83 protein-coding genes and 3 tRNA genes are annotated in these 104311 nt (G+C 47.3%); 15 read left to right on the top strand and 71 right to left on the bottom strand.

The window, feature by feature from the left end:
- The first annotated feature begins 219 nt into the window (after positions 1-219).
- Both OXN25_17350 and OXN25_17345 read left to right on the top strand, forming a co-directional pair.
- Positions 220-1851: a pyridoxal-dependent decarboxylase gene (locus OXN25_17350; GenBank protein ID MDE0426618.1), complete on the top strand. Its 1632-nt coding sequence runs from the start codon at positions 220-222 to the stop codon at positions 1849-1851.
- A gap of 221 nt (positions 1852-2072) precedes the next feature.
- The gene (locus OXN25_17345) at positions 2073-2615 is read left to right on the top strand and encodes a transposase (protein ID MDE0426617.1); all 543 of its coding nucleotides are present in this window, start codon (positions 2073-2075) and stop codon (positions 2613-2615) included.
- A gap of 667 nt (positions 2616-3282) precedes the next feature.
- On the opposite strand, the gene cas6 (OXN25_17340) is transcribed toward OXN25_17345, so the two are convergent.
- The 19 genes from cas6 (OXN25_17340) to OXN25_17250 all read right to left on the bottom strand — a co-directional run bounded on the left by cas6 (OXN25_17340) (position 3283) and on the right by OXN25_17250 (position 26999).
- Entirely contained in the window at positions 3283-4239 is a 957-nt protein-coding gene (gene cas6, locus OXN25_17340) for a CRISPR system precrRNA processing endoribonuclease RAMP protein Cas6 (GenBank protein ID MDE0426616.1), read from the bottom strand.
- Between the two features lie 17 nt (positions 4240-4256).
- Positions 4257-5882 carry a hypothetical protein gene (locus tag OXN25_17335; protein ID MDE0426615.1) on the bottom strand — a complete coding sequence of 542 codons (1626 nt, stop codon included), beginning with the start codon at positions 5880-5882 and terminating at the stop codon, positions 4257-4259.
- An 18-nt stretch (positions 5883-5900) separates the two neighbouring features.
- A complete protein-coding gene (csm5, locus tag OXN25_17330; GenBank protein MDE0426614.1) occupies positions 5901-7406 on the bottom strand; it encodes a type III-A CRISPR-associated RAMP protein Csm5 in 1506 nt (501 codons plus the stop codon).
- Complete coding sequence (gene csm4 / locus OXN25_17325) at positions 7318-8403, bottom strand: type III-A CRISPR-associated RAMP protein Csm4 (protein MDE0426613.1); 1086 nt, start codon at positions 8401-8403, stop codon at positions 7318-7320. The genes csm5 and csm4 overlap by 89 nt, the downstream gene beginning before the upstream one ends.
- Positions 8373-9209, bottom strand: a complete 837-nt coding sequence (csm3, locus tag OXN25_17320) for a type III-A CRISPR-associated RAMP protein Csm3 (GenBank protein ID MDE0426612.1) — start codon at positions 9207-9209, stop codon at positions 8373-8375. The genes csm4 and csm3 overlap by 31 nt, the downstream gene beginning before the upstream one ends.
- A 25-nt stretch (positions 9210-9234) precedes the next feature.
- Positions 9235-9645 carry a type III-A CRISPR-associated protein Csm2 gene (gene csm2 / locus OXN25_17315; protein MDE0426611.1) on the bottom strand — a complete coding sequence of 137 codons (411 nt, stop codon included), beginning with the start codon at positions 9643-9645 and terminating at the stop codon, positions 9235-9237.
- Positions 9646-9662: 17 nt separating this feature from the next.
- Positions 9663-11945: a type III-A CRISPR-associated protein Cas10/Csm1 gene (gene cas10, locus OXN25_17310; protein ID MDE0426610.1), complete on the bottom strand. Its 2283-nt coding sequence runs from the start codon at positions 11943-11945 to the stop codon at positions 9663-9665.
- Positions 11946-12286: 341 nt separating this feature from the next.
- Entirely contained in the window at positions 12287-13939 is a 1653-nt protein-coding gene (locus tag OXN25_17305; protein ID MDE0426609.1) for an AAA-like domain-containing protein, read from the bottom strand.
- A gap of 52 nt (positions 13940-13991) precedes the next feature.
- Complete coding sequence (gene cas6 / locus OXN25_17300; protein ID MDE0426608.1) at positions 13992-14966, bottom strand: CRISPR system precrRNA processing endoribonuclease RAMP protein Cas6; 975 nt, start codon at positions 14964-14966, stop codon at positions 13992-13994.
- A 7-nt stretch (positions 14967-14973) separates the two neighbouring features.
- Positions 14974-16071, bottom strand: a complete 1098-nt coding sequence (locus tag OXN25_17295) for a hypothetical protein (protein ID MDE0426607.1) — start codon at positions 16069-16071, stop codon at positions 14974-14976.
- Between the two features lie 153 nt (positions 16072-16224).
- Positions 16225-17514 carry a type III-B CRISPR module RAMP protein Cmr6 gene (cmr6, locus tag OXN25_17290; protein ID MDE0426606.1) on the bottom strand — a complete coding sequence of 430 codons (1290 nt, stop codon included), beginning with the start codon at positions 17512-17514 and terminating at the stop codon, positions 16225-16227.
- A 13-nt stretch (positions 17515-17527) separates the two neighbouring features.
- Positions 17528-17932: a type III-B CRISPR module-associated protein Cmr5 gene (gene cmr5, locus OXN25_17285; GenBank protein MDE0426605.1), complete on the bottom strand. Its 405-nt coding sequence runs from the start codon at positions 17930-17932 to the stop codon at positions 17528-17530.
- A complete protein-coding gene (cmr4, locus tag OXN25_17280) occupies positions 17898-18989 on the bottom strand; it encodes a type III-B CRISPR module RAMP protein Cmr4 (GenBank protein MDE0426604.1) in 1092 nt (363 codons plus the stop codon). The genes cmr5 and cmr4 overlap by 35 nt, the downstream gene beginning before the upstream one ends.
- Positions 18990-19012: 23 nt before the next feature.
- Entirely contained in the window at positions 19013-20248 is a 1236-nt protein-coding gene (locus tag OXN25_17275) for a hypothetical protein (protein MDE0426603.1), read from the bottom strand.
- A complete protein-coding gene (gene cmr3 / locus OXN25_17270) occupies positions 20245-21480 on the bottom strand; it encodes a type III-B CRISPR module-associated protein Cmr3 (protein ID MDE0426602.1) in 1236 nt (411 codons plus the stop codon). Before cmr3 ends, OXN25_17275 begins: the two co-directional genes overlap by 4 nt.
- Entirely contained in the window at positions 21402-23273 is a 1872-nt protein-coding gene (cas10, locus tag OXN25_17265) for a type III-B CRISPR-associated protein Cas10/Cmr2 (protein MDE0426601.1), read from the bottom strand. Before cas10 (OXN25_17265) ends, cmr3 begins: the two co-directional genes overlap by 79 nt.
- A 10-nt stretch (positions 23274-23283) precedes the next feature.
- Positions 23284-24138 carry a type III-B CRISPR module RAMP protein Cmr1 gene (gene cmr1 / locus OXN25_17260; protein ID MDE0426600.1) on the bottom strand — a complete coding sequence of 285 codons (855 nt, stop codon included), beginning with the start codon at positions 24136-24138 and terminating at the stop codon, positions 23284-23286.
- Positions 24139-24224: 86 nt separating this feature from the next.
- The gene (gene csx2 / locus OXN25_17255) at positions 24225-26021 is read right to left on the bottom strand and encodes a TIGR02221 family CRISPR-associated protein (GenBank protein ID MDE0426599.1); all 1797 of its coding nucleotides are present in this window, start codon (positions 26019-26021) and stop codon (positions 24225-24227) included.
- Between the two features lie 240 nt (positions 26022-26261).
- Positions 26262-26999, bottom strand: coding sequence for a Uma2 family endonuclease (locus OXN25_17250; GenBank protein MDE0426598.1), 738 nt, complete (start codon positions 26997-26999; stop codon positions 26262-26264).
- Between the two features lie 278 nt (positions 27000-27277).
- Between OXN25_17250 and OXN25_17245 the strand changes: the two genes are divergently transcribed.
- Positions 27278-28078 (top strand): phytanoyl-CoA dioxygenase family protein, encoded by an 801-nt coding sequence (locus tag OXN25_17245; GenBank protein ID MDE0426597.1) that lies wholly within the window; start codon positions 27278-27280, stop codon positions 28076-28078.
- On the opposite strand, the gene OXN25_17240 is transcribed toward OXN25_17245, so the two are convergent.
- The 14 genes from OXN25_17240 to OXN25_17175 form a co-directional block, all read right to left on the bottom strand.
- Positions 28075-28518, bottom strand: a complete 444-nt coding sequence (locus OXN25_17240; GenBank protein MDE0426596.1) for a Rieske (2Fe-2S) protein — start codon at positions 28516-28518, stop codon at positions 28075-28077. The two genes, OXN25_17245 and OXN25_17240, sit on opposite strands and share 4 nt — an antisense overlap.
- A 114-nt stretch (positions 28519-28632) precedes the next feature.
- Positions 28633-29709 carry an amidohydrolase family protein gene (locus tag OXN25_17235; protein MDE0426595.1) on the bottom strand — a complete coding sequence of 359 codons (1077 nt, stop codon included), beginning with the start codon at positions 29707-29709 and terminating at the stop codon, positions 28633-28635.
- A 12-nt stretch (positions 29710-29721) separates the two neighbouring features.
- Entirely contained in the window at positions 29722-30807 is a 1086-nt protein-coding gene (locus OXN25_17230; protein ID MDE0426594.1) for an amidohydrolase family protein, read from the bottom strand.
- A 25-nt stretch (positions 30808-30832) separates the two neighbouring features.
- Positions 30833-30905, bottom strand: a tRNA-Val gene (locus OXN25_17225).
- Between the two features lie 11 nt (positions 30906-30916).
- A tRNA-Ile gene (locus OXN25_17220) sits at positions 30917-30989 on the bottom strand.
- A 152-nt stretch (positions 30990-31141) separates the two neighbouring features.
- Positions 31142-32665, bottom strand: a complete 1524-nt coding sequence (gene rpoD / locus OXN25_17215; protein ID MDE0426593.1) for an RNA polymerase sigma factor RpoD — start codon at positions 32663-32665, stop codon at positions 31142-31144.
- An 18-nt stretch (positions 32666-32683) separates the two neighbouring features.
- Positions 32684-34480, bottom strand: coding sequence for a DNA primase (gene dnaG, locus OXN25_17210; protein ID MDE0426592.1), 1797 nt, complete (start codon positions 34478-34480; stop codon positions 32684-32686).
- A gap of 88 nt (positions 34481-34568) precedes the next feature.
- Positions 34569-36983, bottom strand: coding sequence for an endonuclease MutS2 (locus OXN25_17205; GenBank protein ID MDE0426591.1), 2415 nt, complete (start codon positions 36981-36983; stop codon positions 34569-34571).
- Between the two features lie 156 nt (positions 36984-37139).
- Positions 37140-38165: a hypothetical protein gene (locus OXN25_17200; protein MDE0426590.1), complete on the bottom strand. Its 1026-nt coding sequence runs from the start codon at positions 38163-38165 to the stop codon at positions 37140-37142.
- Between the two features lie 23 nt (positions 38166-38188).
- Positions 38189-39292 carry a tetratricopeptide repeat protein gene (locus tag OXN25_17195; GenBank protein ID MDE0426589.1) on the bottom strand — a complete coding sequence of 368 codons (1104 nt, stop codon included), beginning with the start codon at positions 39290-39292 and terminating at the stop codon, positions 38189-38191.
- A 143-nt stretch (positions 39293-39435) separates the two neighbouring features.
- Positions 39436-39507: transfer RNA gene (locus OXN25_17190), tRNA-Gly, on the bottom strand.
- 330 nt (positions 39508-39837) lie between these two features.
- Positions 39838-40305: a redoxin domain-containing protein gene (locus tag OXN25_17185; GenBank protein MDE0426588.1), complete on the bottom strand. Its 468-nt coding sequence runs from the start codon at positions 40303-40305 to the stop codon at positions 39838-39840.
- Positions 40306-40359: 54 nt separating this feature from the next.
- Positions 40360-41067, bottom strand: a complete 708-nt coding sequence (locus tag OXN25_17180) for a DUF1080 domain-containing protein (protein MDE0426587.1) — start codon at positions 41065-41067, stop codon at positions 40360-40362.
- 101 nt (positions 41068-41168) lie between these two features.
- Entirely contained in the window at positions 41169-41933 is a 765-nt protein-coding gene (locus tag OXN25_17175; protein MDE0426586.1) for a hypothetical protein, read from the bottom strand.
- Positions 41934-42622: 689 nt separating this feature from the next.
- Here OXN25_17175 and OXN25_17170 point away from each other — a divergent pair.
- The 6 genes from OXN25_17170 to OXN25_17145 all read left to right on the top strand — a co-directional run bounded on the left by OXN25_17170 (position 42623) and on the right by OXN25_17145 (position 52478).
- The gene (locus OXN25_17170) at positions 42623-45352 is read left to right on the top strand and encodes a hypothetical protein (GenBank protein MDE0426585.1); all 2730 of its coding nucleotides are present in this window, start codon (positions 42623-42625) and stop codon (positions 45350-45352) included.
- Positions 45352-46815 (top strand): asparagine synthetase B, encoded by a 1464-nt coding sequence (locus OXN25_17165; protein MDE0426584.1) that lies wholly within the window; start codon positions 45352-45354, stop codon positions 46813-46815. Before OXN25_17170 ends, OXN25_17165 begins: the two co-directional genes overlap by 1 nt.
- 174 nt (positions 46816-46989) lie before the next feature.
- Positions 46990-48012: a hypothetical protein gene (locus OXN25_17160; GenBank protein ID MDE0426583.1), complete on the top strand. Its 1023-nt coding sequence runs from the start codon at positions 46990-46992 to the stop codon at positions 48010-48012.
- Between the two features lie 4 nt (positions 48013-48016).
- On the top strand, positions 48017-50128 hold the full coding sequence (gene nadE, locus OXN25_17155; GenBank protein ID MDE0426582.1) for an NAD(+) synthase: 2112 nt from the start codon (positions 48017-48019) through the stop codon (positions 50126-50128).
- 10 nt (positions 50129-50138) lie between these two features.
- On the top strand, positions 50139-51719 hold the full coding sequence (locus tag OXN25_17150) for a hypothetical protein (GenBank protein ID MDE0426581.1): 1581 nt from the start codon (positions 50139-50141) through the stop codon (positions 51717-51719).
- A gap of 84 nt (positions 51720-51803) precedes the next feature.
- Positions 51804-52478, top strand: coding sequence for a transglycosylase SLT domain-containing protein (locus OXN25_17145; protein ID MDE0426580.1), 675 nt, complete (start codon positions 51804-51806; stop codon positions 52476-52478).
- Here OXN25_17145 and OXN25_17140 read toward each other — a convergent pair.
- The 6 genes from OXN25_17140 to OXN25_17115 form a co-directional block, all read right to left on the bottom strand.
- Positions 52464-52931, bottom strand: coding sequence for an SRPBCC family protein (locus OXN25_17140; protein ID MDE0426579.1), 468 nt, complete (start codon positions 52929-52931; stop codon positions 52464-52466). The two genes, OXN25_17145 and OXN25_17140, sit on opposite strands and share 15 nt — an antisense overlap.
- Positions 52931-53269 (bottom strand): CcmD family protein, encoded by a 339-nt coding sequence (locus OXN25_17135; protein ID MDE0426578.1) that lies wholly within the window; start codon positions 53267-53269, stop codon positions 52931-52933. Before OXN25_17135 ends, OXN25_17140 begins: the two co-directional genes overlap by 1 nt.
- Positions 53266-53946, bottom strand: a complete 681-nt coding sequence (gene ccsA / locus OXN25_17130; GenBank protein MDE0426577.1) for a cytochrome c biogenesis protein CcsA — start codon at positions 53944-53946, stop codon at positions 53266-53268. The genes OXN25_17135 and ccsA overlap by 4 nt, the downstream gene beginning before the upstream one ends.
- Positions 53934-54719 carry a type I methionyl aminopeptidase gene (gene map, locus OXN25_17125; GenBank protein MDE0426576.1) on the bottom strand — a complete coding sequence of 262 codons (786 nt, stop codon included), beginning with the start codon at positions 54717-54719 and terminating at the stop codon, positions 53934-53936. The genes ccsA and map overlap by 13 nt, the downstream gene beginning before the upstream one ends.
- An 89-nt stretch (positions 54720-54808) precedes the next feature.
- Positions 54809-56233 (bottom strand): tRNA (N6-isopentenyl adenosine(37)-C2)-methylthiotransferase MiaB, encoded by a 1425-nt coding sequence (gene miaB / locus OXN25_17120; GenBank protein ID MDE0426575.1) that lies wholly within the window; start codon positions 56231-56233, stop codon positions 54809-54811.
- Positions 56234-56315: 82 nt separating this feature from the next.
- Entirely contained in the window at positions 56316-57077 is a 762-nt protein-coding gene (locus tag OXN25_17115; GenBank protein MDE0426574.1) for a PmoA family protein, read from the bottom strand.
- A 287-nt stretch (positions 57078-57364) separates the two neighbouring features.
- Here OXN25_17115 and OXN25_17110 point away from each other — a divergent pair, with 287 nt between their 5' ends.
- Entirely contained in the window at positions 57365-58057 is a 693-nt protein-coding gene (locus OXN25_17110; GenBank protein ID MDE0426573.1) for a gamma-glutamyl-gamma-aminobutyrate hydrolase family protein, read from the top strand.
- Here OXN25_17110 and OXN25_17105 read toward each other — a convergent pair.
- The 3 genes from OXN25_17105 to OXN25_17095 all read right to left on the bottom strand — a co-directional run bounded on the left by OXN25_17105 (position 58054) and on the right by OXN25_17095 (position 65458).
- Entirely contained in the window at positions 58054-59028 is a 975-nt protein-coding gene (locus OXN25_17105) for a PorV/PorQ family protein (protein ID MDE0426572.1), read from the bottom strand. The two genes, OXN25_17110 and OXN25_17105, sit on opposite strands and share 4 nt — an antisense overlap.
- 100 nt (positions 59029-59128) lie before the next feature.
- A complete protein-coding gene (locus OXN25_17100; GenBank protein MDE0426571.1) occupies positions 59129-61120 on the bottom strand; it encodes a T9SS type A sorting domain-containing protein in 1992 nt (663 codons plus the stop codon).
- Positions 61121-61219: 99 nt separating this feature from the next.
- A complete protein-coding gene (locus OXN25_17095) occupies positions 61220-65458 on the bottom strand; it encodes a T9SS type A sorting domain-containing protein (protein MDE0426570.1) in 4239 nt (1412 codons plus the stop codon).
- Between the two features lie 129 nt (positions 65459-65587).
- On the opposite strand from OXN25_17095, the gene OXN25_17090 reads away from it, so the two are divergent.
- On the top strand, positions 65588-65758 hold the full coding sequence (locus tag OXN25_17090; GenBank protein MDE0426569.1) for a hypothetical protein: 171 nt from the start codon (positions 65588-65590) through the stop codon (positions 65756-65758).
- Between the two features lie 147 nt (positions 65759-65905).
- Here the strand turns inward: OXN25_17090 and OXN25_17085 are convergent, their stop codons facing one another.
- From OXN25_17085 to OXN25_17070, 4 genes are read right to left on the bottom strand one after another with little or no spacing between them, the layout of a single operon-like run.
- Complete coding sequence (locus OXN25_17085; GenBank protein ID MDE0426568.1) at positions 65906-66742, bottom strand: 2OG-Fe(II) oxygenase; 837 nt, start codon at positions 66740-66742, stop codon at positions 65906-65908.
- Between the two features lie 20 nt (positions 66743-66762).
- The gene (locus OXN25_17080; protein ID MDE0426567.1) at positions 66763-67602 is read right to left on the bottom strand and encodes a phytanoyl-CoA dioxygenase family protein; all 840 of its coding nucleotides are present in this window, start codon (positions 67600-67602) and stop codon (positions 66763-66765) included.
- A 12-nt stretch (positions 67603-67614) separates the two neighbouring features.
- The gene (locus OXN25_17075) at positions 67615-68967 is read right to left on the bottom strand and encodes an aspartate kinase (GenBank protein MDE0426566.1); all 1353 of its coding nucleotides are present in this window, start codon (positions 68965-68967) and stop codon (positions 67615-67617) included.
- Positions 68968-68999: 32 nt separating this feature from the next.
- A complete protein-coding gene (locus tag OXN25_17070; GenBank protein ID MDE0426565.1) occupies positions 69000-69719 on the bottom strand; it encodes a phytanoyl-CoA dioxygenase family protein in 720 nt (239 codons plus the stop codon).
- Between the two features lie 251 nt (positions 69720-69970).
- Between OXN25_17070 and OXN25_17065 the strand changes: the two genes are divergently transcribed.
- Complete coding sequence (locus OXN25_17065; GenBank protein ID MDE0426564.1) at positions 69971-70906, top strand: ThuA domain-containing protein; 936 nt, start codon at positions 69971-69973, stop codon at positions 70904-70906.
- 125 nt (positions 70907-71031) lie between these two features.
- Here the strand turns inward: OXN25_17065 and OXN25_17060 are convergent, their stop codons facing one another.
- Positions 71032-73314, bottom strand: coding sequence for a hypothetical protein (locus tag OXN25_17060; GenBank protein MDE0426563.1), 2283 nt, complete (start codon positions 73312-73314; stop codon positions 71032-71034).
- A gap of 118 nt (positions 73315-73432) precedes the next feature.
- Here OXN25_17060 and OXN25_17055 point away from each other — a divergent pair, with 118 nt between their 5' ends.
- Both OXN25_17055 and OXN25_17050 read left to right on the top strand, forming a co-directional pair.
- Positions 73433-73858, top strand: a complete 426-nt coding sequence (locus OXN25_17055) for a transposase (protein MDE0426562.1) — start codon at positions 73433-73435, stop codon at positions 73856-73858.
- Positions 73855-74304, top strand: a complete 450-nt coding sequence (locus OXN25_17050; GenBank protein ID MDE0426561.1) for a transposase — start codon at positions 73855-73857, stop codon at positions 74302-74304. Before OXN25_17055 ends, OXN25_17050 begins: the two co-directional genes overlap by 4 nt.
- Positions 74305-74441: 137 nt before the next feature.
- Here OXN25_17050 and OXN25_17045 read toward each other — a convergent pair whose 3' ends face one another.
- The 18 genes from OXN25_17045 to OXN25_16960 form a co-directional block, all read right to left on the bottom strand.
- Positions 74442-78269, bottom strand: coding sequence for a YCF48-related protein (locus OXN25_17045; protein MDE0426560.1), 3828 nt, complete (start codon positions 78267-78269; stop codon positions 74442-74444).
- A gap of 90 nt (positions 78270-78359) precedes the next feature.
- Positions 78360-79619, bottom strand: a complete 1260-nt coding sequence (locus OXN25_17040; GenBank protein MDE0426559.1) for a hypothetical protein — start codon at positions 79617-79619, stop codon at positions 78360-78362.
- Positions 79620-79980: 361 nt separating this feature from the next.
- Positions 79981-80745, bottom strand: coding sequence for an SDR family oxidoreductase (locus tag OXN25_17035; protein ID MDE0426558.1), 765 nt, complete (start codon positions 80743-80745; stop codon positions 79981-79983).
- A gap of 170 nt (positions 80746-80915) precedes the next feature.
- On the bottom strand, positions 80916-81329 hold the full coding sequence (locus OXN25_17030; protein MDE0426557.1) for a hypothetical protein: 414 nt from the start codon (positions 81327-81329) through the stop codon (positions 80916-80918).
- A gap of 207 nt (positions 81330-81536) precedes the next feature.
- Complete coding sequence (locus OXN25_17025; GenBank protein ID MDE0426556.1) at positions 81537-81941, bottom strand: hypothetical protein; 405 nt, start codon at positions 81939-81941, stop codon at positions 81537-81539.
- 79 nt (positions 81942-82020) lie between these two features.
- The gene (locus OXN25_17020; protein MDE0426555.1) at positions 82021-82386 is read right to left on the bottom strand and encodes a hypothetical protein; all 366 of its coding nucleotides are present in this window, start codon (positions 82384-82386) and stop codon (positions 82021-82023) included.
- A gap of 291 nt (positions 82387-82677) precedes the next feature.
- Positions 82678-83013, bottom strand: coding sequence for a helix-turn-helix transcriptional regulator (locus tag OXN25_17015; protein ID MDE0426554.1), 336 nt, complete (start codon positions 83011-83013; stop codon positions 82678-82680).
- On the bottom strand, positions 82994-83356 hold the full coding sequence (locus OXN25_17010; GenBank protein MDE0426553.1) for a type II toxin-antitoxin system RelE/ParE family toxin: 363 nt from the start codon (positions 83354-83356) through the stop codon (positions 82994-82996). The genes OXN25_17015 and OXN25_17010 overlap by 20 nt, the downstream gene beginning before the upstream one ends.
- Positions 83357-83438: 82 nt before the next feature.
- A complete protein-coding gene (locus OXN25_17005; GenBank protein MDE0426552.1) occupies positions 83439-84248 on the bottom strand; it encodes a dienelactone hydrolase family protein in 810 nt (269 codons plus the stop codon).
- A gap of 10 nt (positions 84249-84258) precedes the next feature.
- A complete protein-coding gene (locus OXN25_17000; protein ID MDE0426551.1) occupies positions 84259-85353 on the bottom strand; it encodes a hypothetical protein in 1095 nt (364 codons plus the stop codon).
- A gap of 32 nt (positions 85354-85385) precedes the next feature.
- Entirely contained in the window at positions 85386-86135 is a 750-nt protein-coding gene (locus OXN25_16995) for a zf-HC2 domain-containing protein (protein ID MDE0426550.1), read from the bottom strand.
- A 34-nt stretch (positions 86136-86169) separates the two neighbouring features.
- On the bottom strand, positions 86170-86793 hold the full coding sequence (locus OXN25_16990; protein MDE0426549.1) for a sigma-70 family RNA polymerase sigma factor: 624 nt from the start codon (positions 86791-86793) through the stop codon (positions 86170-86172).
- A gap of 151 nt (positions 86794-86944) precedes the next feature.
- On the bottom strand, positions 86945-89395 hold the full coding sequence (locus OXN25_16985; GenBank protein ID MDE0426548.1) for a CotH kinase family protein: 2451 nt from the start codon (positions 89393-89395) through the stop codon (positions 86945-86947).
- A gap of 68 nt (positions 89396-89463) precedes the next feature.
- On the bottom strand, positions 89464-90123 hold the full coding sequence (locus OXN25_16980) for a DUF4956 domain-containing protein (protein ID MDE0426547.1): 660 nt from the start codon (positions 90121-90123) through the stop codon (positions 89464-89466).
- 89 nt (positions 90124-90212) lie between these two features.
- Entirely contained in the window at positions 90213-90653 is a 441-nt protein-coding gene (locus OXN25_16975) for a hypothetical protein (GenBank protein ID MDE0426546.1), read from the bottom strand.
- A gap of 28 nt (positions 90654-90681) precedes the next feature.
- Entirely contained in the window at positions 90682-92280 is a 1599-nt protein-coding gene (locus OXN25_16970) for an iron ABC transporter permease (protein MDE0426545.1), read from the bottom strand.
- A gap of 35 nt (positions 92281-92315) precedes the next feature.
- Positions 92316-93341: an iron ABC transporter substrate-binding protein gene (locus OXN25_16965; GenBank protein ID MDE0426544.1), complete on the bottom strand. Its 1026-nt coding sequence runs from the start codon at positions 93339-93341 to the stop codon at positions 92316-92318.
- 106 nt (positions 93342-93447) lie between these two features.
- Complete coding sequence (locus OXN25_16960; GenBank protein ID MDE0426543.1) at positions 93448-94545, bottom strand: multicopper oxidase domain-containing protein; 1098 nt, start codon at positions 94543-94545, stop codon at positions 93448-93450.
- 134 nt (positions 94546-94679) lie between these two features.
- Here OXN25_16960 and OXN25_16955 point away from each other — a divergent pair, with 134 nt between their 5' ends.
- Positions 94680-94910: a hypothetical protein gene (locus OXN25_16955; GenBank protein MDE0426542.1), complete on the top strand. Its 231-nt coding sequence runs from the start codon at positions 94680-94682 to the stop codon at positions 94908-94910.
- A gap of 86 nt (positions 94911-94996) precedes the next feature.
- Here the strand turns inward: OXN25_16955 and OXN25_16950 are convergent, their stop codons facing one another.
- The 6 genes from OXN25_16950 to OXN25_16925 all read right to left on the bottom strand — a co-directional run bounded on the left by OXN25_16950 (position 94997) and on the right by OXN25_16925 (position 104099).
- Entirely contained in the window at positions 94997-96214 is a 1218-nt protein-coding gene (locus OXN25_16950) for a Gfo/Idh/MocA family oxidoreductase (GenBank protein MDE0426541.1), read from the bottom strand.
- Between the two features lie 5 nt (positions 96215-96219).
- Positions 96220-97446 carry a phytanoyl-CoA dioxygenase family protein gene (locus OXN25_16945; GenBank protein MDE0426540.1) on the bottom strand — a complete coding sequence of 409 codons (1227 nt, stop codon included), beginning with the start codon at positions 97444-97446 and terminating at the stop codon, positions 96220-96222.
- A 46-nt stretch (positions 97447-97492) separates the two neighbouring features.
- Positions 97493-98527, bottom strand: a complete 1035-nt coding sequence (locus tag OXN25_16940; protein ID MDE0426539.1) for a Gfo/Idh/MocA family oxidoreductase — start codon at positions 98525-98527, stop codon at positions 97493-97495.
- 13 nt (positions 98528-98540) lie between these two features.
- Positions 98541-99743 carry a phytanoyl-CoA dioxygenase family protein gene (locus tag OXN25_16935; protein MDE0426538.1) on the bottom strand — a complete coding sequence of 401 codons (1203 nt, stop codon included), beginning with the start codon at positions 99741-99743 and terminating at the stop codon, positions 98541-98543.
- A gap of 123 nt (positions 99744-99866) precedes the next feature.
- Positions 99867-100688 carry a Uma2 family endonuclease gene (locus OXN25_16930; protein MDE0426537.1) on the bottom strand — a complete coding sequence of 274 codons (822 nt, stop codon included), beginning with the start codon at positions 100686-100688 and terminating at the stop codon, positions 99867-99869.
- Between the two features lie 216 nt (positions 100689-100904).
- Positions 100905-104099, bottom strand: coding sequence for a DUF5050 domain-containing protein (locus OXN25_16925; GenBank protein MDE0426536.1), 3195 nt, complete (start codon positions 104097-104099; stop codon positions 100905-100907).
- Positions 104100-104311 lie beyond the last annotated feature (212 nt).

Here is a 104311-nt window from a genome sequence, read left to right as displayed (position 1 = left end):
ATGAATTGCCCTACTACAAACAAGTTGGTTCGTAGTAGTGCGATTTATCGCACGTCCAAAAGTTCATAACGGGCAATGAATTGCCCTACTACAAACAAGTTGGTTCGTAGTAGTGCGATTTATCGCACGTTGAGAAATTACCGATTTAAATTCTTAATTTCCATAAAATTTGTGCTACAACAATTACCATTAAACCTCACGATTGGAGAGCAAAAGGACGTGACCTATCGCGATATCTTAAAAGACATTCGACTGGCTTTTCCGCAACCTGTAGCAGACCCCATCCATAATTCCTACTTCGTGCATTCTATCATGCGCGCCTTGGACCAGGTCGATGAACTCAAAACGCACCTGCCAATGCTCGGCAGTATTATCCCCGCTGACTTTGAAGAAGCACGACAAGCAGCCTTACCCGAAACGATGTCCTCCATTGAGGATGTCACCACCGACCTCGTGGGCTATCTCCGAGGTATGACCATCTTCGGACACCCCCGTACGCAACAGAACGTTGTTGCGCCACCGACGATTCCAAGTCTGATCGGTGTGCTCCTCGCTTCTCTGTACAATCCGAACCTCGCTTGGGATGAATATAGCCGTCTCGTGGCACTGGCTGAAGTTGAAGTCATCGGGATGCTCTCAAAAATGATTGGATACGATCCGGAAAGGTCAGGCGGCGCGTTCACTTTTGGCGGTACCGGAACAACCTTCTACGGTGTGAAGCTTGGCTTGGAAAAAGCCGACCCAGGGACCGTCGAGAACGGCACCTCTGAAGATGTGGTTGTGTTTGTGTCGGATACGGGGCATTATTGCGCCACGAACATTGTCGGTTGGTTGGGCATCGGAACGAAGAATCTCATCACGATTCCAACGACTTATGAAAACGAAATGGATCTTGATGTCCTTGCGCAAGAAACTCGCAAGGCACTCGAAAGTGGAAAAAAGATTGCCGCTATCATTGCGACCTTGGGGACTACGGACTCGTTTGGGTTGGACGATTTGGAAAGCATTGTGAAGTTAAGGGACGGGCTCGTCGATGAATTCAACCTTGATTATCAACCACATATTCACGCCGATGCCGTGATCGGATGGGCGTGGTCGGTGTTTAACGATTACGATGTTGAGGAGAACCCGTTGGATTTTCGTCCACGGACCCTTCGGGCGTTGGCAGGTACGCGCCGGCGTATACAGCATCTATCCCTCGCCGATTCCCTTGGTGTTGACTTTCATAAAACTGGTTTTGCACCCTACATCTCCAGCCTTGTCCTCGTCAAAAACCGATCAGACCTGGATTTAGTGAAACGTCACCCTGAACAGATGCCGTATCTCTATCACCATGGAGATTACCGCCCCGGCATGTACACGCTTGAAACTTCAAGAGCGGGGACTGGGGTGCTTGGGGCACTTGCGAATCTTCGGCTGTTCGGTGAACAGGGGTTGCAAGCGATTCTCGGACATATCGTTGAAATGGCGCAACTCTTGCGCGAACATCTCGGTGGACATGCGGGGACGACTGTGCTGAACCAGGTTAACTTCGGAACCGTCACGCTTTTCCGTGCCTATCCTGATGGTGTGGATACTTTCGCGATTAAAGATCAGGAGTTTAAAGACGCTGATTATCGCGACAGTTTGCGCACACACAACGACTATAACCAAAAGATTTTTGACTATGTACACGCAGAGGCGATGGCAGGTAGAGGGGTCATGATTTCTACGACCGACTGCTACCGACACACAACCTACGGCGAACCGATTGTCGCTTTAAAGTCGTATATCCTGTCTCCGTTTGTCGATGAAACGGATGTTGAGACCGTGGTTTCTAAGGTTCTGGAGGCGCGGGAAAAAGTTAAATAAAGGTTTGTAGTAGTGCGATTCATCGCACGTCCCAAAAGGTTTGTAGTAGTGCGATTCATCGCACGTCCCAAAAGGTTTGTAGTAGTGCGATTCATCGCACGTTCCAAAAGGTTTGTAGTAGTGCGATTCATCGCACGTCCCAAAACAACTCAGATACAAATATGTACAATTATCGTAGACAAACACCGGAACAAAAATCTGAAATTTTGCACCAGAGACAAATGAACCGTTTCCCATTGCATGAACCACCCCACTTCAGTTCCGTCAAAGGCTGGTTTCTCATTACCGCGGCTACTTATGAACATAAACAGTATTTCCATACCGAAGAAAATCAAGCATGGCTTCTTAAAGAATTACACAAAGAACTCCAGATCGCTAAAATCCCCATTAGCAGTTGGGTTGTGTTACCAAATCATTATCATTTATTAGTTCAGTGTCACCCCCTTTCGGTTATCAGTCGTCCTTTGCGGCGGACCCATGCGCGTACAGCACGCGAGTTGAATCGGCGTGACGGACTGACAGGACGAAAAATTTGGCATCTTTTTAGTGATCGACAGATTCGCAATGAACGCCATTACTACACGACTCTGAACTACATACACTACAACCCGACCAAGCACGATTATGTAAAGAAACCCTTAAATTGGTCTTGTTCAAGTGTTCATTGGTACGAAAAACACTTTGGCATTGAATGGCTACGAAATCTTTGGCGAACTTATCCGGTTCGCGACTACGGTAAAGGTTGGGATTGGTTAAGTGGGTGAGACCCTTTAGCAATTAGCGTGTATGAACGGGCAATGAATGGTTTCCCTACTACGAACCAGAACATTTTCTACAAACATAACGGGCAATGAATTGCCCTACTACGAACCCGCGCATTTTCTACAAATATAACGGGCAATGAATTGCCCTACTACGAACCGGCGCAATTTCACAAATGTATGTTTTCTAAATACGGGCAATGAATTGCCCTATTACGAACCCGCGCATTTTTCACAAGGTATCAAAATTATGCCTGAATTACCTGAACTAATCAACTCTCCAATTTTTTTAGCAGTTGCAGCTATATTTGCCATATTTATTGTAATTGGCATTATTAAGCACGCCTGGCGTTTCTTGATCTGGATTGTAATTATCGTTGCGCTTCTCCTTTGGCTCGGTATTACGAATGTACCGCAGCTGCGCGAGTGGTTTGAGAGACTCTTGAAGATGTCTGAACTGTGATTCATGTGATTCAATGATTTATAGGATTCAAGATTTGCTGTGATTGACGGGCAATGAATGGTCTCCCTACTAAAAACGGGGTGGTTCGTAGTAGTGCGATTTATCGCACGTTTGAAAGTTATCGAAATTGACGGGTAATGAATTGCCCTACTACAAACGGGAGATAGGTTCGTAGTAGTGCGATTTATCGCACGTCCGGAACCCACGTTAATTTATACGGTACTGTCCATGTCCAAAAGCCGTATGATGTCCGATGTGTAGATACTCGCCGAGATAGATAAAGGGTAGGAACGGCTCCAACGCACCGGTAAAGCGAATCTTACCGATAAACCCGCCCATCGGAATGGATTTCTCGGTGCGGTAGGAGTAGCGATCTGCCCGAATCCAATGGAAATCGGATACATGCGTTACAGTCTTGGCAGCCTCAATTATCGTCCGCGCATCTACCTCCAAATCCTCGCCACAATGAAAAAAACTCAGGAATCGGATACGACGGAGCAGGTTGCGGATGAGGTGTTCAAACGTCAGGTGGCTTGTCCATTTTCCGCTCACTTTTATACTCGTGGACGTAAGAAATTCCAATTCAATCTCATCAACCCCATTCGGCACGCTACGCATTACGTCGTCCCGTCCAAGAATCACCCCGTCGTCTGTGAGCAATTCGGTTTCTGCCGTGTAAATTGTTCGGATGTCTTGGCTCCCGAGTGCGGGGAGGGTTTCTACTGTGTTGAGATGGCACTGTCCACGTTTGCCACGGATACCGATGCGTCGCTTGCCTATCTCGCGGAAGGTGAACACGCACCACGGTAAGAGGTTGATTGCCTCGCCGATGAGGGTCAATGTGCAGGTGAAAGTATCGCCGGGGGTATAGTCTAATTGCTGCGTGTGTGGTGGTTCAAGAATAAATGGGTGTGGTGCGAAGGGTTGCCCTCGGAGCATCGGACTGTCTTCGGGTACGGGGGTTTCAAAGCATTTAGAATAGACGCACCGGTCTGGGTACTGGCACTGTGTCTGGCACTGCGCTTCACCACCGATGCAGGTGATGTCGCGGAGGAGGTATCCGAACCGGCTGCGGAAGACGTTGCCTTTGTAGTGGGGCATCTTCAGCGGTTCTTGGACGGTGTATGTGAAGCGGTAGCGTGCGAAACGGAAGTTCTGGAGCATGAGTGCAGATTAGAAATTTACTTCTCTTGTGTCACTGAACAGAACCTATGGAGTTCAAGGAGGGTATCAAAAGGCAAACCCTTTTGGCAACAATAGTTGCCTGAAAAGTTTTTAAGAAACTTGCATGCCAGACTTTGTAGGTTTTGGGCGTTTTCCTTCATTTCCTCCCACCCAGGATTACTCTTGACGTGAACGAATTTATTTCGAGCGTCAATAAGTGCTGTTATCTCCCGCGCGTCTGTGTACCCATAATCATTTATATTTAATTTCATATCTTCATTCGCAATACAATAATTATCGTATTTCCACGACTGTCCAAACAAGAAGATTATTAACTTTGATATACTCCATGTTTCGTTCAAACAATCTGCCTCTGATACAGTTCTATGGCCAGGAGAAGTTAATGAGTTATTCATTGCGATTCGATAAATTTGGTAGAGGCAAAGGATTTCAACGACCTGCGTAAAACGGACTATTGCATCATCAAATTTGTCACTGTCTACGCGCCTTATCCCATTTTGGTAGCGATCTACGGCATAATGAATGATTCGTGCATCTTCGGCGAAAAGTGTCTCTTGATCTTCTACTTCACTCAAAATTTTAAGAACATCAATTAAAGCGTGTAAGTTGTAGGTATGCTTAGTATTGTAATCCCATAAATTTCCGTCATTTACTTTGGATTCTTTGGCCTCAACATAGTCAAAGGCATCCCAAAGACTGTAACAATCTGCCATACAAAGATTTTTTTCAATTGCGTCTCGTTCCTTTTCCAAACCGTACTGCTCAGCATAAGTATTAAGATTATCACCAACAATTTCCCACAAACCCGCTGCTGCCTCATAGTTGTGTTTCTCGAAAAGTTTTTCGGCTTCATGGACGCTTTGGACATTGTAGACATTGTAAGGGTTTTCAAGCCGACTCAAGAATTCGTATCCGGGTTTCGGCGAACCACGTCCCGGATCGTACTCAAGTGAATCAACGTAAAACATATCACACTTTGGCGATATGGAATATATTGATCCGGCAGTGAAGCCTCCACCAATCATTGTTTTCTTCCCGCCTGTGAGATCAAGCGCGATGTCTGTTTTCGCTCCAAGATTTTTTTCAACTTCGTGAATGATTGTTTTAATCTGCTTAAAGGTATCAATTGGATCTGAAGGACTTCTTACTTTTAACGCGAAACCCGAATCTTGATCGACAGATTTACTGACAAGATCGCTCAATGTGCTCTTCTGAGGTAGCATAGCCGAAATCCTATTATTAATTTCGTCCAGCATATCTACAGTATCATCTGAGTAGAGAAAGTAAACCTGCTTAAGCGGTTGGATTTCTGCAAGGCTGAGGGCAATCGGAAGGGTACTAAAACCAACCAAGAAAATGCCGACATCGTAGCAGGATAAATAATTATTATTGTCCCCCCGACTGGGGAGTTGATTCTTCTTTCTTTGATAAATGTTATGAGTGTTGAAGACTTCCCGGTATGTTGGTAGAATCCGATGCAACACCGTTTCGTGATTGCCTCCAGGCCTATTTCTCTTTAGATCTTCATACTTAGACATCTCCTGCGTTATTTTAAGGAGTTGGGTCCGCCAATGTCTATTATCTTCCCTCACACAATTCAACCTCTTGTGTATTTCTTGCATGTTGCTTCCTCCGTAAGTTCAAACAAATTCAATCCAACCAAGCGGGTATATGGGTTGCTGATCATCCAAAACAAACCGTCGGGATTTAGGAGCTGGTTTTGGGCGAACGTGGTGTCCACCGGAGATAACTTCATTGCGTAACTTAACCCGTGTCGGTTCATCCAGCAAGAGTGAGAGAGTGGTGCCAAGCATGCCTGTTCCCCATCCAACGCGGAGCGTCGGACGATCTATATTTTTCGCATCAGTGTAAAATTTCTCGATTGCCCTAAGGCTGAGGCTACTGCCACCGGCGTGTGCTTTTAGAAATCGTTGCTCGGCTTTCCATTGTTCTCTTGCGAAATTCTGACAAATGTCGATCAAAGATGTAAGATCTGAAAACGGCGGGGTCGCGCCTGCTCTTTTAAAACTCTCCAAAATATCGTGGTCAATAGAGATTTCGATATCCGTTTCTCCATGGAAGCATTCATAATTGGTATTGCCTTGCATCCTCTTTCGAGCAATTTGATTATGTCTATTCAGTGAAGTAAAAAGGATTTCTTCAGTCTGGACTTCAGAAGAGTCTTCAATAATAGCATCTTTAACCTTAATTGCCTTGAAAATGTCTGTGAATGGACCTCGAGGTTCTTGCTTTCGCTTGTTATTTTGTGTTTTCGAGAAAGCGGGTAGTTTCTCAATTTTAGTATAGGTTGCGATAACTTTTACACCCCTATGTTCTCCAAAAGTGTCAATCTTAATAGTGTCCTTTCCTTTTAGAGTAGTGCGGATATTATCCAAAGGAAGATGAATTTGACCACCATCTAAAGTTTTCACATTGGCACCTGTACTTCCAGGGGCTGTGATTATCTCTCCAAATTGGCTTGGATCAATCCCAGAATCAGTCCAGGGGGCCTCCTGTGGGTGTTTTGACTGAAAGACATCTCTTAAGAGTGCCGTAGCAAAGGATTCCTTGAACTTCTTTTTTTCTCGGTTTCCATGTTTGCTGTGATATGCTGTAATTTGATTTTTAACAAAATCATCTAGGTCAAGTTCCCCGTCGGCTATCCGCTGTGTGACATTGTGGTACAACACTGCCGTTTTGATTGCACCTTTAAGGCTACTCCCGGGGACAAAATACTCGTCTAACGCAGATTGCATAAACGAATTAGTTCGCGGAATACGAACAATGCCTTTGGAAATTCGTTTTATGTTCGACTTGTAATTATAGCCAATCTGATTGAGAATCTGTGTAATATTTGTCTTTGAGTTCGGATTGCTAAATGCTTTTGTATATGTGTTAACAGCTTTCATCCCTCCAAAACGAAATATCTCAGATTGAAGTTTGGGCGTATCAACAACGTACACCGTATTATTCACGCGAATGGTTCCTTCTCCATATCTTAAATTACCTGCTCGAATGTGAATCGGTGAGAGCGTTGATAGTCGATAAATACCTGTCTCAAGATATGTCATCTTTCTCCTCCAAGACTTTAATGGGCAACGAAATTGGGATTCCGTATCGATAAAGTTTATGTGCTGTGAATCCATTATCGGGTGTCACGTCTGCAAGTATACCTTTCGGCTCATTCCAGAAAACAGAACCTTCACTGAACATTGTCACCTTTTTTCGCTTCGTTTGTGTCGCGGTAACCGACGAATAACACCATCCCTGTCGAGGTATCAACTGATATGAAACAGGCTCTAAGCCTTTGAAAGTTTCTGGTAGGTAGAGGGACAGGTTAATGAATCCGTTGAAATCTTCTTGTCCGCGCGAGACAAATAATTCCTCCCAATCATCAGTCAGTTCGCTAACTGTTGCATCAAAAACCCCATTTCCGTGACTACGGCGCCCTCCTAAACCATTTCTTCCTGCCTGGTGGAGGACGGTTTCAAACATCTTCCAATCCAAGAGTGTTTTATCATTTAGTTCAACCAAAAAATACAGACCGGATCCTTCGTGAAAATGGACTAATCCGACATGGTAGATAGAGGCAGCATTAGTTAGGCGGTCTCTTGCATGCTGTGGACGAATATCACGTGTGCAAAAACTCCCAATATTTTGTTCTTTTAGTTTTGGCAGGTGTTCATCTATTTCTTCACCTGCTATCCAATCTCGAAATATATCAATTGGAACTAATTGAGTGTTTCTAATGGACTTACCATATTCCTTTTTTAGTTTGGGGCCCAATGTGGAATCATAAAACGAAGGGTAGCCAACTAGAGGTTTTGGGAGATAATACGTTAAATCATTCCAGCATGTCCGATATGGAAATGCTGATGAAATTTGAAACGGTGGTTCACCGTCCCCAAATGCGGTTAATAGTTCATCAACAGCGTTCGGATTGCCGGAGTGGATTTCAGCATAAGCGTTGATCAAACAACTAAACAAGGTATCGGAGTGAGCGATTAACAAACTATCCTCAAGGCCAATTCCCGATATATTTTTCCCCAAATGAATCGTGGACCTAAAATCAAGTTTAACAACTCTTAGATCGCCCATTTTGAATTGTCCTTTTATATCAGCGAAGGTATTAAGCCTTTGCAAGCACTCAACGATTGACCATTACCGGTTTTGAATCCACAACTCATTGGGTTGTTGTTGATATCATAGCTTTGGAACTTCTCAACGACAAATTCTATACTGCCATATCCTCTGGAGATGTTCCCACCGAGCCCATCCTTTTCAAGGATTTCCATAGCATTCAGCAAGTTTGTGATGTCTACTTTAACGCGCTGAGAATCTATAGTTGGATTCGGGTTTTTGGTAGCTGTTTCAAGTGTTTCGATTCGATAAATAAGTTCAAACGCAAATTGTGCACCAGCAGGGACACGCTCAAACGTTCGAGGGTGTGCTGCTGAGGTCAATCGGTCGATAGCATTTTCCATCTTTGTTTCAATAATAGGCAAGCCGTCTTGCAGCAGATCATCCTTGTTAAAAAGGGTGCTGTCTCTAACTAAAAGTGCCCCAGGATAATTATCGTTTGTTGCGACACTTCCGGTTGCCCCGAAGACACGACAAAGTTGGCATGTTTTCGCATCACCGAAGTCGTCACATTCATGTCTCCACACTTTCCTTTCTCTATCTCCTCCTGGTCGGTTGGCACGCAAAGGTTGGTTATGGGCGGCTGTAACAATTCTCTCAGTAATGCTTCGTAATTTCCCTTTTAGGGAACTGCCCGGAATGTAGGGTTCACCTGTCAAGGGATTCCGAATAACGCTTTTGTCAACACCGCCAATCTGTAGCGTATCTTCGGCACCTCCGATAAAAATGCCGGACTGGCAAGAAAGAATCCCTGAAATTATGATATGACCGTGAAGAAACCGAATTGCATTTCCGTTCTGTAAACTCATCAGTAAATACTCCCATCAGGCAAGCTTACCGCGCGTATGCGACAATAGCCTCAAAGAACTTGACAAATTGAGTTAGATCCGCTTTCGTTTGAAGTGCCTCTGATGTCAGACAAGGATCTAATGCACGACGGAGCAGTTGAATGCTGTCTTTTGTTCGCTGCTTACGTTCTGCATTAGCAAGATGCGGACGTAAAAAAAGTAATTGTGCTAAAAGTTCATCCGGTAATTGTGCATCACGTTTTAGACTCAATGTCCGACGCTCAATTTGCTTGACCGTATCGTAAAATTTGCGAAGTTGATGATTCTTGAGACCATCCTCATTAGATGAAAGCTTTTGTCCAATCTGTTCAGCGGACTCCACTAACGTCTGCGGATCAATACTACCGAACGAACCTTTTTCCAATTGAGGTTTAATTCTTGTTTCAAAAATATTCATTAATTTCCTCCATCTACTTATCGATTCAGATATTCTACCCAGTGCAAGGGAACATGTAATTTCTCCATCTGATCTTGCCGAAAAAGAAGGCCTTTCAAACTCTTCAAAGCCGGCGGCTGTGGTTGTATCCTGTCAATTTGCTGCAGAGTGTGAAACATTATTGGAAGATAAAGCACCCCTTCTTCTTGCCAAATTATAAGCGTTTCAAAGAGCTTGCGGCGGAAGCCGTGTGAGAGGCTTGGATATGTTTTATACATTTGCTTGGTTAGTTGGATGATGTCGTCGTATCCATCCCATTGAGAAGCTACAGCGATTCGATTGAGTTTCTGATGCCAGCCGCTCAGGTTTTCTTCCTTGATGCGATCATTTAGTGACCTGTTACGCCTTTCAAGAGTATCACTATAGAATAGCGCGAGACTATTCTTGGTTTCGCCAGACTGATCTTCGTTTCTTTTTGCGGCTTCTTCTGCTTGCTTCGCTATTCGTGCCATCTGATAGAGCGGAAATTTCGATTTGTGAAGCGTTACACCACCGGAAAGATGGACTTCGGGATTATAACCGGAAAACTCCCTAAAACAGGTGTTAATGTCAAATACTAATTCGGCAACATCATCCCAGGCCCCAACGATAAATAGGTCGTCACCGCCCGCATAGATAATAGATACATCCCGTCCGTTAATTTTAGACTTCTTTTTACCAGTGATGTCAACTGGATGATCCTTCTTTTCCAACTCCCCTAATTTCATACCGCAAATTTGGTTGAGGTATCCTTTAAAAAATAGATTCATGCTACGCGACAGATTCGAAATGGCAGCAATCCCTGAACTCGTCAGTTTATCTGAAAAAAGATCGCCAAAATTGTCAACATCCATTCGTAGACAACCAATGAGGTCTGAACCTTGTGCAGCTTTTGCCAATCCAGAGAAGGAGGCAGTTACACGTTCTGGGCGGGACATCGGTTTTTCATGGTCTCTCAGATACTCCTCCCTTTCTTGTTCTTGTGCTTCATCTGGTAATCCGTCCACCGATCTGACATAACTCCCAAAGAGGAATGGGAAGGTCTTGTTGTCCTTATAATTGGCAAGATTCCAACTGTTAACCACCCATTGTGCATCATGATTGCTGCTAATCTGAGACTGTTGATCTGTTTTATACTCAGCGTATTGACTGTCAAATGTTGGAAAGAGGAGAGTCCCACCTTTAAAGTCATCCGTTAGAGTAGAAGATTTAGGGAGCCTAACAATGCAATCGAACTCTGTCAACCGATCACCCAATGTCCATAAGCGGTAGGCAAATTTGCTGACGCGCCCAACTCCCGGTACCTCTTCTGGTGCCATTTCGCAATCTGGCAAGTCATCCCGATGTGTGATTTGGCAAGCAGATTGGTTCGCCAATTGCTTCGGCATTTCGGGGCGGAATAAATTCTTAAAGTTAGTGGTATCCCAGAATTTTCGCTCCTTCTGTTTATTCATTTTGTCCGCCATAGTTTCCCAGACAATCTTAAACGGATCACCTGTTAGATCTTTCTCACACACAGTTTCACAATGAACAGCGAGGAATAATTGAAAACCAAATTGCTCAAGTATCCACTCATTGATAATGTTTATAAAAGTGTTAATCGATTTTCGATTATCAGTCGTATTTGGAACCAGAAGGCTAAATCCACCACCGCCTGAAAAGATGAGACTGTATCGCCCCGAACTCGTCGCTTGTTGGATTTCATATATGATGTGTTCAGCCAACAACTCTAACATGAATGACCGAGCGCGCAATGTTTTTAAAGCACCGCTTGAGGCGATCGTGTAAATTGTCTCTTGTATACCAGAGAAATCTCCTGAAGCCAGCAAAAATGGCTTATCAGTTTTCCCAGATTCAAGGCAATCATGAATAGCTGCAGCGGATTTGATGACATCATAAAATGAAATATATGGAATTTGTGAGGAAATGGAGAGGAAGGTTCCATACTTCTCAATTAAGGCAAGTGCCAGATTTTCATTCGTGTGAAATCGGTCCCAACCTTGCGGAGGTTCAGGAACGTCTAATACCACTTTAGCGGCATGCTCCACTGGATAGACAATCTGTTCGACATCCAATTCTTGCCAAGGTATCTTTTTCTTAATAACTGATGATGTGGATTCGCCTATCTTTGAAAAGATTGATTCTAATGGTTGAGAATTTATCTGGATCTGACCGGGACTAATACCTACAAGATTTAATGCCTTGGAAACGGTTGAATCCACGGATGTTTCTTGTGGGTGTTGTAAAACTTGTAAAGCCCATTCAAGAACAGGATTGATCATTAGGTATAAACCCTTTGTTAAGTATAGTAGATGTTAGGACTACTTATATGCTTTGCATCGGCACCGTTAGGAAACCGCCTGCACCGGAGACCTTGCGTTTTTGAGTTTGTGTTCTATTAAAATGTCAACATGTTTCTTTATTTACTATAAATGTTCGACTACTGAAAACTAATCAACCAGACCCCAACTGCCTATTTAGGACCCTGCCAAACTGCGACAACGCTTTCGGAAATTTGAAACGCGTTTCCATCCGATGCACAAATCTTGTGTATGAATTATGCGCTGAACATGGAAAAATGTCAAGTTTTTCGTGCAACTGTGCAACTGAGTGTTTGAGTGTTTCATACACCGGTAGGCGTTTCCTGCACAACGGGGATGACATAGCAATGAATTGTCACACCCTCAACGATCGAGGTCTCAATACGGGGTTCCGGTACCTGTCTATGATCGAACACGACGTAGAAACCCTCGGTCACACCCTCTAACTTGAGATATCGCGCCAGCTGCTGCTTCCCTGACTGATAATAGTGTGTGCCTCGCCAAATTTTTGTCTCAACGATGTATTTTCGTTGATTGTGCGTCACAATGAGGTCCATCCGCCCTCGCCCGGTTTGAACTTCAATGTGCATCGTCCCACCGATCTGTCTGACAAACGCGTCAAGATATGCCATCAAAAGATGCTGGCCGACCGATTCCTGGGGTGTATCCGGCACTTGTAGAATCTTGAACCCTGCGCGCGCGATGAAATTCTGGAAGTTATCAAGTAACGACACCATGTCAATCGAATTCCCAGGTGCAAGGTAATCCCGAAAATCGTCACTGGTGTCTTCAGGGAAGTATTCATCCTCCAATCCATTCACGAGGGGTTTGAATGCCTGCAGTATGCAATATAGATAAATCGGATTGAGAATCTCACACATTCCATCAGTTCCCTCTTTGATAACCCCGTAAGTGGCAAGTTCCCCAATAATGTGATTGCGTAGGTTGAAGTCTATCCCTTCATCGCGTGCCATAATTCGCATCAAAATATTTTCAAAACGCGGGTCTTTGCGAATATTGGTTGTTAAATGCTCGATGTTGGTGTTCCGCCCTCGGAGGAGTTGGGTATGTGCAGCCGTAAAGTGCGCCATTGTAATCGTTTCGTTTTTTGGAATGTCTAATTCCTCCGTGAGAATTTGTGCAAATCGGTTGACGAGTACGGGTTGTCCTGCGGTCTGCTTATGAATCGACGCAATAACCTCTGGTGCGACAACCTGTCCGACTTCGTCCGTATATTGCTCGATCAGTTCTTGTACCTGTTCAAGCGTAAAGTTCGGTAAGCGGAATTCGTCTTGGATATTGAATGGAGAGACAGAGCGATCATAATTGAGTTGGTTGATGCTTTTGACCCCGATGATGCCAATGCTGTGCGGACATCGAGGTTCATCGGACAGGTAGATAAGGCGGAGCGCATACAAAAAATCACTCAAAGCACTTTGGGGAATACCATTAAACTCGTCTATCATCAGGAGAATCCGCTGGTTTGGCAGGAGTCTTTGAAGTTCTCTGAAAAAGTCAATCATCGAAATGTGGTTGGTGAGTGTGGTGGCATCTAAAAATTGAGACAGAGAAGGCATACTCCCGTGTTTCTGGAAGACGCTTTCGATTTGGGTACGGATCTCTTTTGATAGGTATGTGTAAAACTCACGGATTGATAAATTGCGACACACTTGGAAATCAAGACGAATGGGGAAATAGGCTGCATCAGATGTGGTAGCAGCAGGGTTCTGCCGGAAGGTTTCGTGAGACGCAACGGATGCTCCCGTTCCTGTCCCTTCGTTGAGTACGTCGATGACGCGTCGGAAGAATGTCGTTTTGCCGGTTTGCCGCGGCGCGAATAAGACAATGTATTTACCTGCTCTGACGCGGTTGATGAAATCGGTAATCTCCCGTGTGCGCGGCACAAAATAGTGTTGTGTGGGCTCGACGCGCCCTTCAGTACCAAATTTTCGCATTTCTTTTTAAATTCCTTCGCGTAACTCAGGGCATCTTCAGCGGATTCATCTTTCAGTTTACTTTGGGGTCGCGGCCGATGCAATACTGTCCGAACCCAAACGCTGTATGATGCCCGATGTGTAGATACTCGCCGAGATGGATAAAGGGTAGGAACGGCTCTACTTGTCTTGTAAAGCGAACCTTCCCGATAAACCCACCCATCGGCACGGATTTCTCAGCGCGGTAGGAGTAGCGATCTGTGCGAATCCAGCGCAAATCGGATACATGCTTTACAGCCTTAGCAGCGTCAATTACCGCCTGGGCATCTACGTCTAAATCTTCACCGCAATGGAAATAACTCAGGAACCGGATCCGACGGAGCAGGTTTCGGGTAAGGTGTTCAAAGGTGAGTCTACTTGTCCACTTCCCATCAACCTTGATACTGGTAGGCGTGAGGAATTCCAACTCAATCGCATTGGCAATCTGAGGCACGCCTTTCAGGACATTATCAAGTCCAAGAATTAGCCCATCGTCTGTGAGGAGTTCGGTCTCTGCCGTGTAAATTGTTGGGATGTCTTGGCTCCCCTGTGCGGGTAGGGCTTCTACTGTGTTGAGATGGCATTGTCCGCGTTTGCCACGGATACCGAGGCTTCGCTTGCCTATCTCGCGGAAGGTGAACACTACCCACGGTAGCAGGTTGATTGCGTCCCCGATAAGCGTTATATTACAAGTAAAGGTGTCACCCGGTGCATAGTCTAATTTCCGAGTGCATGGGGGTTCCAGGATAAACGGATGCGGTGCGAAGGGTTGCCCGCGTAGCATCGGACTGTCATCGGGGACGGGCGTTTCAAAGCATTTAGAATAGACGCACCGGTCTGGGAACTGGCACTGTGTTTTGCACTGTTCTGCACCGCCGATGCACGTGATGTCGCGGAGGAGATATCCGAACCGGCTGCGGAAGACGTTACCTTTGTAGTAGGGCATCTTCAGTGGTTCTTGGACGGTGTATGTGAAGCGGTAGCGTGCGAAACGGAAGTTCTGGAGCATCGTGTGTTCACGCCCAACCGAAGGCAGTGCGTAGGTATTGATGAAATGTTTGCTGGAGGCGATACCATGTATCCCTTCCCCAGATTTCTAAAGACAGGTTTGAATGTCCTGTTGCTTCTTTCAATTCGGCTTGGATCAGCTGCTGCGCCTCTTGCGAAGCACCACACAACACGATGGCGCGTGCCTCAATACCACCGAGTTGCCGCATCCGTAAAATAGCCTCCATCCCTTTTTGCTTCACCCGGGCATGTTCCTTAGCAAGGGTACACGAAACGACAACGATTTGGTAGCCTAATACTGCAACCACGTCAAGCTCAAAAGGTTTCACACTTGCATCTGATGCCTCGGCTCGCCGGACATACACCTTGTGGAAGAGTCTATAGTTGTTCCGATCTGAGCATTGTCGAGAGATGGCTGCCAAGGCATCCTGAAAGGCGGCGTAGGCCCCATACTCAAGGAGTTCTGGTGTCATATACCTCCCACTATTGAGTGTTGCACGGCCCTTCGCCAATTGTGCTTCATTAAACGTTTCAGGAGCGGGACAATTTCTCGTTCGATTGTTACCCAATTCATCCCAGTAGGCATAAGGAAATGGACCGAGTTCAAAACCGTTGAGTTCAGCGATGCGCTCCAGCCAAGGCGCGACTCCCTTGCGAGTATCTGAGATTAAGACATTTCCGTTCCGGTCTATGAGGGTTGCACCTGCATCTGCACGTGGATCCAGGTAGGAGGTTTCTATATCCATATTTTGTGAGGGGAGCAAAGCCTTAATACTTTCTGCCGCAGCGACGGTTTCAACGCACATCACCTTCGTACCCCCCGTATAATGCACGTGAATGCGAGTCGTATTGTCTGGCAAATTGTGTAGGAGGTTCTGGGTTATGTCGTTGCGTACAGTCGCTGGATTTCCCGACACTGTTTCGACCGTATCCATAGTGGATACACCGTGACTGTATTTCAGCAATCGGTCCCGTTCGGGTTGTGTCTCTTTCGTATGCACGAGTCGTACGTGGATCCGGGGTAGCAGTTTCGCTTTCAAATGATGGAGTGCCACCCACACCGGTAGTGGATTGGTGCCGACTGTTAGCATGAGGAGTGTTCCCATACGGGCAATTTCCTCCGTGTTCCTACAAATTTTGTCTGCTGCCGCGGATGTTGCCTTTGTGTTTTGGTATTTTCAGCGGTTCTTGGACGGTGTATGTGAATCTGTAGCGTGCGAAGCGAAAGTTTTGGAGTATGATAGTTGGTGTCTCGGCATTCAACTGTCACCTAAAATTGACTTAATTTCCATCACTTTTCTTCTTTGCTTATTAGAGCCTCCATCCCATTTATTAATGCGCTGCCAATAAGCCTTGAATGCTTGTGCAATTAGCTGCTTTTCATTCCCTTCAAGTGATGGAAGTTCATTGTTGTAAATTTCCACGGCACGCTGTTCATCCACTGGCTTGTCGGTAAGACGATTCAATTCTTCAACAAATTGTTCAATAGGAGAAAGGTTTGCCAATCGTTCAGCTTCTCGTTGCTTTTTAGCCGCTTCTTGTTCTTGTTTGAGTTTGTCAGTGACGTTATCAGTCTTGTCTTTGAAATCCGTGAAATATCCATAACCAACAGATGTTTTTGCACCAATACCTTTTAATTTCAACGCGTCCTCAAACCGATTCTTGAGTTCATCAAGTGGCTCTTGAGTCTTTGCTAAGAAAGCGAATCGGAAAGTAGTCTCTTCAACAGCAAGGAAATTAATAGGCACGGGATTTTGATGGTCAGTTGGCGGTTCGCTGCCACTGTAATATTTAGGATAGTGTGGATTCATGATGTCAGTTGTAAAGCAGACATTTTTAGGATAAGCATCAAGAAACTGTACTTTCCCGCGCTGTTTTTGACTGCCAAAAACAGTCAGAAAATCTGTATCTTCAAGAGCTTTATCTTCGTCAATTTCGCCTTCTTGTAACCACCAATGCCGTAATACACCTTTAACTGCACTCCCAGGAATATACGGGATACCGTAGATGTGGTGAAGCGTCATACTTGTTTCTTGGACATGTTCACTCCCGATGCCTACGACCAATCGCCAATCAACCGTTGCCTCAACGCAGTATAGTTTAACACCTTGTTTAGCAAATTGCACAAGTTGTTGTGTTTGTCGTTCTCTTAGTTGAGCAATAAGGCCTGAATCGGGAGGCTGAATATATCTAGGAAAATCAATCTTATCAATATTATTTGGTGGATCAATTTGCAAAAAATAACTATATTCTAATGCACAGTTTTCAATATTGGGGCGTTTATAAACTTCAAGTTTATTTACATTTCTGAAAATAAAAAGGTTATGTTTCCCATCCATTACCAACCACTTCCCTTCAATACCCCTATTTGGATTATCTCGTATTTTAACCCAGACGTGGGCGTTAGGGGAAAGGCGAAGGCGATTTAGTAAATTTTGCAAGCGAGGTCCGCCAGCATTCAAGTCACTTGCATAACGAGTTTCAAGATTAGAGACGAACTCAAGTTTGACAATCTTTGTGGTATCTGATGGATGATAATTTGCGGGCATTAGTGGGCCTTCCTTAATTTTCAATTAGACCATCAACAAAACGACGCATCCAATTGAGTAATGCAAGGGTTTCAACGGTGGCTTTTCGATAGGCATGCGATTCGAGCTGGATCACCTCTTTGACAAGTTCCTCATCTTTTTCAACCAATCGCTTGACATCCTCAGTTTGTAGCCAGATTCCAATATCTTCGTACAACTGATCGTAAGCGTTTTTAGGTTTTTCCTCGTCTTTTTCGCCCTTACTTTTCAAGAAAGCTAAACTTTGTCCAAGTCCGTTCATTTTTATCTGAACGGGGAGTTTTTTTGCAGCGGATTTGTACTCCTTCTTTAGAGAATCGCTAACCTCCTGTACTACCTTGAAGGCATAAGATGCCCGTCCTTGTTCAATTCCTTTGAGTGTCGTTACTTCCTGTGCCATCGTTTCCTCCTTGGTTTTGATAGACGTGTGTACGGACTATTCCTTTACCGATTGTTGCATTACCGCCAATTTGGATAATATCTGGTAAACCGCCCGCAAAGAAATTCATCACCTTCTCGGATTCAATAAGACTTTTAATCGCTTCGGAACGCTCATTACCATTACCATCGCTGGGCTTAGCATCCGGTGCTTTCTCGATTCGGCTTTCGACCTCCTCGTCGCTGGTATAAAAGATGTTCTTTTTGTCCTTCTCCTTTTCGCGTCTTCTTTCAACATCATCATCTTCTATTTTTATAAATAGCGGTGTTGTCAATGCAAGCGAATAGAGAATCGAATCAGTCGGAAGATATTCCTCGTACCACAACGCACCATCTACAACGGTGCCTTTTTTACTATCAATTTTGGTTCGGGCAATAACTTCCGTCGAGAGCATGACGAAATCTCGGAAATCGTCATCGCTCAACACAACGATATCTTTTTCAATTTTATCACACCAGTAATTATAACTTGGGTCGTTGGTTGGCAATACATTATGAGCGATCCACTTTGCAACAATATCACATCCATCATTATGCGTGACAGTAAATGTGTATTCTTCAAGGACAATTTTCTTGGCATCTCCTTCATCCTTCACGATGAGAGAACTTTCGTTTGGCACCGTATTGGCATCAGGGATATTCTCAACAAAATCAACGCTCGGTTGACAGATGGAGAGATCGTGTTTGAAACGTTCTAAAGCTGCTGGGCATGTTACCCATGCAAACACGCCTTTGACAGATTTCACCGGAAAAAGCAGGAGACGTGCATCGGTGAATCCTAAAGCACCCGCGTGTAAATCACCATCTTCGGGACCAAAGACAAGTTCAACTTTAGGTTTTTCTACTTGTGCCCTAAAAATTTCACGGATACTGCCTTTTAGTCCGGACGCTTCGATTTTTGGGTAGTCCGTGTGTTTCTCGCGTTGAATCGGCAGATCAACGATGCCGAGGTCGCTACCGCTTCCTGCATGGAGCGGTGTTTCTACGATTAGAAATAGGGGTTTAGCTTGTTTGAACATATTCTGGCTTATCCTCGCTAAAATTATGGCTTTATGTCAAATGTATGTGTATTAAAACAAGTTGTAGAATGGTTACATCTCATACGTTTTTTCCATACGTTATATCCCTCGGTTTTCATATGTGTACCTTTGTCGTATATTTTGATTTGAGTGATAGTTCGACTATTAACCTCAAATGTATACATTAAGCGTATTTGAGCAATAGCTGTTGACTTGAAGATAAATATATCATGCCCCTGGACTTGCCCGGTGTGGTTTAAATCGTCGTGGGGTCCCAACTTACGAATTTTATGGTAACACTTCGCAGGATCAAGATATTTTGGAGATAGAACCGAACGTAACCGTCTATAAAGTTCTTGAATTACACCTTCGATCGTTGTGTCTTTTCTAATGTTATTTGCCAAATCAACAATAAAATGGTTTTTCAGATACTGATCCCAGAAAATAACGCCAATTGGTGAAAGACATGCCCCAACATCATTATCTGACCAGATGAAGGCATCTAATTCTTCAACAGCTTGATAATTATCTCTTTTGAAATCTTGCCAATCATCAACCTCAATGCCTGTATCAATTTGCGCCAAAACGTTAGAGTGGTGTTTAATCAAATTCCAATCAATAGCAAGCGGAGCCTGTGGAATTACAATGAGTTCATCACTATCCTCAAAGTTATAATAGAGCGGAACGCGTTCAAGTTGTGCGAAAATTGTCAGATATGGCAAAGTTGCTCCATATCCTCCGGTGATATTGATAGCAAGATTCTGACGGTCTCCAGCCTCCCAGTCTTTAATATAATTGATCCTATGAAACAATTTGGGCATGCCTTCACGTGAAAAGTCCTGGGGGTCTGTAACTTGTAAATCACGAATTACATCAATCTGCCCGGAAGTTGGATCCGCATTGAATGTAGCAGTTATATTGCTCCCTAAAACATTGTTAGGATTATTGATTTGCTCCATTAAAATTTCTGCCGCCAATCGCGAGGCAATTGTATCTGAGGCAAGCAGATGAACTATTATATCACTCCGGAGATGGTTCTGAATTAGTTCTGTGCTCTGGAGCTCCGCTGAAGCGGATGTTATATTTTGGCTGATAAATCCTTCGCTAGCTGTTTTGAGAACCTCGATATATCGAGAATAGTTATCCCATTCAGATTCAGGTTTGTTTTTAAGGTTTTGGAAACGGTCATTAATAGTTTGATTATACACTGAACCATTGGTAAAAAGCGATGTTCCAACAGGCGTGATGACAACGGTCATATCTTGTCTCCTCTAACAGCACCGACGAAGCAGAGCCCAAATCCTTCCGCTGCTTGGTAGTCGCTTATGTTTTTATAGTGAAAGGCGTTAATGATAGTGTTAATGCAAATTTCATCGGATATCTTGAAATAATAGACACTCCCGGCTGGAACTGCCTGACGCGTCGGTTTTGGTGCATTCTTTTTCATATCCCAGCCACCAATAGCGATCGGTTTGCCAACGGCTGCTGTGATCAACTCAAATGACAATGATGAATATTCAACTTTGTGCGTTTCTTTGTCAATCCATTTTGGTAGCCATCCCTGATCAAAGATAGCAGGCGTTGCAAAATAGAGTTTAAAAGCACGAGAACTACAGATTGATACCTTGAGAGCTGTCATATCCTTCTCTGTAGCAAATGGATTGGGGTTATGGCCACTTTGTTTATAAGTGAAACTTTTGCCTTCTCCGCCAAGTTTCAGTAATCCCTTTTCCGGTAGCATTTCCTCACACTGATAATCTACGACAAATCCTAAATCTGATAATGCCTTCCGTTCATTTGGGTTATTGTGGAATTGAGGTTGAAAGCGGGACATATTAATCCTATACAGCATGTTGTCCTTAGAAGCAGATGTATTGTAATCCCGATCAATACCGATTTTGGGTTCAGAGCGAACAAAATCCTCAAGTGACTTGAATATAAACTCTGTTTGTCCACCGAGGAGATATTCTGTTAGATCTATACCTTCTAATCTGCCATCTGTCTCTGACTCAACATCCTCATCATCCGCATCCCATCTCAAGTAGCGATTGAGTGGAGAATTTGAGATAAAGTTAGATTTTTCAGGAGAGCATTCAAGTGCATAGAGTTTCTCTTTCTTTTTGGTTACCAGATCTAAAGGGATTGGGTAATAGATTTCAGATTCTCTATCGGCTAGAAAAACGCCATTGAGGCTTATAGAGCCCAGTGAGTTGGGTGTTCCTATGGTCTCTGCCATTTTTCCTTGATAAAAAGAAATTAAATCGCCCTGCTCGGAAATGTATGCCGTTCTTAACCCGCCGAGTATTGTTGAAGGTAAAGGTGGAAAAATGGAATAGCCCTCTGATTGATCACCCTTTGTAAAGGGGCGACCATCTCGAAAAAAGAAGGTATCATTTGCCTGAAGAAATAGTATCACTTTGACTCCCTTGTAATAAAGACGATTATGTCCAAAAAATTGAGAAATTTCTTGAAAGGCGTGAAGTAACTCCACAATTCAATCGTTTCTGCGATTGTCTGTAGACTTGTCTCGTCAAGTTTTTCGTTTTTCTTCTTATAGGCACGTTCAATAAGACGCATAAATTCTTTATCAATGATGGCGGGTGGTAAACCAGTCATCAGATCACCTTCATCACCTATTAATTTTGTGACTGCGTTCCGAAAGGTGTATATAAAACTTTTAGAAATTTCATTATCTTGTAGAAGTTTGACCAATCTCTGACTGATAGTGAGTACATCCAGATCACTGGGGTTCCACTTTGTCACCATTTCACTGATATTTCCAGAGTGCTTGAACAACGCAATACCCATTGCATCCTTTCCATCTTCTTTTTTCGCTTCCTTTTCCATCCGTCGTGCATGCCGAATCACGTTATTAAGTGGCATCTTATTGTGGGCAATGCACACACCGGCGGAAGCACCCGTAAAGCAAGGGAATTCTTCTCGTAACCTTTTTAACATTGGTAACAGGTCCTTGAGATTCGCAAGGGCAAGTAGGTCATCACCGCCTGCATAAGTCAACTTGCCAAGATATTCCTCTTCAACAATCCGACGCGCTTTTTTTGAGTAGTTAATCAGCTGCCTGCTATTTTCAGCATGCTGATCTTGACTTTCAACTTCCCGATTTATTTCTCCCATATTGTCAGCATCAAGTGCTATAGCGGCATAATATTTCCCTGGCTCACCTTTAAGCACTCCAACAAGATCTTTACGTAATTTCTTACACTGTTCAATTTGATTTTTTTCTGGCAATACATTAATGTTATAGTAACGTTCAAGATAAGAGTCGTTGTACGTTTCCTCGTACAGCCATTCGCCATCAACATTATTCGGTAAGGGACATTTTATCTTTGGCAATGGTTTAATAGTCGGGATAGTTGCCTCTTCGTCATCTGATTGGCGCAGTTCTTTAACTGCATTACAGAGTTTTGTATAGATTTCTAATGCCTCAGGTTTACAGACGATTCGTTGCTTAAAGCTCGCTGTAGCGACCTCCGATGTTGATGGGAATCTCGGTTTGTTGTTCTTAAATTCATTGCTGAATTCTGAGTGGTTTTCAAGGAAATACCTTCCCATCCGTTTTGTCAATGAGACAGCACTGAGAGCCTCTTTTTCTCGGCAATGTATAGGAGTGTTTTTAGCAAAATCTTCCCACCATTTCATTGCTTCATTAACGGTCTGATCTTCTTTTTTATGAAGTATTTCGTGTATACCATCAAGTGAGCATTTTCTTCCAAGCTCGCTGGTCTGTTTAAACGCCCGACAGTTTTTGATTGCGGCGAGGCTGCCAGCGGTCCGGGCATACCATTTGCCATATTCTTCCTCTGTTTCTTCTTCGGTAATCACCCAATAGATGTCAAAGAAATCAGGAATCTGTCTCTTAAAAATATCTTCAATATAAGTCTTACGCCATGTCCCAAATGCTTTATCAAGTACCCGTGTTGCCATTTTGTTAAATTCGTTTCTTACGCTTATTTCTGCTGTTTTTGCGCGTGTAACCAACTCATCTTGGGTAACTTTGTTTCCAATTGCCAAAAAAAGATTCGGAAAGGATGGTGTTGCAAAATCTTGAGACTTCCAAAAATCAAATGGTGATTTGCTTCCAATAGCAGGATAGATTATTTCAATGCCTTCGGTTTGAACCTGTTTCATTGCCGTTGCTATAAGATAAGACAAAATGTAACTGCCCATCCATAAGTCTTCAGTCTTCCGCGATGCTTCAATAAAAGATTGCACGGGACCTATTGTGAACATGAGCATGAGAGGCTTTGAATGATTTGTACTCATGAAAAATTTCCTACGTGATAATTTCAGCAACAAAAGAAATTTGCTTGTGAATATGGCGTGATTCATACCCTGGATAATTCCAGCGAAGTAGTGTTACAACTGGAACGTATTTCTTTCCTACTTTCTGCACACGGACATGAATGGGGGAAGCCAACCGCCTTTGTCCCTTTGCATATCCTAAGGCATCATCTCTGTGAGTATGAGTTGCTTGTCCTATATCTTTTAACAAGCACCCAACATCAGTTGTAGGATTACCAAAACCAATTAATCCAACCACAGGGTATTGTGGCAAAGTATTAGATGGATGTGTCAATTCAATGGCTCCACCTTTATTAATCTCAAATCGCTTGCCGTCCTCAAACTTTGCAACATTATTAAGCGTATCTAAAACTTCTTGCCGTAGGTCTGGAACATCGGCAAAAGACCAACATGTTTCACGAATTGAACCGAATCCGCGTCGTGAACGGTTGCCAACGCCACCCAGCAAAAAACCGAGTTTTGCAATTTGCCTATAAGTCGAAGCATCTGAAGCGTTTTTCGTAATCAAACATAAATTAAATTGTTTACCTACATCGTAGGCATCCATCTTAAAAGTGTTCTTATGCGGCAACGGACTATATTTTAGGGGAACCCCTAAATCCTTTTTTCCTGGAATACGAATTGAAAATGGAGCTTTACCATCTGTACTACCAAACAATTTTGCCTCAGTTTCCCGCAATGAATCTACATTACAATCCTGCACAGCCCGCCACCAGTAGCGAAATAGTGCTTTGAAAGGTGGGGGTCTAAGTTCCACAACTCTGTTATCATAACCATGGAGAAACATTGGTGTCACGGTTTCAAGATTCAATTGCGTACTATTCATTTTTTCATCTCTGTATAAATTAGGTTTTATCGAGCGTCTTTTCTCAGGCATTCACGTAGAGAAAAAATTTGAACGCCTTTTCCGTTTCAGTCAAGCCAGTGAGAGTCACCTTGCACAAACGGGTCACTTTCCTGCTCTTCCGTTGATCGTCGATCAATGAGGGCGAAACGTTTCACTGGACGGTTCAGTTGCTGTGCTTCCTCCACCAATTTTTGTACAATCACGCCCATTAACGTTGTTCCACCTGTGATGTTTGCTCTAACCTCATCAGCATACGACAGATAGCCCTTGGCATGTTGGGCTACTTTTTCGATTTCATTAAAGCCCCCAAGTGGATCATCCAGTTTAATCTGTTCAATAGCCCCTCTAAACCCTGCTTCATCGGCAGCATCACGAGTACTATCAGCTGATGTGTCCGAACAAATTACGAGACAAGTGTCCGGATCAGCAACTTTTAGTGCTGAGAACAATACACCCGGCCGTCTACCTTGTGGTGAAATCAATAATCGCCCTCCCAACGGTGGCAGTTCAATTTCACTTGTTGTCTTCAAACCATCATCCTTCAGTTGATTCCAAAATTTCTGCACGTCCTTTAGAGAAATAGGAACCTCTTCAAGTGCCTCCGAACGCATTGCGTGATGATGTAGGGCGTTACGCAAATTATCTGTCAGTCGATTCCAGAACTCCCTAAATTCTTCCTGATCCTGTGTTAAGATTAATCGAGGTCCCCCACTTTTAGCAGATGCCCCAATAGCACCGAGGATCCGTTCATATCGGGGCCGGACTTTGTTATTATCCAACCACTTCTCAATCTCAACAGTTTTGCTTGATTTCCAGATTGCCCAAGAGATCACCCATTCCCGCATTAAGCCTACTGCAAGTGAAAGTTGATCCCGTTTCAGATACAAATCGATCATATACGCCTGACGCTTTAATTCATTTTCATCCAAAGGGATCTCCTCTTTCCACTTCCCTTTTTTCGCTGGCAGTTTTATAAACGCTGTTTTTTGCGCTGCACTGACAATGCTCTCAGTAAGTTCACCAACAAGAGGCGGTAGACTCTGGCTATCTGTGGCAGGAAGTTTCTCAATTGAAGCAACAAGACCTCTACTAGCTTTTTCTAATTCCAAGGGCAAGGCGGACTCGTAAGCAAAAGCATAATTTTTTAGCGAGTCAACAGCACCTTTGACTTGATTGGATTTTTTATAAAGTTCAATAGCTTCAAGTGGAGGTTTCTTGGCTCCGTTCTGTAATTTGCTTCCTTGTTCACGCAGCTGATTTGCTAATGGTTGGAGAAGACTCGCCATCGGATTTGTTGTTCCTTGATCGCGGAACATCCGGACAGCATGAAACCATTCTGGCAATTCAAGGAGCGGCTGTAGGTCAATGATGGGTTTAGGTTCCTCCTTCGCTATCCCTTCAACCATGCCGTAGTAGGCACCGCGAATATTTACACCACGAAGAGATTTAAGATACAGCACTAAGGCATAGAAGATAAACGGGAAGTGCCGGAGCCCCTGTGTGACATCAAGGGTCAGATCAGCACCTTCTGGCACGCGATTGGCAACAGTCTCAAGAATCTGACGAATTTCGTCAGTGCTGCTTCCGTTAGGAATTTCAACTAACTCAGGACTCAATCTAAGAGTTCTGCAGATTCCTGCACGAAAAATCTGCCATGTTTCACGCTTGGCATCTTGGGTAACTACCGCGACAACACGATTGGGTAACTGGGATTTCTCAAGGAGTTCCACCAACGCCAGTGGGGTGAGGTCGGCCTCGGCTTTTTTCCCGTTCCATAGATATTCTGTTTTAATCGCTCGCATTCCGAGGCTGGTCAGTAAAATATGTTCTTTACCTACGGATGCGTGGCATGTCTTTGCCATGAAAATTGTCCTTATTCTTTTACAGAAATCATATCACAGATTAATTTATTAATCCAACAGTACTTACGCAAACTGGACAAATATCGGACATACAGACGCAAGAAACCGGTATTCTCCATATTTTTAACCCCCTAAATCCCTCAACTCCCCATCCCCTCTTATCAGGGAGGTAGAGGGCCTTTAAGAAGCAGTGCGTAAGTCCTACCTACTTTTTTGTTCTGGTATAAGATCGGCATTCGTTTAGGATTCACTGTAAGTGCGTGCCTGTAAATGGGCAAGTTGTTCTTGAAGGCGTTCGAGTTCTGCTTCTGCTTTCTGTCGTGCGATGGTTTCTTGGGCAGCGCGTGTTTCGGCCTCTTCGGCGCGTGCGGCGTTTTGCTCCGCGGGCGTTTGGAGCCATTGCTCGGTAACCGGATCGTAAACCGCTAAACGCCTCCCGCGTATATGGAAATCTAAACCGAGAACATCTGAATGGATACCACCGTCAACGCCCGGGGATACTGGGACATAGGTCCCCTTTACCAACTGAAATCCCATCAGGGGCGAAGGCAGATAAAGTGCCTCAGCGTCATAGAGGAGGTAGTTCGGTATACCGAGTGCGGCGTAAAGTGCCATCTTGTCTGTGAGGTTGTTTTGATAAGTGGTTTTGCTTGAGAACTCCATCACAAAGTCTGGCACCTTTCCCTCTTCCCAGACTTTGTAAGTGTGTCGTTTCTTTTGCCCGATACCGAAGGCGACGAGAACATCCGGTGCGATGACTGCGCGCGGGTTGCCCTGGGTGTAATATGTGAGAATATCGCCGGAGACATAGACCTCAGGCCTATGAGCAAAATGTGCCTTCAGCGTTTGCAAGAGCCAAATAAGGATTTCAAGGTGGAAGTCGCTTGCTGCCATCGGTTTACCGTCCGTTTCAGGGTAGAGGTCTGCCGCATCTGTCGGTGCGTAAGGTATGTTGATCCCATTTTTGTAGGTATCCATCGGTGTTTCTCCTTGCCGTGTGGTGCGTGAAAAGACAGAGTTAGGGTCTTGGTAAGATTATACCTTTTTAAGGAGGGGACGTCAATCTTTTTTTAGCCTCGGACACGAAAACGCACCTATCAGTTTTAAAGAGCACCTCACCAGAAAAGCGGAGTAGATATTTTGCTTGACACGAATTGATTTCTCATCTATTTTATTAGCAATTAGCAGTCGGCGTTTGGCAGGAACATTTTCCCTAAAAGAAAAGTGCCCCGGACAACTACGGAGGTTGGAGATAGATGGGAATACTCACGAAAGAGCAGCGGAAGCAGTGGAGGGCTGAAGGTTATATCGTCTTGAAGGGGGTGCTCTCTCCGGATGAAGTGCAGGCACTCCTGACAATAGTGGATGCAATGGACAGCGAGTTTCGGAAAGGTGAGAATGTCACAGCAGACTCTGTTTTCGATAAGCGGAATGCAATGGAGGATCATGACATCTTCGTTGACTTAATGGATCATCCGGGGACGTTCCCGATTGTGCGTGAACTGATGGGCGACTTTATCCAGTTGAGTATGTCTGAGGTGATTGTGCGTCCTCCGAACCCGAAAGATCCGGGGTATCTACACACGGATGGTGGGCAGGCGATGCGGACGATTCGGGTCAGCAGATCAAGTTCGCCGCTTCAGGTCAAACTCCATTACTTCTTGACGGACCTTGAGAAACCCGATAGCGGAAACTTCACCGTCGTGCCGGGAAGCCATAATCGTACGTTTCCAGAAACAGGGGTCAAGGACGGTCCCTATATCCCGGAAGCCGTGCAGCTGCGTGTAAAGGCGGGGGATGCTGCTGTTTTTCCGCACGCATTGTGGCATGGTGTTGCCAGCAACCGGTCGGAACAGCCTCGGAAGACGCTCATCTATTGCTATAGCCATCAGTGCTTCCGACCCTTTGATTATGAGAAGGCATCGCCGGAACTTTTGGAACGCTGCACGCCGCGTCAGCGGAGATTGATTGGGGATATTGGCGAATGGAAACCGGGGTCGTATTTCTATTCGCCAGGGGATCAGGAGAAATTGATTGATGGGCAAGAGGTGGATTAGTCGATTTCGATGACGACGTACTTCTGCTCAACGGTGACGGGGAAGGTATCGGCGACGTAGGGACCTTTTTGAGGTTCAGCATCAGAACTGGATGCCTCGATGTCTTCACCGCTCTCGACGTGGACTTCGTATTTTCTGACGCGCCGCTGCGCTGGACTCCACCAAGATTGCCCTGTTTTGATGTCGAATTCCCAACTGTGCCATGGGCAGCGGAGAATCTCGCCTTTACGGGTGTAGTTATAGTTGCCTGGACCCGAGGATTCTAAGAAGCCGGTGACAAGACCGCTACATAAAGGTCCGCCTTGGTGGGGGCAGCTATTACGGATAGCGTAGTATTCGCCATCAATGTTAAAGACACCGATGGAGCGTCCACCGATTTCAATGATTTTGCGTTCACCGACTGGAATTTCGTCTGCTGTTGCTACTACGTATTTGGGCATTTGGGTGTTGGTTAATGGTTAATAGTTAATAGTTGTTAGTTGAATAAGGCGCGATTTTATAGGGAATCGGTGCGGTTAGAAACCGCACCTACCTATTTTAAGAGCGAATCGCTACTACAGTTTATCAAAGTCGTAAAGTTCGCGGGCGTTGTCGGCTAAAATCTTTCGACGGAGTTCGGGTTTCAGGAAACTCGGCAACGCACGGTCAGGCGCGTCAAAGTCCCAATGCGGGTAATCTGTGGCGAACATCAGTTTGTCGTTCATATCCATCTGCTCAAGCATCTGCTCGAAATACTCGCGTTTGGGTGGTTCTTCCATCGGTTGTGTACTCAGCCAGAAATGATCTCGGATGTATTCTGAGGGTTTCCGTTTCAGATCCGGTACTTCCGCCCGTAGTTTCTCCCACGTTGCATCCAGTCGCCAGATAAGAGGTGGGAGCCATGCGAATCCGCCTTCAATGAGGACAATCTTGAGGTTCGGGAAACGCTCAAATACGCCTTCAATGACGTAACTGATGACCTGCGTGTGGAAGGCTTGTGGCATACCGCCGTGGTCTTCAATGTAATAGGAGGGCCATCCGGCACCTGTAATCTGACCCTGATTGCCGCCGAAGTGGATACCGATGGGTAAATCATACTCACAGGCGGCTTCGTACATTTTCCAATATTTTCGGTTTCCAAGCGGGTCTCTCGTCCGTGCAAGGAGCAAGATCTGAACAAACGCCGGGTTGGGACCACATCGGTGAATTTCCTCAGCAGCAAGATCAGGATTCTCATAGGCGGGAACAATAGAGGCGCGTAGGCGCGGGTCAGGTTCGACCCAATCGGCGACCTGCCAATCGTTGACGGCACTGGCGAGTGCGGCACCGAATTCAATATTCAACTGCTCCCCAACAGGCATGAGTGGGTTCAGCACGCCGTACTCGATGTCGAATGCGTCAAGAAGCTGCTCCTGCATAAATTCCAAATCTGCACCCGGAGAGAGTCCTGAAGGGGGCCATGCGTCACGCCGGGCGGCATTCAGAAGCGCTCGCGGATAATAGCCACCGATGCGGCCCCGGAGCCCAAAGGTCTTATAGTACTCCTGCCATCGTTCGGATAGATAAGGGGATAGACCTCCCGGCGGAATCGAGTTGTGGATGTCGCAATCAATCACTGGCAACTTGGAACGTTTGGTCGTTGTGTTTTCCATTGCGTTTATCTCCTATGGGTTATTGGTTGTCAGTTGATAGAAGGCACGAGCATTTTCATATAAAATTTTGCGGGTAAGCGACCCTGGCAATTCTGCTGGTAGTGCATCGCTCGGTGTATTGAACTGCCAATGCGGATAATCGGTTGAAAACATAAGCATCTCATCAGACTCCAATTGCCCGATAATTTGGAGGAGCTGCTCGGGTATCGGTGGCGTATCAATAGGTTGTAAGGTAAACCGAATATGCTTCCGCATATACTCAGAAGGCGGACGTTTCAGCCACGGTGTGTTGTTTCGGAGCCCCCGCCATTCTTTATCAATCCGCCACATCACAGCGGGGAGCCATGTAAACCCGCTTTCAATTAGAACGACGCGTAATTCGGGAAACTGGTCGAAAGTCCCTTCTGCAACGAGACTAATCACCTGTGCTTGAAAGACCTGTGTCATCCCGCTATATTCTTCCAAATAGGTCGATGGCCACCCCGTCGCGGAGGGTTGCGTCCCAGGAGCACCGCCGTAATGGATGGCGATAGCGAGATTGTGTCGGACTGCTGCTTCGTAAATCGGATAGTAATTGCGGTTGCCGTACGGGACACGTGAACGAACAGGGAGTACAGTTTGGACAAATCCGGGGTGATCGCCGACCCGCTCAATTTCTTTCGCAGCGAGGTCGGGAATTTGGCTTGGAATTACCAGAGAGGCACGGAGTCGGGGTTCTGGATCGAGCCAATGTTCTATCTGCCAATCGTTTACTGCTTGTGCGATAGCAGCGGCGAGGTCAGGGTTATGAACGCTCTGAACGCGATAGGCACAATTGAGGATGCCGTATTCGAGGTTCCACCCATCAAGCAGGTGTTCGCGCACATGTTCAAGATCCACATCCCAGGGCGAAGGTGCGTCTGGATGCGTCGTTAACGGTGCGGCGCGCGGGTAATCGTTTGCATCGGGTCCCCTAAAGCCGGAGGTGCTGCAATAGTCGCACCAAAAATCAGACATATACGGGAAAAGTGCCTGTAAATTTGGGACTTCGTTATGAATGTCACAGTCAATAGCCTTGATGCCAGCCTGGACGAAATGCGGGACATCCCTGCTTTCCATGTACCGCTCCTTGATTTAACAACGATGGGGCGTACTGGATTTGAACCAGTGACTTCTACCGTGTGAAGGTAGCGCTCGTACCCCTGAGCTAACGCCCCACGTAGCGATATGGGCCCACTAGGACTCGAACCTAGGACCAGTCGGTTATGAGCCGACGGCTCTGACCACTGAGCTATGGGCCCGCTTTAATTGCTTTAATTTGATATACGAATTATACGATATTTCGGTGTTAAAAGCAAATTTTTTAAGGGTTATGGATTGTAGGTTCTGGGTTGTCTGCTGCTACATGAAGGCTACACGTGCGCAAACTAAAAGTTTACGCTACATATCCATGTTAGTTAACAAAATCACGGAGTTTTCGGCTTCGGCGTGGATGCCGTAATTTACGGAGTGCCTTTGCCTCAATCTGTCGGATCCGTTCCCGGGTCACTTTAAAGATACTCCCGACCTCTTCAAGCGTTCTTGGATAACCGTCATCAATCCCGAAACGGAGCGAAATCACGCGTCTCTCGCGATCGCTTAAGTCGTCAAGGACATCTTGGATCTGTTCCTTGAGAATGTTCAATTCAGCTTCCTGCACAGGGGATGGTGCGTCAGTGTCTACGATGAAAGAGCCGAGAGGATTATCGTCTTCTTCGCCGATCGGTGTGTCTAAGGACGAGGTTTCTGGTGCGACTGACAAAGCCTCGGTGACCTTGCTGGTCGAAATTTTCAAATCTTGTGCGATCTGTTCGGCAGTCGGTTCACTCCCCAATTCTTGGAGTAGGGAGCGTTGGACGCGTCGTATCTTGTTAATGCGTTCGTGCATGTGAACAGGGATCCGAATCGTGCGTCCCTGATCAGCAATCGCGCGGGTGATACCCTGTCGAATCCACCATGTCGCGTATGTGCTAAATTTGTAGCCGCGCTGGTAATCGAATTTATCGACCGCTCGCATTAACCCGATGTTTCCTTCTTGGATTAAGTCGAGAAATTCGAGTCCTGATGAACGGTGCCTGTGTTTCTTTGCGATACTGACGACGAGACGGAGATTGGCTTCAACAATTGCCATCTTTGCAGCTTGCGCCTCAGACTCGCCTTCATCAATTTGCTGGGTGAGAGATTTGAGGTGCTCGCGCGAGACGCCAATTTCATTCATCTGCTGTCGGATACTGCGTTTACAGCGGACAATTTCGATGTAGGCTTCCGCCATCGCAGCCGTTTCAAACTTCCGTTTCGGGTCACTATCACCATTGAACCATTCGTGAGGAATATCGTGAGATTGTTGGAGGTACTGTACTTGGCTCTCCCATACACTAATCTGATATTCCGACTGTTTGACGCGGTCAGAGATTTTGCTAATCTCTTCGCGGTCAATTTTCAGTTTGTCGAGCGTTTTCATCAATTTGTTACGCGTTTTCGATTTCTGCGCGGATGCGTTTCCATTTTCGGCAGCATTGAAACGTTCTATCTCCAGTTTCTCCAGCACGTCTAACGCCTTCTTCACCTGTTCCCGAAGTTTCCGTTCCTTGTCCTGGGTTGATGTGCTCTTAACGGGCATATCAATAATATCAGATGCCCGTTTTTTGGCAGTGACGACTTTATAGAGCATCTTCCGAATTTCTGTAATTGCCAGTGCGGTTCCGAAGGTCGCCTCAAGCGCGGCGCGATGGCCGGCTTCAATCCGTTTGGCGAGTTCGACCTCTTGGGTCCGATCAAGCAACTGAAATCTTCCCATCTCACGCATATAGACTTTCACCGAATCATCTGTGTAATTACCGGCGAGAGCGGATAAGTCTGCCATCTCATCGTCATATTCGAGATCATCACCGCTCTCAGAATCCAGATAATCAACGGTAGAATAGTCTTTAAAATCCATGATTAACTTGCTCCTTTTCTAAGGTTGTCCGGTTAAGGCGCGTCTCTGGTTTGAAAGTTTCACTAATTCCTTGAGGGTTTCCACCTCATCTGTGCCCTCAGCGAGTGCATGGGAGCGGATACGCTGTTCGAGATCTTGTAAGAGGAAATTCTTGAGTTTATTGAGGCAGCCGTCAACCCGCGCTCGCAATAAATTCGGAGGCGGCGTTCTACGGAGCAGCGCATTCGAGACGAATCCTCTCACTTCCTCATCAGGGCACGCATTGATGAGTGTTTGGATGTCAACGTTTTCATTGTCCTTACACGCCTCCCAGAGCAATTGCGCTATTTTAGAGAAACGCGGTTCTGTGAAATTCTGGTAATGAAATTCCGATTTAACACTTGGAATTAACGCTGGACTTTGAATTAATGCTTCAATGAATTGACTTTCGATTTGGGCGCGTGTGGATAATTTTTGCGGTGCGTTCTTCGCTTGCCTCACGCGTTGAGGTGTCTGTTCTGCTTGAAGTCCTGCGTCTCGCAATTCCTGCCAAAGCACGCGTTCATCAATATGTAGTTCACGCGCGGCGTATTTGACGTATTCACTGCGCTCCATCCGATTTTTGAGACTTAGGAGCGTCTCCGTAATTTCCTTAGCAATCTGTGCTTTCACGTCAACTCGGTGGATGTCCTGTCGTTGAATAGCTGCTTGAATCTGAAATTCGATGAGGTTTATGGCTCTATCAGTAAGTTCCGTGAAGGCAGACGCACCGTGTTGTCGTGTAAATGAATCGGGATCCTCTCCAGCTGGAAGAAGTGCTACGCGGACGCGCAATCCCTCTGCGAGCACACGGTGCAACCCACGCTGCGCTGCTCGGAAACCCGAGGCATCTCCGTCATAGACGATAACGACTTCAGGGGCAAACCGCTTCAATAAACCGGCGTGATTTTCACTCAGAGAGGTTCCAGAGGACGCTACCACATTCTCAATCCCGGACTGATAAAGCATTAAAACATCCATATAACCTTCGACGAGGAGGACTCGCTGCTGCTTGTAAATGGATTGACGGGCTTTATCGAGGTTGTAAAGGAGATTGCTCTTATCATATAGAACAGTCGCAGGCGAATTCAGATATTTGGGTTGATGTTCTTCAGAAAGCGCACGCCCCCCAAAGGCGACAGGCGCACCGCGTTCATTACAAATCGGGAACAAGATCCGATTCCAAAACCGGTCTTGCGGACCCCGATCCTCGTCCTTGATTAATCCGGCATCAATCAACTGTTGGGTTGTAAATCCTTCGTCCGTGGCAGCCTTCACGAGATTCCGCCGTCCCGGCTGTGCGTACCCCAATTGAAACAGCCGAAGGGTCTTCGGTTGGACCCCACGATGTTTCAGATACCGCATGGCTGATGTACCGATCCTGTCAGTAAACAGTTGTCGGTGGTAATATTCCACCGCAAAACGGTTGAGATCCTCCAAAGATGTGAGCCGTTTTCGAATCGCAATTTCACGGACATCTTGGGTTGGGAGCGTAATATTCAAGCGATCTGCCAACCATTCTGCTGTCTCTCTAAAGGATTTACCCTCATGCTTTTGGATAAAAGAGATAACATTGCCGCCTGTTTGACAACCGAAACAATAGAACATCTGTTTTTCCGCTGAGACGGTGAAAGAGGGTGTTTTCTCGTCATGGAATGGACACAGTCCCTTGAAATCACGACCCGCAGGACGCAGGGCAACGCCGCACTCGGAGACGACTTCAACGATGTTCGTACGCCTCCGAATTTCATCAATCGTTTCCCTGGGTATATGGTTTCTTGATCGAGCAGCGTTCACAATGAATCTGTCCTAATATGGTTATAAGTTATAAGTTATAAGTTAGGCGAAGTTAGAAACATCGCCTACCAAGTTAGGTGTGTTTACGTCACTCCTTAAACGTGACAACGGTTACACCTTCACCGCCTTGATCGTAGGGTGCGAATTGGTATTTCGCGACATGTGGATTCCCACGCAATTCCGCATGCACAGCGTTCCGCAATGCGCCTGTCCCCTTGCCGTGCAGGATTCGCACTGTCGGGAGACCGGCAAGATACGCATCATCAAGATACTTATCGGTAATATCCAAAGCTTCCTTTACAAGCATTCCGTGAATATTCAACTCATCGCTGATTGAGTTGGCTTTGCTGTATTGGATGTCAAGCACAGAAGTTGACAATCGGGACACCTCTTGCTTGGGGCGCACGGAGTCGATATCGTGGTATGCGGCTTGCATTTGCATATTCCCCACCAAAATCTGTAAAGGCATTTTCCCGCGGGGTTTTATAGCCGTAACCTCACCGAACTTGCCGAGTTTTTTGACCCTGACCTTATCGCCGACAGAGACTTTAATTTTCGATTGTTTGGGTTGTTGTTTCTTGGGCTGTTTGGGTTGTAGCGATTTTTTGGTGGTTTCTATTTTTGAGAAAGCGTTTTGGATACTCACTTTAGAGGCTTGTTCTTTACGAATATTAGTAACAAGGTTCTCAACAGTTCGTCGCGCCCCAGCAATGATACTGCGCGCTTCATCTTCGGCTTCCTGTTTCAATGTATGGCGTTTTGATTTGAGGTGCTGAAGGAGTTCGTTGTGTTTTTGACGCGCCGATTCAGCATCGCGAAGGTCACGCTGCAAGCGGCTTCGCTCTCCGTCCATCTCATTCTGCGTTTCCTGTAAACGAACGAGTAAATCTTCAACCGCAACGGTATTGCTCCCTAAATGAACCTCCGCTTCATCAAGGATTTCAGATGGAATTCCGAGGCGTTCTGCGATTTTTATAGCGTTGCTACTCCCCGGCACACCAACCTGCAGTCGATATGAAGGACGGAGGGTCTTCCAATCAAACTCCATTGAGGCGTTTTCCATGCGCGCTTGCGTGTGTGCGTAAGCCTTGAGTGCACCGTAGTGCGTCGTCACAATGGTATTAACCCGTCTGTTTCCGAGCCAATCGAGAAGTGCCATGCCGAGGGCAGTCCCTTCACTTGGGTCTGTGCCAGCCCCGATTTCATCTAACAACACAAGCGAGTGTTCGGCGTGATCAATCTTTTTCAGCATCTCAGCGATTTTCGTGATATGTGAGGAGAAAGTGCTAAGACTCTGTTCTATCCCTTGATCGTCGCCGATGTCAGCGAAAACCATGTCAAAGATGGCGATTTTGCTCCCGTGTGCTGCGGGGATATGTAAACCGGATTGCGCCATAAGCGTCAATAAACCGACAGTTTTGAGGACAACGGTTTTACCACCCGTATTCGGACCGGTAATAATCAATGTGTTAAAGGTGTCCCCAATATGGACATTCGTCGGCACGACGCGGTCTGGAAGGTCTTCATTCTCATCAGAATCAGACGCTTTAACACTCTGGAGATGAAATTCGAGTAGTGGGTGCCGTGCCTCAATTAATTTGATGTAACCTCGCGTATTGATTTTCGGCTCAACGGCATTCAATGCAAGGCTGAACCGCGCCTTTGCGTTTAAAAAGTCGAGTTCTGCTAAGAGATCGAGAGATAATTCCAATTCGTGTAGGTTGTCGCGCACACGATCTGTGAGGTCAAGGAGGATACGCCGAATTTCGCGATGTTCTGCTTCAGCGGCTTCGTGGAGTTCGTTATTCATCTGGACAATATCCAGCGGTTCGATAAAAAAGGTTGCGCCGCTTGTGGATTGCCCTTGGACGACCCCCCTGAAAGATGCCCGTGCCTCTTGTTTTATTGGAATAACGTATCGGTTATTTCGAGAGGTGATGACGGGTTCTTGAATCGCTTTTTGATGCTCAGGTGAGCGGAGCGTGGTTTCGAGTTTTTGATGGACATTTTCACGGAGGCGCGATAGCTTACGGCGAACCGCACGCAATTCAGGACTTGCGCGATCGAGTATGATACCGTCAGGGTTAATGCAATAGGTAATCGCCTCAACTAACTCCGAAAACTCTGGCAGCGCATCGACGATAGAAAATAAATTGGGAAATTCGTCTCGGTCGCGTTTTTTAAACGCCTTATGGATGTCTGTAGGAATCTGGGCGACCTTTCGGACATTCAGAAGTTCTTCAGTATCTAAAATTGCCCCGACTTTCGCAGCGTGGTTCAGGGATGCCCGAACATCCGTTAAGCCTCCCAAAGGGATCCCACCGTAGAGTTCATGAAAGAATTTAACTTCACTGCACAACGTCTGTAGATACCGAATTTTGTCAACGTCGTAGGACGGCTTGAGCGCGTCAACACGCGCTATCCCAAGTCGAGAAGCAGTGTATTTCTTCAGGAGTTCTCGGATTTTATCGTATTCTAAAGCCTTTTCAACACTGGGTAACACCGGTGTATCCTCTTTGGTTGGCACTTAATTGGAAATGGAACTACTGTTGCATCCAGATTCAAGAAGAAAGCCGCACAAACTAACAGTTTATGCTACAGAGTCGTCTGAAATGGAAGAAAACCGCACAAACTAACAGTTTATGCTACAAAAATATTATTACTGAGTTGTTTCGCGTTTAATGGCACTCCACGTAGTGACCAATTTTTGCTGCGCTTCGACAGGTAATATTCTTATATCCCGTAACCACGAAATAACGAAGATACTGCCATCAACCTCGACAATTTCTTGTGTTTCATCGGTAGCGAAGTCATAAAGATAAACCGATCCCCACCGAGAATAGGCTATGTAGTCCCCTTCAGGCGACCAGTCGCCCCAATAGCCTGTGGCTTTATCGACATCAAACAACGGTACAATCTCTTTGGTTTCAATGTCAATTGTGCAAAAGGTATCGAACTCTCTATTCCATCTGAGGAAAAGGATGCGATCGCCGCCAGGTGCCCAGACGGGATAAAAATCTTTATTGAGTTCAGTCAAAACTTCTATCTCTTTGGTTTCGACATCTAAAAGGTAGAGATGCTCCAACCACCCCGGTCTGGAGAGTGAAAAAGCGAGCCGCTTTCCGTTAGGGGACCAAGAGATTCCCCAGAATGAATAGGGCCATCCGAGGTGTGGCACCTGTGTCATCACTTCCATTTCCCCACTTTCGATGTCGAGAACCCAAATCTGGTTTTCTTGAGGCAGCTGGTCTACGGTATAACCATTGAAAGCGAGTTGTCTGCCGTTGGGAGATGCAGAAAGAAAGCGGTATGTGCCAGAAATGGGGGTAACGAGTTTCTTATTCTTTGGATTGTCAGGATTAATGGAGTAGACATCAGAGTGTCCTTTATCGCGCTGGATGAAATAGAGTAAATCACCGTTGGGTCCCCAAGACGGGTACATGCCTTTGTGGTTCAAAGGGATGGCTGTGAAATCTTTAGTGCCTCTGAGAGCAGTAGCGTAGAGATTCCAATCGAAGCGTCCTAAGTTCTCGTCGAACCCGTTGACTGCATAAGCCAATTGTCCAGTAGGTTCGGCATTGAGTGGCGAAGTGAGAGTGATGAGGCATAAGCAGCACAGGCTCAAAAGTGTGAACTTAATGGTCTTAGCGGCAAAAAAAGGTATGAGGCTATATTTATGTGTCATTACTGCTCCTTAGAAAATAAAAATTATTGGGCAGATCCAAGCCGTTTGTGATGAAGAAGTGCGTTTTCATAGAGCCGACGGCTTAATCCGAGTTTTTCAAATTCAACAACGAGATCGTAACTATACAATGCCGAACTTTCTCTGCCTTCTTCATCGGCGCGACGGGCGTTTTGAACGTTACTTATTACTTCCATTGCCTCTTTTTCAAAGCTGCCAATCTGCTTTCGGAGTTCAGAGGTGAGTCCACCTGTGATATCTTTGTTCACTTTATAGGTCCGAATTGCGTCCGTATACGCAACGTAAGCATCATAGTACTGTTTTTCGTTTTCGAGGGTTTGTGCCCCCGATATATCTAACGGTTCGCCAATCGCTGCGATAACAACTTTCGCTTCCTCGATGAGCTCACGGCTTTTCTGGGTAATTCCTGCCTCAAGTGTGGTTCGGAATTCATCTATAATTTCTTTATATGCCGCACCTGCAGCGTCTGGATCACCAGACCTCTCATAAGCGAGGGCTTGGTTAAATTTGGCACTGGCGAGGACGAACTGCCGAATTTCCGGTGAGAGTTGCGGTGTCGGCGGGAACGCCTTCGCTTGATACGCAGCGATGGCGGCTTCGTAATTACCTTCTTGTTCGTAGGTGTTGCCTATCGCTTTTTGGGCATATAGACTATAGATTTGATTTTCGGGTTGGTGCTGGTCAATGATTTGTTGGAATTGCGCCCGGGCTTCTGGGTAGTTTTGTTGATAATAGAGCGTCTTTGCGGATTGGTAGCGCGCTTTGTCACTAAAAGTTGAATTCGGATATGCCTCATAAATCTCTTGAAGTTGCGTCTGTGCCGTCTTAAGTGATTCTTCACTTTCAGCCAATTTCTCGGTATCGAAAAGGCTCTCTTCTGCTGTTTGATAGACTTCGGTAGCCTGACGGAGAGCAACGGTTGCTTCGGCGCGGCGATTCTCTTGGTTCTGATGGTATGCTGCATAACCTGCGACGGCAACAACGATGACACCTACTATAATAACAATCGTCCGCAGATTGCGCCGCAGGAAGGCATAGACTTCCAGTACGCCTTCAATAAATTTATCTTCTTGGATTTCTTCTTTCGTCAGTCGTCGGTTTTGTGACATGATTTTCCTCAGTTCTACACAATTTTATAGTAGATCCCGTAAATACTTTTACATTCTCAAACATCCCCTGATAGGTGCGGTTTCCTAACCGCACCGATACGAAGTGTGAAATTAATTCTAAAATCTACTACAAAGGATAGTCAAGCGGGTGACGGGAATTGAACCCGCGACCCTCAGCTTGGGAAGCTGACGCTCTACCGCTGAGCTACACCCGCATTTGTTATTGGTTATAATACCATTTCTAAAAGTTTATCTCGCATTAACCGAACCCACTCACGTCACACCCAGTAGGTGCGGTTTCTAACCGCACCGAGCAGTGCTGAAAAATAGCCAACCTTTTAAGAGGAATTATCAATTAGAATTGGTATAAGTTATTGGTTAAGAAGTTTCCTTAATAAGTATAATAACACACCGGGATTCCCATTTTCAATGTAAAATCAAAAAGCGGGTGTTAGCATGATGTGCAGCAAATGCTTGCAAGTTTTACCAAATACCCGCTTTTTCGCTTATACGCGATAAAGACCTCGCCTGCGATACTGGCGTGTCTATTGCAGTTTGTCTAACTCGCCCAAAACCTGTTCGGCAGTCAAGGTATTCTCCGGCGGCGCAGCCTCAACGTGTTTGAAGGCAATGTTTCCTGATTTATCAACGATAAACACACCGCGCGTGGTAATACCAACCTCTTCAAGTGCCATACCGAACTCTTTGGATACCTCAAGGTTCATATCAGCAAGCAGTGGAAAATCGACACCACCGAGTACTTCGCTCCACGCCTTATGCGCGAAGGTTGAATCCCGATTGATAGCGACGACCTCAGCACCTTTCGCCTGAATCGCATCCAATTTTTCGTTGAAATCCGGCACCTGTTCAGCACAGACTGGGGAAAAAGCGAGTGGGTAGAAAAGCACGACTAAATTTTTACCCGCATAGTCGCTCAATGAAACTTCAACATCTTCTTGGTTAACCGCACCCTGGAGTGTAAAATCCGGTGCAGCACTTCCTACATTTGCCATTAAAATCCTCCTGTATTCGTTGTTCGCGATTCGTTGTTCGCGATTCGCTGTTTGCTATCTGCTATTCGCGGTTTGCGGTTTGCGGTCCGCGATTCGCTTTAGTGTCGCCCACGATGTTGCGAGTTTTCCGTTAGGTTCGACCGCCGTGAGAGACGTTGTTGTCACACCGTTGACACTGACATCATCAAAACTGGCTTGCGTATCCCATGTCCAGACCCCGACTCTACCGCGCGGATACGTGTCATCAAAAAATACGGCTTGCTCTATGCCATTAATAGCGAGTGCGATTCGGCTGCCTTCAAGGGTTGCACTGAGCATAAACCATTCGTTTCGGGTGAGTGTCAGTCCGATAGGTGCGATATCGTGTTCAATCTCGTCGCGTCCTTCAAATCCGTCTTTAAAAGCGGTGCTGCGGCGGTGTCTCCACAACTCAGATTTATTCTCCTTCGGACAGATGAGATAGACGTAGTATTCAAATTCATTTTGTGCGCGAAAGACGATCCCTGCCCAGTGTCCTGCCTCAATACGGACTTTTGCTTTTACGGTGTGGTCTGTCCATTCTGCCCCATTTGCTAACGTTTTTTGCGCCTCACCATAGCGCGTTGTCTGTTTATAGACCCCGTCTTCTACTTCCCACGTACCGTTTGCAGGGGTCCAATCTGCGGCATTGTCGTCGAATGTCCACGTTTGCTGCTCGGCGGCAGCAACAGAAACGAGACCAATACCAATATATATCAGAAAGAGGGTTATTCGACGTTTCATAACACCCCCTGGGTTTTGGTGAGTCAGTCTAAGTTTGTCGGTAACATACGCCATACGAAAGTAGGGCGAAGGTCCGGGGACCTTGCCCTACGCTTCAAAAACTACTTCGCTTTAAGTTTTGCCCAGCGCGTTGTGAGCTTGCCTTGTGGATCAACAGAAAGCGTTCCGATTTCCATTTCGTTAACTTCATTTTCGGTCAATGCAACGGAGTAAATACGGGATTCCTCAATATGTGCGTTGAGATCGCCGGGACCGCCGAGCCCATTTGTATGCCGTTTACCCCAGATAATTTCTGCATCATCTGTGGGCCAGGTTTTGATCTCACCCTTTTCATAGCTACCGAGGCTCTCACCGTTACGGTAACCCGTTATCTTGTAAGTCCCACCCTTATCTTCATAAGTGAAGGCTAAGTAGACCATTTCGCCTTCGTTCTTTTCGTTGTGTGCGTCTGGAAAGTCCTCTGTGCGGTGGAACCAACTGCTGCCTGACATCCACTGATTCGGTTGGCGTTCGGCGTAGACGATGGCGTTGAATTGGTCTTCAGAGGCTTTATCTAACGTGAGTGCCGAACCTTTGGTTGCGGCGAGACTGTCTAATGCGACCCATGTCATCAAAGTCTTCTCTTCGATATCGGGGCCGCTGTATTCAAGTGCGTGTGCCCATTTTCCTGTCTCAACAATTAGCTGCCCGTCTTTGAGTTCGGCACCGTGGAGGTCTATATCGCTCCAGTTACCGATCTCGTCCTTTTCACTGTCAAATAGCCACCATCCGAGTAGATTGTCTGCTTGCGCATCCTGTGCGACTGCTGGCAGGGACATACAAAACATCAGCAGAACAGCACAGATGGAATAACCTTTCATTTTCATACTTAAGGTCTCCTATTAGCGTGTGTTGTGGGCAAATTTTTCCAAGAATGGAAAACATATTACATATCTACGCGCGTAGATATGTGAAAAATATTATACTATATATTAATGATGAAAGTCAAATTTATAGTAAAGTTTAAAATTAAAGAAAGACTAAAACTACTGCCAATTCCTATCTCCGAGTTTATAGCACATTTTAACTTGCCATCCGTTAGTAAATATAGTATAATATATTATCTCTATCTTCAAAGGAGGACCTACGCCGTGAATCTCTCAAGACTGAATGTGTCAATAACACCATTAACCCACTCCTGCAAAATGTTACACTTTTCGCCAAATTCGTTTTTTTTCACACAAGAAAAAATCGGAAATTAAACGTCAACGAACCCTTACGGGGACTGGGTTCTCTAACGTCATAGGCAACACATCACATGTTACACGGGTGTAACATTTAGTGTAACATTTTTAACGTGTGTTGCTAAAAAATATACCGTTAAGTTAACATCATATTTATACAGCAATCCTACCAGTCCCTCAATCCTATAAATCCTGATTCATGCGACATGCATTCAGACAAGTGGACAATTGAATGAATCTGCCCTGAGAATCTCTATTTGCAAATTATTCGTGGTACGTGTTAATATTGTTAAGGATCAAATACAACAAAACAACAGCATGAAGGAACGGAAATGAAACGCTTGACGCTTTTGCTACTTGTTATCAGTATCGGATTTGCCGGTGAGGCTTTCTGCCAAGCGCAGGAGGACGCTACGGCGAAACGGATGACGGCGACCTTGGCAGGGAGAGTCGTCTGGAAAGGGCAAGACTTGTCGCATACAAGTGTGTCTGTTTATCGGGACGAAGCACTCCAACAGGTTTATATTAGTGGAATCCCGCAACTCGGCGATGGACAATTCACACTCCGTGTGGAACCCGGACGCTATTATCTCGTTGCTTATGTAGATGTTGATAAATCTGGGAGCTTTGATACAGGTGATGGCTTGGGTATGTTCGGAATTACCGACTGGGGCAATGAGAATCAAAACAAACAGGAGATTGAAGTCCAAGACGGAGAAAAGATTCGGGGTTTAGAGATCCCGATAACCGCACGAGCGACCTACATTGATAATAAACCAACGGTCGTTCCACTATCCGAATACGAACCGAGCCAACTCCAGCAATTCCAGACGGAGTTGCGCAAAGCGACATCGGGGTGTAGTGGGACACTGCGTTTTGTCCGCCAAGCACCAGAAAATCCGAAATCGCTCCGAGCCGGTTCACAAGCACTCATTCTTGCGTATACAGATTTATCGTGGAAATATCGTGCGGGTATCGCCAGAGTGACAGACGCTGGCAGCTGGACGCTCAATCTACCGCCGGGCAAATACTACCTGATGGCGATTGTGGATAACAACAGGACGAATAAACTGGATACAGGGGACGACTTTGGCTTCTACGGTGTTGAGGATATGCGGAAACGTGGGAATTTCCCACAGCCCGTTTTGGTTTCTGTGAACAAATTCACTGAAAATATAGAAATCGCAATCACTGCCACCTATCAAACTCGTGAGAAGACGCAAAAAGCAGCGACCAGCACGCTCACAGGCATCGTGTCTCCGGTGCCCGGGGATGTAACCGCACGGCTTGAAGTGTATTCAGACCCCGCCTTAGTCGCTCCGGTTGCCAGTGGCGAAACGGCGCCTGGGGGTGCGTTCCGTTTAGCACTCCCACCGGATGAATACTATGTTATCGCTAATCTGGATGCGGATAAGAATGGTAGATATAGTAAAGGGGACGGTTTAGGCGGCTACGGTACAATAGACATCACGGCACAGCCCCCAACTGCACTCACCTTAGTAGAAGGCGAAACCCAAGAAATTGAACTCGTGATAAGTGCACGCTACGATGACGATGGACGGCTTCATGCCACGCCACCCAGTATTGAAGCACATATTGAACAAGGCGGCATCGCCGGACGTATCGTATGGGACGGACACACTGTCCAGCAGGGAATACTGACGCTCTCTTACGCCCCTGACTTCAGTACACCGATTGCGATGCCGATTACTGTTTCAAGCGATGGCAGTTACCAAGTCAATGTGCTACCGGGCAGCTATTACGTCATGGCAGTCGTGGACGCAAACAACGACCAGAAAACCGGTATCGCCGATGGCGTTGGCATATACGGCACACGTCATCCCGTCCGCGGTGAACCTACAGCAGTTCATGTATTCCCTGGAGAAACAACAGCACATATTGACATTGCAGTTCTCGCAATTTACATCGATGCAGACGGAAATATGGCGGAAATTGAGGACGGTGGACGCTGGGAAATTAGGAAACGTTATGGAGAACCCGAAGACATCTTTCGTGTCACCCGTGGTGGACGTTTAAACGAAGAATGGAACTACTGGACAAAAGGGATCAGTTTTGTCTGGAAAGCAAACGGGGCCGGGTGGGAACTGGGTGATACAGGACGTTTTACCCCCAAAGCGGGCATCCTGATTGAAAAGGAAGACGGAGGGAAGGATGGAAAAAGGGAGGCAGGTCTCAATCTTCCAACCATCCAGTCTTCCAATCTTTTGTTTATCTATTTCGCTTACGACGGCATGATTTGGGGGATCTCGCCTGATGGGAACAGTACACCATTAGGTATTGGAGACAATCCAACTGTTGCAAATGATGGGACACTCATTTATCAGGATAGGGACGGGAACGTTATTATTCGGAACCGTGAAATGCCGGATGGTGGTCTGCTTTTCGATAGACGAAAAATGGCGGACGATGTCGCGATCTCGCCCGATGCACAATACGTTGCTTATACACGTCCGGAGTTCGGAGATCGAAGTCGCGTCGTTATACTGCATATTCCGAGTGGCTCCGAGCTCACTGTGCCGTCAACAGCACTGCAAAGTTTCACACCTGCCTGGAATAGCGACGGCACGATGCTAACTTATGTTACTGCAGGGAGCATCGAAAATCCGGAGGCAGCGATTCCTGTGGATGGGCAACAGAGACGAAACATCTACGCCTTCGATCAAATCGCACAGAGCGTCGAGCCGATTGTAATATCGCCAGACACAGACGATATAGAACCGACATGGTCGCCCGCGAATCCGAATCAACTGGCGTTCACACGAAAGGTCGGCGATTACCAACAGGTTTGGCTCGTCACCTATTCAAGTGAAGGTGTCCCGACAGAAAAGCAGTTGACTCGAAGGGGCGGCTCGCATCCAGCCTGGGTGCCACCGGATGGACGGTGGATTATCTACGAAAACAACGGGCAACTTTGGAAAATTGATACGACCCACCCAGAAACTACCGAGACGGCACTGATACACAATGGACACGTCGTATTTGGACGTGAACCGGCAGCTGCCGCAGGTAATTTACAAATAAACACACCAGGGAAAAACTGATGAATACGTTTCGGACTATGGTAAAGCGTAAAATTATAGTGAATTATAGAAATAAGCGAACATCTGGATGCCCGAACTTGTTCGGGAAAAGTGTGCTCTCCCCAACAAGTTGGGGCATCCGGAAAAACTTTACCAATATCAGGTGTATAAATAATTCTAAGATCCACCATGCTATACTCCTGATACTCCTATTGTTCCTTATCGGTACAAACATCGCCGCCGCGCAATGGCTGCTGATACCGATGGACATCGGGGCACAGACGAACCATCTGAAGGCTTACGGCTTGACATACTGGGCATTGGAGGTCCCACGGGAGTACCGTTGCTACTGGTGGTTGAACTATCGTGGCGGCGCATTTGTGCTGCCGGACTCCCCGGATGTCCAAATGCGTGCTGCGCTCATGGGAGTCAGCTTTGAACGGATGGACAATGCCGCGTATCGCAGCATCAAGGAATCTGTCCTTCAAGGCAGCAATATGGACGAGATTCTATTGGAAAAGGCTCCGAAGATTGCGGTATACGCACCCTCAGAGGCATCGCCTTATCGGGATCCATGGGACGATGCTGTTAAAATTGCACTGGACTACGCACAGATTCCCTACGATGTCATCTGGGATAAAGAGGTGCAGAGCGGTGTTTTAGAGACAGATGACTATGATTGGCTACATCTGCACCACGAGGACTTCACGGGGCAGCACGGCAAGTTCCACGCCTCGTTTTCGACGCAGGTCTGGTATCAACAACGGATGTTGATGTTTGAGCAAGCCGCTACGGAGGCGGGATTCCGACGCGTCCCACAGCACAAGGGACAGACGGCACAGATGATATCGGACTATATTGTCAACGGTGGGTTCATCTTTGCAATGTGTTCTGCCCCTGAAACCTTGGATATCGCATTGGCAACACGCGGCGGAGCCATCGACATCGTTGCACCTGAATTAGACGGAACACCGATTGAGACAGATGCGGAGGCGCACCTTGATTTTCAGCGGACCTTGGCGTTTGAGAATTTTAAACTCTATACGAATCCGTACCGATACGAATTCTCGGATATAGACAACCCGAAACCTGATAGGGATGCACAGAGCGGTGTTGAGGACTTTAAGCTTTTTGAGTTCGCAGCAAAGCACGATCCGATTCCAACAATGCTCACACAAAATCATGTGAGCGTTGTGCCGGGCTACCTCGGACAGACAACATCGTTTAACATGGATAGGATTCGCGGCTCTGTCACGATTCTCGGAGAGGTGGAAGGCACAAACTACGCAAAATATATTCACGGTAAATTAGGGAAAGGCACTTGGACGTTTCTCGGTGGACACGACCCAGAGGATTATCGTCACCTTGTGGGTGAAGGAAAAATCCCGACGAACCTCGATTTGCACAAACACTCGCCGGGGTATCGGTTAATTTTGAACAATATCCTATTTCCGGCGGCACGTAAGAAACCGCAGAAAACATAAGTGGCTGTCAGCCATCAGCAGTCAGCAGTCAGTACGTAGATTGGGTTGAGTGGAAACTTCCTGAAAACACCGTACAGCAGATAATTGGTGTGACAGATAGGGAAACTTGAATCACCAAAAAACGAGTGAAACCCAACGCATTCTCAGACGCACAGCGTTTAGGAGGAATTTACAATGAAATTTATCCGTTTTTTTCTTGTTTGTGGGCTTGGTCTGTTCGTTCTCGCGCCTATTATACCAGTTTCGGCACAAATGCCTGCCACAGAGAAGATTGTGTTTGTATCAAACCGGGATGGCAATTCTGAAATTTACATTATGAATCCCGATGGCAGTGGACAGACAAATTTAACCCATCATCGCGGGAACGATTACTCACCGGCCTGGTCGCCGACGGGTAGACAGATTCTGTTTGCCTCCGATCGCGCTGGGAAGGTTTCAGACCTCTATGTGATGGATGCCGATGGCGACAGCGTTAAACCTATTTTTCGCAAAAGAATGGAGCGGCGGCATCCGGCCTGGTCACCCGATGGCGAACGGATCGCTTACTATCGGGTCGATGGGGGTGAGGTCGCTATCTACACCGCCTCAATTGACGGACGGAATGAAAAAAGAATAGCAATCGGTATGCTTCCTGATTGGTCACCCGATGGTTCTGAAATCGCCTTTATGTCCGCCGAGGTGCTCCGACCGATAAATGACAGATTTGGGGGCATACAGATAGCCGACCCGAGAATTGAGATTGTTAATGTACGAACCAAGGCAAAAGAGGAAATCACACCAGAAGGGTTCGTGTTGCTGCTGGACCCTGTCTGGACACCCGATGGTACGAGACTCGTTTTTTCAGGTATAGACGCGAATGATCCGGCGCGGGCTCCTGGAGGGCATGCAACGAGCCTCTATATTGTGAACCGCAAACGGAACGGAGAACCGCGTAAGATTAAAGTGGAGGGGGATGTATCGAGTCCGGCTTTGGCACCGCGGGGTAATGCGCTTGTTTACCAGAGGGAAACCGGTGAAAAAGATCAACTCTTCAAAGTCGCTTTAGCCGGGGGTAGATCGGAACAACTCACGGACAGAGGTGGGAATTATAGTGCGGATTGGTTCGATCCAGTGTTCTCTTTACCGGTCTCACCACAACCCCATCTGTTAACAACGGTCTGGGGACGCGTGAAAGTCCGAACCGCAACGAATAATTAAAAAGATGAAAGCAGTCCTTGCAACGTGTAACCTGAACCAGTGGAGCCTCGACTTTGAGGGGAATACTGCGCGTATCATTGAATCCATCGAGATAGCGAAAGCGCGCGGGGCGCGGTATCGCTTGGGACCGGAACTGGAGATTACGGGATATTCTTGTGAAGACCATTTCCTGGAGTTAGACACGCTCCAACACAGTTGGGAATCGCTGGCACATATCCTTAAAGGGAAACACACAGACGGCATTCTCTGCGACATCGGTATGCCGGTCATGCACAAAAATGTCAGGTATAACTGTCGGGTCTTTGTGTTAGATGGCAAGTTGCTGTTGATTCGTCCAAAAATGTTCTTGGCAAGCGATGGTAACTATCGGGAGCATCGGTGGTTTGCGGCATGGGAACACGGTTGGACAACCGAACGCTACACGCTACCGCGCGAGATTCGCGAACTTACGGGACAACAGAAAGTACCCATCGGTATCGCAGCGATTGCCACGGGTGATACACTCTTGGCATCTGAGACGTGTGAGGAGCTGTTTGTGCCGATGAGTCCGCATATCCATTTCGGCAATGCCGGGGTGGAGATTATCGCAAATGGGTCAGGCTCTCACCATGAATTGCGGAAATTGGACACTCGCATCGCGCTGATCCGAAATGCCAGTGAGAAAAACGGCGGAGTCTACCTCTATGCAAACCAACAGGGGTGCGACGGGGGCCGACTCTATTTTGACGGATGCGCACTGATTGCCCAAAATGGCGAAATCTTGGCGCAAGGCTCTCAATTCTCACTCAAAGATGTAGAGGTCATCACGGCAACGGTGAACCTTGACGATGTTCGCGCCTATCGGGGGACGAAGGCGAGTCGTGCTGTCCAAGCGAGCAAAACGGTGGCACTGCCGCAGATTGATATTGATTTTGACGTGGGAATGGAAGGATGGAAGGATGGAAGGATGGATGTCCAATCTTCTTTTGCAATCGTTCCGCGTTACCACAAACCAGAAGAAGAGATAGCTCTCGGTCCAGCGTGTTGGCTTTGGGATTATCTGCGTAGATCGGAGGCAGCGGGGTACTTCATTCCGCTTTCTGGTGGTGCGGACAGCGGAGCGGTTGCGACGCTTGTCGGTTCGATGTGTCAACTCGTCGCTAAAGCGATCCGTGAAAATGATGAAACGGTCATCAAGGACGTTGAACGATGGTTGGAGAAGGATGAAACGCCGGATGTTTTTACGGATCCGTGTGTGCTTGCGAATCGCTTGTTGTATACGTGTTATATTGGGACCAAGAACAGTTCCCGTGAAACGCAGAAGCGTGCGAAGCAACTCGCTGAACAGATAGGCGCGTCCCATCTGAATATCAACATGGATGGTCTTGTTAACGCCCTACAATCGCTTTTTACCCGTATCACGCAGAAGACACCCCGATTCAAGGTCGAGGGCGGAACATATACAGAAAACCAAGCCCTCCAAAACATACAGGCGAGATTGCGGATGGTGATTAGTTATCTCTTTGCACAGATGATGCCGTGGACGCGAAACCGTCAAGGGACACTTCTTGTTTTAGGGACTGGGAACGTCGACGAGGCACTGCGCGGTTACCTGACAAAATACGATTGCAGTAGCGGTGACATCAACCCGATCGGTGGTATTAGCAAACACGATTTGCGTCGATTCCTGAATTGGGCAAAAGATGCGCTCGGTTATTCCGCACTTGCTGAAATTATAGAGGCACCCCCGACAGCGGAACTCGAACCGATAACTGAAACCTACACGCAGACAGATGAAGACGATATGGGAATGACTTACGCGGAATTGAGTCGCTTCGGGCAGCTCCGAAAAATGGAGCAGTGCGGTCCCGTTAGCATGTTTGAGAAATTAGTGCAGGAGTGGGACCACTTGCCGCCGCGTGAAGTCGCTGAAAAAGTAAAACGGTTCTTCAGATACTATTCTATCAATCGACACAAAATGACAACGTTGACCCCGTCCTATCACGCCGAATCTTATTCGCCGGACGACAACCGCTTCGACCTCCGGCAGTTCCTGTATAACACACGCTGGACATGGCAGTTCCGCCGCATTGATGCCTATGTTGAAAAATTGGAGGCAGTGGATGGTGGTCAGTAGTCTATGGTCTATGGCTTATGGTCTATGGCTTATGGTCTATGGCTTATGGAAACCAATCGCTATTTGCCAACAGCCAACAGCCATTTGCCTTGCGTTCCTGTTCATTGTAAACTGTGCTTATGGTGCTCCCGATGTTCCACTCAACTTCGACGGATGGATTACCGAAGCACTTGCGAAATTAGAAACTAACGGGATAACAGGTGGGTTTCACCGGCAAACAGCACTGCTCTCACGGGCAGAAATAACAGAGATTATAGCGCAGGCGGAATCAAGGATTCAAGCAGGTGAGGTTGTCGTATCGGCAATTGATAGGAAACTCCTTGAAAAACTGAAACGGGAATTTCGATCCGAAATTGCAGGTGACTATGGACTGGCGATAAACGCGCTCTCCCAATTGCGAGCAACAGAAAAAAAAATAGCACCCGCAATTGAAAGCGCGTTTCAATATACAATCGGCAAAGTTGACAGAAGGGCTGCGCCACGCTTAGTGCTTTATTCTGAATTTGAGGGACAGAACTTTGAAAGTCGTTCGCTTGACGCAAAAACCGCTGAACAACGTTTCGATCCGTGGCACCGTGCACGCGGGTATATCATAGATTTCAAAAGAAGTTACCTACAAATAAACAGCGCACACCTCGACCTGCTCGTGGGTAGAGATTGGCTTTTCTGGGGTGCTAGTCCCTTCAAAACGGTTGGTATCTCGGATAACTCACCTCCGTTTGACCAGATTCGGCTCACAGGTAGACTCGGAAAAAAGTTTAAAGCAACAGCCTTCACCACGCAACTGAATTCAACGTGGTACGACGATGGTGAAAAACGGTATCTGGCGAAACGCTATATGAGCGGACATCGACTCGACTATCAACTCAACGACCGCGTGGAAATCGGTGTCGCTGAGTGGGTGCTTTACGGTGGTGATGCGCAGACGGTGGAGTGGGAATACGCGAATCCGGTTACCTTTTATTACGCGCTACAATATCATGCCAAAGCCGATGATAATCTCATGTTCGCCTTTGATGCTGCGATCCGTCCGATTGACGGTGTACGGCTCTACGGTGAATGGCTTATTGACGATATTCAGTACGTACGAACTTCAAACGATCCGCATGCGGTCGCGTGGCTTTTAGGGGGGACGTGGTATCCGCGACAGTTAAAACGGCATTTCGGCATTCATAGCGAATATGCGCGCGTCAATCGATGGGCATACACGCATCTTGTGCCTGATAACCAGTTCACGCACTTCGGTTATGTCATCGGACACCCGATTGGCACGGATTCGGATGTGTTTCGATTTTCAGCGTCCTATCAGTTCACTGTTTCCACGAAGGCAGAAATCGGGACGGTGTTGACGCGACACGGAGAAGGAACAGTTGCCGATCGGTTTTACGGTGAGGATTACGAAGCACTCTCGTTTCCTACGGGGGTTGTTGCTCGGACGACAGAAATCGGAGGAACATTCTCTTATCGTCCGCTAAACGGATGGAACGCTTCACTCTCTTACGGATGGCAGTACACGCAAAATGCCGAACACCACAAGGGGCAAACGGATCAAGCGCATAGGTTTATATTTGATATAGGTTATCTTTTTTAAGGGCGATTGGCAAAGACGCGAGCGTCACGGAACGACTCTTTTCCTTGCCAAAGGTTTCCATTAGCCAAAAGCCATTAGCCAAAAATGATTCGCAAACGGACAGTTCTTCTCATTATTGCAACGTTTATTGTGATTTTCCTAATCAGTGGGATTATCAACGGTTTCCCCCCTGACGTGCGTCTGCTCGCGCTTACACCAAAAATTTTTGAATACAAGGGACTGATCCAGAAATATGCCGTCAAAGAATCGTTGGACGCTCGGCTGGTTTGTGCGCTGATTGTGCAGGAATCTGGGTTCAACGAAAAGGCGGTGAGTTCAGTGGGTGCACTCGGATTGACACAACTGATGCCAACGACTGCAGAAGAACTCGGTGTCGAAGACCCATTTGATGCGGAACAAAACATTGCGGGTGCAGCGCGCTATCTGCATACGTTATATCATGCCTTTCCTGAGAGTCCTGACGAGGATCGAGACCGATTGGTATTAGCGAGTTACAACGGAGGACTAGGACGGGTTCGCGACGCGCAGGCACTCGTCCGTCATCGTGATGGTGCGGACCCATCTCTGTGGGCTCCTGTGAGCATAGCACTCAGTCAACTGACGCAACAGCATGTGGATATACATGAAGAAGTGTGGGAAAGCGGTATACCACCACACGGCTATTTTGAGGGTGCGAATAGGACGCGGGCTTATGTGGAACGGGTGATGCATTACTATGGCAGAATCTGTCTGTACGGTAGATTTCTATTTTCCGGATGAAGCGTTGGTCTTGTCGAAGATCCTCTCCAGCTGTTCCGAGCGATAAGCAAAGATTTTCTCTATATCTGGACGCACAAAAAATTTGTCAACGATCTGATTGCCCCAGACGGCGTATTCGACTGAATCACCTACGACCACTCCATTTTCTGTCTCGTTGAAGGTATGGGTGTGTCGCCAGAGCCGATACGGACCGCGGCGTTGTTCATCTGCAAACATATACGGAGGATTCCATTCCGTAATCTCGCTCTGCCAGCGGAGTGGAATGCCGCGAAGTTTCAACCGGTAGTCGATACGTGTTCCTGGTGACATCTCGATTGGTGCTGGGGTTAGGACTTCAAAGCGGAGCCACGGTGGTGTAATTTTGGCGAGGTTATGTGCATCAGAAAAGAATGCGAAAACTTCTGCAAGTGGTTGTTCAAGCACCTGTTGTGTTTTGAAAAGGAACGTTTTCATTAGATACCTTCAGAGTCTTGTTCGAGTTGGGCGAGGCGTTTGTCGAGTTCCTGCTGTTGCCGATCAAGTTGCAAGACATAGAGGACGAATACCAACCAGATAACGAGATATGCGGAGGCGAGATATTTCAGTCGTCTGCTTTGTCCTTTTTCGAGTTTCGCAACGGATAACTGCACTGCCTTTTCCAGTACGTCTTCGTCTACAGACACACCAGACTCGGAGGTGGCTTCTGAAACAGCCTTTGCGACTTCGTTGGCTGTCAGGGTGATTGGTACCTGCGTTACAAAAAAGAAGATTATCAAAACCGCTAAAAAGCTTACTAAAACCGCTATTTTCATGATGATGCCTCCGTGAGGTGTTGCTGTTGTATAGCTTCATAACGCGCCTGCGCCTTTTTCATGCGATACCTCACGATAAGTAAGAAGGTAAATAGCAGAATAAGTGCGAGCAATGCTACCATCCATGTATGCCGCATCGTTGCTTCGAGGCTCCACTTCGTCCCACGATCGGGGTGCAATCCCCCCTGCCAGATATCCACAGCGTAATAGACAATCGGCACATCCAGATAGGCGATAATGCCAAGAACCGCAGCATAGATTCTGCGTTTATCTCCTTCGAGAGCGGATCGGAGAATAAAATAGCCGATATACATCAGCCAGAGCACAAGCGTGCTTGTGAGGCGTGCCTCCCAATTCCACCATGTATTCCATGCGTATCTTGCCCAGATCGGTCCAGAGAGGAGGGCAATTGTGCAAAAGACAATGCCGAGTTCGGCAGCAGCAACTGCAAGTAGGTCGTCATTGGGTTTGCGTTGGATGAGGTATTTGATACTGAAGACGCAGTTGACACCAAACGCCACAAAAACTGTCAGCGCGGCAGAGACGTGGTAGTAGAAGATTTTCTGAACCTCAAGCATCGTGCCTTCAATTCGTGCATAGCCGAAGATGAGATAGAGAGAGATGAAAATAAGGAGTGCAGTGATGATGGCAATAATTCTTGTACTTAGGTTTCCCACAATTCGCTTCCTGTTAAAATTTCGGGTCCGTCCGAGAGTATCGCCACGGTATGCTCAAAGAGTGCCGAGAGGCTTCCGTCTACTGTTGTAACCGTCCATCCGTCTGTGAGTATCTGGACATCGGGTAGCCCGACGTTAACCATTGTCTCAATTGCGAGGACCATCCCCGGTCTGAGGCGTAAGCCGCGCCCCGCGACTCCCATGCAAGGGACCTCTGGTGCTTCATGGAGGCTCCGTCCGATGCCGTGCCCAGAAAAATTCTGGAGTACGGAGAAACCTTGGGATTCCGCGCCTTGCTGTAATTTGGAAGAGATGTCGCCGACACGGTTTCCGGGTTTCGCTTCGGTAATCGCATCGTAGAGAGAACGCCGTGTCACTTTCAATAGACGCGCGGCTGATGGTGAGATGTCTCCAACGGGAAAGGTGTATGCGTTGTCGCCATGGTAGCTGTCGATACTGACAGCCGTATCAATTCCGATGATGTCGCCGTCTTTGAGAATATGACTCTCGTGTGGAATCCCGTGGATAACGACATCGTTGATAGAGGTACATATTGTGGCGGGGTAAGGTTCGTGTTCCGGAGGTTGATAGCCTAAGAAGGAAGATATGGCATTGACTTCAGCGATTGTATCCTGTGAAATGCGTTCCAGCTCAGCAGTCGATACACCTGGAGCAATCGCTTCCCCAATGCGTTTGAGGATAGTCGCAGCGGCTTTCCCGCTCTGTTTCATTTTTTCGATTTCAATTTTGCTTTTGATTCTAAGTTTGTCCATTATAGTAGACTCAGGATTATTTAGACATTTCCACCAGCGCTCCATAGGGAGTCGGGGTTACAAACCCCTCCTACAGGTGTTGGCATCCATCAAACAGTCTGTCCAATCAAAGTATGTGCCGTTGTCGTGTCAACACGAACGTTGACGACATCGCCGATTTTGGTATCGGGAACCTTCGGAAATACAGCAGTTTTGAAGCCATCGGTTTTTCCGTGGTATTTATCCGCATCCCGCCGTGATTCACCCTCTATAAGCACAGCGACGGTATCACCAACGGTGTCACGATTGATTTCTGCGGAAATGTTTTCCTGGAGTTCGATAATCCGTTTAAGCCGTTCACCTTTTACCGTTTCCGGCACATCGTCAGGGAATGCTTTGTGTGCAAGTGTTCCTTCGCGTTCGGAATACTTGAACATGAATGCTGAATCGTAGCGGATGTCCGCCATCATCTTGTACGTCTCCATAAACTCATCTTCGGTCTCACCACAGAAACCGACGATAATATCGGTTGTGATAGCGATATCAGGAATACGTTCGCGAAGTTTGGCGACGAGGTTACGGTATTCCTCAGCCGTGTAGGTGCGCCGCATCCGCTCCAGGACTTCGGTTGATCCGGATTGGAGTGGGAGATGCAGGTGTTTACAGACGCTTGAAGAACTTGCCATTGCATCAATCATACTGTCAGTTGCATCTGCAGGGTGTGGAGAGGTAAACCGCACGCGTTCCAATCCGTTGACATCACCGACAGCATAGAGAAGGTCTCCGAAATCGGCATCGTTGTCGCGGTAGGAGTTAACCGTCTGACCGAGCAGAACGACCTCTTTGAAGCCTTGGTCCACAAGTTTTTCGACATCCTCAACGAGGAGTTTTAAGGGGAGGCTCCGCTCTCTGCCGCGGACGAAGGGGACGATGCAGAAGGTGCACATCTTATCGCACCCGCGTTGGATCGTGAGCCATGCGCGGATTCCCTCTTTTCGGATGGGGGCGATGTCGGCGTAATCCTCGCTTTTGTCCAACCGTAATCCAACAAACGGGTCTCGGTCTGTAAGGGAAACGTGAGATTCAACGCCACGCGCCAGAGAATCGAGTGCCACGGGTAGATCCCGATAGGCATCAGGTCCCATTACGAGGTCAACATAAGGTGCTGCGTCAAGAAGTTTATCCCGGAGATGCTGCGCCATACAGCCACACACACCGATAATAAGGTCGGGTTGACGGCGTTTACGGTGGTTGAGCTGCACAAGTCGATTGATAACTTTGGTTTCAGCGTTTTCCCGTATCGCACAGGTATTGACAAGGACGACATCGGCATCGTCGAGATGTGGCACGGTCTGGTGTCCGCTTTGTGTCAAGATACCCGCCATGAGTTCGCTATCACTGACGTTCATCTGGCACCCATAGGTTTCGATGTAAACGCGCCGGGCATGCGAAGGCATTCCCGCCTGGGGTGCTTGCAGCGGATTACCTGCTGGCTTATCTTTATTATACAGTGGGAAAAGCGTTTGGTCTTTCATAGACTTTCATATAGTGAACGGGCAATGAATGGTTTCCCTACTACAAACCAGAAAACCTCAATTACTGACAGCTGATAGCCGACTACCGACCATTAGTATAATCCTCGTGGTACTGCCAGACATCAAAGGTAAAGAGATCACCGATGTACGCAAGCATTCGGTATTTCAAAATCCGTGTTGCACCGACCTCCACTGTGAAAGGTGTTGCCTCTGCGAACAGAAACCCATAAGAGAGATCGTCAGCAAAAAATGTCGTTTCTCCATTTGTAGGATGCGGAAAGATAGCGATACCGACGGCGTTTTGCTCAGCAGTCGTAATACCTGAAAGCGTTCCCCACGCCGATTTATTTCCGTTGACTTCCGACTCACCAAGTCGCCCGTCTGCATCCAAGGCTTTGCGGTATTCCATCTCAACAGCCCGACACGTGAGTCCCGTGTTACCCGCAATATCGAGTGAAGTCGTCGGTGCGTGTAGTGAGACTTCTATGTCCAACACTTGAACTTCGATTTGACGGAGATGGACTTTTGTCGTGAACGTCTCTATCAGAAGCGATTCTGGGGCACCATACGTTGTGACAATTGCGAATTCTTCCGCGGATTCCGCAAGCGTCGGTTTCCGTTCATACGCTGCTCGCTGCTCACCGTTGACGGTTCCGAGTGTAAAACAGATCCCTGGTGGATACTGTGCCCGGTTGTCCGCATCCTCTGTTACGACCTGCCCATTCGACGCATAGAGCGGATGGAAATAGGTCGGACGTTCAAGGTCACCGTAACAGCACGTGAGCATCGGCGCGCCGTCCTCTATAATAGATAACGCTGTTTTGCTAACTTCACGATGTAACATAAATATTATCATAAATTATACCATGCATCGTTAGATAATGCAAATAGTTGTTAGCGGTCAGCGGTTGGCAATTGGCGATTAGTGGTTGTCAGAATCAGGATTTGCATGATTACGATAGTGAGACAGGATGTTTGTAGTAGTGCGATTTATCGCACGTCGTAAAATGCTATGAACGGGCAATGAATTGCCCTACTACGAACTAAGAGATTTAGATTGATTTGTTATTTGCTTTCAAGATGGGGTACAATTTATGAAGTCTATCACGACTCAAAAGGAGGATTTCGACTATGGCACCTATTATTGGAATTACATTTAGTTCCGAGATTATAACAGGCACTGCTAAAAATTACACCCGTGCTATTGAAGAATTCGGGGGTGAATCTCGCATTTTATACCCTGACGTTCCAGATTCTGAATTTGCTGATATTGATGGACTTTTACTAACAGGGGGTGGCGATATCCATCCGAAGTTTTTCGATCAGGCGTGTCATCCTAAGCTTAAATTCGTTGATGAAGCGCGAGACGGGCTGGAATTACCGCTATGTCGAGAAGCAATAGAAGCGAATCTACCTGTCTTCGGTATTTGCCGCGGGATTCAAGTCATGAGTGTCGCAATGCGGGGAAGCCTGTATCAAGACGTTCCTTCTCAACTTACAGACCCTTTGACGCATCCAGCAAAAAATAGTAGTGAGGATTCCGAACACGAGATTGAGATTGAATCTAACAGTCGGTTATGCAAACTTGTAGAAAAAAGAGGAGATAAAGTCAATTCCGCACACCACCAAGCGGTAGACGAAATTGGCGAAGGTTTTATTGTTACGGCGAGATCTGCAGATGGGGTTATTGAGGCTATGGAAAACCCGTCAAAGGACTTTGTATTGGGTGTGCAATACCACCCTGAACGGATGATTAGAACGGAAGAATTTCGTGAACACAGACGCAAATTATTTGAAGCGTTTATTCAGGCTGCGTCTGGCTAAAAGTTAGCGACTAAGGAGAAGCGGTGGGTTAATCCGAGGACACCGAAGGGGACAAGTGCGTAATCAATCTGGAACTGCCGAAGCGTTAATCCAAAACCGCTAGCAAGTCCAGAAATCGCTCCCAAATCGTTGCCGCCGATTTTATATTTATAGCCAGTGCGGAGTTGCAAGATATTGCCGATGGTATAACCCGCACCGATACCTATCTCGATATCGTTATCGGAGGGACGGATAATATCAGTGGTTAGGGTGAACGCGTCGTTCCAGAGTTTGTAGGCACCACCGAACCTAAAAGTAACAGGAAGCCCAAAAGCCTCCTCGATGAACTTCACTCTCGGTCCGAGGTGCTGTGCGTTGAAGCCCAAAGCGAGCGGCGTGCCGGGAAAGGTGTATAACACTCCGAAATCGAAAGCGATACCGGTTCCGGTTTCGTCAGCGATCTGTTCGCGTAAGAATTTCGCATTCGTCCCAAAGGCGAGATTATCCCCGAAACTGCGGGCATACGAGAGGATCAACGCCAAATCGTAGGGTCGGAAGATAGTCGTCTCGTTCCCCTCTCGGTCGCGTCCTTGTAGCTCACCGAAAGATAGGTAACTTGAACTGAAGCCGACGGTGCCAATACTCCCAATTGGAAGTGCAAACCCGACAAATTCGTGGTTGATTCCGGCGAACCACTCGTTATGCATAAGTGCAAGTTGTGGCTTTTGGAGTCTCGTGAGTCCGGCAGGATTCCAGTATGATGCGTAGAGGTCATCGGTCGCAGCGACTTGCGATTCCCCCATGCTCATTGCCTCGGCGCCGACCCCGATTTTGAGGAATGTCATGGCGCGGGTGCCTGCGTTTTCGTGGATGTCTGTGCTATCAGCTGCTATGGGCAGAGATATGAGGGTAAGAATTGCGATGAGGGTATAGGTAAACAGGCAATATCTCTTGCAGCACACACGTCTCTGGTATTTATTAAGATGTCTCATTTTTCCTTCCCAATGATAAAGTCCAAATTTAGTATATCACATTGTCGCGTGAAAGTCAAACACAGATTGTTAGAAGTTAGGCATTCAGTATCTCAGTTTCCTATTTCTGTATCAACATCTTCCGGGTAGCGGTGAAATCACCAGCAGTAACGGAGTCGCGTGTGGACTCCGTGGACAATGTATAGAAATAGACACCGCTTGCGACAGGTTCACCGAACTCGTTTTTTCCATCCCAATAGACGGCATCTCCCTGATGTGTGTGGATACCAGCAGGTTGGTGTCCAACGGCTAAAGTCCGAATCAAGGTGCCATTTGCCGTGTAGATACGCACGGTAACTTCAGCGGGTTCCGAGAGTTGATAGGGAATCCATGTCTCTGGATTGAATGGGTTTGGGTAATTCTGCAACACAGCGTTCAACGTATGATTGTTATTGGTATCCTTTGTCAGGAACGAGGGTGCTCCCGCCGTTAGCTGCGCCAGCGGAAATTCCCAGAGCAATATCGTGCCGTCGTTACTTGCACTCGCGAGCGTTTTTCCATTCGGGCTGAAGGCAAGCCGTGTAATGCGCTCCGTATGTCCTGTGAGTGTCAATTTATGTGAGCCCGTGACGACATCCCATAAGTGAATTGTTTTGTCCTTATGCCACCCCGTACTTGCGAGTGTTTTTCCATTCGGGCTGAAGGCAATACTACCGACCCATTCTGTATGGCCCCGAAGCACCGTCTTCACATCTCCATTGATCGCATCCCACAGCAGGACTGTCCCGTCTTTCTTTCCACTGGCGAGCATCCGTCCATCTGGACTCAAGGCAAAACTTTCAGCAGATGTACTACTGGTACTCCATTTGATTTTGTAAGGTCTGCTGGTGATGTCCCATAACCGTATCCCTGCCCGGCCTCCAATTGCGAGTGTTTGTCCGTCGGGACTGAACGCCAAGTTTGAAGGACTGTTTGTATTTTGCCAACTCAGCGTTGCTTGGTGATAGCCAGTTGTAACATCCCAGAGACAGACGCTTTGGTCATCACTTGCACTGGCAAGTGTGCTACCATCTGGACTGAATGCGAGGCTTGCAACCCTGTGTCTCTGCCCAACCAGTGTCGTTTCCTGTGTGCCAGTCGCCGTGTCCCAGAGTCGGATTGTGAGGTCGGTCCAACTTCCACTACTTGCGAGTGTTTTTCCATCCGGACTGAAAGCGAGCGATGCGATCCCGCTTGTATGTCCAAGGAGCACCGATCTGCTGGTGACAGTGGCAATATCCCAGAGTCGCACCTTATGATCCCAACCACCACTTGCAAGCGTCCGGCTGTCAGGGCTAAAGGCGATAGCGGTGATGACGGGGAGATGTCCGGTAATCTTTAGTTTCTGATGTAGGCTGACGGTATCCCAAATTAAGACATCGCTGCCGCGGCTCCCGGCGAATTGTGAGCCATCCGCGCTGAAGGTAACATATCCAACCCCTATTGTAGGTGCTAATGCTGTCGTGTGCGTGCCGTTTATCGGATTCCATACACATATCGAATCGTTATTCCCATTGATAAGGAGCGTGCCATCGGGCCTGAAAGCGACACTACTCACCCCTTGAGAATATCCAGTCAGTGTTGATTTCAACGCACCGGTCGCAACATTCCAGAGATATATAGCCGCATCTTCTCCCCAGTCGGCACTGACGAGTGTCTGTCCATCCGGACTGAAGACGATACAACTGACACTCTTGGCATGTCCGTGTAGTGCTGCTATGTGCGTTCCCGTTTGGACATCCCATAACTGTATTGTTTTGTCCTCATGATTCCCACCACTTGCGAGTATTTTTCCGTCCGGGCTGAAGGCGATAGCATTGATGCTATCTATGTGTCCAGTGAACAGATGCAGTGCTTCACCCGTTTCGGTGTCATAAATCCAAGTTCCGATAGTACTCGGAACACCGAGCAGTTTATTATCCGGCGAAAAGGCGATATTTCCCGAAACGTGACCTTTCCCGATGCGTGCTTTCGCCTCTTTCGGTAAATGCCACCGTGTATAATCTTCGGCGGAGGCATTCGATAAAAGTAGCGTCGAAACGAGGAGTAGGACTACAATGGAAAATTGCATCATTCTCATGGTGTTAGCCTCCTAAGTCGTCTGAACTGTGATTTATAGGATAACCCGCTATCATGGCACGTCTGAAAATCATAAAAATCCAGGTTCTGACCACTATTTCTGTATCACCATTCTCCGTGTGGCGGTAAATTGTCCTGCAGACAATGTGTAAAAATAAACGCCACTCGATACCGGTTCCGCAAGTTCATTTTTCCCGTCCCAATATGCCGCACGGTCTCGGGATTCATAGATACCGGCTGCTTGCTGTCCGAATGCTAACGTCCGCACCAGTTTCCCATCAGCGGCATAGATGGACACGGTAACGTCCGCAGGTTTTGCCAATTGATAGGGTATCCACGTCTCCGGGTTGAACGGATTGGGGTAGTTTTGCAGCAGAGATGGCTGTTTAGCGGTTCGCAACGTTTGGGGTGGTGCACCCAGCGTTTCAGGTTCAGCGGGTAGTTCCCACAAGAGAACGGTTCCGTCTCCGCCACCACTGGCAAGGGTTCTGCCATCTGGACTGAATGCAAGGTCGTTTACGCCGTCCGTATGTCCTGTGAGTGTGGCTTTATGTCTGACATTGGGAACATCCCATAACCGCACCGTGCCTTCCGTATAAGTGCCACCAATTGCAAGCGTTTTGCCGTTGGGACTGAACGCAACGCTCTGCGCGCCATCTTTATGTCCATTGAGTGCTGCAATTTCTGTAGCACTGGCAACATCCCATACCCGTACTGGATCCCGGTAACTACTGCTAACAAGTAGGTTTCCATCTGGACTGAACGCAACATCGGAAATCCAATGTAAATGTCCTTCCAGTGTTGCTGTGAGTGTTGCGGTCGGGACATCCCACAGTCGTAGGTTCCTGTAATACCCAATCGCGAGTGTTTTTCCGTCTGGACTGAATGCAATGCAGGCGACACCGTCTGAGTTGTTCGTCCGTGGGGTAGCAAGCACCGCTTCGGGCACACCGGTCGCAACATCTAACAGAATGACTCTGTTATTTTCGTATTCTTCGCTGACCGCGAGTGTTTTTCCGTCTGGACTAAAGGCAACCGCACTCACCGTTGAAATATGATGCAAGTAAGCAGCTGTGTGATTGCTTAACACAGGAAATTGGCATTCGAGTTCCGATGATCGCGGTGCGACTGTGCCGGCTATATCCCATAAGAACACCTTATTGTCTGCCCAGCCACTACTGCCGCCACTGGCGAGGGTTTGCCCGTTCGGACTGAAGGCGATGGATTCAACGCCTTCTGAGTGTCCAGTGCGAATCGCTTTGAGAGGGGCGGGAACTGCTATATCCCATAATTGCACGACGCTATCCCAACCGCTGGTTGCGAGGGTTTGCCCGTCAGGACTGAACGCGAGGCTGGAGATATCTACAGCATGCCCAGCAATCGTAGCTCGATGGTCACCATTTATTCCATCCCAGAGTCGGATGGTACCGTCTTGACTTGCGCTGGCGAGTGTGAGACCATTCGGACTGAAGGCGATACTCGTGGTTGGACGGGTATGGCCTGTGAGCGTGGCTTTGAGGGTGTAACTACCGACATCCCACAAAAATACAGTGCCGTCATCACTGCTACTGGCGAGAGTTTGCCCGTCAGGACTAAAAGCGAGGATCCAGACCCGCCGTGTTGGACCGCTGAGCTCGGCTTTGAGGGTGTGGCTTTCAACGCCCCACAAACGGATTGTCGCGTCGTAACCTCCACTGGCGAGTGTGCGACCGTCCGGACTAAAAACGACTGCATCGACAGAAAATCTATGGCTTTCAAGGGTAGCAACGGTTTGCCGAGTGTTAATATTCCATAACTGCAAGGGGTCTGCCCATCCGCCGCTGGCGAGCATCTCTCCATTTGGACTGATAGCGAGTGCCTGCATCCGACCGTCTTCATTCCCGCCGAACGTGGCGAAGGGCATACCTGTAACAGCATCCCATAAGAATAGAGAGCCATCTTCACTACTACTGATGATTGTGCGACCATCCGGACTAAAAGTAATATTCGTCACGTCATCTGCATGTCCAGCGAGGGTAGCTTTGTGCTCACCCGTGTTAGCGTCCCACAAATACACCTTGGTATCCCCCCAGGCCCGACTACCTACAAGCGTCTTGCCATCTGGACTGAACGCAACCCGTCCAATCCAATGAGAATGTTCGGTATAAAGTTTTAATGCCTTGTTCGTGTCCGCGTCGTATATCCAGAGGCCGATCGACGTTGGAACAACCAACTGTGTGCCATCAGGTGAAAAGGTGATGTTCCCGGATATTCCGCCCTTTCCAAAGCGCGCTTTCGCCCCTTCAGGCAGATGCCATTGTGTCATATCCTGTCTGAAAGGCGGTTCAACGAAATCTATGTCTTGGACGTTCACCCCTGCGCCATTATCTGCGTATGTAGTTGGTATTATCTCTACCGTAGGTTCAAACTCCCATAGGACCACAGTGCTATCATAACTTCCACTTGCGAATGTGCGACCATTCGGACTGAATGCCATGCTCGTAATTGATTCAGTATGCCCGCGGAGCGTCCGTTTCAGTGTTTCCGTGTGCATATCCCATAGCAGTATAGTGCCGTCGTAACCGCCGCCCGCGAGGGTGCTGCCATCTGGACTGAAGACGATTGATCTCAGTTCTACTGCATGTGCAAAGGTAGTTTTACGCGTACCTGTGCTAACATCCCACAGTGTTACGTTTTTGTCCCGCCAGCTCCCACCACTTGCGAGCGTCTGTCCGTCAGGACTGAATGCAACATTCATAACCCAGGTATCTGTCGCCAGAATTTTTATGTTTTCACCTGTAACAGTGTTCCACAATCGGGCAGTGTCGTCAAAACCACCACTTGCGAGGGTTTTGCCGTCGGGACTGAACGCAACGCTAAAAATAGTCCCGACGTGCCCTATCAGGGCGCGTTTGTGTTGACCGCTCTTAACATCAAAAAGCCGCACGGTTCGGTCAGCACTTCCACTGGCGATTAGATTTCCATCGGGGCTAAAGGCAATGCTGTGAATATAGCTTGTGTGCCCAGTAAGTATCGCTTTTTGGCACCACAGCACAGTGGAAGAAGTTTGTAGCCCCGCTTGTTGTGGCACGCGTTCCCATAGGTATATCTGCTCATACCCGACAGTTGCGAGGACTTTACCGTTCGGACTAAATGCGACACTCTCGACGCGCCAGGGGTGCCATCCCCAGGATCCGTATCTGAGCAGCGGTGGTGCAGGCAAGGAGGTGATGAGTTGCTGCTTGCGAACATTCCAGAGCTGAACGCTCCCATCACGGCTGCCGCTTGCAAGGGTGTGTCCATCAGGACTGAAGGTGACTGACAGCGGTGCATCGAGACGCTTGGTAAGTCGTCTTATGGGAATCTCTTTAATGACATCCCATAAATACACCTCTGCCGAGTTAGCGATAGCGAGTGTCCTACCGTCTGGACTGAAGGCAATGTGTTGGACATCGGTTGTGTGTGCGATGGAAGCTTTCTGTTCCCAATTGACTGTATCCCACAGGAACACGTAACCATCGCTATCGCCGCTTGCGAGGGTTCTACCATCTGGACTGAAAACGACGCTATAGACGTTTCCTTGATGCCCCGGGAGTGTCTGCTTCTTCTGAAGACTGCTAACATCCCATAGGCGGACAGTCCTACGCTCATATCCCTCCCCACTTATGAGGATACGACTATCTGGACTGAACGTAAGACTATACACAGGGGCGTTATGTGCGGTGAGTATTGCTGTTTGCTGTTTGCTGGCAGTATCCCACAAACGGATCGTTTTGTGTTCATTTCCGTTGCTCGCACTTGCGAGGGTCTGTCCATCTGGACTGAACGCAAGGCTGGTGATAGCTGACTCGTGTCCAGTGAGTATTGCCTTTTGCCGTCCGCTGCTGATGTCCCATAGACGCACGGTTGGGTCCCAATATCCACCGCCACTTGCGAGCGTCTGCCCATCTGGACTGAAGGCTATCTGAAGGGCACTCCGTTCGTGTCCAGTGAATATTGCTTTCTGCTCCCCGGTTACAGCATCCCATAAACGCACAACGCTGTCGTACCCCGCGCTTGCGAGTGTCTGCCCATTTGGACTGAAGGCGATGTCCCCTATGCTCACGGGTGCGGTTTGCATGACAGCAGCATCCGCATTGCGCGCGACGAACACTTCCAATTCTTCCCCGCTGTGGGGGTCATATATCCAGATACCGAGAGTGCTTGAAACGGCGAGGCGGGTGCCATCGAGCGCATAAGCTATTGCGTTGATGCTACCCTTGCCAAATCGTGCTTTGGCACCTTCCGGTAATGCTACCTGCGTGCTGTACGGATTCGCGGCAACGGTTCGTAAACGTAAGGGGGGGATACACATAGAATTGCAGCAATTGTTAGCGTATAGAAGAGAAAGATGGAGTACTTCACGGGTTTGACCTCCTGTCTGACGCGTTATGTATAGCCTATAGCAAATATCGTGCCAATTGCGCGCTTTGAGGGGCGAGATATGATCAGATGGAAGGGTGGAGGCATGGAAAGTAGGGATGTGGAAGCCGAAGCCATCCAAACTACCTACCATCCAATCTTCCACTACTGCCCCAGATTGTGCAGGGTCTGCCCAAAAGTGTTCAGAATTTGGACATATAAAGTCGACTATATCGGATGGGTGAAGTACTGACGAGGTTAGAAATGCCCGTCGCATTTAGGCGAGTACGCCGCAAAACCTCGCCAGCATATACAGGGACATAGGGTTGTCCGAAAGCACTGACGAGGTTAGGAAACCTCGCCAGCACATATAGGGTTGTCCGAAAGAGAGAGGTGGGATTTACGACCAGACGAATATTTCGTCATCTTCGGGAGAATATCCGATAAAGACTGCCAAGACGATGCGGGCGCGTGTCCCTTGAACGGGTGGTACTTCGTGGATACAGCGCGTGTTGAAAAAGTAGAGGTCGCCTTGTTGGAGATTGACCTGATAGTTTTCTATCCCATTTTCAGCAGCGTACCTATCAAACGTTTCTTCGGCGATGTAGGGTTGGATCTCCTCAGACCAGAGACATCGGTGTAAGATGGCTTGTGTGCCTTTTCCGTTTTCATCGGCATTTTGGACACATAGCACGCCTGCAAACTGATGCTCGAAGCGATAGACTTGGTAGTCAGTGCGATTCTCACGGTATTTGACGTGATCGATATGTGGTTTGTAGCTATGGGTTTCGTAGTGGACACGGAAGATCGCCGGACCATAGCGCGAGCCGTCAGGTTCACGCGCGACCTTCACCTCTTGTCTGGGGGAAAGTGTGTCAAGGGAGTCGTAAATCAAGTCGACCGGATTCTCAAATCCATCGAATAGGAATTTAAAGAGGTGATGCGTCGCTTTGGCGTGTGCCAAAAATTTCGCTTTATCGCTACCGCGGTTCCCGAGGCTCGTGCCGATGTCGATACGGGTGCGTCTATCAACGGAGTTGATATCGGCTTCGTCGCGCATCAAGCCCATGTTTGTGAACCGATTAATGAGTCCGTTGCACTGTTCGGGCGAATAGGCGTTCCGCAGAATAATGGCGGGCATTTCCGCTTGAGAGAGTGAATGAATCGGGTTGCTATACGCTTTGCCAACCGTTTCAAGATCAGGCTCCGCTGGGAGCCAATTGTTTTGCGTGCTCATGGGAACCTCCGTGGCAATCGTCAAAAACGCGGATTGAAGAGATAATCGTAATCATCTATTTTATTTTTCGCGAAGTCAAGGAACTCAGCATTATGGTCGAGATCGCTGTCTTCAAAGGCGGCTTCGCATCCGGTATTATACTTCAGTCGGCGGTTGGATCCGAGCCAAGAGACGCGGTGAATCATCGCTATCATGTGGCGCGGTTTATCAGACGGATTCGGAACGCCTCGATGCCAGAGTCGCATATCTCGAATGAGGGCACTTCCCTTCTTCGCACTGCCACGGATAGGCGGACAGATTTTCCGGCGCGCTTCCTCTTCCTCTTCCGCTATGCGTTTACCACTGACCGCCAGATGTGAGCCGGGCCAGATTTCAACACTTCCGTTCTCCTCTGTTGTATCTTGCGGTGAGATGTTAACGACAACCTCTGCTGTCGGGTGTGCTACTTCTTGATCTGGCCACAGGTGTGCGCCGTCTCTGTGGAGCGGCTGCGTTGTGCTACCGGGGGAGTTGGTATTTCCGTTGTAAAAATTATTATAGACACCCTGACCGAGGAGTTCCTTGGTCACTTGCACAACGTAGGGGTTCGCGACGATGTCCTTGAAGATGTAGGGCGCGTAAGGGGGCGGCCCCTGTTGGAGATGTCCTACGAGTCTACCTGCCCCACCCCATTTTTCTTCATTAATTAAGATTTGTGAATCGGCATCCATCCGCTCACGTAGAATGTCCAAGTGTTCATGGTTAACGACATTCTCCAAGATAACGTAACCATCAACATGAATTGCCTGGACGGCTTGTTCAACGTGTGCGTCTGTCAGTTTTCCTGCTGCTAATTCTTCAGGTCGCACGGTGATTTCCATAATAGTATTCCTTTAGGCGAAAAATTCGGCATAGAGTGCTTTAACAGCGGTCTCCATATCTTCGGATTTTATGCCGAACATCATACTGACTTCGTTGGAACCTTGATTAATCATTTCGATATTGACTTGTGCGCTGGCTAAGGCGTGTGTGGCGCGCGAAGCGATACCGACAGTGTGTCGCATGCCTTCTCCAACAACCATAATAAGCGATAGTCGGCGTTCTACAAAGACATCTTCAGGCGCGAGGGTCTGCCGAATCTGTTCAACAATCCTTTCCTCCTTCTGTGCCGAGAGGTTTTCTTCGCGGATGATAACCGACATATTGTCTATGCCGGAGGGGACATGTTCAAAAGAGATGCCTTCGGTTTCCAAGATCTGCAGCAACCGCCGACCGAAGCCGATTTGGCGGTTCATTAGATATTTACTGAGATAGATACAGCAAACGCTATCCATTGCTGCGATACCCACGACAGGAATATCCGTTGACGCACGGTTTGGAACAATTAGCGTGCCTTGCGCTTTCGGGTTATTTGTGTTACGAATGTGAACAGGGACCTGTGCTCGATAGACGGGTTCGAGTGCCTCGTCATGGAACACAGAAAATCCAGCGTAAGAGAGTTCACGCATCTCACGATAGGTTAACTCCGCAATCGGTGCTGGATCTTTAACGATAGACGGATTCGCTGCAAACACAGAATCGACATCGGTAAAATTCTCGTAGACCTCTGCACGAACGGCACTGGCGAGAATAGCACCCGTGATGTCTGAACCGCCACGCGAGAAGGTAACAATGTTCCCTTGCTTCGAGTAGCCGAAGAAACCTGGAAAAATAGTGATACCTGGGTAATCGTTCAGGTCCCGTAAGCGATTATATGCTTCAGGTAGAACTTGAGCATTACCGGGTTCATCGGATAGCATTAAACCGGCATCTTTTGGACTGACATAGTGTGCCTCTACACCGCGTGCTTGTAATGCTTGTGCGATGAGCCGGGCACAGTTGTCTTCACCCCCTGCCTTCATTGTATCCATATAGAGGTTCGCGTCAGTTGTGCTTTTTTCCAGACGTTCTGTCAGATCACGGGCAATGGGTTCAATAACTTCGGGTGGCAGCTCTAATCCTGAAGCGATGCTGCGGTAGCGTTCAATCACTTCGGCACATTCCGAGGCACCAATTTTTCCTGTGAGCCGTTCTGATGCAGCAGCGATAAGCAGATCGGTTACTTTGATGTCTTCGCTATGGCGTTTTCCGGGGGCAGAGACGACGATGAGGCGGCGCTCCGGGTCGGCGGTGATGATGTCACAAACCTGACGCACTTGCTCCGCCGAAGCAAGGGAACTCCCGCCAAACTTTGATACTTTTAACAATCCAGTTCCTCCAATTTTATTATTTTTTGGTACTATTTTTTAAGATGTGAGACGTGCGTTCCTTCGGCTGGCTCGAACCGTTGTGAATTCTCACCCATATAGTGACAGATAAAACTTCGCCGCCACCGGTCGTGTGTTTTATTCATATAGGAACCGTGAATGACCTTGCCATGGAAGAAGAGCGTGTCACCGGGGGACATGTCAATTCCCAATTCTTCGGAATTTGCCGGTTTAACGGCTTGTACATTTGTGAACGAAATAGCAGTGTCTGCCGCTTCAACAGATAACAGTCCATGTTGATGGGAACGTGGAACCAGCACCATACGTCCAACAGCATCGTCCGATGTATCTAAGGCTACCCAAACGCCGATAATCGGATTTATCGTGATATATTGTTCATCTTGGTGTAGTGCCTGACCTCGGGCACCGGGCGGTTTAAAATAGAGCATCGTTTGCAATAGCACGGGTGTATCATCAATCAACTGTTCTGTAACGGCAAGTAGATTGGTATCCGCTGCCCATTCTTGGGTTAGTTCATCCCAGTTGTGCATATTAATCATGCGCGGGAATTGATGATTCGGATCGTCAGCGTGGTCGGTGGTGCCACCTGTGTCGCCGGGTTTTGGACCTTCGGCGCGGCGTTTCATATAGTGATCGCGCATCAGCGTTACTGTGGCTGTACTAAAAAGATGTGGAATTACCACGAAACCTTGTTCTCTGTAATGATCTCGCTGTTGAGAGGTTAAATGCATGGACGTATTCTCCCGCAGGTTGCCAGTCCGTTTCCGATAGTGTTTTTAGCCTGTTTTTATAATTTTATGGTAACTTCCGGTATTTGTCAAAGTTTTTTCTATAGTTGTAGCATAAACTGTCAGTTTGTGCGTCTTATCTCACAAGCGAAAAAATTCCGTTCAGACAACTTAATAAAAAAGATTCAGGGTGACTTTCTCAAGAAAATCTGTTATACTTATTCAAAATCTTATGTTATGGAGTTTAACTTTTGATGAAAAATGAATGGGTTGTTTACGAAGGAAACGAGGGACCTGGAAAGGGCAAGCATATTGTGCTCGTCAGTGGCGACGAAGAGTATCGCTCTGAAGAGGCGTTGCCGATGTTGGGCAAAGTGTTAGCCACACACCACGGGTTTACATGCACAGTGCTGTTTGCTATCGATCCTGAGACAGGCGAGATCGATCCAGAAAACCAAACGAATATCCCGGGACTTCATCACTTGGAATCCGCAGATATGATGATCCTGTTCACGCGTTTCCGTGAACTGCCCGATGAACAGATGAAGTATATCGTTGACTATACCAACGCTGGGAAACCTGTGATGGGACTCCGGACAGCGACGCATGCCTTCAGTTATAGCCGTAACCTCAATAGCCCATACGCAAAATATAGTTTTGACAGCAAGGAATTTGAGGGTGGCTACGGCAGGCAAGTGCTCGGTGAGACGTGGGTTAATCATCACGGACATCACGGTAAAGAGAGTGCACGCGGCGTGATTGACGCAGCGATGAAAGATCATCCGATTCTCAAAGGCGTTGACGATGTTTGGGGTCCGTCCGATGTCTACGGCATTAATGATTTAACAGGCGATGCCCACGTGCTTATCCACGGACAGGTGCTGGTCGGTATGGTGCCAACAGACCCACCGAAACCGGATACCGTCACGATGCCGATGGTGTGGATAAAGACCTACACGGGAGACGCAGGCAATGCCTCACGCGTTCTCGGCACAACGATGGGTGCCTCGGTCGATTTAGAGAGCGAAGGACTGCGCCGTCTCCTTGTCAATGGGTGTTATTGGTGTATGGGGCTGGAGGACGCAATCCCTGACAGAAGCGTTGTCGATTATGTTGGCGATTACGCACCGACGTTTTTCGGTTTTGGTACGTTTACACGCGGTGTCCGCCCCGAAGACCACGCGCTGTAGTACTAACGCTTTCAAAATCTTTAAATCGTGTAGGGCGGATTCTTGCATCTGCCCTATATTGTTGTCAGATGCACGAGAAGTTCCTACGAACCAAAGGCGCAGTTTGTTCCCCGATGTGGTGTTGTCTATTCTGCTGCAAGTGAAATGTGAAATATCCCGCGATCTTTGATAGCACTATACAGTTTATCATTGATGACGGCGAGTGCAGCAGCTTCACCGAGTGTTTCTGAAGAAACTTGTTTCCATTGGTTACCCGCATCTAAGCGATAGGCTCCTTTATTGCCAACACCATAGATCGTGGGACCATCCACAGCGAACCTGTCTATGATAGGATGCCCTCCAGTACTATTGGTTAGCACGCGCCAGTGTACGCCGGTTTCTGAACTCAAGACCCCCGCGTCTGTTGCGACGTAAACTGTTGAACCGACAAGGGTTATCTCCTTGAAATGGGCAAAGTCAAGTGGTAGGTTGGGCGTAACATCTCTCCAGCTGCTCCCGCCATCAAGCGACTGGAATAGTTTACCGTCGCGTTTCCCGACGTAGATGGTTTTTCCCAAAACTGCTAATTTGAGCTCCTTACTTAAGTCTTCATAAGACCGTTGGCTTCTATCTGTTAATCCCGTGTTTGTCCATTCCAGATCACCAAGTCTCCGCTTAAAAAGCCTACGTCCGTATTCGGCATAGAACACATCACTACAAACTACAATTGTTGTGGCTTTACTGTCCTTTCTACGTGCAGGAGGTGGAATGATTGACACGATTGATTGATACTCTTTTTCAGAACCTTCAGATAAGTAAGGCTCTTTCGCTGCCTCGCTACGCGTCCGTAACGGACGGCGTAATGTCTCATCATCAGCAATCGGTATGCTCTGAACTGGACTGAGTCTATTGCCGTCTGTAGACAAGCCGAAAATTCGCAAGTTGTTATCCATAGTATATGAAAGAAAGTAAAGATTGTTGTCATCAACTATCAATTTTGAATTAAAGGAGTGAGAGATACGAGCACTGTACCGTTTTGATGATTCCGTTGTAATTGTCGTCACCTTTCCAAAAGACCCCTCGGCAATTGGGAGTTTTTTCCAAGACCCACCTTCGTCGGTTGATTGATACACCGCATAGCCAGTATGGGCGTATAATCTGTTGTTGAACGCAACTAAATCCTTTAGTCTTGTTCCCAGCATCCCATCCATAAGTAGGCGCCATCGCTTTCCACCATCAGTTGTGCGATGAATGCCGAAGGGACCAGCTTCGTAAAATGTCGTCTCGTTTACGGCTGCAATTGGAAGGCTATTAATCATATACATATCCGTATCCCCTGGAAGTTCCGTCCAGGTTTGTCCGTTATCTGTTGAACGATATCGGTGGCGGGCAGTTGACGCTAAAAGCATTTCACCAACAGCCGAAACCATTATGCCAGAGGGTATCACCGGCTTGTAGTAAGTTTTATAACTCGGTGTTATTTCCGCCCACGATGCTCCCAAGTCAGCCGAATGAAAAATCTTGAGTGCATACGACTCAATTTTCGGCACGTCTTGTGCTACCGTTATTGGCGTGAACCCCAACAGATAGGGACCTGTCCCAACATAGAGATTATTTTTAGACACTGCCAAAGAGTAGATAGCTCTTGATGTCTCTACGGGCAACTTTTTCCAAGTGCCTGCATCGAGACAATAGAGACCGCGCGCTGTACCCGCAAACACTGTTTTTTCCACAGCAGCGATTGTGGAAATTTTTTGATTTGCCAAACCATCGTTAAATGAGTCCCAATGTATTCCACCGTCTGTAGATCGATAAATCCCTTCATCTCTAAGCGCGAGATACATCGTGGAATGGACTTGCGAGCTGCGCGCGTGTGCCTCAATGACGATGAGACCAACAGCTTCTCCGTTGGGTCTGGTACCCATGGTATGCCACGTTTCACCCTTATCACCCGACGTAAATACTTCATCGGTGGATACTATGTAAAGGATGCCACCATGTTCTGCCATCGGCATTAGCGATGGCCCAATTGGAATATCCGTGTTGATGCGTGTCCACGCCGTAGTATCTGTTCTTAATCTGTATATTCCTGTGGGAGCAACAGCATAGACGGTCCCTTCAGATGTAGCGAAGATACCGTGTACGTGCCCCCCTGGTGGTGCGCTTCCCTGCGTCCACTGCGAAGTAGAAAACTTGGCGGAGTCGTCCAATATACCAGATGTTGTAGTAGTTGTGGAAACTTGTGTGCCGGTCCCGCTGCTTTTACCAGCGGCAGCAGTTCGACCAGTTTGATTTCGTACAGCTGGTTTTGCCGGAATATCCAGAACGATGGGTGTGTCAATGATTTCAATAGTAGGTTCAGATTGTGCTTCAAAACTGTACGGCTTCTGAAAACGAGTAAGATACTGGTTGCTTGCACCGAGCAGCAATATAAGAAGTCATATTGAGTAAAACATAGAAATGTAGTAAAATAGTAGAAGAAAAGGCGATACTTTAGGTTCCTTTATTCTTGTTTTGATATCCATTGACTTTAGGAAAGGTGCTCTGATGACAGCTGAAACTCAACAGGAAACCCCGAGATACAACGGTATTCGGAAGCAAGTCTCGCGTAAGGATTTTAATCGTTATATCTTTCCACATCTGAAGAAACGCATCAAAGGGCGAAAGCCGAAACTTTCTTTCTACAAGCTATTCAACGATATTCTCTATGTTTTGCATACCGGCATTCAATGGAACCAACTCCGCAGCCGGCGGAATGAAATCCATTGGTCGAACGTCTATAAATGGCATAATCGCTGGTCAAAAGATGGTTCTTATGAGAACCTTTTTCAAGCATCTGTCATCGATTTGCTGGATACCGATCAACTTGATACGACGCGCCTTCACGGAGATGGATCCAATACCGTTGTGAAAAAAGGGGGGAGGGTATCGGATACTCCGGACACAAACACCAGAAAGGTGAAAAAGAGTTGACGATCACCGATAATCACGGGTTCATCATAGGACCGATAACGATCAGACCCGTCAATGAGCATGATACAACGATTTTGCCGGAAGCCTTTAGCCATATAATCGCCTTTAGTCAACGCATGGGTATAGTTCTGTGTGGTTCTGCACTGACGCTTGATTCTGCTTTTGATTCTAAGGCGAATCACCCGTTGATTAGAGAACACGGAATGAAACCTGTGATCTATCCCAACCGCCGCAATGCTAAGGAACCTATCGTCATTGCCCGTAAGTTCCGGTGGTTTGACGAGGAGATATACAAAGACCGCTATAAAGTCGAGCGAACTTTCGGATGGCAGGACACTTATAGGCGACTCGCCTTGAGTTATGATAAACTCAAAGAGACCCGTCTCGGGTTCCGTCATCTCGCATATGCTATGATTAACTTTCGTATAACTTTCAACGATCCATAACCCTTACTCGCTATGAGTTCAATGATACGATTTGAGATCGAAAAGGGTGCATAAAACAAAAAATCGTGCGGAGAGCTATGTGTGTTTTATACGCCTCCGCACGATATTTAAACGATTATAAGATAAACAAAGGTCCATCAACGCTTAGGACGGCGCAGGACAACGCCCAACTGTCCAACTGCCCAAAGCGTATCGCTGCCTTTGACCCGCGTGACTGCATACAGGTTGTCATTAATCCCAGTATGCTCCTGTTCCCACGTTTCCCCGCCATCTGTCGAGTGGATGATAGTTCCAGTAGCACCAACGGCGTAGATTTCTTGTTCAGAGAGTGCCAAGATGTCGTAAAGGCTTTGGTTCACACCACTTGCTTGTGATGTCCACGTGAAACCCCCGTCGGTGGTAGATAGGATAATTCCACCGCGTCCGGCTGCCCATCCCTTTCGTTTCGTAATGAACGACACTGCCTTCAGATCGGAACCGGTGTGGGTTTCGTGGAACTTCCAATATTCGCCACCGTTGACAGTGCGTTGGGTAACACCATTTGTGCCAACCGCCCAACCGAGGGGTGCGAATTTCATATCAACGCTCGTGAGGGGTTTACTGGTTGAGGTGCGCTGCCGTGCCCAAGTGGTACCTCCGTCTGGATTGTGTATAATATCGCCACGCTCTCCGACAGCCCAACCTTCAGAAAAGTTACCGAATGCGACATCATTTATGGCAAAGAATTCCTCGTGTGGGAGTCGTTCTTGCTTGTTTTGTGCCGTCCATTGTGATCCGTCTTGCGTGTAGAGTAATGTTGCATCTCGGAGCATCAGCCATCCCCATTTCGGTTCAAGGCTGGTGAAGTGGACATCGACGATACGTTGCGTGGTCCCACTCTCTAAATGTTGCCATGTCTGTCCGCCATCTTCAGTTAAAAATAAATCACCGTTATCCCCGGCAATCCAACCGTGTTGCTCATCGAGAAATAACACATCGCGGAGGGTATTCCGCTGTTTGCCGAGTTGGTGGTGCCAGTTTTCTCCGAAATCTGTTGTGCTATAAATCTGGCCTATCGTATCTTGCACTTGCTCGTCGGCATCGATAACGAAGTCATCGGTCGTGCGGGGTGCTGACATCATCGCACCGACGATCCACCCCTTTCCATCCTCAAGGATGTGAGCGTTTGTCACGTTGAAAGCAGGGAGAAATTGTTCTTTTGCCATTTGATGCACCCAGCTTTCATCGTCAAGGGTTGCGCGTTGATTACCGAGCGAGTCATTTATTACCTCCCAATGCTTGCCTTGGTTGTGTGTCATGAGAAGTGTCTTGTCATTCGCGATGCCCCAAGCTTCCGTATGATTCCGGAATTTTACGGCATGGAGTCGAGTGCCACCGGACATTTTGGACAGTGTCTGTTTCCATGTCGTGCCGCCATCTGTTGTGAGAAGTGATGCACCATTCGCCAGTACCACCCAACCGGCGGTCTCATTCATAAAATGAATACCGACACCATACTGATTTGTCCTGGCTTGGACCTCCCAGTGATCCCCACCGTCTACGGTATGCAGCAGGTAACTTCCGCTTCTCATCATGCGTGGTGTTACTGCCCACCCTTCTTTGGGGTTGATAAAGTGTAAGCCGTCGATAGGTGGATACCCAAGCCCTGTTTTCTGCAATCGGAAGGTTTTGCCGCCATCTCTTGTGTGAAGCGTTTGCCCGTTATTCGCACCGAGCCAGCCCACTTTCGGATTAATGAAGTGCATCGCACCGATATAGTAGATAGTTTCCAACCCTTCACGAATTACCTCCCATGTCTCACCGCCATTCTCGGTTCGCAGGAGTACACTATTGCCCCCGATCCAGCCGTGTTTCTCATCAATGAAGACGATACACTGCAGGTCTTCCGTTACGCCGCTGCGTTGTGGATGCCACGTTTTGCCACCATCTGTCGTATTTAAAATAACACCGCCATGTCCGACCGTCCAGCCGCGCAGCGCAGAGAGAAAATAAGTATCGGTGAAATAGGTCTGTAAGGCACCTGATTGGATAATTTCCCAATGATATTCAACAGGTTCTACGGGTTGTGCTTCTAATGCTGCTGCGACTTCTTCAGCAGCAGGTGGCAATTCAACAATAAACTTCTCCGTATCCACAGCATAACGCATCGCAACACCGTTTTCACCGACAGCGAGGATGCCTTCAGGAGAGAGCGAGAAGCTATAGAGATCGTTAGACGTGCCACTGTTCTGCAACTCCCACGTCACACCCCCATTGATAGTGGTCAAAATGACTCCTTCATCTCCAACGACTAACCCGTGGTTTTCATCGGCAAAATAGACCTTGTTTAGATTTGCCTGTGTCCCACTCCGTTGGAATTTCCACGTTTTTCCGCCGTCGAGTGTATGTAGAATCTCACCGAGTTGTCCGACGACCCAGCCGGTATGTCGGTCAATAAAATAAGCAGCGTAGAGTTCGTTGTAACTCTTGCTATTCTGCCGTTTCCACGTCCGACCGCTATCTGTTGTATGAAAAATAATACCCGGCCATCCGACCACCCAGCCTTCTTGCTCATTGAGGAAAAAGATGCCTTTAATCATTTCGTGGAAATAGCGCGGTGTCTGTTGTACCCACGTCTTGCCGCCGTCCGCGGTGTGAAGCACAGTGCCTAAGTCCCCAACGATCCATCCCTTCTGAGGATTAATGAAATGAAGGGCGTTCAAGGTATACCACCAACCGCTGGTTTGCCGTTCCCACGTTTGACCTGCATCGGTTGTGTGGAGGATGAGTCCGCCGTCCCCAACTGCCCAGCCTTCCTTATCGGTGGCGAAAGATAGATTCCGGATACGATGCCATGTGTCCATCTCTATATCCGTCCATGTTTTGCCACTGTCATCAGTTGTTGTGATTGTGCCTTTCTCTCCGACGGCAACCGCCCGGTTTGCATCCGCGAACGCCACGCTCTGCAGCGCATCCGCTGTCGTGCCACTTTTCATTTCCCACGTGATACCGCCATCTTCTGAGTGCAAGAGCGTTCCGTTCATACCGACTGCCCACGCCTGTTTACGACTTGTGAACTGAACCCCCATCAGATCGTTCTTTGTAGGGCTCTCTACGAGTTGCCAATTGTCTCCGCCGTCCTCTGTCCGATTAATAAATCCACCTTGTGCGACCATGAGACCGTCATCCTCGCTGCGGAAATGGAAATTGTTTACAATGGGACGGACATGTCCATAAATCGGCGGCAGTTTACTCACCTGGTTTCTCCATTCTGTACCACCGTTGTTGGTATAAAAAACCGTGCCATCTGTGCCACCACACCATCCCTCATAAGGGCTGATAAAAAATACGGTGTGAAGGTTGCAGACTGTCGTTGTGGTATCTGTCTTAACGAGGTTCTCTTGTCTCCGCCATGTATCACTGCTGTCAGTGGTAACAAAGATTCGGTCGTAGTCACCGACTGTCCATCCGCGCTCTTTATCTACAAAGAAAACGCCCTTAACTTGAAACTCACTCACATCCTGATGTTGCCATGTTTTTCCACCGTTTTCTGTGTAGAACATCCCATCTTGTCCGGCAATCCAACCGATCTTTGAATCATAAAAAAAGACATCCAAAAATAGCATAGAAATCTCAGTTTTTTGGACTGTCCAATGTCGTCCGCCATCGTCCGTAATCGCGATTAACCCCTTGTCACCAACTGCCCAACCGTTACGGAGATTTGTGAAATATACCGATTTGAAGTCTTCAGTCGTATTGACCGTCTGTTTTTCCCAATTTATCCCCCCGTCAGCCGTATGGAGAATCCAGCCTTGGTGCCCCACAATCCAGCCGTGTTTGGCATCGGCAAAGTGGATGTCCGTGAAATGGGTTCCCCAATCCGCTTGACGCGTAATTTCCTTTTTTACACAACCGGTTAACAGTAAGGAAGTTCCGAAGAGGATCGCTATGAAATAGCATGTGATGTGTTGAAGCATCTTTTTCATCTGTTTTGTCTCCTTTGTAGCACAAACTTTCCAGTTTGTGCCCTTACACGCACAATCTAAAAGATTATGCTACAAAAATGGCAACTTAGGTCAATTACCTGAGTTCTGAGAGGGGAGATACACCCCGACTGCGGCACCAGCATCCGTAGCGAACCAGAGTTTACCGCTGCTGTCCTCAAATACCGACCAGACCCGATTGCTCGGCAGACCGTCATCTGTGTTAAAGTTTTGGAACGTTTCACCGTTATAGACACTTATACCACCACTAATTTCGGGAAAGACCATACTCACACCGTCTTCGGTTTCATTTATTGCTGATGGTAGGTTCTTAACACCAGCAAACCAAAGGTTTCCCTTGCTATCCAGCATGATATTATCAACGCTGTTCATAGGAAGTGCTTCACTGAGCGGGAAAGTGACCAACTCTTTCCCGTCGTATCTGCGAATGCCACTGTTTTCCTCACCACCGCCTTCTCGACTCATCCAGAGGTTTTCCTTGGCATCGAACTGCAAATCTGTTATGTTTGCGCTTCTCGCCTTCGCCATCTCTTCAAAAGGGGCAAAATCCGCATCAACACCAAAATAACGGAAAAGGGACGTTTCGGTATTATAGTAGGTAATCCCAGCAGTACTGCCGAACCAAAAATTGCCTGCTGTATCCTGTGCAACTGCCGTGACCTGACTCCACCAATCGGGTAATATATCCATGCCTATGGGACCGTGTATCATAAGAGGATAGAATTTTTCGCCATCGTAGTAATTCATACCCGAAAACGTCGCCAACCAAAGCGTTCCCGTTTTGTCCTCAAATATATCCTTAACGGTATCGCGGAGGAGGCCGTCATCCGTCGTAAAAATCTGAAACGCCTGTCCATCATAGCGACTCACCCCTCTTAATGGAGCAGGTGCCTCTGTTTCTGTCGGGGTTTCGTTGTTAATCTCCGTAGCGAGTTCACTGTCAATCTCTTTAGCGAGCTCACTCAGCGGCATTGCCATGTAGGACATATCCATCGGCTTGCCTCTATCCAGAAAACTTGAGAGCATACCGTCCGCGAACCAGAGGGTGCCTTGCCGGTCTTCAAAGATAAGCCCGATTGTGTTTTGTGCTAAACCATCTTCTGTTGTGAAGGTTTGGAAATTTTCTCCATCATAACGGGTAAGCCCCTCGGTCGTTCCGAACCATATCGTGCCGCGGGTGTCTTCAAAAATAGTGAGGACAATATCAGAGGCCAAACCGTCTGCTTGGGTTAAGGTCTTTTCAATTTTGAGTTCTGCTGTGTGAGCGATGGGTACTATCCAACTTGACAGCAGGCATACAGCCAACCCTATTGTGTACAATCGTTTTTGCATTGAAAACTCCTTTGATTTGCGTGAGGCAATTTATGTGCCAATCCGATTAGTAGTTGATTGAATGTGAGATTGGGTAGGTTTTAGGAAAAAGCTGCACCAAATAGGGCAACAATAACGACAAATGCACAAATTTGTGCAAGAATCTCAACGCCACAATCCTGCTATCTCTCAACACCAAACGAAGCATTTTGTAATATATATGACGCGAGTTAAGGTCGAAAAGGTTGCTTAATTTTGCAGAAAGTTGGAAAATAAAATAAAATGTGAGTTCGATAAGGAGGGTTTGTGGCGGAAACTTACCTTTCAGTAAGAGTTTGTGCCTTATTCTGCGCAAACTAACAGTTTACGCTACAAAAGACTTTTAGAGCGACAGGATACCGCCCTCGACGAGCATCGGGGCGCCCGTCATGTATCTGGATTCATCGGAGGCTAAATAGACCGCTGCCCAAGCGATGTCTTCTGGTTCTCCGATACCCAACGGATGCATCTCTTTAATTTCTTTCTTGATGGTTTCCGGGTCGGGTTGCTTTGATAGGAATTCTTGGTAGAGTTCGGTGTTAATTGTGCCGGGACAGAGACTGTTGACTCGGATGTTGTCTTCGGCATACCGAACCGCCATGCTGCGGGAGAGATGCACCACGGCGGCTTTGGAGGAGGTGTAGGCAGGGTGCATCGGGAACCCAACATACGCCGATTCGCTCGCCATGTTGATAATAGAACCGCCACCGGCTTCTCGCATCAAGGGAATTATTGCACGAGAGACAAGGTATATACTTTTCACGTTAACGGCGTATTGTCGATCCCAGTCTGCTTCAGAGATTTCTTCTAATTCGCCGACGACGGCGATACCGGCGTTGTTAAACAAAACGTTTGGATTACCGAGTTCGGAAGTGACCTGTGCAACAGCATTTTCAATCTGTTCGGCATCGGTTACATCGCACGCGCAGAAGATTGCTGTTCCGCCGGTTGTCTGGATTTGCCGCGCGGTTTCTTCGCCACGTTCGCCGTTCACGTCCCAGATAGCGACAGCTGCCCCTTCACCTGCAAAAAGTTCAGCACTTTTCGCCCCGATGCCTCTTGCTGCGCCTGTTATGATTGCGATTTTATTCTTGAGTCGATTTGCCATGTGTGTTCCTTTATAGCCATTCAAAACGAGCAGTAAAAAGCGGTGGATTTCCAGTCCACCGCTTGCGGGCAGACAAGGCGAAACATAGATTTGACACCTATTTTCCTATATGGGTTTTTCCGATCGTTGTGAGCGAGGTTTGAAACTCAGTTGTAAGAGATGCCCATCATCTACCAGGTATAAAAGAAGTTAAACCCATACTGGCGTCGGTAATAGTAGAGTGCTGCACCACCGAGCGCGCCAATAATCACGCCTCTGATGGCTGAACGTCTGTAGACAGATTTGTAGGTGGACGTGTAAATCTCTTTGTGCAGCAGTGTCGGATTGTCAATAAAACGATGTGCAGGTGGGTCGGGTTGATAATAGTAAGCACCACCGAGCGCGGGAACCGAAAAATAAGGTCCTAAAAAGGCGTTTCCTGCAAAAGTGGCAAGTGCCCAAAACTTTTCATCGCCTTCTATTTCGGCATCACGGCGTGCTTGTGCCTCTATTGTGGCAATTTCTGTTTGTGATATTTCGGCTGCTATAGGTAAAGGAACCGATAGGAAACCGACAAGGGGTAAGATTGCCCAAAAAAACTTCATTAGTGTTTCTCCTCTTAGGTGTACATGCCTATTTAGGCAAGTTGTTATTATTTGCGGTTTAGGGGGCGGGCGTGTAAGCCTACGGTGCAAAAGATGATATGCAAACTGTTGGGACACAAGAGACTCACCACGCAGGTCGCCGATGCGGGAGCCGCCGCAATCACAGAATAGCTACACATCGCCACCGGCCGCAATGCCTGACGCATTTTATCGGCTTCTGTTTCGTTTTAACTCCGCGATGTGACTCATCTCTGTGATATAATCGACATCTACCGAGCAATTTTTTTGAATGTAGGCGCGCACCTCAGCAGTGTCGTGGATCAACTCCGACTTCGGACGCGCCAGACCGAACGCTCTTTTGAGTTGCGTCTCCTGGTTTTTTGCTTCTTCTTTGGATGCACAGAGTTCGATGCCCAAACATTCAACATCCTCGACGAAATACCGCTGCGCCTCTTTGATCCGTTTGTGGTAGTTGCCATTGGCGATCTTTGAGATTCCGATTTTAATGACATTGCCCGCGGGCAATTTGTGAAAATAGATAACATATTCTTCTAATGCTTCAGGGTCTAACTCCTCGTAAGACACTTCATCGAAAGTTCTTCTGTTTTTCAAGGTAAAGTCTCCAGTGTGTTTGTCCGTTCTGCGTGTTTGCGTTTTCGTGCTGCCGTTGCTGCCATTCGTCGGCGAGAGATTAAAAAGCATCGTCCCGAAATGCTTTGATGACCTTCTGCCAGTCTTCATAAGTGGCAATCGCTTTGGCATATTCCGCAACTTGGCGGGGGGATGGTTGTTTACCCTCAAAAATGTTATCACGGATATAATCCGTACAGGTGCCATCTTTATAGAATATAAAAGCATTGATGCGAGGTATGGGTTCTTCCCATTCCTCTGACAACTGAATCAATTTATGATTGATATGTGCAAGAATCTTTGTGGCGTGTCCCTGCCGAAAACCTTGTTCTTTCCACCCTAAAATCTTTTTTATATCGGGAAGAGTCGCCCATCCCCGCGAAACAAGATGTAATAAAACAAGATACGCTTCCATTTCTCTTTTCATTAGATCACCTCCATCAGAGACGTGTTGTCATATTCCTTATTATTTCGTTGCTTGTTCACACTTCTCAATCTGTCAAGTTGTTATAGCGTCCACCAGGGCCATTCAGTTTTCCAATAATTTAGGTGCGGAAGCCCGAACTTATTTGGGAAAGGTGTGCCATCCCGAATAAATTCGGGCATCCAGAAACGGGAAGACTTTACATAAGTAAACTTAACTCTTAAAACTAAATAGCTCTGAGCGTCCACCCTGATGTCCACTGCAGTTCTCTTTTCAATTGTCGCCAAGAATTGGTTAGAAGGGCATGGAGATGTTAATCTCTGTGGCGGGATTGTACGCAGGTGTGCCATTGACAACAATTTTAACCTCACAATCCAGTTTTCTGATTAGTAAAAATAGGGATTCAATCGAAAAGTCGTCAAGCCTGCCATCTAGGAGGGCAGTGATTTCTGGTTCGCTGAGTTCCAAAAATTTGGCAGCAGCGTCTCGCGTGAGTCCGCTTTGGGTTAGAATACTATTAATTATTAAGGAAAGACGAGCTTTTGTACGGTATTCTTCTGGGTTAGGAAATTCTAAATCTTGGAATATATTGCCGCTGCTTTTTTCAACCTCAATTTTTTCTTCGGTCATTTTCTCTCTCCTTTTGTGCAAGCGTTCTTGCTGCATTTAAGCGTCTACGGATAAGATCGATTTCTCTCTTAGGAGTCTGTATGCCGCGTGTGGACTTCTTCTGAAAGCAGTGCAGAACATAAATCAGATTTCCCAGATTCACGACGTAAACCGCTCGGTAGGTATCCCGAGCGTAACTGCTTACAATTTCATATACTCCTGAAAACCCTTTCAAAGGTTTAGCTTTATGCGGGGTTATGCCCGACTGCACACCTTCCAATGTATAGCCAATTTCTTGCTGCACGCCGTCTGGGAATTCTAAGAGACGTTTCTTAGAATCGCCAACCCAGAAAACCTCTCGCATTTGTTTCTTTTGCCTACATATATTTTAACAAATCAGAGGCGATTTTGCCACACTTTTTTTCTGGGATTAGAAGAAGGATAGGCTATAATCCTTTCAGAAGCGATACCCATCGTTCCCATGCGGCTTTGGTGGCGGCTTTCTGTGCGTTATTTGCATCTTCTGCCATGCCGCGTCTCAAGAAAGCGTGTCCAACACCTTCATAAATGACAGGTTCGTAGGTGACGTTTGCAGCATCGGCAGCGGCTTTGGTTTCATCAATTGTGGCATTGATGCGGTTGTCACTTTCACCGTAGAAGCCGTATATCGGTGCAGATATTTTAGGGACATCTTCCGCGGCTGCAGCACGACCATAGAACACAAATCCAGCAGCGATTGTATCGGAATGGACGGCGTAGCTGAAGGTTTGTCCACCGCCCCAACAGAATCCAGAGACTGCAACCTTTTCGTTGGTTGAGGGTAAATCACGGGCGTATTTCTGAATGGCATCCAGATCGGATGTGACTTGAGAGGGTGAGAGTTCTCGAATAGTCCGTCGGACATCATCACCGGATTCAAAACTCTCAGTACCGCCACCGTCAGGTCCCATCCCCGAAAGCAAGTCAGGACAGATTGCGACAAACCCTTCTGCAGCGAGTCTGTCGGCGACGAGCCGAATCCAATCGGTGAGTCCAAAAATTTCATGGATAACGATGATGGCTGTTGCGGGTTCTTTCACTTCTGGGTAAACGACAAAGGTATTGACTACACGTTCGTCGGCGGTTGTGACTTTCACCCATTCGCCATGGCGCGGTGATGCTTCAAGTTCAGCCTTTGTGCTGTCTGCTCCTGCGTTGTTAATAGACAATAGTCCGGTCACAATGATACCCAACATAAGGGCATTGCATATCTGCATAGTCTTCTCCTTACTTTTTATTTGCTGTGTGAATAATGGATTTCACTACTTTCTTCATTTCAGCAGCGGGCATGGCACCGAATAGGAAGAAGTGAATATCGGCACTGGTCCAACTGCAGGCATTCGTTGGTCCACGCTGGCGTTTGTGCACAGGTGTACCATCAATGACTTCTAATTCTTCCCCGCGCCTACTGCCGCGGTGCCTTTGGTGCTCTGTCGTTTCAAATATGGAGAAACCCAACAAACCATCCGTATAAATCAGGTGGATTGTATTCTTTCTGCCTTTTATGTTGTGAATATCCTGCAGCTGAAACCCGGGCGGTAAGTATGCTGGCTGAATGGGTTCAGTTTCGAGGATCTTTTCTGCTTCGGTTAATGAAATTGAGTAGCTTCGCTGTGGTTCCGGCTGTATTTCTTCTTGAAACTTTTTCCACTTGCGTTCCACGGTTTCAGGATTAAAACTAATTCGGGTATAAACGGACATTTCCCGAAGAACACCTTCAGCGTCCAAATCTTCTACCCGCAAAATAACACCGTTATCGCGCGCAAAGAAAATATGTTTTGTCGGCCTGTCGGCAAATTTCGGGCTAATAATGAGAATATCTATGTCATAATCGGCGATCTTTTCATCCGCAGGACTGTGTTTGAGATTATAGTTTTTAGCTATGAGTTGAATCTCTTTTTTGGGAAATGGGCTTTTGACCTGCCGCCACCTGTTTCGTTCTTGCTCCCTTCTACGATCATCTCTATTGTTCTCATCGCGACCTCTGCGCCTATCGTCTCTCCGTCCTTCTGTTCTGTCTTGGGTGGCACCAAGCGACTGACGCCCACCGACTTCAGAGACTAACTTCCTATACGAAGTATCTCCCGGTTTGTGAATGACATACTCTTCAAAAGTACGCGTGCCTCTTGACGAAATGAACGTTTTCAAACGGATACCTACATAACTGACGTCACGCTCGGCTTCAGCGATACGTTCAAGCGTGCTGATGTCAGCAAAAAGGTAGTCTGATATGCCCAGCAACAAGGCTAAAATTAAACCACACAAAGGATATAACTTAATTCGGAAGTCCTTATGAAACATTAGATATTTATGGATTCGCATCGGTTCACCTGTCGGTTACCTGCTGGGGAAATTTAATTCCCTACATTCTCCAGATAGAGGTTAAGAAATAGTTCATCATCACCATTTGATTCCACGGGTTCCTCAGGTTGCAGGCTACTGCCGTTTAAGTTCAATGGATAATCTGTTAATTGTTCCGCGTGAAGCCCATAGTAGAAGTCGAGCGTCTCTTCATATTGAGGAGCAGTTGGAAAAAAGTAAAGTGCTCCCAAAATCAGGGCAAGTGTCAGAATACCAGTCGCCCCGGCAGTAACAGGACGCAAGAACCAGCGTCCCATATCCGACAGCCACTGCCCAACATCTGGTAATTGTAAGGTGCGAGTAGGTTTCTCTACGTTTGCTTGTGCCGCCTGTTGGCGTATCTGTGCCATGACTGCGTGCTGGATTGAAGCAGGGGCGCGGTGTTCAAGTCTTTTGATCTGCTCACGATTCTGCTGAAATGCTGCGAGCATGTCGGAACATTCGTCGCAGGTGCGGAGATGTGCTGCAATCCGCGTTCGCGTGTCTGGTGTTAATTCATTGTCTAAATAGGCTGACAATTCATCTTGGAGTTGTTCGTGTATCCTCGCCATCACCATCTCCTTGATAGGTGGTGCGGGATGAACGAAGTCTCTGATTTTAGTGCTATTTTCTCGGAACACTGCGAGCATATCAGAACATTCGTCGCAAGTGCGGAGATGTGCTTCGACCTGCTTTCGCACGCTTGCGCTTAATTCGTTGTCTAAGTAAGCAGATAATGCGTTTTGAATTTGACGATGGTTCATATTTTCAATCGAGGATAGTGGTAAGCAGAAATAACTACCACACGACTCGCTCCAGTTCTGTTTTGAGTGCTTTTCGGGCTTCGTGTAAGCGAGATTTGACCCGTCCAAGCGTGCAGCCGAGAATTTCGGATATTTCTTCATAAGAGAGTTCTCGCAGCTCCCTTAGCACGAGTATCTCTCTATAACTATCTTTGAGTTTCGCGAGTGCCTTATGCACAATATCTTTTTCTTCTGACCGTAGTGCCTCGTCTTCCGGTGTTGCTGAATCAAGAGGGACCCATGGCTGTGAGTCGTCAATTTCCATGGGATCAGTTTTCCGGCGTTGGTACTGATCAATATGATTAAAACACTTGTTTTTCACGATACGGTAGAGCCATGTAGAAAATTGGGAACGGAACTCGAATTTTCCGATGTTTTCCCATACGGAGAGGAACGCATCTTGGGCGACATCCTCTGCATCTTGGTGATGCCCAAGTATGCCGTAAGCAATGTTATAGACCCAATGTTGATAACGCGTAATGAGGGTTCCCATGGCATCAACATCGCCTTTTTGGCAGCGCAAGACAAGTTCATGTTCCTGCGCGCGATCTAATTCTTCTGTATTGCCCATCTCCGAATAATTTTCCATAGTAGCTGAAAAGACTGTTGCAACGGACATATTTTTTCTCCAAACAACAAGGGTAAAGAAAATGCTCCTCTTCAATTTAAACGATTGAATTCTTCAATAGCCTTAATCTTTTCGCGATGTAGGCAAAACCTAATTGCTCTGTTATTGGATTAGACATAGCAGCGAACAAAAGGTTCGTTTTTTAGTGAAGCGTGTTTTCTTTACCGGGTGTGGTTTGGACATGTCTAAGTTCCCCACTGCCATTTGGCCATCTGCCGATGGCAACATCTCTCTCCTGTTTTTCAAACGTCACACTGTCAAGTACTTGATTTCCACGTGCATCGGTATCAACGAGTGCTACGGTCTCACCGTTACGGGACAGTTTAAAATTGGCGTGTAGCCCCGTTTTGGCTTTACCGTTTTCATCTAACCATACAAGGAGATAGCCTCGTCCTGGAATCGTTGTATTCTCTGGAAATGCCCATTTTCTCAGGTTGTCTATTTTATCTGTTAGGTACATTCCAGAGAGGTCCACTGTATCATTGGTGAGGTTATGCAACTCGAGCCAATCTTCGTATTGTCCTTGCGGGTCTGTGAGGCTCTTCGTGTTGGCTGCCATTAGTTCATTGATAACGATAGGTGACTCTTTTGCGACAGAGGCACTGACCCGATACTGTGCGGCGTTAGGTTCTGCGCGCGCCGGTGAAAAATCAGTCGTACCGTGTGTTTTCACCGCATTTGCTTCAACATAATAGTAAACCGTTGTTCCTGGTGGAAAAGCAGGGATGTTTCCAACGTAACGACCGCCGCGCTTTGTCATCGGGATCTCGTTGAAAACAACATAACGTTCGGTACTATAATATAACATAACAGAATCGACCGCAACCGATTCATCAAGCGTCGCTTTAACTAACACAAGGGTGCTCTGTATAGAATCCGTTTCGGATTCAATATTAACAGAGAGAATTTTCGGGGTTGGCCTGTCCAGTTCTGGATGCTTCAACAGATACTCGCGGCGACGGTTCACAAAATCCCTAAGGTCTTCAGGTGCGCCATTTTTGAATTCGTCGTATCCGTAAAGTTTTTTATCATCTTGCTGGACTTCCGCATCAATGAGTTCCATATATTCGTTGACGATGGGACCAAGCACTTCCCAATCGAGCCATTCATTTACGACGGTACGGACGTGTGCAAGGTAACGGGCACGCCATTGTGGATTAGAGAGCAGTCGTTTAATAAGGGGTCGCGCCCGATTGTTTTGATGTGTGACCGGAGATACCATTCCATTTGTTAATTCGCCCCACGACCAACCGCCACCGGGACCGCCGCCACGTCCACGTGAACGAGCAAATCTCATACTTTCATTGTTGTCGTGCGGTACAAGGTGAAATCTGTCGTTGACATCTTGATAGATGGTATAGTCGCCGCCTTTGTGGATGTAACTGTCGTCATCCATAAAGACATTTGAGACAGCAAGTTGCCATAGGACCTGATCGATGTTAAGCAAGGACGGAAGGTTTTCTACAAGTTCTGCATCAGGTGTTGTTTCATCAAGCATTTTGCAGAGTCTAATGAGATCTTCCCAAGGGTTTTCAACATTGCTGGTTTTGAGTTGATACGCTTCTTGATATCTTTCAGGACTATCACCGCTATAGGTCAGTGCGCCACCGCCCCCGGGACCTATTTTCCAACGGATGCCATCTCTTGTGCCAAACCATTCGGCGAGAAAGTCTTTGTTGTATTGTTGAAGATTGATATAAACACCCCAATTTTCACCGTTGATCACGAGTTTCACGAGGTTTGTTTTCATTGCCGGAATATAGTCGTGCGCAATTCGGTTGAAAAGGACTTCGCGGAGGAAGGAGGCATCAACGTGTCCATTGAGTAGGTTGAGAGTCTTGTAGCCGTAGAGACGTTGTCCATCTTCAGCATAATCGACGGCAATATTAAAGGATTTTTTCTCTGAGTTAACCGTAAAATATGAGGAGCTGCCTCGGAAGTGGACACCGACCTCCGGATACACCTTTCCATCAACAATCAGTTCGGCTGGTACTTCAATGTCTGTACGGTAAAACGCGTTCATCTGTTGGTACCAATCTTCATGATGAAACCGGAGATAGAGGGTACGAAGTGTGTAGGCATCGTAAAGTGACGGCGAATCTTCCGGCGCGGAAGTCAAGCTGCTTTGCATATCGTTCTGGACGCTCTCTTTTAGGGTTGATTCGTTGAGTAGTGTAACATTCCCACCGCCTCGCGTATCCAAGGCGACCTGTCGCTCAGTTCCGGTCAATTTTCCATCTTCATCTTTATCGAATTGTGCTACCAGTTTCTCAGGCGGTCTCGGTCCCCGGCGTCCCCCACCACCCCCAAAGCCTGGCATTCCACCAAAGTCAGGGGTTCTGTCGGGTGCCATATTCCTTTGAATCCTTTCAATCTCTTCATGGCTAAGTTTGTTCCCTGTGAATGCTTCTACGCTTGTAACTCGGAGCATGACTGCTTCTTCTTCTTCACTCAGTTGTCCGTCGCCATTGTGGTCGAATCGTTTCTGTTCATCTGAAAGTTTAGGTGTTTTCTGGTCATCTTGGGCATCTGCGGATATTATCCAACCAATGGCTATTAGCACAATCAGTGCAATTGATTTAAGTTGTTTCATTGTATTTTCCTTTTGAGTCTGAGACCTATCTGCTATAGAGAAGTTTGCGTTTCCAAGCTCCTCTGTGTCTATTCTTTGTCCAGTTTCACATCTGTCACGCTTTCGATGTTTGATAATTCGTTAAAAAAAACGAGCCAGTCTTGCGGCGTTTCCAATTTAACCCGGTAGTTCAACTCGACGACACCGCTTTTCCTTATCCGTTTCTCAATCAGACGTTCGTAAATCAGGTGTCTATCAAAGACGGGGCGATAAACGGTCTTAAAACTCGGTTCGGGTGGTAGGCAGAACTCGAGGCTAAACTCGTTATCGTTGCTAAAATTTTCATGCCAGTGGTATATGCCGAGTATAATGATACCGATGAGAAATGCTGCCAAAACTGCTACGGATGGGTTTCCAGCACCAATCGCCATTCCAACAGCTAACGCGTAGAAAACAAAGCCAATGTCGCGTGGGTCTTGGATGGCGGTACGAAACCGAATAATAGATAACGCCCCGACCAAGCTAAACGCCCGGGCGATACTATCGCCGATGATCACCATCACAACTGAAATCAGCATACACAAAATAATGAGTGTGTCTGTAAACGATTTCTGTGGGATCCCAGCGTGTGTCCATCGGTAGATGTTAACAATAAAAACACCAAGCACAAACGCGAGGAGTAACCTAAGTGCGTCGGTCCCCATCGTTATGAGTGGTGGAAAAGTTAGAAAATCAGATAGTATGTTCATTCCTGTCCGCTAATTGAGAATTTATGGTAGTCTATCATACTTTGACAAACTTGTGAAGAAAATGTTGGAGGATTGTGCAATAAAGCGCGTTAAAAGGTATTTTCGGACGCTGTTTCTGGTGCGGATCCGTAGAGGCGTATCCGGTCTATATTGCCCATCGATGATGACAGAACTATACGGATGCCATCGGTAACAAGAGGTGTGCGGATGATATGGGGCGATTTTCGGATGGGTGTTTTGAAGGCTTTAACGATCCGCCACTTATCTTCACCCATCCGAGCATAGACGGTCATATTCTTTAAAGGTTCAATCGGGTCGAAGTAGATTTCAATACGACTGATCGCGCGTCTTTCTGGAAGTATCCACTTCTGAATTGAACCGAGACCGCTTTCCGATATTTCATAGACTTCTGTTATACCACCATCAACGCGAACTATATTTTGTGTCGCCATAGGCAGACAACCGAGGATGGTGCATGCAAACAAAGCGAATACAAAAACGATATTGGGAATTTTCTTTTGAGGTGTCATAATTTGTTTCTCCTATTGTAGATGGGCTTTATGTCTGACCTTCATGGCGGATGATTAATCCGACAAATATTCCAGAAAAGATTAAAATCGCGAGGGCATACGGTGCGGCTTCAGCAAACATGGCTTCTGATGTGTAACTCCAGACATTGAGAGCGAGGGACTCATATCCGGGTGGCGATAAGAGAAATGTAAACGGTAATTCTTTCATTGTTGCGAGAAAAACCAAAGCAGTCGCTGTTAGCATACTGCGGAACAGCATCGGTAAAAGTGCTCTGAGAAATGCTTGAAGGGGTGGGTAGCCGAGGGAGCGAGCGGCTTCTTCTAAGTGTGGTGAACTTTGATAGAGCGAACTTCTGACGGGTCCAATGGCTTCTGCCAAGAAATGTAGTGTGCAGGCGTAGATTAGCACGGGTAACGTCTTATAAATAAAAGGCGCAGTGTTTAGAACGAAAAGGATGAGCGATAAGGCGAACGCAAGCGGCGGTATGGCATAAACTATGTAGGCGGCACGCGCCAACATATTTGACGTTCGCGAGGGGTGTCGGACCTCGATATAAGCCAACGGCACTGCCAGCATCGCACACAGAACACCCGTCGGTATTGCAACGGAGAGTGAACCCGTCAATGCTTCTACAAGACCTTGCAAGGCGGAGGCATCGAACCCTCTGACTTCTGAAAATGCGTTTGCAAGCGGCGCGCAGATCCAAAAAGACACAGCACCTGCAGGGATAATCACGGTTATGACTGCGAGCAGGCAGAGGTAGGAATACGCTGGAACGCGCCACATACCGAGTGAAATCAGAGAGGATTGCCGAGAAGTCCCGCGTCCAGCACGGTGGAGTGTCACTCGTTTCAGCAACTTCGTTTCAAAATAGAGAAGGCATCCTGTGAAGGTTAGGAGCATCAGCGCGAGCCACGCCGCATAAGTATGTTCAAAGGAGAGGGTGTATTCAATGTAGAGCGCATAACTAAAGGTTTCATAGCGCATCAGCGATACAACCCCGAAGTCGCCGAGTACATGTAGACTGATAAGTAGACCGCTGGCATAAAAGGCGGGACGCAATTGCGGAAGGATAATATGCCAAAAAACCTCAGGATACCGATAACCGAGGTTTCGAGCGGATTCTTCGAGACTTGGATCAAGCCCGAGTAAGGCTGTGCGTAGATTCAAAAAAAGGTATGGGCTTGTATAGGCACTGAGCGCAAGGAGCGCGCCCCAGTAACCGCTCAGACGTGGGATACTAACGCCGAATAACTGTGCAACGATACCTATGTTTCCGCCGAGTGCCAGTAGCGCGTAAGCCATTACATAGCCGGGAATTGCGAGCGGTAGCACACTTAGCACTGTGAAGATAGGTTTGCCTTTCAGGCGGGTCCGACTCGTTAACCATGCGGCGGGTGTCGCTATTAGTAAGTTCAGGACGAGAACGCCCAAGGTCAGAAGGAGCGTGTTAAGGAAGAGTCTTGCGTTCCGCCAGCGGAAGACAATCTCCAAAAGAGCTGTGCCTTCCGCTGAGAACGCTTTGATGAGCAGATAACCTAACGGGATAAGTCCACCGATCCCGACGACAACAGCGGGAATGAAGAAGTATCGGTGCGTACTTAGTGTTTGTGCCTTGGCATTCAATTTCCGTAGCCTTGATCTCCCGATCGGTTGTGAATTTATAGAATCTCAACTGCTTGCAGAAGTTTAACTGTACCGTCAAGATCATCGATATCATTGAGGTTAAATACCGGAGCCACTTTGATCAGTTCGGATAACGGCACGAGATTTTCGTTTTGGGTTACACCTTCCGTAACAGGATACTCAAAAACATCACTCGTAAAGTACTGCTGTGCTTTGATAGATAACAAGAATTCTACAAACTTCAGGGCGGCTTTCTTGTTCTCGGCAGTCTTTAACACGCCGACCCCAGCAATGTTGACGAGATTTCCCGGATCGCTTGCCTTAAAGAAGGTTTGTGCGACTGGATAATTTGCGTCCGTTTTCTTAAATCGGAGCAGGTAGTAGTGATTCGGCAAACCTGCGTCAATTTCACCCGCAGCGAGTGCCTCTATGATGGGTGTATTCTTCGCGTATTTTTTTACTCCATTTGCTTTCATACCGAGCAACCATTCTTTTGTCTTTTCTTCACCGACTTGTACGCGCAGGGAAGTGACAAAGGCTTGGAAAGAAGCGTTCGTTGGTGCCCAACCGACTCTACCTTTCCACATAGGTTGTGTTAAGTCGAAAATGCTTTCTGGAAGTTCTTTCATTTTGACGCGCTCTGAGGAATAGGCGAGAACGCGTGCTCTGCCACTTGTAGCAACCCAAAAACCCTCAGCGTCGCGAAAGCTCGAAGGGACCTTCATGAGTATAGCTTCCGGGAGTTTTTCAAACATTTCCTTTTTACTAACCGCACCGAGCGCACCGGCATCTTGTGCCCAAAAGAGGGCTGCAGGACTTTTGCCGCCTTCTGTTAGGAGTGCAGCGGCTAACTGCGTTGTTCCCCCATAATTCGCCTTCACTTGGATACCGGTTGCTTCCTGAAACTGCTTGATGATCGGTTCAACGAGGCTTTTACTGCGTCCAGAGTAGATCGTCAATGTTTCATCAGCGTGATTCGACGCAACAACGGGTCCGACAAAGGTGAGTACCAGCAAAACCGGTAAAACGTGCTTGAATAAACTAAAATGGTTCTTAAACATTGTATCTCCTTTTATAAGTAGATAGAGCATCTATAGAAATCAGAGATGCTGTACTTTTAGTCAAATGTATTGGCAATAAGTTCGGACTCACTGGACAGTTGAACGCTTAACGCTTCGGTACGACGCGCCAGCGCGTGTTCATGCCTGCTGTAATGTGATCGGCTACATGGCAGTGGTAGAGCCAGTTGCCGGGTGTTTTCGCTGTCATATCAACTGTAACCATGCTACCCGGCAGTAGTTCTACAACGTCGGCGCGTTTTCCGGCATTCAGCACGGTTTGCCCGTGCCAATGTGCGGTGTGCATATCAACTTCAGTGCCTAACCCAATAAGGTACCAACGTACCTTGTCGCCTTGTTCAACTTCCAAACCTTGTAAATTGCCAAAGATAAAGCCGTTTATAGCGTGTTTGAGGTTTCCCTCTTCGGCTTCCTCAGTGGATTCGTATTCCTCACGCTGTCCATTTTTGACGATTTTACGACCGTTTTCGTCAAAGACAAGAAATAATGTCGTGAAGGCTTTGTCGATATCCTTAGGGCGCGGGTCGTCTATGGAGCGTTCCATTCCTTTTTTCGTGACAACGATAGTTCCGATTAAGCCGTCGTAGACTTCGGTAACAGCATCAACGTGTGAATGGTAAAGCCAGACAATAGAGGAAGGATCGTTCGGTCCCGGTGCAGCGTCGCTATCTGCTTCCCAGTGATAGGTAAATGTGCTACCGGGTTGCACAGCAGCACCGGACCCTTTCATATCTGCGCCTTCGTTGTCTTCATCGTATTGTAGTCCGTGGACATGGATACTGAGGGGTTTATCGGCGCGGTTGAGGAAATGCACCTTCACGCTGTCGCCTTCGACGGCATGGAGTTGCGGACCGAGGATACCCATCCATACAGGTTGTTCGACTTGGGTCGTGTAGGTGTCATCGGTATACTGAATGTAGCGGTATTTTTCATAGACGAGTGCCTTGCCCCAAACGTCTAATCCCATCGCAGGTCTGATAAGGTTTTCTCCGCTCGGTGCGTAATTCCATTCGACTTTCTCCGCAGCAATCCAATATTCCCGTGTTGTGGCTTCGACGAAAGTGGTGCAATAGAACAACAGGACACTCGTGAATGCAATGAGTTTGTAAGAGGTTAGGAGTGAAAGGAAACGTAGCCAGTGGGGCCGTGTTGTAAACGAGGGTGATTTTGTGAACTTGAGACTCATTTTCAAAATAGAAGATATTAAAACAAACCTGAAACTATCTTCGTATGCTCCTCATGGAAAACCGCTATGGGTTAAATTTGGACTTAATTATACCACAGAAATACGTGGGTGTCAAATAAATGGAAAAAAGTTTCGTGAAAACCCTTTTGAAAAAATTGTATCATCTGTTTGTTGAGGATATGCTTGAACTGTGCACGCTTTTTGGGGCGTGGCGAGAAATACGCGAAACTTGGCGGCTGCAGAAAACCGAGCCTGATTATTTCTTTGATACGCCGCTCCCGCCAACGGCTGGGCATATTCCCGCCGAAGCGTCTGATATTCTGGAAAGTTCCATTGGGGAATTGGCACCTAAAGGATTGGAGTAGAGGGCGAGGCACAAAGCCGAAGCCATCCTCGCCAAACATGTATCTGGTATGGTTAGGAAGGCATCGCTATTGGACGAAGCGCGTCGCTACTTGTCTTCAAGGGCGTAACCGAATTTCTGGCGAAATTCGTCGTGAACCATCTGCTCATATCCCGTTGTTTCCGTTATAGGCAGTGAAATAGGGGTCATTCCTGTACGTGAAGATTCGTAGTGTGCGATACACATCTCCACATCTTTCCGACCACCGATGCCATATTCCGGCGGCTCCCCTGTGAGTGCTGCCTGCGCAATGGTCATGATTTCCTCAGCGGTTCCGACGTTCCAATCGTCTATCGCGTAGGTTCTAAACGGATTCTCGTAGACAATCTGTGGATCGGTATGGACAACGATTCTGGAGAGGACATCCACGCCATCGACTTCATGTCGTTCTGTCTCAATCGGAATGTCTTTCATTTCACCATTGACGAGGGCACGTAGTGGGAAGTCTGATGTCCAATAGTCGGTATCGGTAATTACGCCTTTCGTTCCCATAATCTGTCTGTACTTGATTGTCTCCTCCCCAACCTGAGAGGTCTCATAGACCCCAACTGCCCCACTCTCAAATTCAATCAGGGCGTGTCCCCAATCTTCATACACTTTATCGGGACCCGGAGCGAACTGCTTCGTGGTACCGACGATTGTTTTCGGTTCGCTTTGGGCATAGAACCGGATTTGAGACATCCGATGGACACCCATATCAATACAGACACCAGAGTGGGAAGTGAATGTAGATATAGGGGATTCTATACCGCGCGGCTTGCCCGCACCCTGCACAAACGGTCTACGACCAAAGGGTTCGATAAAGTGGACGCGCTTGATGTCGCCAAGTACACCTTCTTGAATCAACTTTATGATGATGCGGTCCCCCGGCATTCGGAAGTAGTTTTCAGCGACTTCAAAATGTACCCCGTTTTTCCTGCAGCTATCTATTATCATATCGCAGCAGGCAAGGGTAGGCGCCATCGGTTTTTCGACGATTGGGTGCATCTTACGCTCAGCGGCTCTTCTTGCCACCGAATGGTGTTCATAATCACCGGTACAGATGTCTACCACATCTATGTCGCTGTGTTTATCAAGCATTTCCTCGACATCTGTATAATATGGGAGACCATACGTCTCACCCGCCTCGCGAGCGACTTCCGCATCCACATCACACACAGCGATGTAATCTAAATCCTCTCTTTTTGTTAACTCGGCGATTGTTGGTAGATGCCAACGTTTTGCTACCCAACCGCAACCTACAGATGCAATCTTGGCTTTTCGCATTCAATCTATCTCCTTCGCGCGTACGAGTGTCCACCAATTCTGTCAGTTAATTCCTCGTCAACGGTGATTGCCAGATGTCCGGCTGGACCGACCATCTTATTGACCATAACTGCCTCAAGTTCCTTCCGCTCCAGTTCCGTCAATTCATCTGCGAGCGGACTGTGGATAAAATCTTTATACGGACGGCTGGTATCCATGAACGGCATGATAAACATCGGGATTACCGCCTGCAGGATCGCGGCACGTTTACGTTCGGTTCGATTCACACCGGCGCGGTGCCAAATCCGAGAGTCGTAGACGATGTAGCTACCTGGTGGTGCTTCAATGACATCGGCTTCCGGTCCGGTGTATGGCAACCCTTTGCTCTCACGAAATCCATCCTGTCTGGAGGTGTTTCCATTTATCCACTCTATCGGAGGACCTTGACCGAGTGTATGGGATCCAAGTTTGAAACAGGTTGCCCCATTTTCCTTGCGAAATTCTGAGACACAAAGATTGCGCTGGACTCCCATAACCAAACCATCGACTTGGTGAACCGGTATACGGTTAACAGCTTCACTCCCAGCAATGCCCCAGAGGTAAGGGAAATCTGAATGCCAACCTTGCACGTTCCGTTTGCCGTCGTCTGGCGCGAGTATCGCGAAACCCGGTGAATGCCCAAGGCGGATTTCATGCGTTTTCATATATTGGCGCATCAGCCACAAGGAGACCGGCTCTGTAATGATTTTAGCGACTGCGGCGGTCTCGTTCAACGGTGGGACACTTCGCTGGTATGTTTCCGCTTCCCAGCGACCCGTGCAGCTCACACGTTCCAACTCTTCAAGAATATCAGGGGCAACGATTGACGGCAGGCAAACCCAACCGTTTTCTTTGAATGATTCGAGATATTCGGAGGGTAAGTGGGCAGGCCCATGTCCAGCAGAGAACACACTACCCTCACTCGCGACACTACCGTCGCTTGCAAGTAGATTGCCTTGGTGACGAAGGTAGCAGCCGTTTTCAACGTCAGCGGCTTCTGTTTCAAGTTGAATCTCCGTAACGACGTGACGATAAGTGTTCTTGCCTTCAACTTGTTTCCATATTGCCTTATCGTCAACATAATCATAGACTGAAGGTTCGTTGGTGTCAGATACACCGAGGAATTCTCCAGTGGCGTTACGAAGGAGTGTAAAATGCGCTGAGGACTTCTCAACACGCACGACACGTTCCTGAAAAATTTCGTCCTTTACCATCGGTAATGACTCCTGAATAATTTAAAATCTTACATTTGCACACGTATCAATGAACAACCCCCACCTCAGCAAGCCAAGCCTCGAGCAGCTGCATATTACCGAGCGTGTCATCCCAAGACATCGCGGGTGCTTGGCGATCCGCAATATGGTTCGCGACTGTATCCGCTTCATAGGTAAAGAGGTCCCGATCTACATCAACCGTAATATCTTCCCGATTTTGCTGAGATTCAATGATGATTTTTGTTGATGGGAAGACTGTATCGAGTGGCAGGGGTTCTCTGGCATGCCGACAAGGCGAGGATGGCAACCAAGGACTTGGGATAGTGATTGAACCTTCTGAACCGTAGATAAAAACACTACTGCCGACGCTGCACTCAACGGCAGCAATTATTTCGCCTATAATACCGTTTTCAAACTTGAGCGTTGCCGCTGCGATATGATCAACACCTGTAGGTCCAATCTTACCGTTTCCTTTTACCTCAACTGGATTCAGGAAGAGTTTGTTTTCAGCAGCACCCGCCATTTTCCGAGTCATTGAAGCAGTGTAACACCCGATGTCAAGGATACCCCCACCGCCCATTTCTCGGTTGAATATTCGGCTTTGCGGGTTAAAATTCGATCGGTAACCGAATATTGAACGGATGACAAGGACCTCGCCGATCGCGCCATCTTGTATGAGTTCAACAACTTTTGCTATCTGTGGATGACAGCGATACATAAAGGCTTCCATGAGAAACACGTCATTTTCACGTGCCGCGTCTACCATTGCTGCGGCTTCAGCGCGGTTCATGCTAATCGGTTTCTCGACGAGCAGGTGTTTTCCGGCTTCCGCACACTTTATCGCCCACTCCTCATGAAGTGGGTGGATGGTTGCAATATAGACAGCGTCAATATCGTCATCCGTCAACAAACCGTCGTAGTCGTTGTATTGGCGTGGGATATTGTAATCGTTGACGAGTCTATCTATACGCGATTGGGTCCGGCTCGCAACGGCGAGAATTTGTCCCGAATCTGTAAACCGCATTCCGTTGCAGAAGACATAGGCGATGCCGCCTGCACCCATAACGCCCCAGTTTAACATATTCTGTCTCCTTCTACGAACTGCTTTGTTTCTTTGCTTCTGCGCGTTTGCTTGCAAGTGGATGCATAATACCGGCACCGGGGGGCCAGACCCCTGGGTCTGCCTTGATCCATTCACACAATTTCTGAGCATGTGGTGTTAGCGTTTCCCAGATTTCGTGCGGCATAATCCGACTAAAACCGTGCTGTGTGCGCCACGGTGCTGCATACTCGACGTTCGGAAGTGCGCGAACTTCCCTTGAAAGATTCGGCGTTGCACCGTGCCATGCGCGGTTATCTCGGAATACACCAGAACCCGCAGTCGCGCCAACAAGCGTGGAATGTTTCATCCAATCGGGTTCGTCACCCGGTGGTGGTGGATTCTGCTGCAGCGTATGTGTCCCCGGAATCTGACGAATCGGACCGTTTTCCCACGTCAGGTCGCACATCACAAAGTTAATAGTGACAGTCGGCGGGGTCATCTCCATAATCATCTTTTGTGACGGGACATCAAGATTGCCTTTGTCGTCCCTATGGAGTTGGGCACCGACTAATTCGGCTTGTCTAATGCGTGCTTCAGAGAGGTGTTGTGAGTCTCTACCATCGGGATGCAGGTGTTGATACTCTACTGCACCCGGAAGACAGAGGTCGCCGCCTGAACCCCAAACTCGGTAATCTGAAGAGCCGAAAATTTCTGTGACAATCGGTGTTGTTGTCGGCAGATCAATCATACTTGCCCATGCGGAGTGATGTAGCATCTGTCTTGAAGCGGAGGAGGTGCCGTAGCTATAGCGGTGTGGTAGGCGGCTGGTTTCGGTTGTGTACTTTCTATTTCCGGGTCCTGGTATAGAGAGAATATCACGCAATGCTTCGGCACATCCGGCTCTCCAACGCGCGAGCTGCTCAGCGTTGAGAAGGTCTTTGACGACGCAAAAACCGTCGCGATGGAAGATGCGAGCGATTTTCTTCGTTTCGTGAGGCTCGCAGATTTCGAGTCCGCGGATGCCATTGTGTGCCTGTAGTTTTTCTCGGAGTGCCTCGACTTCTGGGTCGTCGTAGACTCGACGTTTCGGCGAGGCAGGGTCTGCGACACCAAATCCTCTTTCGCCGGGAAAAAGGTTTCCCTCTGCGTCGACGGTTTCGTTGACGGGTGTGTTCTCATCCCAACCGACCCGCGTTTCACCGTAGACTTCCATCTCTTCAAGTTCTGGGGTTATGATGCGTCCGTTGTTGCTCATAAAGTTAACTCCTTATCTCCCACCTGCAGTGAGGAATGGGAAAGTATCGTGTTTTTGTCGTAAGCAACGCATATAAGAATGGTTGTAACATTGGATTTAAAGGATTGAAACGCTTATTCTCAATTAGAGATCGCTATCTTGCTGGTTAGCGAGCTGGGCACGGAGCCGTTCCAACTCGACTTCAGCTTCTTGTCGGCGTTGTGCCTCTTCAGCGGCGAGCCTTTCAGCTTCGTCGCGCCGTTCTTCAGCTTCGTCGCGCCGTTTTTCTGCTTCGACCCGAAGGTGATGCTCTTCCATAGAAGTCGTAATCGGGGTGCCATCCGGTAAGTACGGACGTAAAAGCCGCAGCTCCCATGCCTCCTGAAGCTCCCACTGAAAATATAGATTCAACGACGCACTGAACAAACCGCCTGCCTCATCCGGCTCAATCTCAACGATGTTCCCTACGGCATCCCGCCGCCACCCACGAAACTCTACAGGACGATTCATATCGGGTTGATGAATAAAATACTCCGCAACCCCTATATCACGGAGATATATCCCAATCTTTTCATCTCGATCCTCGGACGCTGTTGCATCCGAAAGGAACTCAAAAACGGCTGTAGGCACGGTGCCTTCTGCCCAAGTATAAAAACTCCTTCGCAACGGAAGTTTCGCGGCACCTAAAACGACATAGACATCGGGAGCAACGACCTTTCTGATATCCCCCTCACGGTAGTAGACGAAATTGTCCATGCTGACATGGATATGCGGGTGTGCTTGAAAGTATCGCAAGAATTGGTCAAATAAACTTTGCATCTGCATCCCATGAAATTCACCTGCTGGCATGGGTTCTTCATCCTCAGAAGGGTATCCTTCGATATGACCGGTCGGTTTCCCGCTGGCGTTTGGAAAGACGGGCATATATTTTCTTTGTTTGAGTTGAAAGTCGTTTAGGGTAGCCATGATCTTTTCCCTCTTTGTATCAAGGTAGGAAGTTCTTTACTTGCATAAGACTGTGAACATTCGTCAATGTTTTCTGTAATTTTAACAAATCCTTTATTTTTTATCAACAGGTTTTCTGGAGGTTTTAGGCACGAGAAAACACTTAAAAAAAGATAGGCGAGGCACAAAGCCGAAGCCATCCTCGCCGAACAGAAATGATAAAACCCAATGTGCGACCTACTTCAGGATAAGCATTTTTCGCAGAGACGAAATATTGTCCGTCTGGAGTTGGTAGAAATAGATACCGCTCGCCACACGTTCACCAAAAGCGTTGCGGCCGTCCCAATACGCTGCGCGAGTTCTACTTGTGTAGGTGCCAGCGGGTTGATGTCCTAACACCAACCTCCGAACAACAACCCCACGCGTATCATAGATAATGATTTTCACATCGCTCGGTTCTGCTAACTGATAGGGTATCCATGTTTCTGGATTGAAGGGATTCGGGTAATTCGCAAGCAGGTGTGTTGCCTCGGGAATTGGTGTGGGTGAATTATTCATAGGGGCAGAGGCAGTCGTTGCCCTTGAGATTCTCAAAACGAGGCGCGTGGGCGATGGTAAATCTGAAACAACCTGCTGTATATTCTTACCGTTAAGGTTTGCGCGCCACATATGTCCATCAGACTCTGTCCAGTACAACTTATTACTCGCGGAATCAATGGCAATGCCAGAAAGAATGCTCCGCAGATTAATGATCGGAAGTGCGCTTGAACCATTGAAATTCGCACGTCCAATGCTTCCGCTACTTGCGCCGATTCTTGTGGTCCCATAATAAATTTTGTTGTCTGAGATAGCGATACCATTTATCGTTCCCAAGTTACTGGCGATATTCTGGATACTTTTACCGTTGAGGTTTGCGCGCCGAATCCGCCCCGATGCTTCTGTCCAATACAACTTCGCATCTACAGTGTCTACGACGATATGATCTGGAGAATCCAGGTTTTGGACGAGGTTTCTGATTTGCTTGCCACTGCGATTCGATTGCTGAATGTGACCACGCGAGTTCGTCCAATAGAGTTTGCCTCGCGTTGTGTCAACGGAAATGCTATTGGGAATACTATTTAATGTGACAAGGCCCTGAACATTTGAACCATCCAAATTTGCGCGTTTGATGCTTCCTTTATTCTTAGCAGTCTGCTCTGTCCAGTAGATTTTGTTATCCACTGCATCTACAGTGAGGCTGATCACATTCTGGACGCTTGGCAGAAAGTTTTCTACTTTGTTCCCGACGAGTCGGTTAAGCCTGCCTGCGTTTGCCTCTACCCAATACACCACGGGGTGCTGGGATGCAGGAATCAACACTTCGGTTTGTAAAGGTATGCCAAGGGCGATTCCCCGTACAAACACATTAGGTATCGTTGTGAGAGGTTCTTGAATATTTGATCCATCGAGATTCGCACGACCGATTTTAACTGAAGAGTCGACCACCGCTCCCCCGCTCTCCGGGCCCCTCATCCAATATACCTTGCCATTACCTACATCTAACGCTATTTCTTTTAGATAGCCTACTGTGACGAGGGTTTCGGCATTTGTACCATCAATATCAGCACGCAGGATCTTAGAGTCTCGCCACAACTCCTCTATCCAATAAATCTTGCCACCCTCTACATCTAACTCTATATTTGTTGGCCGTTCCAATCCGGTCATGATGAGATCTTCGACATTTGAACCATTGAGATTAGCACGCAGGATCTTAGGCGGAATATCGTCCGTTCCTTTGTCCGTCGTTCCTATGTTTGTCCAGTACATCTTGTTACCCGCTACGTCCAACGCTATATACCCTCTTGCTACACTCCGTGATGTCTGCCACGGCATTATGATGAGGGTTTCGACATTTGATCCATCAAGATCGGCACGCAGGATTTTATCTATGTCTATCCAATACATCTTGCCATTCTCTATATCTAACTTTATATCGTTTGGGAACTCCAATCCATTTGTGACGAGGTCTTCGACGTTTCTGCCATCAAGATCGGCACGCCATATCTTAGGAGGTGTATCGTATCGGTGCCAGTGTGTTCTGCCCTCTTCTGTCAAGTACATCTTGCCATTCTTCATATCTAACGCTATACCATTTAGCTTCCTTATTTTCTGTGTGCCGAGGTTTTGTGTTGTGCCATCAAGATTAATACGCTGAATTCTATGACCATGCCCTACTATATAGTATATCTGTGGAACTCCAAGGGCAACTTCTTTGACGTAGGAGAGTGCAGATGCGTAGTTACTGTTGCCATCTGTATCTTGAGCAACGCCTGACAGCACATTTATTGTCAACTTGCCCTCAAACCCGGAGGTCGGTGTGATTCTCGCTGTGTAAGTCGCGCCGGAGCCTGTGAAGTTCGACACAGTACCGTTATCAACAGTGATGTCATTCTTACTAAATCCCGTAACGTCCTTGCTGAATGCCACTGTCACATCGAAAGCACTGGATACCCAGTGCGATTGACCGGAGATCCTTACTATTGGTGATGTCGGTGCAGAAGAAACATCAAGAGCAAAACACTTCGAGTACTCCACTCCGGTTGTGATGAGGTGTTCGGCGTTTGTGCCATCAAGATCAGCACGCCAGATAAAGGCGGAAGGGCCAAGGGGGTCGTCTCTCCAGTACATCCGGCCACCACTCACATCTAACTCTATAATATCTCTTGAGGAAGACGATGTGGCTGTGATGAGGTGTTCAGCGTTTGTGCCATCAAGATCAGCACGCCAGATCTTATAACCGTGGAGAAAATGTGATGTCCAATATATCTTGCTACCAACCATATCTAACTCTATATTCTCTAGCTTCCTAATGCCACTGTCTATTCTGAAGACCCTCTCGAAATTTTCACCATCAAGGTCAGCACGATGGATGTAGTTATCACCTATCATGTACATCTTACCCCATACTACATCTAATTTTATATCATTTGGGCCAGATGATTCAAATGTGATGAGGTGTTCAGCGTTTGTGCCATCAAGATCAGCACGCCAGATCTTATATGGCATATGGAGGGGCAGGGTTAGCCAGTATATCTTGCCGCCCCCTACATCTAACTCTATATCGTTTACTATATGCTGTCCAGTTGTGATGAGGGTTTCGGCGTTTGTGCCATCGAGATCGGCACGCCAGATCTTAGAGCTGTTACCGTTGTTGCCCCAGGATATCCAATATATCTTGCCGCCCCCTATATCTAACTCTACAATATAGCCGGATGTCGATTCGGCTGTGATGATGTGTTTGACGTTTGTGCCATCAAGATCAGCACGCCAGATCTCGTCTGGAGCATTGTAGGGTTGGTGTGTCCAGTATATCTGCCCATAACTCATGTTTCCTTGTGTACCAAGACCTATCCAACCAATAGCGAAAAGCAATACGAGCCATTTTAACTTCAAAACGCGACTCCTCATTTTAGAAAGAAATTCTTTTCAATTGACTAATACTCTATAACCTATAGACTTTTTTGAATTTAACGACTTGTGCTAAATAGAATTTATGTTGCAAGTGTCCATCCTTATGTTATCCTATAAGTTCACAAAGAAAAGGAGACATAAGTAGGACTTACGCAGCGTTAAATTTGAGTGAGGGTGATTTGAGTTGCTGGCAG

Source organism: Candidatus Poribacteria bacterium, from assembly GCA_028820845.1.
Classification (GTDB): domain Bacteria; phylum Poribacteria; class WGA-4E; order WGA-4E; family WGA-3G; genus WGA-3G.
The sequence above is the reverse complement of the archived record's forward strand: the minus strand, read 5'-3'. Positions and strand labels throughout refer to the sequence as shown.

Coding starts and splice junctions, on each gene's coding strand:
- OXN25_17045 (MDE0426560.1), bottom strand. CDS start 78,269: ATGAAAAAGATGCTTCAACACATCACATGCTATTTCATAGCGATCCTC.
- OXN25_17160 (MDE0426583.1), top strand. CDS start 46,990: ATGAAATTTATCCGTTTTTTTCTTGTTTGTGGGCTTGGTCTGTTCGTT.
- cas6 (MDE0426608.1), bottom strand. CDS start 14,966: ATGCTCCAGAACTTCCGTTTCGCACGCTACCGCTTCACATACACCGTC.
- OXN25_17095 (MDE0426570.1), bottom strand. CDS start 65,458: ATGTGTATCCCCCCCTTACGTTTACGAACCGTTGCCGCGAATCCGTAC.
- OXN25_17145 (MDE0426580.1), top strand. CDS start 51,804: ATGATTCGCAAACGGACAGTTCTTCTCATTATTGCAACGTTTATTGTG.
- map (MDE0426576.1), bottom strand. CDS start 54,719: ATGGACAAACTTAGAATCAAAAGCAAAATTGAAATCGAAAAAATGAAA.
- csm2 (MDE0426611.1), bottom strand. CDS start 9,645: ATGAATATTTTTGAAACAAGAATTAAACCTCAATTGGAAAAAGGTTCG.
- csm3 (MDE0426612.1), bottom strand. CDS start 9,209: ATGAGTTTACAGAACGGAAATGCAATTCGGTTTCTTCACGGTCATATC.
- OXN25_17090 (MDE0426569.1), top strand. CDS start 65,588: ATGATCAGATGGAAGGGTGGAGGCATGGAAAGTAGGGATGTGGAAGCC.
- OXN25_17185 (MDE0426588.1), bottom strand. CDS start 40,305: ATGGCAAATGTAGGAAGTGCTGCACCGGATTTTACACTCCAGGGTGCG.
- OXN25_17245 (MDE0426597.1), top strand. CDS start 27,278: ATGGGAATACTCACGAAAGAGCAGCGGAAGCAGTGGAGGGCTGAAGGT.
- cas6 (MDE0426616.1), bottom strand. CDS start 4,239: ATGCTCCAGAACTTCCGTTTCGCACGCTACCGCTTCACATACACCGTC.
- cas10 (MDE0426601.1), bottom strand. CDS start 23,273: ATGAGTACAAATCATTCAAAGCCTCTCATGCTCATGTTCACAATAGGT.
- OXN25_16935 (MDE0426538.1), bottom strand. CDS start 99,743: ATGAGCAACAACGGACGCATCATAACCCCAGAACTTGAAGAGATGGAA.
- OXN25_17275 (MDE0426603.1), bottom strand. CDS start 20,248: ATGACCGTTGTCATCACGCCTGTTGGAACATCGCTTTTTACCAATGGT.
- csm5 (MDE0426614.1), bottom strand. CDS start 7,406: ATGGATTCACAGCACATAAACTTTATCGATACGGAATCCCAATTTCGT.
- OXN25_16945 (MDE0426540.1), bottom strand. CDS start 97,446: ATGGTAAAGGACGAAATTTTTCAGGAACGTGTCGTGCGTGTTGAGAAG.
- OXN25_16990 (MDE0426549.1), bottom strand. CDS start 86,793: ATGTCCGTTGCAACAGTCTTTTCAGCTACTATGGAAAATTATTCGGAG.
- OXN25_16975 (MDE0426546.1), bottom strand. CDS start 90,653: ATGACACCTCAAAAGAAAATTCCCAATATCGTTTTTGTATTCGCTTTG.
- OXN25_16960 (MDE0426543.1), bottom strand. CDS start 94,545: ATGAGTCTCAAGTTCACAAAATCACCCTCGTTTACAACACGGCCCCAC.
- OXN25_17170 (MDE0426585.1), top strand. CDS start 42,623: ATGAAACGCTTGACGCTTTTGCTACTTGTTATCAGTATCGGATTTGCC.
- cmr1 (MDE0426600.1), bottom strand. CDS start 24,138: ATGAATAGTACGCAATTGAATCTTGAAACCGTGACACCAATGTTTCTC.
- OXN25_17030 (MDE0426557.1), bottom strand. CDS start 81,329: ATGAAGTTTTTTTGGGCAATCTTACCCCTTGTCGGTTTCCTATCGGTT.
- cmr4 (MDE0426604.1), bottom strand. CDS start 18,989: ATGTTCAAACAAGCTAAACCCCTATTTCTAATCGTAGAAACACCGCTC.
- OXN25_17135 (MDE0426578.1), bottom strand. CDS start 53,269: ATGAAAATAGCGGTTTTAGTAAGCTTTTTAGCGGTTTTGATAATCTTC.
- OXN25_17020 (MDE0426555.1), bottom strand. CDS start 82,386: ATGAAAAGAGAAATGGAAGCGTATCTTGTTTTATTACATCTTGTTTCG.
- OXN25_17115 (MDE0426574.1), bottom strand. CDS start 57,077: ATGTTACATCGTGAAGTTAGCAAAACAGCGTTATCTATTATAGAGGAC.
- OXN25_16980 (MDE0426547.1), bottom strand. CDS start 90,123: ATGAACATACTATCTGATTTTCTAACTTTTCCACCACTCATAACGATG.
- OXN25_16950 (MDE0426541.1), bottom strand. CDS start 96,214: ATGCGAAAAGCCAAGATTGCATCTGTAGGTTGCGGTTGGGTAGCAAAA.
- cmr6 (MDE0426606.1), bottom strand. CDS start 17,514: ATGCCCGCAAATTATCATCCATCAGATACCACAAAGATTGTCAAACTT.
- OXN25_17085 (MDE0426568.1), bottom strand. CDS start 66,742: ATGAGCACGCAAAACAATTGGCTCCCAGCGGAGCCTGATCTTGAAACG.
- OXN25_16995 (MDE0426550.1), bottom strand. CDS start 86,135: ATGAACCATCGTCAAATTCAAAACGCATTATCTGCTTACTTAGACAAC.
- OXN25_17040 (MDE0426559.1), bottom strand. CDS start 79,619: ATGCAAAAACGATTGTACACAATAGGGTTGGCTGTATGCCTGCTGTCA.
- OXN25_17140 (MDE0426579.1), bottom strand. CDS start 52,931: ATGAAAACGTTCCTTTTCAAAACACAACAGGTGCTTGAACAACCACTT.
- OXN25_17035 (MDE0426558.1), bottom strand. CDS start 80,745: ATGGCAAATCGACTCAAGAATAAAATCGCAATCATAACAGGCGCAGCA.
- OXN25_17005 (MDE0426552.1), bottom strand. CDS start 84,248: ATGCAGATATGCAATGCCCTTATGTTGGGTATCATTGTGACCGGACTA.
- OXN25_16940 (MDE0426539.1), bottom strand. CDS start 98,527: ATGTTAAACTGGGGCGTTATGGGTGCAGGCGGCATCGCCTATGTCTTC.
- nadE (MDE0426582.1), top strand. CDS start 48,017: ATGAAAGCAGTCCTTGCAACGTGTAACCTGAACCAGTGGAGCCTCGAC.
- OXN25_17010 (MDE0426553.1), bottom strand. CDS start 83,356: ATGCGAGAGGTTTTCTGGGTTGGCGATTCTAAGAAACGTCTCTTAGAA.
- OXN25_17100 (MDE0426571.1), bottom strand. CDS start 61,120: ATGATGCAATTTTCCATTGTAGTCCTACTCCTCGTTTCGACGCTACTT.
- OXN25_17235 (MDE0426595.1), bottom strand. CDS start 29,709: ATGGAAAACACAACGACCAAACGTTCCAAGTTGCCAGTGATTGATTGC.
- OXN25_17250 (MDE0426598.1), bottom strand. CDS start 26,999: ATGGATACCTACAAAAATGGGATCAACATACCTTACGCACCGACAGAT.
- cas10 (MDE0426610.1), bottom strand. CDS start 11,945: ATGATCAATCCTGTTCTTGAATGGGCTTTACAAGTTTTACAACACCCA.
- OXN25_17200 (MDE0426590.1), bottom strand. CDS start 38,165: ATGACACATAAATATAGCCTCATACCTTTTTTTGCCGCTAAGACCATT.
- OXN25_17240 (MDE0426596.1), bottom strand. CDS start 28,518: ATGCCCAAATACGTAGTAGCAACAGCAGACGAAATTCCAGTCGGTGAA.
- OXN25_17055 (MDE0426562.1), top strand. CDS start 73,433: ATGACAGCTGAAACTCAACAGGAAACCCCGAGATACAACGGTATTCGG.
- OXN25_17175 (MDE0426586.1), bottom strand. CDS start 41,933: ATGAAAATGAAAGGTTATTCCATCTGTGCTGTTCTGCTGATGTTTTGT.
- OXN25_17195 (MDE0426589.1), bottom strand. CDS start 39,292: ATGTCACAAAACCGACGACTGACGAAAGAAGAAATCCAAGAAGATAAA.
- OXN25_17015 (MDE0426554.1), bottom strand. CDS start 83,013: ATGACCGAAGAAAAAATTGAGGTTGAAAAAAGCAGCGGCAATATATTC.
- OXN25_17345 (MDE0426617.1), top strand. CDS start 2,073: ATGAACCGTTTCCCATTGCATGAACCACCCCACTTCAGTTCCGTCAAA.
- rpoD (MDE0426593.1), bottom strand. CDS start 32,665: ATGGATTTTAAAGACTATTCTACCGTTGATTATCTGGATTCTGAGAGC.
- OXN25_17080 (MDE0426567.1), bottom strand. CDS start 67,602: ATGGAAATCACCGTGCGACCTGAAGAATTAGCAGCAGGAAAACTGACA.
- OXN25_16930 (MDE0426537.1), bottom strand. CDS start 100,688: ATGGCTACCCTAAACGACTTTCAACTCAAACAAAGAAAATATATGCCC.
- OXN25_17070 (MDE0426565.1), bottom strand. CDS start 69,719: ATGCATTTAACCTCTCAACAGCGAGATCATTACAGAGAACAAGGTTTC.
- OXN25_17305 (MDE0426609.1), bottom strand. CDS start 13,939: ATGCGAAAATTTGGTACTGAAGGGCGCGTCGAGCCCACACAACACTAT.
- OXN25_17180 (MDE0426587.1), bottom strand. CDS start 41,067: ATGAAACGTCGAATAACCCTCTTTCTGATATATATTGGTATTGGTCTC.
- OXN25_17105 (MDE0426572.1), bottom strand. CDS start 59,028: ATGAGACATCTTAATAAATACCAGAGACGTGTGTGCTGCAAGAGATAT.
- OXN25_16985 (MDE0426548.1), bottom strand. CDS start 89,395: ATGAAACAACTTAAATCAATTGCACTGATTGTGCTAATAGCCATTGGT.
- cmr5 (MDE0426605.1), bottom strand. CDS start 17,932: ATGGCACAGGAAGTAACGACACTCAAAGGAATTGAACAAGGACGGGCA.
- OXN25_17150 (MDE0426581.1), top strand. CDS start 50,139: ATGGCTTATGGTCTATGGCTTATGGTCTATGGCTTATGGAAACCAATC.
- miaB (MDE0426575.1), bottom strand. CDS start 56,233: ATGAAAGACCAAACGCTTTTCCCACTGTATAATAAAGATAAGCCAGCA.
- OXN25_17110 (MDE0426573.1), top strand. CDS start 57,365: ATGGCACCTATTATTGGAATTACATTTAGTTCCGAGATTATAACAGGC.
- OXN25_17165 (MDE0426584.1), top strand. CDS start 45,352: ATGAATACGTTTCGGACTATGGTAAAGCGTAAAATTATAGTGAATTAT.
- OXN25_17065 (MDE0426564.1), top strand. CDS start 69,971: ATGAAAAATGAATGGGTTGTTTACGAAGGAAACGAGGGACCTGGAAAG.
- OXN25_17000 (MDE0426551.1), bottom strand. CDS start 85,353: ATGCGAATCCATAAATATCTAATGTTTCATAAGGACTTCCGAATTAAG.
- OXN25_17295 (MDE0426607.1), bottom strand. CDS start 16,071: ATGGGAACACTCCTCATGCTAACAGTCGGCACCAATCCACTACCGGTG.
- OXN25_17335 (MDE0426615.1), bottom strand. CDS start 5,882: ATGCAAGAAATACACAAGAGGTTGAATTGTGTGAGGGAAGATAATAGA.
- csx2 (MDE0426599.1), bottom strand. CDS start 26,021: ATGGCAAAGACATGCCACGCATCCGTAGGTAAAGAACATATTTTACTG.
- OXN25_16965 (MDE0426544.1), bottom strand. CDS start 93,341: ATGTTTAAGAACCATTTTAGTTTATTCAAGCACGTTTTACCGGTTTTG.
- OXN25_17230 (MDE0426594.1), bottom strand. CDS start 30,807: ATGGAAAGCAGGGATGTCCCGCATTTCGTCCAGGCTGGCATCAAGGCT.